140 protein-coding genes, 1 tRNA gene and 2 pseudogenes (2 of these 143 cut by a window edge) are annotated in these 105,873 nt (G+C 57.5%); 80 read left to right on the forward strand and 63 right to left on the reverse strand.

The window, feature by feature from the left end; all coding sequences use genetic code 11:
- From AC07V4_RS06820 to AC07V4_RS06865, 10 genes are all read right to left on the reverse strand, one after another.
- Positions 1–174: the 5' end (the start) of an NADH-quinone oxidoreductase subunit A gene (locus AC07V4_RS06820; RefSeq protein WP_003219575.1), read on the reverse strand. Its footprint begins 240 nt before the window's first position; only the first 174 of its 414 coding nucleotides appear in the window; the start codon lies at positions 172–174; its stop codon lies off the left edge, out of view.
- Between the two features lie 648 nt (positions 175–822).
- Entirely contained in the window at positions 823–2,148 is a 1,326-nt protein-coding gene (gene aceA / locus AC07V4_RS06825; RefSeq protein WP_431751855.1) for an isocitrate lyase, read from the reverse strand.
- 494 nt (positions 2,149–2,642) lie between these two features.
- The gene (locus AC07V4_RS06830) at positions 2,643–3,380 is read right to left on the reverse strand and encodes a secretin N-terminal domain-containing protein (RefSeq protein WP_492635466.1); all 738 of its coding nucleotides are present in this window, start codon (positions 3,378–3,380) and stop codon (positions 2,643–2,645) included.
- 231 nt (positions 3,381–3,611) lie between these two features.
- Complete coding sequence (locus AC07V4_RS06835; protein ID WP_492635465.1) at positions 3,612–4,034, reverse strand: GNAT family N-acetyltransferase; 423 nt, start codon at positions 4,032–4,034, stop codon at positions 3,612–3,614.
- Complete coding sequence (locus tag AC07V4_RS06840) at positions 4,027–5,193, reverse strand: ribosomal protein uL16 3-hydroxylase (protein WP_492635464.1); 1,167 nt, start codon at positions 5,191–5,193, stop codon at positions 4,027–4,029. The genes AC07V4_RS06835 and AC07V4_RS06840 overlap by 8 nt, the downstream gene beginning before the upstream one ends.
- Positions 5,194–5,277: 84 nt before the next feature.
- Positions 5,278–6,648 (reverse strand): adenylosuccinate lyase, encoded by a 1,371-nt coding sequence (purB, locus tag AC07V4_RS06845; protein WP_071493388.1) that lies wholly within the window; start codon positions 6,646–6,648, stop codon positions 5,278–5,280.
- A 125-nt stretch (positions 6,649–6,773) separates the two neighbouring features.
- Positions 6,774–7,397: a high frequency lysogenization protein HflD gene (gene hflD, locus AC07V4_RS06850; protein WP_492635463.1), complete on the reverse strand. Its 624-nt coding sequence runs from the start codon at positions 7,395–7,397 to the stop codon at positions 6,774–6,776.
- Complete coding sequence (gene mnmA, locus AC07V4_RS06855) at positions 7,394–8,518, reverse strand: tRNA 2-thiouridine(34) synthase MnmA (protein ID WP_492635462.1); 1,125 nt, start codon at positions 8,516–8,518, stop codon at positions 7,394–7,396. Before mnmA ends, hflD begins: the two co-directional genes overlap by 4 nt.
- 59 nt (positions 8,519–8,577) lie before the next feature.
- On the reverse strand, positions 8,578–9,024 hold the full coding sequence (locus tag AC07V4_RS06860; protein ID WP_492635461.1) for an NUDIX hydrolase: 447 nt from the start codon (positions 9,022–9,024) through the stop codon (positions 8,578–8,580).
- A 214-nt stretch (positions 9,025–9,238) separates the two neighbouring features.
- Positions 9,239–11,464 (reverse strand): NADP-dependent isocitrate dehydrogenase, encoded by a 2,226-nt coding sequence (locus AC07V4_RS06865; RefSeq protein ID WP_492635460.1) that lies wholly within the window; start codon positions 11,462–11,464, stop codon positions 9,239–9,241.
- A gap of 493 nt (positions 11,465–11,957) precedes the next feature.
- Between AC07V4_RS06865 and icd the strand changes: the two genes are divergently transcribed.
- On the forward strand, positions 11,958–13,214 hold the full coding sequence (gene icd / locus AC07V4_RS06870) for an NADP-dependent isocitrate dehydrogenase (RefSeq protein WP_492635459.1): 1,257 nt from the start codon (positions 11,958–11,960) through the stop codon (positions 13,212–13,214).
- Between the two features lie 78 nt (positions 13,215–13,292).
- Here icd and cspD read toward each other — a convergent pair whose 3' ends face one another.
- A complete protein-coding gene (cspD, locus tag AC07V4_RS06875; protein WP_492635458.1) occupies positions 13,293–13,559 on the reverse strand; it encodes a cold shock domain-containing protein CspD in 267 nt (88 codons plus the stop codon).
- Between the two features lie 224 nt (positions 13,560–13,783).
- Between cspD and clpS the strand changes: the two genes are divergently transcribed.
- Entirely contained in the window at positions 13,784–14,152 is a 369-nt protein-coding gene (gene clpS, locus AC07V4_RS06880; protein WP_005789091.1) for an ATP-dependent Clp protease adapter ClpS, read from the forward strand.
- Between the two features lie 29 nt (positions 14,153–14,181).
- Complete coding sequence (gene clpA, locus AC07V4_RS06885) at positions 14,182–16,452, forward strand: ATP-dependent Clp protease ATP-binding subunit ClpA (protein WP_025858957.1); 2,271 nt, start codon at positions 14,182–14,184, stop codon at positions 16,450–16,452.
- A 254-nt stretch (positions 16,453–16,706) separates the two neighbouring features.
- On the opposite strand, the gene infA is transcribed toward clpA, so the two are convergent.
- The 3 genes from infA to aat all read right to left on the reverse strand — a co-directional run bounded on the left by infA (position 16,707) and on the right by aat (position 18,470).
- Positions 16,707–16,925 (reverse strand): translation initiation factor IF-1, encoded by a 219-nt coding sequence (infA, locus tag AC07V4_RS06890; RefSeq protein WP_002553999.1) that lies wholly within the window; start codon positions 16,923–16,925, stop codon positions 16,707–16,709.
- Between the two features lie 100 nt (positions 16,926–17,025).
- Complete coding sequence (locus AC07V4_RS06895; protein ID WP_492635457.1) at positions 17,026–17,733, reverse strand: arginyltransferase; 708 nt, start codon at positions 17,731–17,733, stop codon at positions 17,026–17,028.
- Between the two features lie 56 nt (positions 17,734–17,789).
- The gene (aat, locus tag AC07V4_RS06900) at positions 17,790–18,470 is read right to left on the reverse strand and encodes a leucyl/phenylalanyl-tRNA--protein transferase (protein ID WP_492635456.1); all 681 of its coding nucleotides are present in this window, start codon (positions 18,468–18,470) and stop codon (positions 17,790–17,792) included.
- Positions 18,471–18,966: 496 nt separating this feature from the next.
- On the opposite strand from aat, the gene AC07V4_RS06905 reads away from it, so the two are divergent.
- Genes AC07V4_RS06905 through cysG form a run of 6 tightly spaced genes read left to right on the forward strand, consistent with a single transcriptional unit; the run spans position 18,967 to position 26,468 of the window.
- Positions 18,967–21,375, forward strand: coding sequence for a DNA translocase FtsK (locus AC07V4_RS06905; protein WP_492635455.1), 2,409 nt, complete (start codon positions 18,967–18,969; stop codon positions 21,373–21,375).
- A 53-nt stretch (positions 21,376–21,428) separates the two neighbouring features.
- Complete coding sequence (gene lolA, locus AC07V4_RS06910) at positions 21,429–22,052, forward strand: outer membrane lipoprotein periplasmic chaperone LolA (protein WP_016975527.1); 624 nt, start codon at positions 21,429–21,431, stop codon at positions 22,050–22,052.
- 27 nt (positions 22,053–22,079) lie between these two features.
- A complete protein-coding gene (locus tag AC07V4_RS06915; protein WP_492635454.1) occupies positions 22,080–23,402 on the forward strand; it encodes a replication-associated recombination protein A in 1,323 nt (440 codons plus the stop codon).
- Complete coding sequence (gene crcB / locus AC07V4_RS06920; protein ID WP_431749189.1) at positions 23,402–23,776, forward strand: fluoride efflux transporter CrcB; 375 nt, start codon at positions 23,402–23,404, stop codon at positions 23,774–23,776. The genes AC07V4_RS06915 and crcB overlap by 1 nt, the downstream gene beginning before the upstream one ends.
- Before the next feature lie 16 nt (positions 23,777–23,792).
- Positions 23,793–25,073: a serine--tRNA ligase gene (gene serS / locus AC07V4_RS06925; RefSeq protein WP_492635453.1), complete on the forward strand. Its 1,281-nt coding sequence runs from the start codon at positions 23,793–23,795 to the stop codon at positions 25,071–25,073.
- On the forward strand, positions 25,074–26,468 hold the full coding sequence (gene cysG, locus AC07V4_RS06930) for a siroheme synthase CysG (protein WP_431749191.1): 1,395 nt from the start codon (positions 25,074–25,076) through the stop codon (positions 26,466–26,468).
- Positions 26,469–26,577: 109 nt separating this feature from the next.
- On the opposite strand, the gene AC07V4_RS06935 is transcribed toward cysG, so the two are convergent.
- The 6 genes from AC07V4_RS06935 to tusD form a co-directional block, all read right to left on the reverse strand.
- Entirely contained in the window at positions 26,578–27,573 is a 996-nt protein-coding gene (locus tag AC07V4_RS06935; RefSeq protein WP_492635452.1) for a glutathione S-transferase family protein, read from the reverse strand.
- 88 nt (positions 27,574–27,661) lie between these two features.
- On the reverse strand, positions 27,662–28,663 hold the full coding sequence (locus tag AC07V4_RS06940; RefSeq protein ID WP_492635451.1) for a glycosyl transferase family protein: 1,002 nt from the start codon (positions 28,661–28,663) through the stop codon (positions 27,662–27,664).
- The gene (locus tag AC07V4_RS06945; protein ID WP_492635450.1) at positions 28,660–28,995 is read right to left on the reverse strand and encodes a TusE/DsrC/DsvC family sulfur relay protein; all 336 of its coding nucleotides are present in this window, start codon (positions 28,993–28,995) and stop codon (positions 28,660–28,662) included. The genes AC07V4_RS06940 and AC07V4_RS06945 overlap by 4 nt, the downstream gene beginning before the upstream one ends.
- The gene (gene tusB, locus AC07V4_RS06950) at positions 28,992–29,270 is read right to left on the reverse strand and encodes a sulfurtransferase complex subunit TusB (RefSeq protein ID WP_492635449.1); all 279 of its coding nucleotides are present in this window, start codon (positions 29,268–29,270) and stop codon (positions 28,992–28,994) included. The genes AC07V4_RS06945 and tusB overlap by 4 nt, the downstream gene beginning before the upstream one ends.
- Positions 29,270–29,620 (reverse strand): sulfurtransferase complex subunit TusC, encoded by a 351-nt coding sequence (gene tusC / locus AC07V4_RS06955; RefSeq protein WP_492635448.1) that lies wholly within the window; start codon positions 29,618–29,620, stop codon positions 29,270–29,272. Before tusC ends, tusB begins: the two co-directional genes overlap by 1 nt.
- 1 nt (position 29,621) lies before the next feature.
- Positions 29,622–30,014: a sulfurtransferase complex subunit TusD gene (tusD, locus tag AC07V4_RS06960; protein WP_492635447.1), complete on the reverse strand. Its 393-nt coding sequence runs from the start codon at positions 30,012–30,014 to the stop codon at positions 29,622–29,624.
- A 157-nt stretch (positions 30,015–30,171) separates the two neighbouring features.
- Between tusD and AC07V4_RS06965 the strand changes: the two genes are divergently transcribed.
- Entirely contained in the window at positions 30,172–31,353 is a 1,182-nt protein-coding gene (locus AC07V4_RS06965) for a CaiB/BaiF CoA transferase family protein (RefSeq protein ID WP_492635446.1), read from the forward strand.
- A gap of 94 nt (positions 31,354–31,447) precedes the next feature.
- Here AC07V4_RS06965 and AC07V4_RS06970 read toward each other — a convergent pair whose 3' ends face one another.
- Together AC07V4_RS06970 and AC07V4_RS06975 are read right to left on the reverse strand one after the other, a co-directional pair.
- Entirely contained in the window at positions 31,448–31,942 is a 495-nt protein-coding gene (locus AC07V4_RS06970; protein ID WP_492635445.1) for a SprT family zinc-dependent metalloprotease, read from the reverse strand.
- A gap of 129 nt (positions 31,943–32,071) precedes the next feature.
- Positions 32,072–32,674, reverse strand: a complete 603-nt coding sequence (locus AC07V4_RS06975; protein WP_492635444.1) for a Yip1 family protein — start codon at positions 32,672–32,674, stop codon at positions 32,072–32,074.
- A 362-nt stretch (positions 32,675–33,036) separates the two neighbouring features.
- On the opposite strand from AC07V4_RS06975, the gene ttcA reads away from it, so the two are divergent.
- On the forward strand, positions 33,037–33,861 hold the full coding sequence (ttcA, locus tag AC07V4_RS06980; RefSeq protein WP_014718888.1) for a tRNA 2-thiocytidine(32) synthetase TtcA: 825 nt from the start codon (positions 33,037–33,039) through the stop codon (positions 33,859–33,861).
- A gap of 67 nt (positions 33,862–33,928) precedes the next feature.
- Positions 33,929–34,600, forward strand: coding sequence for a DNA-3-methyladenine glycosylase I (locus AC07V4_RS06985; RefSeq protein ID WP_492635443.1), 672 nt, complete (start codon positions 33,929–33,931; stop codon positions 34,598–34,600).
- 94 nt (positions 34,601–34,694) lie between these two features.
- Here the strand turns inward: AC07V4_RS06985 and AC07V4_RS06990 are convergent, their stop codons facing one another.
- From AC07V4_RS06990 to arsC, 3 genes are read right to left on the reverse strand one after another with little or no spacing between them, the layout of a single operon-like run.
- A complete protein-coding gene (locus tag AC07V4_RS06990; RefSeq protein WP_492635442.1) occupies positions 34,695–35,111 on the reverse strand; it encodes a DUF2069 domain-containing protein in 417 nt (138 codons plus the stop codon).
- Positions 35,095–35,709, reverse strand: a complete 615-nt coding sequence (wrbA, locus tag AC07V4_RS06995) for an NAD(P)H:quinone oxidoreductase (protein WP_492635441.1) — start codon at positions 35,707–35,709, stop codon at positions 35,095–35,097. Before wrbA ends, AC07V4_RS06990 begins: the two co-directional genes overlap by 17 nt.
- Entirely contained in the window at positions 35,706–36,059 is a 354-nt protein-coding gene (gene arsC / locus AC07V4_RS07000) for an arsenate reductase (glutaredoxin) (RefSeq protein WP_492635440.1), read from the reverse strand. Before arsC ends, wrbA begins: the two co-directional genes overlap by 4 nt.
- A gap of 115 nt (positions 36,060–36,174) precedes the next feature.
- Here arsC and AC07V4_RS07005 point away from each other — a divergent pair, with 115 nt between their 5' ends.
- Positions 36,175–36,636, forward strand: a complete 462-nt coding sequence (locus AC07V4_RS07005; RefSeq protein WP_492635439.1) for a TlpA family protein disulfide reductase — start codon at positions 36,175–36,177, stop codon at positions 36,634–36,636.
- Between the two features lie 142 nt (positions 36,637–36,778).
- Here AC07V4_RS07005 and AC07V4_RS07010 read toward each other — a convergent pair whose 3' ends face one another.
- The 4 genes from AC07V4_RS07010 to AC07V4_RS07025 form a co-directional block, all read right to left on the reverse strand.
- The gene (locus tag AC07V4_RS07010; protein ID WP_431751533.1) at positions 36,779–37,183 is read right to left on the reverse strand and encodes an META domain-containing protein; all 405 of its coding nucleotides are present in this window, start codon (positions 37,181–37,183) and stop codon (positions 36,779–36,781) included.
- A complete protein-coding gene (locus AC07V4_RS07015; protein ID WP_492635438.1) occupies positions 37,180–37,620 on the reverse strand; it encodes a hypothetical protein in 441 nt (146 codons plus the stop codon). Before AC07V4_RS07015 ends, AC07V4_RS07010 begins: the two co-directional genes overlap by 4 nt.
- Before the next feature lie 71 nt (positions 37,621–37,691).
- Entirely contained in the window at positions 37,692–38,681 is a 990-nt protein-coding gene (locus AC07V4_RS07020; protein ID WP_492635437.1) for a 2-hydroxyacid dehydrogenase, read from the reverse strand.
- Between the two features lie 91 nt (positions 38,682–38,772).
- Complete coding sequence (locus AC07V4_RS07025; protein WP_495029360.1) at positions 38,773–41,526, reverse strand: response regulator; 2,754 nt, start codon at positions 41,524–41,526, stop codon at positions 38,773–38,775.
- Between the two features lie 205 nt (positions 41,527–41,731).
- Here AC07V4_RS07025 and AC07V4_RS07030 point away from each other — a divergent pair, with 205 nt between their 5' ends.
- Together AC07V4_RS07030 and AC07V4_RS07035 are read left to right on the forward strand one after the other, a co-directional pair.
- Positions 41,732–42,460 (forward strand): response regulator transcription factor, encoded by a 729-nt coding sequence (locus AC07V4_RS07030; RefSeq protein ID WP_492635435.1) that lies wholly within the window; start codon positions 41,732–41,734, stop codon positions 42,458–42,460.
- Entirely contained in the window at positions 42,447–43,805 is a 1,359-nt protein-coding gene (locus AC07V4_RS07035) for a histidine kinase sensor domain-containing protein (RefSeq protein ID WP_492635434.1), read from the forward strand. The genes AC07V4_RS07030 and AC07V4_RS07035 overlap by 14 nt, the downstream gene beginning before the upstream one ends.
- Here the strand turns inward: AC07V4_RS07035 and AC07V4_RS07040 are convergent.
- Positions 43,802–44,323: a DUF2062 domain-containing protein gene (locus AC07V4_RS07040; protein ID WP_492635433.1), complete on the reverse strand. Its 522-nt coding sequence runs from the start codon at positions 44,321–44,323 to the stop codon at positions 43,802–43,804. The genes AC07V4_RS07035 and AC07V4_RS07040 overlap by 4 nt on opposite strands.
- Before the next feature lie 147 nt (positions 44,324–44,470).
- Between AC07V4_RS07040 and AC07V4_RS07045 the strand changes: the two genes are divergently transcribed.
- From AC07V4_RS07045 to murB, 8 genes are all read left to right on the forward strand, one after another.
- A complete protein-coding gene (locus AC07V4_RS07045; protein ID WP_492635432.1) occupies positions 44,471–46,684 on the forward strand; it encodes a DNA internalization-related competence protein ComEC/Rec2 in 2,214 nt (737 codons plus the stop codon).
- A 109-nt stretch (positions 46,685–46,793) separates the two neighbouring features.
- Positions 46,794–47,429: a MotA/TolQ/ExbB proton channel family protein gene (locus tag AC07V4_RS07050; RefSeq protein WP_431751105.1), complete on the forward strand. Its 636-nt coding sequence runs from the start codon at positions 46,794–46,796 to the stop codon at positions 47,427–47,429.
- Complete coding sequence (locus AC07V4_RS07055) at positions 47,426–47,854, forward strand: ExbD/TolR family protein (RefSeq protein WP_431751104.1); 429 nt, start codon at positions 47,426–47,428, stop codon at positions 47,852–47,854. Before AC07V4_RS07050 ends, AC07V4_RS07055 begins: the two co-directional genes overlap by 4 nt.
- Positions 47,854–48,864: a tetraacyldisaccharide 4'-kinase gene (lpxK, locus tag AC07V4_RS07060; RefSeq protein ID WP_492635431.1), complete on the forward strand. Its 1,011-nt coding sequence runs from the start codon at positions 47,854–47,856 to the stop codon at positions 48,862–48,864. The genes AC07V4_RS07055 and lpxK overlap by 1 nt, the downstream gene beginning before the upstream one ends.
- Positions 48,865–48,888: 24 nt before the next feature.
- Complete coding sequence (locus AC07V4_RS07065; protein WP_003174668.1) at positions 48,889–49,074, forward strand: Trm112 family protein; 186 nt, start codon at positions 48,889–48,891, stop codon at positions 49,072–49,074.
- Positions 49,071–49,835: a 3-deoxy-manno-octulosonate cytidylyltransferase gene (gene kdsB / locus AC07V4_RS07070; RefSeq protein ID WP_492635430.1), complete on the forward strand. Its 765-nt coding sequence runs from the start codon at positions 49,071–49,073 to the stop codon at positions 49,833–49,835. Before AC07V4_RS07065 ends, kdsB begins: the two co-directional genes overlap by 4 nt.
- Positions 49,835–50,299 (forward strand): low molecular weight protein-tyrosine-phosphatase, encoded by a 465-nt coding sequence (locus tag AC07V4_RS07075; RefSeq protein WP_492635429.1) that lies wholly within the window; start codon positions 49,835–49,837, stop codon positions 50,297–50,299. The genes kdsB and AC07V4_RS07075 overlap by 1 nt, the downstream gene beginning before the upstream one ends.
- Positions 50,296–51,315: a UDP-N-acetylmuramate dehydrogenase gene (gene murB, locus AC07V4_RS07080; RefSeq protein WP_492635428.1), complete on the forward strand. Its 1,020-nt coding sequence runs from the start codon at positions 50,296–50,298 to the stop codon at positions 51,313–51,315. The genes AC07V4_RS07075 and murB overlap by 4 nt, the downstream gene beginning before the upstream one ends.
- 60 nt (positions 51,316–51,375) lie before the next feature.
- On the opposite strand, the gene AC07V4_RS07085 is transcribed toward murB, so the two are convergent.
- Entirely contained in the window at positions 51,376–52,047 is a 672-nt protein-coding gene (locus AC07V4_RS07085; protein WP_053256786.1) for a Bax inhibitor-1/YccA family protein, read from the reverse strand.
- A 152-nt stretch (positions 52,048–52,199) separates the two neighbouring features.
- Between AC07V4_RS07085 and AC07V4_RS07090 the strand changes: the two genes are divergently transcribed.
- A tRNA-Ser gene (locus tag AC07V4_RS07090) sits at positions 52,200–52,290 on the forward strand.
- A gap of 127 nt (positions 52,291–52,417) precedes the next feature.
- Here the strand turns inward: AC07V4_RS07090 and AC07V4_RS07095 are convergent.
- The 7 genes from AC07V4_RS07095 to AC07V4_RS07125 all read right to left on the reverse strand — a co-directional run bounded on the left by AC07V4_RS07095 (position 52,418) and on the right by AC07V4_RS07125 (position 56,061).
- Entirely contained in the window at positions 52,418–53,482 is a 1,065-nt protein-coding gene (locus AC07V4_RS07095; RefSeq protein ID WP_492635427.1) for a tyrosine-type recombinase/integrase, read from the reverse strand.
- Between the two features lie 4 nt (positions 53,483–53,486).
- On the reverse strand, positions 53,487–53,723 hold the full coding sequence (locus AC07V4_RS07100) for a DUF4224 domain-containing protein (RefSeq protein WP_017254529.1): 237 nt from the start codon (positions 53,721–53,723) through the stop codon (positions 53,487–53,489).
- A gap of 11 nt (positions 53,724–53,734) precedes the next feature.
- A complete protein-coding gene (locus AC07V4_RS07105) occupies positions 53,735–53,965 on the reverse strand; it encodes a hypothetical protein (protein ID WP_492635426.1) in 231 nt (76 codons plus the stop codon).
- Positions 53,966–54,001: 36 nt separating this feature from the next.
- Positions 54,002–54,340 carry a hypothetical protein gene (locus AC07V4_RS07110; RefSeq protein WP_492635425.1) on the reverse strand — a complete coding sequence of 113 codons (339 nt, stop codon included), beginning with the start codon at positions 54,338–54,340 and terminating at the stop codon, positions 54,002–54,004.
- A 215-nt stretch (positions 54,341–54,555) separates the two neighbouring features.
- Positions 54,556–54,978, reverse strand: a complete 423-nt coding sequence (locus AC07V4_RS07115) for a hypothetical protein (RefSeq protein WP_492635424.1) — start codon at positions 54,976–54,978, stop codon at positions 54,556–54,558.
- 64 nt (positions 54,979–55,042) lie between these two features.
- Entirely contained in the window at positions 55,043–55,789 is a 747-nt protein-coding gene (locus AC07V4_RS07120; RefSeq protein ID WP_492635423.1) for a hypothetical protein, read from the reverse strand.
- Positions 55,786–56,061 (reverse strand): hypothetical protein, encoded by a 276-nt coding sequence (locus AC07V4_RS07125; RefSeq protein ID WP_492635422.1) that lies wholly within the window; start codon positions 56,059–56,061, stop codon positions 55,786–55,788. Before AC07V4_RS07125 ends, AC07V4_RS07120 begins: the two co-directional genes overlap by 4 nt.
- 100 nt (positions 56,062–56,161) lie before the next feature.
- Here AC07V4_RS07125 and AC07V4_RS07130 point away from each other — a divergent pair, with 100 nt between their 5' ends.
- Positions 56,162–56,488, forward strand: a complete 327-nt coding sequence (locus AC07V4_RS07130) for a hypothetical protein (protein WP_178911548.1) — start codon at positions 56,162–56,164, stop codon at positions 56,486–56,488.
- Here AC07V4_RS07130 and AC07V4_RS07135 read toward each other — a convergent pair.
- Complete coding sequence (locus AC07V4_RS07135) at positions 56,485–56,766, reverse strand: DUF4406 domain-containing protein (RefSeq protein WP_492635421.1); 282 nt, start codon at positions 56,764–56,766, stop codon at positions 56,485–56,487. The genes AC07V4_RS07130 and AC07V4_RS07135 overlap by 4 nt on opposite strands.
- Entirely contained in the window at positions 56,763–57,419 is a 657-nt protein-coding gene (locus AC07V4_RS07140) for a phiTE_072 family protein (RefSeq protein WP_492635420.1), read from the reverse strand. The genes AC07V4_RS07135 and AC07V4_RS07140 overlap by 4 nt, the downstream gene beginning before the upstream one ends.
- 94 nt (positions 57,420–57,513) lie before the next feature.
- On the opposite strand from AC07V4_RS07140, the gene AC07V4_RS07145 reads away from it, so the two are divergent.
- Positions 57,514–57,747 carry a hypothetical protein gene (locus AC07V4_RS07145; protein ID WP_309254776.1) on the forward strand — a complete coding sequence of 78 codons (234 nt, stop codon included), beginning with the start codon at positions 57,514–57,516 and terminating at the stop codon, positions 57,745–57,747.
- A 278-nt stretch (positions 57,748–58,025) separates the two neighbouring features.
- Here the strand turns inward: AC07V4_RS07145 and AC07V4_RS07150 are convergent.
- Positions 58,026–58,679: pseudogene (locus AC07V4_RS07150) on the reverse strand (DNA cytosine methyltransferase); the annotation flags it as partial.
- Positions 58,680–58,727: 48 nt separating this feature from the next.
- Here AC07V4_RS07150 and AC07V4_RS07155 point away from each other — a divergent pair.
- A complete protein-coding gene (locus AC07V4_RS07155) occupies positions 58,728–59,261 on the forward strand; it encodes a hypothetical protein (protein WP_492635419.1) in 534 nt (177 codons plus the stop codon).
- A gap of 115 nt (positions 59,262–59,376) precedes the next feature.
- On the opposite strand, the gene AC07V4_RS07160 is transcribed toward AC07V4_RS07155, so the two are convergent.
- The gene (locus AC07V4_RS07160; RefSeq protein WP_492635418.1) at positions 59,377–60,141 is read right to left on the reverse strand and encodes a phosphoadenosine phosphosulfate reductase domain-containing protein; all 765 of its coding nucleotides are present in this window, start codon (positions 60,139–60,141) and stop codon (positions 59,377–59,379) included.
- A gap of 67 nt (positions 60,142–60,208) precedes the next feature.
- Between AC07V4_RS07160 and AC07V4_RS07165 the strand changes: the two genes are divergently transcribed.
- The gene (locus AC07V4_RS07165; RefSeq protein WP_495029361.1) at positions 60,209–60,907 is read left to right on the forward strand and encodes a hypothetical protein; all 699 of its coding nucleotides are present in this window, start codon (positions 60,209–60,211) and stop codon (positions 60,905–60,907) included.
- A gap of 44 nt (positions 60,908–60,951) precedes the next feature.
- Here AC07V4_RS07165 and AC07V4_RS07170 read toward each other — a convergent pair whose 3' ends face one another.
- A complete protein-coding gene (locus AC07V4_RS07170; protein WP_492635416.1) occupies positions 60,952–61,314 on the reverse strand; it encodes a hypothetical protein in 363 nt (120 codons plus the stop codon).
- Between the two features lie 186 nt (positions 61,315–61,500).
- On the opposite strand from AC07V4_RS07170, the gene AC07V4_RS07175 reads away from it, so the two are divergent.
- Both AC07V4_RS07175 and AC07V4_RS07180 read left to right on the forward strand, forming a co-directional pair.
- Positions 61,501–61,902 carry a hypothetical protein gene (locus tag AC07V4_RS07175; RefSeq protein ID WP_492635415.1) on the forward strand — a complete coding sequence of 134 codons (402 nt, stop codon included), beginning with the start codon at positions 61,501–61,503 and terminating at the stop codon, positions 61,900–61,902.
- Positions 61,902–62,291: a hypothetical protein gene (locus AC07V4_RS07180; RefSeq protein ID WP_492635414.1), complete on the forward strand. Its 390-nt coding sequence runs from the start codon at positions 61,902–61,904 to the stop codon at positions 62,289–62,291. The genes AC07V4_RS07175 and AC07V4_RS07180 overlap by 1 nt, the downstream gene beginning before the upstream one ends.
- On the opposite strand, the gene AC07V4_RS07185 is transcribed toward AC07V4_RS07180, so the two are convergent.
- The 7 genes from AC07V4_RS07185 to AC07V4_RS07215 form a co-directional block, all read right to left on the reverse strand.
- Complete coding sequence (locus AC07V4_RS07185) at positions 62,256–62,489, reverse strand: hypothetical protein (protein WP_492635413.1); 234 nt, start codon at positions 62,487–62,489, stop codon at positions 62,256–62,258. The two genes, AC07V4_RS07180 and AC07V4_RS07185, sit on opposite strands and share 36 nt — an antisense overlap.
- A gap of 69 nt (positions 62,490–62,558) precedes the next feature.
- Positions 62,559–63,080, reverse strand: a complete 522-nt coding sequence (locus AC07V4_RS07190) for a hypothetical protein (protein ID WP_492635412.1) — start codon at positions 63,078–63,080, stop codon at positions 62,559–62,561.
- Between the two features lie 7 nt (positions 63,081–63,087).
- A complete protein-coding gene (locus AC07V4_RS07195) occupies positions 63,088–63,585 on the reverse strand; it encodes a siphovirus Gp157 family protein (protein WP_492635411.1) in 498 nt (165 codons plus the stop codon).
- Positions 63,582–64,325 (reverse strand): hypothetical protein, encoded by a 744-nt coding sequence (locus tag AC07V4_RS07200; RefSeq protein ID WP_492635410.1) that lies wholly within the window; start codon positions 64,323–64,325, stop codon positions 63,582–63,584. Before AC07V4_RS07200 ends, AC07V4_RS07195 begins: the two co-directional genes overlap by 4 nt.
- A 42-nt stretch (positions 64,326–64,367) precedes the next feature.
- Positions 64,368–64,682: an XkdD/Y8K6 family phage-associated protein gene (locus AC07V4_RS07205; RefSeq protein WP_492635409.1), complete on the reverse strand. Its 315-nt coding sequence runs from the start codon at positions 64,680–64,682 to the stop codon at positions 64,368–64,370.
- 48 nt (positions 64,683–64,730) lie between these two features.
- Complete coding sequence (locus AC07V4_RS07210) at positions 64,731–65,177, reverse strand: hypothetical protein (RefSeq protein ID WP_492635408.1); 447 nt, start codon at positions 65,175–65,177, stop codon at positions 64,731–64,733.
- Positions 65,174–65,425 carry a hypothetical protein gene (locus tag AC07V4_RS07215; RefSeq protein ID WP_492635407.1) on the reverse strand — a complete coding sequence of 84 codons (252 nt, stop codon included), beginning with the start codon at positions 65,423–65,425 and terminating at the stop codon, positions 65,174–65,176. The genes AC07V4_RS07210 and AC07V4_RS07215 overlap by 4 nt, the downstream gene beginning before the upstream one ends.
- 26 nt (positions 65,426–65,451) lie before the next feature.
- Between AC07V4_RS07215 and AC07V4_RS07220 the strand changes: the two genes are divergently transcribed.
- Positions 65,452–65,955 carry a hypothetical protein gene (locus tag AC07V4_RS07220; RefSeq protein WP_492635406.1) on the forward strand — a complete coding sequence of 168 codons (504 nt, stop codon included), beginning with the start codon at positions 65,452–65,454 and terminating at the stop codon, positions 65,953–65,955.
- Positions 65,956–66,331: 376 nt separating this feature from the next.
- On the opposite strand, the gene AC07V4_RS07225 is transcribed toward AC07V4_RS07220, so the two are convergent.
- On the reverse strand, positions 66,332–66,688 hold the full coding sequence (locus tag AC07V4_RS07225; protein ID WP_492635405.1) for a hypothetical protein: 357 nt from the start codon (positions 66,686–66,688) through the stop codon (positions 66,332–66,334).
- Positions 66,689–67,207: 519 nt separating this feature from the next.
- Here AC07V4_RS07225 and AC07V4_RS07230 point away from each other — a divergent pair.
- Positions 67,208–67,519 (forward strand): DUF1654 domain-containing protein, encoded by a 312-nt coding sequence (locus AC07V4_RS07230; RefSeq protein WP_492635404.1) that lies wholly within the window; start codon positions 67,208–67,210, stop codon positions 67,517–67,519.
- A 124-nt stretch (positions 67,520–67,643) separates the two neighbouring features.
- On the forward strand, positions 67,644–68,465 hold the full coding sequence (locus tag AC07V4_RS07235) for a sce7726 family protein (RefSeq protein WP_492635403.1): 822 nt from the start codon (positions 67,644–67,646) through the stop codon (positions 68,463–68,465).
- Here AC07V4_RS07235 and AC07V4_RS07240 read toward each other — a convergent pair.
- From AC07V4_RS07240 to AC07V4_RS07250, 3 genes are all read right to left on the reverse strand, one after another.
- A complete protein-coding gene (locus AC07V4_RS07240) occupies positions 68,426–69,502 on the reverse strand; it encodes a beta family protein (RefSeq protein WP_492635402.1) in 1,077 nt (358 codons plus the stop codon). The genes AC07V4_RS07235 and AC07V4_RS07240 overlap by 40 nt on opposite strands.
- On the reverse strand, positions 69,492–69,950 hold the full coding sequence (locus AC07V4_RS07245; protein WP_492635401.1) for a hypothetical protein: 459 nt from the start codon (positions 69,948–69,950) through the stop codon (positions 69,492–69,494). Before AC07V4_RS07245 ends, AC07V4_RS07240 begins: the two co-directional genes overlap by 11 nt.
- Positions 69,951–70,203: 253 nt before the next feature.
- The gene (locus AC07V4_RS07250; RefSeq protein ID WP_492635710.1) at positions 70,204–71,040 is read right to left on the reverse strand and encodes a S24 family peptidase; all 837 of its coding nucleotides are present in this window, start codon (positions 71,038–71,040) and stop codon (positions 70,204–70,206) included.
- A 112-nt stretch (positions 71,041–71,152) separates the two neighbouring features.
- On the opposite strand from AC07V4_RS07250, the gene AC07V4_RS07255 reads away from it, so the two are divergent.
- The 23 genes and pseudogenes from AC07V4_RS07255 (at position 71,153) to AC07V4_RS07365 (ending at position 83,053) form a co-directional block, all read left to right on the forward strand.
- The gene (locus AC07V4_RS07255; protein ID WP_017479602.1) at positions 71,153–71,389 is read left to right on the forward strand and encodes a helix-turn-helix domain-containing protein; all 237 of its coding nucleotides are present in this window, start codon (positions 71,153–71,155) and stop codon (positions 71,387–71,389) included.
- An 82-nt stretch (positions 71,390–71,471) separates the two neighbouring features.
- Positions 71,472–71,894 (forward strand): phage regulatory CII family protein, encoded by a 423-nt coding sequence (locus AC07V4_RS07260; RefSeq protein ID WP_138453496.1) that lies wholly within the window; start codon positions 71,472–71,474, stop codon positions 71,892–71,894.
- 1 nt (position 71,895) lies between these two features.
- On the forward strand, positions 71,896–72,381 hold the full coding sequence (locus AC07V4_RS07265) for an HNH endonuclease signature motif containing protein (RefSeq protein WP_492635400.1): 486 nt from the start codon (positions 71,896–71,898) through the stop codon (positions 72,379–72,381).
- A 61-nt stretch (positions 72,382–72,442) separates the two neighbouring features.
- Positions 72,443–73,288: a phage replication initiator YdaU family protein gene (locus AC07V4_RS07270; protein WP_492635399.1), complete on the forward strand. Its 846-nt coding sequence runs from the start codon at positions 72,443–72,445 to the stop codon at positions 73,286–73,288.
- Entirely contained in the window at positions 73,278–74,084 is an 807-nt protein-coding gene (locus AC07V4_RS07275) for an ATP-binding protein (RefSeq protein WP_492635398.1), read from the forward strand. The genes AC07V4_RS07270 and AC07V4_RS07275 overlap by 11 nt, the downstream gene beginning before the upstream one ends.
- Position 74,085: 1 nt before the next feature.
- Positions 74,086–74,721 carry a hypothetical protein gene (locus tag AC07V4_RS07280; protein WP_492635397.1) on the forward strand — a complete coding sequence of 212 codons (636 nt, stop codon included), beginning with the start codon at positions 74,086–74,088 and terminating at the stop codon, positions 74,719–74,721.
- Between the two features lie 105 nt (positions 74,722–74,826).
- Positions 74,827–75,225 carry a recombination protein NinB gene (locus tag AC07V4_RS07285; protein WP_492635396.1) on the forward strand — a complete coding sequence of 133 codons (399 nt, stop codon included), beginning with the start codon at positions 74,827–74,829 and terminating at the stop codon, positions 75,223–75,225.
- On the forward strand, positions 75,225–75,380 hold the full coding sequence (locus AC07V4_RS07290; protein WP_492635395.1) for a hypothetical protein: 156 nt from the start codon (positions 75,225–75,227) through the stop codon (positions 75,378–75,380). Before AC07V4_RS07285 ends, AC07V4_RS07290 begins: the two co-directional genes overlap by 1 nt.
- Complete coding sequence (locus AC07V4_RS07295) at positions 75,377–75,655, forward strand: hypothetical protein (RefSeq protein WP_492635394.1); 279 nt, start codon at positions 75,377–75,379, stop codon at positions 75,653–75,655. The genes AC07V4_RS07290 and AC07V4_RS07295 overlap by 4 nt, the downstream gene beginning before the upstream one ends.
- Entirely contained in the window at positions 75,655–76,233 is a 579-nt protein-coding gene (locus AC07V4_RS07300; protein ID WP_492635393.1) for a recombination protein NinG, read from the forward strand. The genes AC07V4_RS07295 and AC07V4_RS07300 overlap by 1 nt, the downstream gene beginning before the upstream one ends.
- Entirely contained in the window at positions 76,230–76,775 is a 546-nt protein-coding gene (locus AC07V4_RS07305) for a hypothetical protein (protein WP_492635392.1), read from the forward strand. The genes AC07V4_RS07300 and AC07V4_RS07305 overlap by 4 nt, the downstream gene beginning before the upstream one ends.
- Positions 76,776–76,932: 157 nt before the next feature.
- Positions 76,933–77,304 (forward strand): hypothetical protein, encoded by a 372-nt coding sequence (locus AC07V4_RS07310; RefSeq protein WP_492635391.1) that lies wholly within the window; start codon positions 76,933–76,935, stop codon positions 77,302–77,304.
- Between the two features lie 116 nt (positions 77,305–77,420).
- Entirely contained in the window at positions 77,421–77,825 is a 405-nt protein-coding gene (locus AC07V4_RS07315; protein WP_492635390.1) for a hypothetical protein, read from the forward strand.
- A gap of 88 nt (positions 77,826–77,913) precedes the next feature.
- A complete protein-coding gene (locus AC07V4_RS07320; protein WP_492635389.1) occupies positions 77,914–78,099 on the forward strand; it encodes a zinc finger domain-containing protein in 186 nt (61 codons plus the stop codon).
- A gap of 8 nt (positions 78,100–78,107) precedes the next feature.
- A complete protein-coding gene (locus AC07V4_RS07325; RefSeq protein WP_092489149.1) occupies positions 78,108–78,431 on the forward strand; it encodes a hypothetical protein in 324 nt (107 codons plus the stop codon).
- A 196-nt stretch (positions 78,432–78,627) separates the two neighbouring features.
- Positions 78,628–79,695, forward strand: coding sequence for a phage tail tip fiber protein (locus tag AC07V4_RS07330; RefSeq protein ID WP_492635388.1), 1,068 nt, complete (start codon positions 78,628–78,630; stop codon positions 79,693–79,695).
- A gap of 37 nt (positions 79,696–79,732) precedes the next feature.
- Entirely contained in the window at positions 79,733–80,065 is a 333-nt protein-coding gene (locus AC07V4_RS07335) for a phage holin, lambda family (protein ID WP_492635387.1), read from the forward strand.
- 53 nt (positions 80,066–80,118) lie between these two features.
- Complete coding sequence (locus AC07V4_RS07340; protein ID WP_492635386.1) at positions 80,119–80,385, forward strand: hypothetical protein; 267 nt, start codon at positions 80,119–80,121, stop codon at positions 80,383–80,385.
- Positions 80,382–80,822 (forward strand): Ntn hydrolase family protein, encoded by a 441-nt coding sequence (locus AC07V4_RS07345; RefSeq protein ID WP_492635385.1) that lies wholly within the window; start codon positions 80,382–80,384, stop codon positions 80,820–80,822. Before AC07V4_RS07340 ends, AC07V4_RS07345 begins: the two co-directional genes overlap by 4 nt.
- Positions 80,823–81,310: 488 nt before the next feature.
- A complete protein-coding gene (locus tag AC07V4_RS07350) occupies positions 81,311–81,943 on the forward strand; it encodes a putative metallopeptidase (RefSeq protein ID WP_492635384.1) in 633 nt (210 codons plus the stop codon).
- The gene (locus tag AC07V4_RS07355; protein WP_492635383.1) at positions 81,943–82,473 is read left to right on the forward strand and encodes an NUMOD4 motif-containing HNH endonuclease; all 531 of its coding nucleotides are present in this window, start codon (positions 81,943–81,945) and stop codon (positions 82,471–82,473) included. Before AC07V4_RS07350 ends, AC07V4_RS07355 begins: the two co-directional genes overlap by 1 nt.
- Positions 82,474–82,560: pseudogene (locus AC07V4_RS07360) on the forward strand (putative metallopeptidase); the annotation flags it as partial. It lies immediately after the preceding gene.
- 31 nt (positions 82,561–82,591) lie between these two features.
- Positions 82,592–83,053 (forward strand): DUF2280 domain-containing protein, encoded by a 462-nt coding sequence (locus AC07V4_RS07365; RefSeq protein ID WP_492635382.1) that lies wholly within the window; start codon positions 82,592–82,594, stop codon positions 83,051–83,053.
- Positions 83,054–83,157: 104 nt separating this feature from the next.
- On the opposite strand, the gene AC07V4_RS07370 is transcribed toward AC07V4_RS07365, so the two are convergent.
- On the reverse strand, positions 83,158–83,994 hold the full coding sequence (locus tag AC07V4_RS07370; protein ID WP_492635709.1) for an HNH endonuclease: 837 nt from the start codon (positions 83,992–83,994) through the stop codon (positions 83,158–83,160).
- A 74-nt stretch (positions 83,995–84,068) separates the two neighbouring features.
- On the opposite strand from AC07V4_RS07370, the gene AC07V4_RS07375 reads away from it, so the two are divergent.
- The 15 genes from AC07V4_RS07375 (at position 84,069) to AC07V4_RS07445 (ending at position 94,631) form a co-directional block, all read left to right on the forward strand.
- Positions 84,069–85,346, forward strand: a complete 1,278-nt coding sequence (locus AC07V4_RS07375; RefSeq protein WP_492635708.1) for a terminase large subunit domain-containing protein — start codon at positions 84,069–84,071, stop codon at positions 85,344–85,346.
- Positions 85,347–85,392: 46 nt separating this feature from the next.
- Positions 85,393–86,745 (forward strand): DUF4055 domain-containing protein, encoded by a 1,353-nt coding sequence (locus tag AC07V4_RS07380; protein WP_493074830.1) that lies wholly within the window; start codon positions 85,393–85,395, stop codon positions 86,743–86,745.
- Positions 86,746–87,858 carry a hypothetical protein gene (locus AC07V4_RS07385; RefSeq protein WP_492635380.1) on the forward strand — a complete coding sequence of 371 codons (1,113 nt, stop codon included), beginning with the start codon at positions 86,746–86,748 and terminating at the stop codon, positions 87,856–87,858.
- Positions 87,859–87,873: 15 nt separating this feature from the next.
- Entirely contained in the window at positions 87,874–88,089 is a 216-nt protein-coding gene (locus tag AC07V4_RS07390) for a hypothetical protein (RefSeq protein WP_492635379.1), read from the forward strand.
- Positions 88,090–88,401: 312 nt separating this feature from the next.
- On the forward strand, positions 88,402–88,803 hold the full coding sequence (locus AC07V4_RS07395; RefSeq protein ID WP_492635378.1) for a hypothetical protein: 402 nt from the start codon (positions 88,402–88,404) through the stop codon (positions 88,801–88,803).
- A gap of 122 nt (positions 88,804–88,925) precedes the next feature.
- On the forward strand, positions 88,926–89,714 hold the full coding sequence (locus AC07V4_RS07400; RefSeq protein ID WP_492635377.1) for a DUF6651 domain-containing protein: 789 nt from the start codon (positions 88,926–88,928) through the stop codon (positions 89,712–89,714).
- A 75-nt stretch (positions 89,715–89,789) separates the two neighbouring features.
- On the forward strand, positions 89,790–90,938 hold the full coding sequence (locus AC07V4_RS07405; RefSeq protein ID WP_492635376.1) for a major capsid protein: 1,149 nt from the start codon (positions 89,790–89,792) through the stop codon (positions 90,936–90,938).
- Between the two features lie 57 nt (positions 90,939–90,995).
- On the forward strand, positions 90,996–91,331 hold the full coding sequence (locus tag AC07V4_RS07410; protein WP_492635375.1) for a hypothetical protein: 336 nt from the start codon (positions 90,996–90,998) through the stop codon (positions 91,329–91,331).
- 1 nt (position 91,332) lies between these two features.
- Positions 91,333–91,827, forward strand: a complete 495-nt coding sequence (locus AC07V4_RS07415) for a DnaT-like ssDNA-binding protein (RefSeq protein ID WP_492635374.1) — start codon at positions 91,333–91,335, stop codon at positions 91,825–91,827.
- A gap of 41 nt (positions 91,828–91,868) precedes the next feature.
- On the forward strand, positions 91,869–92,216 hold the full coding sequence (locus AC07V4_RS07420) for a hypothetical protein (RefSeq protein ID WP_492635373.1): 348 nt from the start codon (positions 91,869–91,871) through the stop codon (positions 92,214–92,216).
- Complete coding sequence (locus tag AC07V4_RS07425; protein ID WP_492635372.1) at positions 92,213–92,788, forward strand: hypothetical protein; 576 nt, start codon at positions 92,213–92,215, stop codon at positions 92,786–92,788. Before AC07V4_RS07420 ends, AC07V4_RS07425 begins: the two co-directional genes overlap by 4 nt.
- The gene (locus tag AC07V4_RS07430; RefSeq protein ID WP_492635371.1) at positions 92,785–93,204 is read left to right on the forward strand and encodes a phage tail terminator-like protein; all 420 of its coding nucleotides are present in this window, start codon (positions 92,785–92,787) and stop codon (positions 93,202–93,204) included. The genes AC07V4_RS07425 and AC07V4_RS07430 overlap by 4 nt, the downstream gene beginning before the upstream one ends.
- Before the next feature lie 70 nt (positions 93,205–93,274).
- A complete protein-coding gene (locus tag AC07V4_RS07435) occupies positions 93,275–93,922 on the forward strand; it encodes a phage tail protein (protein ID WP_492635370.1) in 648 nt (215 codons plus the stop codon).
- An 11-nt stretch (positions 93,923–93,933) separates the two neighbouring features.
- On the forward strand, positions 93,934–94,314 hold the full coding sequence (locus AC07V4_RS07440) for a phage tail assembly chaperone (protein ID WP_492635369.1): 381 nt from the start codon (positions 93,934–93,936) through the stop codon (positions 94,312–94,314).
- A 29-nt stretch (positions 94,315–94,343) separates the two neighbouring features.
- Positions 94,344–94,631 carry a DUF1799 domain-containing protein gene (locus AC07V4_RS07445; protein WP_492635707.1) on the forward strand — a complete coding sequence of 96 codons (288 nt, stop codon included), beginning with the start codon at positions 94,344–94,346 and terminating at the stop codon, positions 94,629–94,631.
- Positions 94,632–94,842: 211 nt separating this feature from the next.
- On the opposite strand, the gene AC07V4_RS07450 is transcribed toward AC07V4_RS07445, so the two are convergent.
- Positions 94,843–95,109, reverse strand: coding sequence for a hypothetical protein (locus AC07V4_RS07450; RefSeq protein WP_492635368.1), 267 nt, complete (start codon positions 95,107–95,109; stop codon positions 94,843–94,845).
- A gap of 84 nt (positions 95,110–95,193) precedes the next feature.
- Positions 95,194–95,544 carry a hypothetical protein gene (locus AC07V4_RS07455; RefSeq protein WP_492635367.1) on the reverse strand — a complete coding sequence of 117 codons (351 nt, stop codon included), beginning with the start codon at positions 95,542–95,544 and terminating at the stop codon, positions 95,194–95,196.
- Between the two features lie 175 nt (positions 95,545–95,719).
- Between AC07V4_RS07455 and AC07V4_RS07460 the strand changes: the two genes are divergently transcribed.
- From AC07V4_RS07460 to AC07V4_RS07470, 3 genes are all read left to right on the forward strand, one after another.
- A complete protein-coding gene (locus AC07V4_RS07460) occupies positions 95,720–96,511 on the forward strand; it encodes a hypothetical protein (protein ID WP_492635366.1) in 792 nt (263 codons plus the stop codon).
- 434 nt (positions 96,512–96,945) lie between these two features.
- A complete protein-coding gene (locus AC07V4_RS07465) occupies positions 96,946–97,329 on the forward strand; it encodes a Rap1a/Tai family immunity protein (protein WP_492635365.1) in 384 nt (127 codons plus the stop codon).
- 259 nt (positions 97,330–97,588) lie between these two features.
- A complete protein-coding gene (locus AC07V4_RS07470; RefSeq protein ID WP_492635706.1) occupies positions 97,589–98,392 on the forward strand; it encodes a type 1 glutamine amidotransferase domain-containing protein in 804 nt (267 codons plus the stop codon).
- 257 nt (positions 98,393–98,649) lie between these two features.
- On the opposite strand, the gene AC07V4_RS07475 is transcribed toward AC07V4_RS07470, so the two are convergent.
- The 6 genes from AC07V4_RS07475 to AC07V4_RS07500 form a co-directional block, all read right to left on the reverse strand.
- The gene (locus AC07V4_RS07475) at positions 98,650–98,955 is read right to left on the reverse strand and encodes a hypothetical protein (RefSeq protein ID WP_492635364.1); all 306 of its coding nucleotides are present in this window, start codon (positions 98,953–98,955) and stop codon (positions 98,650–98,652) included.
- 67 nt (positions 98,956–99,022) lie between these two features.
- Positions 99,023–99,286 (reverse strand): hypothetical protein, encoded by a 264-nt coding sequence (locus tag AC07V4_RS07480; protein ID WP_492635363.1) that lies wholly within the window; start codon positions 99,284–99,286, stop codon positions 99,023–99,025.
- Between the two features lie 82 nt (positions 99,287–99,368).
- The gene (locus AC07V4_RS07485; RefSeq protein WP_492635362.1) at positions 99,369–99,851 is read right to left on the reverse strand and encodes a hypothetical protein; all 483 of its coding nucleotides are present in this window, start codon (positions 99,849–99,851) and stop codon (positions 99,369–99,371) included.
- A gap of 60 nt (positions 99,852–99,911) precedes the next feature.
- Positions 99,912–100,211: a hypothetical protein gene (locus AC07V4_RS07490; RefSeq protein WP_492635361.1), complete on the reverse strand. Its 300-nt coding sequence runs from the start codon at positions 100,209–100,211 to the stop codon at positions 99,912–99,914.
- Between the two features lie 51 nt (positions 100,212–100,262).
- The gene (locus AC07V4_RS07495; protein ID WP_492635360.1) at positions 100,263–100,868 is read right to left on the reverse strand and encodes a DNA translocase FtsK; all 606 of its coding nucleotides are present in this window, start codon (positions 100,866–100,868) and stop codon (positions 100,263–100,265) included.
- Positions 100,869–100,945: 77 nt separating this feature from the next.
- A complete protein-coding gene (locus AC07V4_RS07500; RefSeq protein WP_492635359.1) occupies positions 100,946–101,380 on the reverse strand; it encodes an Arc family DNA-binding protein in 435 nt (144 codons plus the stop codon).
- 121 nt (positions 101,381–101,501) lie between these two features.
- On the opposite strand from AC07V4_RS07500, the gene AC07V4_RS07505 reads away from it, so the two are divergent.
- The 6 genes from AC07V4_RS07505 to AC07V4_RS07530 all read left to right on the forward strand — a co-directional run.
- On the forward strand, positions 101,502–101,678 hold the full coding sequence (locus tag AC07V4_RS07505) for a hypothetical protein (RefSeq protein WP_492635358.1): 177 nt from the start codon (positions 101,502–101,504) through the stop codon (positions 101,676–101,678).
- Between the two features lie 65 nt (positions 101,679–101,743).
- The gene (locus AC07V4_RS07510; RefSeq protein ID WP_492635357.1) at positions 101,744–102,586 is read left to right on the forward strand and encodes a Rha family transcriptional regulator; all 843 of its coding nucleotides are present in this window, start codon (positions 101,744–101,746) and stop codon (positions 102,584–102,586) included.
- Entirely contained in the window at positions 102,583–102,801 is a 219-nt protein-coding gene (locus tag AC07V4_RS07515) for a hypothetical protein (protein WP_492635356.1), read from the forward strand. The genes AC07V4_RS07510 and AC07V4_RS07515 overlap by 4 nt, the downstream gene beginning before the upstream one ends.
- Positions 102,798–103,382, forward strand: coding sequence for a KilA-N domain-containing protein (locus AC07V4_RS07520; RefSeq protein WP_492635355.1), 585 nt, complete (start codon positions 102,798–102,800; stop codon positions 103,380–103,382). The genes AC07V4_RS07515 and AC07V4_RS07520 overlap by 4 nt, the downstream gene beginning before the upstream one ends.
- A gap of 94 nt (positions 103,383–103,476) precedes the next feature.
- Positions 103,477–103,815 (forward strand): superinfection immunity protein, encoded by a 339-nt coding sequence (locus AC07V4_RS07525; protein ID WP_492635354.1) that lies wholly within the window; start codon positions 103,477–103,479, stop codon positions 103,813–103,815.
- Between the two features lie 56 nt (positions 103,816–103,871).
- On the forward strand, positions 103,872–105,873 hold the 5' portion of the coding sequence (locus AC07V4_RS07530) for a phage tail tape measure protein (RefSeq protein ID WP_492635353.1). 1,280 nt of this gene lie beyond the right edge of the window; 2,002 of the gene's 3,282 nt are visible here — the first part of the coding sequence; it begins with the start codon at positions 103,872–103,874; its stop codon lies off the right edge, out of view.

A 105,873-nucleotide genomic window follows, 5' to 3' on the forward strand; every position in this document is an offset into this window, starting at 1 on the left:
GGCGCCACCTGTAGGCAGCATGCCGGATTCGAACGGTTCATTTTTGCTACGGCCCCAGGCTTTTGACCCGAGGAGGCTGGAAACACCGAGCATGAAGGCGCAGAGGCCGACAACACCGAGGAGGAAAATGGCAAAGCCCCAGTTGTGGGCCATGAGTCCTGTCGCTTCGGTCATGCTGGAAATCCTTAACAGAGAGCAAAGGTCTCTGAGCTCGAAAAAGTAACGATGCAGTGACGATATGTCGCACTGCAATCAATCGCGGTGATTTTATGGCTAAACACCGGGCAAGTAAAATTCCTGGGGCGAAATTATTCGATGGAATAAGGACATAGTGCACCTACGTGGGGCTGTAACCCTTGCGGGGCGGGCATTAGCGAGCTTTTCACCAATTATGTTTTGTTTAATCCGTAACGAAGTTTTCATGCTCTAAATGATAATGAATATTGTTTGCGCGGGTTTTAAGCGGGTGTGTGTGGTGTGACGAGGAAAGTTGCCGTTACTTGCAAGATTACCGCTTAGTTGCCAGCGCGGATCTTTTAACCGATTTGGTTCGTGCAAATACCGCTCTGGATCAATGTTTTGCACAAAATCCTGTGGTGCGCTGCATTCTCTGTGGGAGCCGGGCTTGCCCGCGATGGCAGTGTGTCAGCAAACGAAGGGGGTGACTGGTGCGCCGCCATCGCAGGCAAGCCAGCTCCCACATTTTGATCTGCGCATTTATCTGCGCAAAAAAAAACGCCCCGAACCAGTCGGGGCGTCAGATCATTCGGCACTGCGGTTAGGTCTTCCTTGGGGCCGCAGTGGCCGTGCGCTCGATACGGCTTAGTGGAACTGTTCTTCTTCAGTCGAACCGGTCAGCGCGGTAACAGACGAAGTGCCGCCCTGGATCACGGTGGTCATGTCGTCGAAGTAGCCGGTGCCCACTTCCTGCTGGTGCGCCACGAAGGTGTAACCCTTGGCGGCGTCAGCGAATTCCTGCTCCTGCAGCTTCACATAGGCGGTCATGTCGTTGCGGGCGTAGTCGTGCGCCAGGTTGAACATGCTGTGCCACATGTTGTGGATGCCAGCCAGGGTGATGAACTGGTGCTTGTAGCCCATGGCGGACAGTTCGCGCTGGAACTTGGCGATGGTCGCGTCGTCCAGGTTCTTCTTCCAGTTGAAGGAAGGCGAGCAGTTGTAGGACAGCAGTTGGTCCGGGTATTCCTTCTTGATCGCTTCGGCAAAGCGACGGGCTTCTTCCAGGTCCGGTTTGGCGGTTTCGCACCAGATCAGGTCGGCGTACGGCGCGTAGGCCAGGCCACGGGCAATCGCTTGGTCCAGGCCGGCGCGTACCTTGTAGAAACCTTCCTGGGTGCGCTCGCCGGTCACGAATGGCTGGTCGTACGGGTCGCAGTCCGAAGTCAGCAGGTCAGCCGCGTTGGCATCGGTACGCGCCAGGATGATGGTCGGCGTGCCGGCTACGTCAGCGGCCAGGCGGGCGGCGGTCAGCTTCTGTACGGCTTCCTGGGTTGGAACCAGTACCTTGCCGCCCATGTGGCCGCATTTTTTCACGGAGGCCAGTTGGTCTTCGAAGTGCACACCGGCAGCGCCAGCCTCGATCATGCTCTTCATCAGCTCGTAGGCGTTCAGCACGCCGCCGAAACCGGCCTCGGCGTCAGCCACGATCGGTGCGAAGTAGTCGATGTAGCCTTCGTCGCCTGGGTTCTTGCCGGCTTTCCACTGGATCTGGTCGGCACGACGGAACGAGTTGTTGATGCGCTTGACCACGGTTGGAACCGAATCCACTGGGTACAGCGACTGGTCGGGGTACATGGATTCAGCGGAGTTGTTGTCCGCTGCCACTTGCCAGCCGGACAGGTAGATCGCCTGGATGCCGGCTTTTACCTGTTGGACTGCCTGGCCGCCAGTGAGGGCGCCCATGCAGTTGACGAAATCTTTGTCGGGACGGAAGGAAGGCTTGGCACCTTGGGTGACCAGCTTCCACAGCTTCTCGGCGCCGAGTTTTGCAAAGGTGTGCTCAGGTTGAACCGAGCCACGCAGGCGGACGACGTCAGCAGCGGAATAAGCGCGGGTCACGCCTTTCCAGCGTGGGTTTTCAGCCCAGTCTTTTTCAAGGGCTGCAATTTGCTGTTCGCGTGTCAGTGCCATGGGGAAAAACCTCGTCGCATAGGTCTAGGTGGAAAATTCCATTTGCCAGCCACGTAGTAAGTGCGTGGTTTTGGCTGCTCGCTGACCAGAAGCTTAGGTGGTCAAGCCGGGTTTGGCGGGGGAGGCGACGGGATGAACGAGTGGCGAGAGGGGGAGTTGAGCAGGTAAGGGCAAACTGCGAACGGTCTTCGGGCGTCGTGGGCCTTGGTACGATCCATCAGTGTGTAGCCGGGTTACCTGGGTAGCTTCCGTCCCTCGGGACAACTTCGTTCCAGTCGCAACCTCGTCAAACACACCTTGTGGGCGGTACAGACACGAATCGGCTCAGGTGGGTAGCTTAGAGCGACGATCCGAAGGCCCTTGCCAGGGCCCCTGATTAGCGGGAGCGAGGCCATCATGCCCAGGCTTTTTTCGATCGTCAAATGTTTTGTAGTGCTTTTTTGCAGGCACTACATCTTTGGTCTAATACGACTCATCAGTCAGTTTTCGGTGCTTCAGTTCAGGGTGTCGACCTTGACCCGCAAAGTCAGGTCATCGCGGCCCTGAGTAGAGTACGTGCGGGTTGTAGAGGATTTGTCAGCTTGGGTCTCACGGTTGATGCCGGCCAGGCTGATCCATTCGCCCAGGCGTCCACTGACGGTTGTGTCGGTGCTTTGAACATTCACTACATCGGGACGCTCCTGACTCATGCGGTCACGGTTGGTACTGATGGCCAGGTGCACGGTCTCGCCAGTGACGCTGGCGGTGACGTAGAAGCCTTGGGTGACGTTGCGATACTGGGTCTGGTTTTGCAGGCGGCCGTAGCTGTCTTGCTGGGTGGTGGTCAATGGCACGCTCTGGCCGACCTGGATCAGTGCGGGCACGCCTTCGCTGGCCTGGATCTGCTGGATGCCACCGTCGCGGCTGGCGGTGCCGTAGCTGATGATGCGGGTTTGGCTGTCGCCGCTGTTCTGCTGATTGTTCTCGTTAGTGTCCACGGTGATCAGCAGGCGTTTTGCGGGGGTGTCCAGTTGCGCAAGCAGGGCGCGCAGGTCTTGGATCTTGCCGGGGTCCGCTTTGACGATAAGCTGGTTGCCGTAGGCGCTGACGGTGCCGTCCTTGCCGATGAAATTCTGCGCCACGGGCAGGAGGTCGGCGCTGGTGCGGTTGCTCAAGTTGACGACTTCGGTGTCGGCCATGGCTGAGACGCTGGCGGTCAGCAAGAGGGCTGCGAGTAGGGTGCGTAGGGACATGTCCGTTATCTCTGCGAGTCATTTAGGCTGGATAGTGCCAGTTTGTCGGCCTGGCAGGTCGCAAATTGAATCGTAGACGGCAAAATGCCCTGGCAGTGCAGGGCATTTTGGGGTGTTGCTGGGAAAGGCATCGCAGGCAAGCCAGCTCCCACACTTGACTGAGTGCATCCCTTGGAATGCGACCAAATGTGGGAGCTGGCTTGCCTGCGATGCAGGCGGCGCGGTCTTGAATCAGCCCTCGCGCACCATATCGACGTGCGGAATCCCGACTTCCAGGAATTCCTCACTGACGATCTTGAAACCCAGTCGCTCATAAAACGGCGCCGCATACACCTGCGCACTGAGGAACTGCCTGGTCTGGCCGCGTTTCTCGGCCACACCAATCACTGCTTCCATCAGCTTGTCGCCAACCTTGAGTCCGCGCCAGTCCTTGAGCACTGACACGCGCCCGATCTCGCCGCTGGGCAGCAGGCGCGCAGTGCCGATGGGGAAGTCGCCTTCGAATGCAAGGAAATGCACCGCGTCGGCGTCGTCAGCGTCCCACTCCAGCTCAGGTGGAACCGATTGTTCAGCGATAAATACCGCTTCACGAATGCGCCGAATCTCAGCGATATCCTTTTGCCAGTCCGCGACACTTACGTGAATCTTATTCATCGGCAAACCCCAGGCTTCCTTGCTTGACCAGTTCGCACAGCAGGTCGCGACCGTCTTCGTCAGCGAGCCATTCGCCGAGGTTCTCGCTGTGCAGCGCATCTGCCGAGCACACCAGCTTCAACAGCTCGCGCAGTTTGCCTGGCAGGTAACGGCTCTGGCCGCTGGCGAACAGCAGGACGTCGTCGTCCACTTCAGACCAGGCCATGCGTGCGCTTGGATTGCGCACCAGGATCGCGCCGTCGTTCAGGGCGCTGATGAAGTCTTCTTCGCCCAGTTCTTCGCCTGCCACCAGTTCCGGGTAGCGGGGCTCGGTCATGAACTGGCCGAACCAGGTCAGCAGCATGCGCTCATCGCTCATGTGCTCGGCCAGCAGGCTCTTGAGGCGGTCGAGGGCGTCGCTCTGGATCTGGTGCGGGTCGCTCACTGGCTGTGCGTCAGCATCAGTGTAGCGTTCCTCGTCCGTCAGGTACTGGCTGAGGAAGTCGGTGAAGTGGGTCAGCACTTCGGCGGCGCTTGGTGCGCGAAAGCCCACGGAGTAGGTCATGCAGTCATCTTCGGCAATGCCGAAATGCGCCAGGCGTGGCGGCAGGTAGAGCATGTCGCCGGGCTCCAGCACCCATTCGGCGCTTTCTTCGAATTCGGCGAGGATGCGCAGGTCGGCGTGTTGCAGCAGCGGGCTTTCGGAGTTGCACATCTGGCCGATCTTCCAGTTGCGCTTGCCTTGGGCTTGCAGCAGGAATACGTCGTAGTTGTCGAAGTGCGGACCCACGCTGCCACCCGGCGCGGCGAAGCTGATCATCACGTCGTCGATGCGCCAGCTTGGCAGGAAGCGGAACTGCTCCAGCAGTTCGGCCACTTCCGGTACGAACTGGTCGACGGCTTGTACCAGCAGGGTCCACTCGCGCTCGGGCAGGGCGCTGAAAGCATCCTCGGCGAAGGGGCCGCGACGCAGTTCCCATGGGCGTTCGCCATGCTCGATCACCAAGCGCGATTCGACTTCTTCTTCCAGGGCCAAACCGGCCAGTTCATCGGCGTCGATCGGGCTTTCGAAGTCAGGGATGGCCTGACGGATCAGCAGCGGCTTTTTCTGCCAGTAGTCGCGCAGGAATTCCCGTGCCGTGATGCCGCCCAGAAGTTGAAGAGGGATATCAGGATTCATGTGTAACCTATTGAAAAAAAGCACTTTTAAGACTGGAATAAAAACGCCCGGCGCGGCCGGGCGTCTCAAAGGGTCTTGCGATGATCAGATGCGCTTAGCTTGCTCTACAGCGTTGCCGATGTAGTTGGCCGGGGTGAGCAGTTTCAGCTCGGCCTTGGCGGCGGCTGGCATGTCCAGGCCGTCGATGAAAGTCTGCAACGCTTCGGGGCTGATACCCTTGCCGCGCGTCAGTTCTTTCAGCTTCTCGTACGGGTTCTCGATGTTGTAGCGACGCATCACGGTCTGGATCGGCTCAGCCAGGACTTCCCAGCAAGCGTCCAGGTCGGCAGCGATTTTTTGCTCGTTGAGCTCAAGCTTGCTGATGCCTTTGAGGCTGGCTTCGTACGCGATCACGCTATGAGCAAAGCCCACGCCGAGGTTGCGCAGTACGGTGGAGTCGGTCAGGTCGCGCTGCCAGCGGGAGATCGGCAACTTGCTGGCCAGGTGCTGGAACAGGGCATTGGCGATACCGAGGTTGCCTTCGGAGTTTTCGAAGTCGATCGGGTTGACCTTGTGTGGCATGGTCGACGAACCGATTTCACCGGCAATGGTGCGCTGCTTGAAGTAGCCCAGGGAGATGTAGCCCCAGATATCGCGATCGAAGTCGATCAGGATGGTGTTGAAGCGCGCAATGGCGTCGAACAGCTCGGCGATGTAGTCGTGCGGCTCGATCTGCGTGGTGTACGGGTTGAAGCCCAGGCCCAGCTCGTCTTCGATGAAGGCGCGGGCGTTGGCTTCCCAGTCGATCTCAGGGTAGGCCGACAGGTGGGCGTTGTAGTTGCCTACGGCGCCGTTGATCTTGCCCAGCAGCGGCACGGCCGCGACTTGAGCGATCTGACGCTCCAGGCGGTACACCACGTTGGCCAGCTCTTTACCCAGGGTAGTCGGCGACGCCGGCTGGCCGTGGGTGCGCGACAGCATCGGCACGTCGGCGAAACGAATGGCCAGTTCGCGGATGGCGTTGGCGGTCTGGCGCATCAGCGGCAGCATCACGTCATCACGGCCTTCGCGCAGCATCAGGGCGTGGGACAGGTTGTTGATGTCCTCGCTGGTGCAGGCAAAGTGGATGAACTCGCTGACCTGGGCCAGTTCCGGCAGCTTGGCTGCTTGCTCTTTGAGCAGGTATTCGATGGCTTTTACGTCGTGGTTGGTGGTGCGCTCGATCTCTTTCACACGCTCGGCGTGCTCCAGGGAGAAATTTTCCGCCAGGGTGTTGAGCGCAGCGTTGGCTTCGGCGGAGAACGCCGGTACTTCGCTGATGGCGGGATGAGCGGCCAGGCGCTGGAGCCAGCGCACTTCAACCAGAACACGAGCACGGATCAGGCCGTATTCGCTGAAAATAGGGCGCAGGGCCTGGGTTTTGCCGGCGTAGCGGCCGTCAACAGGGGAAACCGCAGTGAGCGAAGAGAGCTGCATGGGGTGTTCTCGGACAGTCGGGCAACGAAATGGGGCGCGTATCATACATGAAAAAATCCGCCGGTCCGTCGCCAACTGACCGGCGTATTACGCGTAACGGCTTGAAAATGTCCCGTCGATGCGACTTATTCGTTGCGCATCAACGGGTAAAGCTCTTTGAGCAATTTGCGTCGGCTGATTACCAACTGCCAACGATGGCCGCCCAACTGGCGCCACAACCGCGCCGAACGAATACCAGCCAGGAGCAAGGCGCGGATTTTCGAGGCGTTGTTCGGTTGTTGCAGGTTGCGCATGTCACCGTGCACCTGAATGCGTTGGCGCAGGGTGCTCAAGGTGTCCTGGTACAGGGCGCCACAGGCCGCGATCACGTTCTCGTGGGCAGGGCCGAAGTGTTCCACCTGGGACTGGATTTGCGGCAAGCGTTTGCCGATGGTTTCCAGCATGTCCTCGCGCTTGGCCAGTTGGCGTTCAAGGCCCAGCATCGACAGCGCGTAGCGCAGCGGCTCGCGTTGCAAGGTGCTTGGATCGCGTTCCAGGGCGCCGATCAGTGCGCGATAGCCTTCACGCAAGGCGAGATCATCGCCACCATAGACTTCCAGAGTGTCCTTGGGGTCGCGGATCAGCAGGCTGCCGAGCATGCAGGTCAGGCCTGCCTCAGTGACCTGGCCGGTCTTGGCGATCTTGTCCACCAGTACGGCTGCGAGGAAAACCCCGCCCAGTGCCGTCAATTGCTCCTGGGTCGGGTTCATGCCGGGTTGCTCCAGGCTTCGGCGACTTCAATCACGCCGCCGCCCAGGCAGATCTCACCGTCGTAGAACACCACGGATTGGCCAGGCGTGACCGCGCGCTGCGGGTCATCGAAGGTGGCGCGATAACCGTTGGCGGTCTTTTCCAGGGTGCAGGGTTGGTCGCTCTGGCGATAGCGCACCTTGGCAGTCAGGCGGCGCGGGGTGCTGAGGTCGATCGGGTTGACCCAATAGATTTCCGAGGCCAGCAGGGCGCCCGAGAACAACAACGGATGTTCATTGCCCTGGCCAACGATCAGCTCGTTGTGCTCAAGGTCCTTGACCAGCACGTACCACGGCTCTTCGCCAGCGTCTTTCAGGCCGCCAATGCCCAGGCCCTGACGCTGACCAATGGTGTGGTACATCAGGCCGTGATGGCGGCCGATCACTTCACCTTCGGTGGTTTTGATCTCGCCCGGTTGTGCTGGCAGGTATTGCTTGAGGAAGTCGCTGAAGCGGCGCTCACCAATAAAGCAGATCCCGGTGGAATCCTTCTTCTTGGCGGTGGCCAGGCCGTGCTTCTCAGCAATCTTGCGCACTTCCGGTTTTTCCAGCTCGCCCACGGGGAACAGGGTCTTGGCAATCTGTTCGCCGCCGACTGCGTGCAGGAAGTAGCTCTGGTCCTTGTTCGGGTCCAGGCCCTTGAGCAGTTCGGTGCGGCCGTCGATATCGCAGCGGCGCACGTAGTGGCCAGTGGCAATCAGGTCGGCGCCGAGCATCATGGCGTAGTCGAGGAACGCCTTGAACTTGATTTCACGGTTGCACAGGATGTCCGGGTTCGGCGTGCGCCCGGCCTTGTATTCGGCCAGGAAGTGCTCGAACACGTTGTCCCAGTACTCGGCGGCGAAGTTGGCGGTGTGCAGCTTGATACCGATCTTGTCGCACACGGCCTGGGCGTCTGCCAGGTCGTCCATGGCGGTGCAATATTCCGTTCCATCGTCTTCTTCCCAGTTCTTCATGAACAGGCCTTCCACCTCATAACCCTGCTCCATGAGCAGAACGGCGGAAACGGAAGAGTCCACGCCGCCGGACATGCCGACGATGACGCGCTTCTTTTGTGTGTCAGAAGGGGCTGGATCACGCATAGGGTTTCAACGGGTGTCTTGAAAAAGGACGCGATTCTATCAGGCTCGGGCCTTCAAGGCTAAAGAGAAGGGCGGATCAATTCGAGACTGTGGCGCTGGCCGGCCAGATAATCATCGATGCAGCGGATGATCAGCTCGCTGCGCCAGTCGTCGCGCAGGGCTATCAGTTCGTCGCGGGTCAGCCAGCGGGCGCGCACGATGCCTTCGTCGAGTTGATAGTCGGGGTGGTGTTTGAGCGCCTTGGCGATGAAGCAGACACGTTGATAGGTCACGCCGTTGCTCGGAGCGGTGTACAGGTAAATCCCGACAATACCGGTGGCTTCAACGTCCCAGCCGGTTTCTTCGAGGGTTTCGCGCACGGCGGCTTCGGTCAGGGTTTCGTGCGGGTCGAGATGGCCGGCGGGCTGGTTGAGCACGGCGCGGCCGTTTTTTAGTTCTTCGACCATGAGGAAGCGGCCGTTGTCTTCGACGATGGTGGCGACGGTGATGTGGGGTTGCCAGGTCATGGTTGCCTCGATGTGTGGTGACTGAAGAAACTTGATCGGTGTGGGAGCTGGCTTGCCTGCGATAGCGGTGGGTCAGCTGTATCTGTATTAACTGAAGGACTGCTATCGCAGGCAAGCCAGCTCCCACATTTGATTGGGTTTCTTCATTGAAGGCGGTCTGGGCGCAAACAAAAACCCCGGCACGGGGCCGGGGCTTCTTTGCATCCTTACAACCTTACTTCAACTTGGCAATGGCCGCGTTGAGGGTGTTGCTTGGGCGCATGGCTTTGCTGGTCAGCTCTGGGTTCGGCGCGTAGTAGCCGCCGATGTCCACTGGCTTGCCCTGTACAGCGTTCAGCTCGGCAACGATGGTTGCCTCGTTTTCACTCAGGGTCTTGGCCAGTTCGCCGAATTGCGCTTGCAGTGCAGTGTCTTCGGTCTGGGCGGCCAGGGCTTGAGCCCAGTACAGCGCCAGGTAGAAGTGGCTGCCGCGGTTGTCGATGTTGCCGACTTTGCGCGATGGCGACTTGTTGTTGTCGAGGAACTGCCCGGTAGCCTGGTCCAGGGTCTTGGACAGTACCAGGGCTTTCGGGTTGTTGTAGGTCACGCCCAGGTGCTCAAGGGACGCGGCCAGGGCCAGGAACTCGCCCAGGGAATCCCAGCGCAGGAAGTTTTCTTCCAGCAGCTGCTGCACGTGCTTCGGCGCCGAACCGCCAGCGCCGGTTTCGAACAGGCCGCCGCCGTTCATCAGCGGCACGATCGACAGCATCTTGGCGCTGGTGCCCAGCTCCATGATCGGGAACAGGTCGGTCAGGTAGTCGCGCAGTACGTTACCGGTCACCGAGATGGTGTCCAGGCCCTTGCGGGTGCGCTCCAGGGTGAACTTCATCGCGTCGACCGGCGACATGATGCGGATGTCCAGGCCTTCGGTGTTGTGGTCTTTCAGGTAAGCCTGAACTTTCTCGACCACAACGCCGTCGTGCGCGCGTTTTGGGTCCAGCCAGAAAATGGCCGGGGTATTGCTGGCGCGGGCGCGGTTGACGGCCAGCTTGACCCAGTCCTGGATCGGCGCGTCTTTAGTCTGGCACATGCGGAAGATGTCGCCGGCTTCGACTTTCTGTTCCATCAGCAGGTTGCCCTTGCTGTCGGTGACGCGGACAACGCCGTCAGCCTTGATCTGGAAGGTCTTGTCGTGGGAGCCGTACTCTTCGGCTTTCTTCGCCATCAGGCCAACGTTTGGCACGCTGCCCATGGTGGTTGGGTCGAAAGCGCCATGAGCCTTGCAGTCTTCGATGACCGCCTGGTAAATGGTGGCGTAGCAACGATCCGGGATCACAGCCTTGGTGTCGTGCAGTTGGCCGTCGGTGCCCCACATCTTGCCGGAGTCACGGATCATGGCTGGCATCGAGGCGTCGACGATCACGTCGCTCGGCACGTGCAGGTTGGTGATGCCTTTGTCGGAGTTGACCATCGCCAGGGAAGGGCGAGCGGCGTAAACGGCCTGGATGTCAGCTTCGATCTGCGCTTGCTGGTCGGCCGGCAGGGCCTTGATGCGGGCGTACAGGTCGCCGATGCCGTTGTTCAGGTTGAAGCCGATCTGTTCCAGCACGGTGGCGTGCTTGGCAAGGGCGTCTTTATAGAACTCGGCAACGATCTGGCCGAACATGATTGGGTCGGAGACCTTCATCATGGTGGCTTTCAGGTGAACCGACAGCAGTACGCCTTGTTTCTTGGCGTCTTCGATTTCGGCGGCGATGAATGCGCGCAGGGCTTTCTTGCTCAGCACGGCGGTGTCGATGATCTCGCCGGCCTGTACCGAAGTCTTTTCCTTCAGGACGGTGGCGGTGCCGTCTTGAGCGATCAGCTCGATTTTGACAGCGTCAGCGGCTTCGATCTGTACGGCTTTTTCGCTGCCGTAGAAGTCGCCATTGCTCATGTGAGCGACGTGGGACTTGGAGTCGGCTGCCCAGGCGCCCATTTTGTGCGGGTGCTTGCGTGCGTAGTTCTTGACCGACAGTGGTGCGCGGCGGTCGGAGTTGCCTTCGCGCAGAACCGGGTTCACGGCGCTGCCCTTGACCTTGTCGTAACGTGCACGGGTTTCTTTTTCCGCGTCGGTGGTTACGGTTTCCGGGTAGTCCGGCAGGGCGTAGCCCTGGGCCTGCAGTTCCTTGATCGCGGCTTGCAGCTGCGGAGTCGAGGCGCTGATGTTAGGCAGCTTGATGATGTTGGCTTCAGGCGTAACGGCCAGGTCGCCCAGTTCGGCGAGGTGGTCCGGGATAGCCTTGGTGCCCAGTTGCTCGGGGAAGCTTGCGAGGATGCGCCCGGCGAGGGAAATGTCGCGGGTTTCCACAGCAATATCAGCGGAAGCGGTGAAGGCCTCTACGATAGGTAGCAGTGAATAGGTGGCGAGGGCTGGGGCTTCGTCGGTGAAGGTGTAGATGATCTTCGAGCGGGTGGGCATATTCGGATTAACTCTCTTCTTTGCTGAAAGCGTGCGCAGAAACTCGAGATGCGCCGGGTGGAGCGCGTTCGTTCAAAGTCATCCATGAGCGAAATGTCGAGGTTTCTTCGCGGTGATGTTGGGTTGCATCAGTCGAGCGTCAAGCGGGTGGACTATTGTAATAGTCCTGCTTTCTAGCGGAGGGCTACTGTCTAGAGCGGTCCGCCGTCGTGACTCTTGGGTCAGCGGCGGCATTATACATAGGTCGCTATGCTTACGCCGAGCCTTCATACAAAAGGTCTGTCGTCCATTGGTCTAAAGGTCGCAGGTGCGACAATGCGGCTTTGGTTGCTTGGTGTGCTCAAGATTGGCGATTTTGCCTTTGCTTTCAAGCTTGTAGGCGGCTAAATGTGCTGTTTTCGAGGAAAATGACCCTGGCGTGAGGTTTCAGTCGTCATTTATCTGGAGTAGGCTCGAACGCAGCCCGAGGTTTCAACCACAAACGGAGTTCAGCATGGGATACCAGAAGATTCAGGTTCCGGCAGTCGGCGACAAAATCACCGTCAACGCAGACCATTCTCTCAATGTTCCTGATAACCCGATCATCCCGTATATCGAAGGCGACGGCATCGGTGTCGATATCAGCCCGGTGATGATCAAGGTTGTCGATGCAGCTGTTCAAAAGGCGTACGGCGGCAAGCGCAAAATCTCCTGGATGGAGGTGTATGCCGGCGAAAAGGCGACTCAAGTCTACGACCAGGACACCTGGCTGCCTCAGGAAACCCTGGATGCAGTGAAGGATTACGTCGTATCCATCAAGGGGCCGCTCACCACGCCGGTCGGTGGTGGTATCCGTTCGTTGAACGTGGCCCTGCGTCAGCAGCTCGACCTCTATGTGTGTCTGCGCCCGGTGCGCTGGTTTGAAGGTGTGCCGAGTCCGGTCAAGAAGCCGGGCGATGTGGACATGACCATCTTCCGCGAAAACTCTGAAGATATTTACGCCGGGATCGAGTGGAAAGCCGGTTCGCCGGAAGCGATCAAGGTGATCAAGTTCCTCAAGGAAGAAATGGGCGTCACCAAGATCCGTTTTGACCAGGATTGCGGTATTGGCGTTAAGCCCGTCTCCAAGGAGGGCACTAAGCGCCTGGCGCGCAAGGCTCTGCAATATGTCGTGGATAACGATCGCGACTCGCTGACCATCGTGCACAAAGGCAACATCATGAAATTCACCGAGGGGGCCTTCAAGGAGTGGGCCTATGAAGTGGCGGCCGAGGAGTTCGGCGCGACCTTGCTCGATGGCGGCCCGTGGATGCAGTTCAAGAACCCGAAGACCGGCAAGAACGTGGTGGTCAAGGACGCCATCGCCGATGCGATGCTCCAGCAGATCCTGTTGCGCCCGGCTGAATATGATGTGATCGCCACCCTCAACCTGAACGGCGACTATCTTTCCGACGCCTTGGCGGCCGAAGTAGGGGGTATCGGTATTGCGCCGGGGGCCAACCTGTCCGACACCGTGGCGATGTTCGAGGCTACCCACGGTACTGCGCCGAAGTACGCGGGCAAGGATCAGGTCAACCCAGGTTCGCTGATCCTGTCGGCAGAGATGATGCTGCGGCACATGGGTTGGACAGAAGCGGCTGATCTGATTATCAAGGGCACCAATGGCGCTATTTCGGCCAAGACCGTGACCTATGACTTCGAGCGTCTCATGGACGGCGCGAAACTCGTATCGTCATCAGGTTTCGGTGATGCGCTGATTTCGCATATGTAAGAGCGGTCAAGAAAAACGGCCCTCCCAAGTTGATTGGGAGGGCCGTTTTTTGTCGCTACTCACGCACTCAGTGGTGGATCAGACCGTTAATTTCTTTTCTTTTTGAGCGGTGGGTGTAGCGATTTTTGCGCAGGCGTCGGCCGTAACTGCAGAGATGTTCACGGCGTGTAGCCCTTTCGGTCCTTGAATAATGTCAAACCTCACGGGTTGACCCGCTTTTAGTGTTTTATAGCCATCCATGTTGATCGCTGAAAAATGGGCAAAAAGATCTTCACTACCGCCATCTTCATTAACGAAGCCGAATCCCTTGGCATTGTTGAACCACTTGACCTTACCGCTTGCCATCTCCATATCCCTCTGCACCAGACTCCATCACTGGAGTATCATCCAGTTTATCCGTCCTAACCCGAATAAATAAGGTTGACTGCGCGGACCTTTTTTACCCACTGTGGGTTCTATTGGTTGTAACACCGTTTCGCCGATAGTCAAGGCGACCAATCGGTCAGGGTTGAAAATCCGGCAGGCCGCCCCCATCACTGTATTTGAACCACTGACGAACCTTTCTTTCCATGCATGCAAATAGCCAGATTCGACTAACATTCAATCAGGATCGCCCGGATCAGGAACACGATGACGACGGTTCTGCAGGCATTGCTGTCCAGGAGGCGAAGCCTGCTCTACAGGCGCCGCCGATGTACAAGGTGGTTTTGTTTAATGATGACTACACACCGATGGATTTCGTCGTCGAAGTGCTCGAGGTGTTTTTTAACCTGAACCGCGAGTTGGCGACCAAGGTAATGCTGGCCGTTCATACAGAAGGACGGGCAGTATGTGGAGTGTTTACCCGCGACATCGCCGAGACAAAGGCCATGCAGGTCAACCAGTACGCCAGGGAAAGCCAGCATCCGCTACTCTGTGAAATCGAGAAGGACGGTTAACGCCGACCACTTGGGTATGAGGTGAAGCTATGTTAAACCGCGAGCTCGAAGTCACCCTCAATCTTGCCTTCAAGGAGGCCCGTTCGAAGCGTCATGAATTCATGACCGTCGAGCACCTGCTGCTGGCACTTTTGGATAACGAAGCTGCCGCCACCGTTCTACGTGCGTGCGGCGCCAACCTCGACAAACTCAAGCATGACCTGCAGGAGTTTATCGACTCCACCACGCCACTGATCCCCGTGCATGACGAGGACCGTGAAACCCAGCCGACCCTGGGCTTTCAGCGGGTATTGCAGCGTGCTGTATTCCATGTACAGAGCTCCGGTAAGCGTGAAGTCACAGGCGCCAATGTGCTTGTGGCGATTTTCAGCGAACAGGAAAGCCAGGCAGTGTTCCTGCTCAAGCAGCAGAGCGTTGCTCGTATCGATGTCGTCAACTACATCGCCCACGGTATCTCCAAAGTGCCTGGGCACGGCGATCATTCCGAGGGTGAGCAGGATATGCAGGACGACGAGGGCGGTGAGTCTTCTTCTTCGGGCAATCCACTGGATGCCTATGCCAGCAACCTCAATGAACTGGCGCGCCAGGGGCGGATCGATCCGCTGGTGGGGCGTGAACTTGAAGTTGAACGCGTAGCGCAGATCCTTGCACGTCGTCGCAAGAACAATCCGTTGCTGGTGGGTGAGGCGGGCGTGGGTAAAACTGCGATTGCCGAAGGCCTGGCCAAACGCATTGTCGACAACCAGGTGCCTGACCTGCTGGCCAACAGCGTCGTTTACTCCCTGGACCTGGGCGCGTTGCTCGCCGGGACCAAGTACCGTGGCGATTTCGAGAAGCGCTTCAAGGCGTTGCTCGGCGAACTGAAAAAACGCCCGCAGGCGATTCTGTTTATTGATGAGATCCACACCATCATCGGTGCCGGTGCTGCATCCGGTGGCGTGATGGACGCCTCCAACCTGCTCAAGCCGTTGCTGTCGTCGGGTGATATCCGCTGCATCGGCTCGACCACGTTCCAGGAGTTCCGCGGCATCTTCGAAAAAGACCGTGCCCTGGCGCGTCGCTTCCAGAAAGTCGACGTGTCCGAGCCGTCGGTTGAAGACACCATCGGCATCCTGCGCGGTCTCAAGGGGCGTTTCGAGGCGCACCACGGCATCGAGTACACCGATGAAGCCCTGCGTTCGGCGGCTGAGCTGGCGTCGCGCTACATCAATGATCGGCACATGCCCGACAAAGCTATCGATGTGATTGACGAGGCGGGCGCCTACCAGCGCCTGCAACCGGTCGAGAAGCGTGTGAAGCGTATTGATGTGCCTCAAGTCGAGGATATCGTGGCGAAGATCGCGCGGATTCCTCCGAAGCACGTCACCAGCTCCGATAAAGAGCTGCTGCGTAACCTGGAGCGCGACCTCAAGCTGACCGTATTCGGTCAGGATGCGGCCATCGACTCGCTGTCCACTGCGATCAAGCTGTCCCGTGCGGGTCTGAAGTCGCCGGACAAGCCTGTGGGTTCGTTCCTGTTCGCTGGCCCGACCGGCGTCGGCAAAACCGAGGCGGCGCGGCAGTTGGCCAAGGCCATGGGTATTGAGCTGGTGCGTTTCGACATGTCCGAATACATGGAGCGTCACACTGTGTCGCGCCTGATCGGTGCGCCTCCGGGCTATGTCGGTTTCGACCAGGGCGGCCTGTTGACCGAAGCCATCACCAAGCAGCCGCATTGCGTGTTGCTGCTCGATGAAATCGAGAAGGCCCACCCGGAAGTCTTCAATCTGCTGCTGCAGGTGATGGATCACGGGACCCTGACCGATAACAACGGGCGCAAGGCGGACTTCCGCAACGTGATCGTAATCATGACCACCAACGCAGGTGCCGAAACGGCTGCGCGGGCTTCGATTGGCTTCACGCATCAGGATCACTCGTCCGATGCGATGGAAGTCATCAAGAAGAGCTTTACGCCGGAGTTCCGCAACCGTCTGGACACCATTATCCAATTTGGTCGCCTCAGCCATGAGGTTATCAAGAGCGTGGTGGACAAGTTCCTCACCGAACTTCAGGCGCAGTTGGAAGACAAGCGCGTACAGCTGGATGTCACGGACGCGGCGCGCAACTGGCTGGCGGAAGGTGGCTACGACGCGGCAATGGGCGCTCGCCCAATGGCGCGCCTGATCCAGGACAAGATCAAACGGCCGCTGGCCGAGGAGATCCTGTTCGGCGAGTTATCCGACCATGGTGGCGTGGTGCATATCGATCTGAAGGACGGCGAGCTGACCTTCGAGTTCGAGACTACGGCGGAAATGGCCTGATAGTTGATCGCAACAAAGCAAAAGGCGCCGAAAGGCGCCTTTTTGCTTTCTCTGGTAGTGCGATGCTGTCTTTAGGTCAATAGAGATCAAATGTGGGAGCTGGCTTGCCTGCGATAGCGGTGTGCCAGGCAAGGAATTCTTCCCTGATCCGCCGCTATCGCAGGCAAGCCAGCTCCCACAAGGTCAAGCGGCGACTGTTAAATTGCGCACAAACAAAAACGCCCGGCATAACCGGGCGTTTTGTATTGACTTGCTTAGCGAGCGCGGTAAGTGATGCGCCCTTTGCTCAAGTCATAGGGCGTCAGCTCGACGCGCACTTTGTCACCGGTAAGAATACGAATGTAGTTCTTGCGCATCTTGCCGGAGATATGCGCGGTTACGACGTGCCCATTTTCCAACTCCACACGAAACATGGTGTTGGGCAGGGTGTCGACGACAGTGCCTTCCATTTCGAAGCTGTCTTCTTTCGACATGCAGTAAAGCCCTCGGTATCCAGTGAATGGCCCGGTGCAACTGCGCCAGGCAAAAGCGGCGTGCATTGTGCCCGAAAAAGGGTGTTTAAGCCAAGGGGTTCTAGTTAAGCGTGACCCATCTTTGATTAATCAGTAGCTCAATCGGCCGATATTGGGTCTTGTAGTTCATTTTTTTGCAGTTTTTGATCCAGTAGCCGAGGTACACCGCCTCCAGCTCCAGACGCAGGGCTTCGCTGATTTGCCACAGGATTGCGAAACGCCCCAGGCTGCGGCGTTCTTCGGCGGGTTCATAGAAGGTGTAGACCGCTGACAGACCGTTGGGCAGCAGGTCGGTCACCGCCACGGCCAGCAGTCGGCCATCAAGGCGGAACTCATAGAAGCGCGAGAAGGGCAGGTCGCGCACCAGGAACGTGGAAAACTGATCGCGGCTGGGTGGAAACATGTCGCCATCGGCATGACGTTGTTCGATGTAGCGCTGGTAAAGGTCGAAATACTCTTCGGTGTACCGCGGCTTGGTCGCTTTCACCGATAAGTCGGCATTACGCTTGAGGATGCGCTTCTGATTGCGGTCCGGCAAAAACTGCGCAACCGGGATGCGCGCCGGAACGCAGGCATTGCAGTTCTGGCAGTGAGGTCGGTACAGGTGGTCGCCGCTGCGCCGAAAACCCATTTCCGACAAATCGGCGTACACGTTTACATCCATGGGCTGGCTGGGGTCGAGGAACAGCGTGGTGGCCTGCTCATCGGGCAGATAGCTGCAAGAGTGGGCTTGAGTGGCATAAAACTTCAAGCGCGCCAGCTCGGTCATGATCAACCCTCGGGATAAGCTTTGAAATAAGTGTAAGCCAGGTGCGAGGATGTCGCCTAGGAAACCCACGACCCGGTGTTGGGTTGATCCAAATGATTACGTAGGAAGGCTGCGAACTCGTCGCGCGGTATGGCGCGGGCGCCCAGGCTGTGCAGGTGATCGTTGGGCATCTGGCAGTCGATCAGCACGAAACCCCAGTCTTGCAGTTGCCGGGTCAATGTCGCGAAGCCGACTTTCGATGCGTTATCGGCGCGGCTGAACATCGACTCGCCGAAGAACAGTTGGCCCATTGCCAATCCGTACAATCCGCCGACCAGCTTGCCGTCGTCCCATACCTCTACCGAATGTGCGATGCCACGCTGATGCAGCGCCAGGTAGGCGCTTTGTATGCCTTCGGTGATCCAGGTGCCATCAGCGTAGGCTCGGGGCGCTGCGCAGGCCTGAATGACGGCTGCGAAGTCCTGATCGAAGGTCACGGTGTAACGCTGTTGCCGCAGCAATTTACCCAGGCTGCGGGAAACATGTAGCTCGTCGGGGAATATCACCGTGCGCGGGTCTGGCGACCACCACAGGATCGGCTGGCCTTCCGAGAACCAGGGGAAGCAGCCATGGCGGTACGCCTGGATCAATCGTTCGGCCGACAGGTCGCCACCGGCGGCGAGCAGGCCATTGGGTTCGCGCATGGCCTTGGCCAGTGGCGGAAATGTCAGGGAGTCGCGTTGCAACCAGGTCAGCATGGCATCCGGGCTTACGGTAGGGGAGGGGAGTGGCAGGTTGGGCGCCTGCCGCACAAGGGGTGATTATTGTCGACGCAGCGCTGTGGGGCCAGCTCGAATCGGACTTTGGCGTGGATTGGCGTAAGCGGGTGTTTCTGCAACTCTGTGCGTGAGGCGTGGTCGTAATCGGGTTGGTGCCATGCAGGCCATTTGCCAAGCTTGCCTGGATTGGTAAAAACACCTCATAAGCCTTTGTCAGCAAAGACAATGCGTGCTCAAATTGAACATGCTGTGACACTTGAACTGTCTATGCTGCTCGGTAAGGGGCAAGTGCGTGGCATCGGGGGCACAAACCCGTACAATGCGGCCATTGTGGCGTTATCGCCATTTCATCCCGCAACCGCCCAGTGTTAAAAGTAGATTCAACGACGTTCGTTCATTTTTCAGCTGCTCGGATTGGGCAGTATTTACAGTTATTCAACAGATGGACGCGCTAAAGCGCAGGAATAGACCCGTTTTGAAGAAATCCGCCGCAACACCTAAAGCAGCAGTCGTGCCGGCCTGGCGTCAGCACCTGCATTATCGACTCAAGGAAGGTGCGCTGATCGCTATCGGTGCCCTTTGCCTGTTCCTGATGATGGCCTTGCTTACGTACGGCAAGGACGATCCGGGCTGGAGTCACAACAGCAAGATCGAAGACGTGCAGAACTTCGGCGGCCCCGCCGGTTCCTACAGCGCCGACATCCTGTTCATGGTGCTGGGTTACTTCGCTTACATCTTCCCGTTGCTGCTGGCGATCAAGACCTGGCAGATCTTCCGCCAGCGCCACGAGCCGTGGCAGTGGAGCGGCTGGCTGTTCTCCTGGCGCTTGATCGGCCTGGTGTTTTTGGTGCTGTCCGGCGCGGCCCTGGCCCATATCCATTTTCATGCGCCTACCGGCCTGCCGGCAGGCGCGGGCGGGGCGCTGGGCGAAAGCCTGGGCGACCTGGCGCGCAGGACCCTGAATATCCAGGGCAGCACGCTGATGTTCATCGCGCTGTTCCTGTTTGGCCTCACCGTGTTCACTGACCTGTCATGGTTCAAGGTGATGGACGTGACCGGCAAGATTACGCTGGACCTGTTCGAACTGTTCCAGGGCGCCGCCAACCGCTGGTGGGCCGCCCGTGTCGACCGCAAGCGCATGGTTGCGCAATTGCGTGAGGTGGACACCCGCGTCAACGAAGTCGTAGCCCCAAGCACGCCGGACCGTCGCGAACAGGCCAAGGTCAAGGAGCGCCTGATCGAACGCGAGCAGGCCCTGAGCAAACACATGTCGGACCGCGAAAAGCAGGTGCCGCCAGTGATCGCGCCTGCACCACCCAAGGCCCCCGAGCCCAGCCATCGCGTACAAAAAGAGAAGCAGGCACCGTTGTTTATTGACAGCGCTGTCGAAGGCACCTTGCCGCCGATCTCGATTCTCGACCCGGCTGAAAAGAAACAGCTCAATTATTCCCCGGAATCCCTGGCGGCCGTCGGTCACTTGTTGGAAATCAAACTCAAGGAATTCGGCGTTGAAGTCGCGGTGGACTCCATCCACCCCGGTCCAGTGATTACCCGTTACGAAATCCAACCGGCTGCTGGCGTGAAGGTCAGCCGTATCGCCAACCTGGCGAAGGACTTGGCCCGTTCCCTGGCCGTGACCAGTGTGCGTGTGGTGGAAGTGATCCCGGGCAAGACCACCGTGGGTATCGAGATTCCCAACGAAGACCGTCAGATCGTGCGCTTCTCCGAAGTGCTGTCGACGCCGGAATATGACAACTTCAAATCGCCGGTCACCTTGGCCCTCGGTCATGACATCGGCGGCAAGCCGGTGATCACCGACCTGGCGAAAATGCCTCACTTGCTGGTGGCTGGTACCACCGGTTCCGGTAAGTCGGTGGGTGTGAACGCAATGATCCTGTCGATCCTGTTCAAGTCCGGCCCGGAAGACGCCAAGCTGATCATGATCGACCCGAAGATGTTGGAACTGTCGATCTACGAAGGCATTCCGCACCTGTTGTGTCCGGTGGTCACCGACATGAAGGACGCCGCCAACGCCTTGCGCTGGAGCGTCGCCGAGATGGAGCGTCGCTACAAGCTGATGGCGAAGATGGGCGTACGTAACTTGTCGGGCTTCAATGCCAAGATCAAGGAAGCCCACGAGCGCGGCGAGACCATTGATGATCCGTTGTACAAGCGTGAAAGCATTCACGACGAAGCGCCGAAACTGACCAAGCTGCCAACCATCGTGGTGGTGGTCGACGAATTTGCCGACATGATGATGATCGTTGGCAAGAAGGTCGAAGAACTGATCGCCCGTATTGCCCAGAAGGCCCGTGCGGCTGGCATTCACTTGATCCTGGCCACCCAGCGTCCGTCGGTGGATGTGATCACCGGCCTGATCAAGGCCAACATACCGACGCGCATGGCGTTCCAAGTGTCGAGCAAGATCGACTCGCGGACCATCATCGACCAGGGCGGCGCCGAACAATTGCTTGGCCACGGTGACATGCTCTACATGCCGCCCGGCACCAGCTTGCCGATCCGGGTTCACGGCGCGTTCGTTTCCGACGATGAAGTACATCGCGTGGTGGAAGCCTGGAAACTGCGCGGCGCGCCTGAGTACAACGACGATATCCTCAACGGCGTCGAGGAAGCTGGCAGCGGCTTTGAGAATGGCGGCGGCGGTGGTGACGACGATGCTGAAACCGACGCCCTCTACGACGAAGCCGTGGCGTTCGTGCTGGAAAGCCGTCGCGCCTCGATCTCCGCTGTACAACGCAAACTGAAAATCGGCTACAACCGCGCCGCCCGCATGATCGAAGCCATGGAAATGGCCGGCGTCGTGACCGCCATGAACACCAACGGCTCGCGTGAAGTCATCGCCCCCGGGCAGATGCGCGACTGATCCCGCGCTGTGTGGCAACACACGGCGCGCCCTGACACTCAATGAGGACTCCCATGCGTCTTATCCGCATGCTGTTGTTGCCGGCACTGGCCCTGACCGCTGTTTCGGCTCACGCTGATCCGGCCTCCGTCGCCAGCCTGAAGAACCTGTTGGACAAATCCCAGACCCTGACCGCGCGCTTCTCCCAGTTGACCCTGGATGCCGGTGGCACTCAGTTGCAGGAAACTGCGGGTGAGATGGCTGTGCAGCGTCCTGGCTTGTTCTACTGGCACACGGAAGGGAAGGCCGAGCAGACCATCGTCTCCGACGGCCAGAAGGTCACCCTGTGGGACCCTGACCTGGAACAGGCAACCATCAAGAAGCTGGACCCACGCCTGAACCAGACACCGGCACTGTTGCTGTCGGGTGACGTGTCGAAAATCAACGACAGCTTCGACATCACCTCCAAGCAAACCAGCAACGTGATCGAGTTCACCCTCAAGCCGAAATCCAAGGACACGCTGTTTGACACGCTGTCCCTGTCGTTCGGCAATGGCGTGATCAACAACATGCGCCTGGTCGACAGCGTCGGCCAGCGTACCGATATCCTGTTCTCCGGGGTCAAGGCCAACCAGCCGGTGCCGGCCTCCAAGTTCAAGTTCGACATCCCCAAGGGTGCCGACGTGATCCAGGAATAACCTGCCGAGAGGTTTCAGACGCTGCCCATGGATCTGTTTCGAAGTGACCCGATTGCTCAGCCCCTGGCCGCGCGCTTGCGCTCGACCAACCTGGATGAGTACGTCGGGCAGGAACACCTGCTCGCTCGCGGTAAGCCACTGCGCGAAGCCTTGGAGCAGGGTGCGCTGCACTCGATGATTTTCTGGGGGCCGCCGGGGGTGGGTAAAACCACCCTGGCGCGGCTCCTGGCGAAAGTCTCGGACGCTCACTTCGAAACGGTCTCGGCGGTACTGGCCGGGGTCAAGGAGATCCGCCAGGCGGTGGATGTCGCCAAGCAGCAGGCCGGGCAATACGGCAAGCGCACCATCCTGTTCGTCGATGAAGTGCATCGCTTCAACAAATCGCAGCAGGATGCGTTTTTGCCGTATGTCGAAGACGGCACGCTGATTTTTATCGGCGCCACCACCGAAAACCCTTCGTTTGAACTCAATAACGCCTTGCTCTCGCGGGCGCGGGTCTATGTGCTCAAGAGCCTGGACGAAGCGGCGATGCAAAAGCTGCTGCAGCGTGCCTTGAACGAAGACAAGGGCCTGGGCAAGCGCCACCTGAGTGTCGGCGATGCAGCCTTCAAGATTTTGCTGACCGCCGCCGACGGTGACGGCCGGCGCTTTCTCAACCTGCTGGAAAACGCCTCCGACCTGGCCGAAGACGGCAGCGAGATTGGCGTCGACCTCCTGCAAAGCCTGCTCGGCGACACCCGCCGTCGTTTCGACAAAGGCGGGGAAGCGTTCTACGACCAGATCTCGGCGCTGCACAAATCCGTGCGCGGTTCCAACCCGGACGGTGCGCTGTACTGGTTCGCGCGCATGATCGACGGTGGTTGCGACCCGCTGTACCTGGCGCGCCGCGTGGTGCGCATGGCCAGCGAAGATATTGGTAACGCCGACCCGCGTGCCCTGAGCCTGTGCCTGGCCGCGTGGGAGGTGCAGGAACGCCTCGGTAGCCCGGAAGGCGAGCTGGCGGTGGCCCAGGCCATCACTTACCTGGCCTGCGCGCCGAAAAGCAACGCGGTGTACATGGGGTTCAAATCGGCCTTGCGCGCCGCCGCCGAACACGGCTCCCTCGAAGTGCCGCTGCACCTGCGCAATGCGCCGACCAAGCTGATGAAGCAACTGGGTTACGGCGACGAATACCGCTATGCCCATGACGAGCCAGACGCCTATGCCGCTGGCGAAGACTATTTTCCCGACGCGCTTGAACCGCAACCGTTCTACCAGCCGGTACCCCGTGGCCTGGAGCTGAAGATCGGTGAAAAACTCAATCACCTAGCCCAACTCGATCGACTCAGCCCCAGACAGCGGAGAAAGTAGTGCTCAAGACGATTCTTGCCGTGTCGGTAGCCGGCATCGCTGGTACATTATTGCGTTTCGCCACTGGTATGTGGGTCAGCGCCAATTGGCCAAGGCATTTTTATACGGCGACGCTGGCGGTCAATCTGGTGGGCTGCTTGATTATCGGGTTGCTGTACGGCTGGTTCCTGTTACGCCCGGAAGTGCCGATTGAAATTCGCGCCGGCTTGATTGTTGGCTTTGTAGGCGGTCTGACGACCTTTTCATCCTTTTCACTGGATACGGTGCGCCTGCTGGAAAGCGGGCAAGCCCTGGTAGCCTTCGGTTACCTGGGCATCAGCGTGTTCGGCGGGCTGCTCGCTACCTGGGCTGGCCTGTCCTTGACCAAACTTTGATAAACGAGAGACCGACATGCTCGATTCCAAACTGTTACGTAGCAACCTTCAGGACGTAGCGGACCGCCTGGCATCCCGTGGCTTTGCCTTGGATGTTGCGCGCATCGAAGCGCTGGAAGAACAGCGCAAGACCGTCCAGACCCGCACCGAAGCACTGCAGGCTGAGCGAAATGCGCGTTCCAAATCCATTGGCCAGGCCAAGCAGCGCGGGGAAGATATCGCGCCGCTGATGGCGGACGTCGAGCGTATGGGCACTGAGCTGTCCGACGGTAAAGTCGAGCTGGAAGGTATCCAGACCGAGCTGGACTCCATCCTGCTGGGCATTCCCAACATTCCCCATGAGTCCGTGCCGGTCGGTGAAGACGAAGACGGCAACGTCGAAGTGCGTCGCTGGGGTACGCCAAAAGCCTTTGATTTCGAGGTCAAGGACCACGTTGCCCTGGGCGAGTTGACCGGTGGCCTGGATTTCGAAACCGCGGCCAAGATGTCCGGCGCACGCTTCTCCTTGTTGCGTGGCCCGGTTGCCCGCCTGCACCGCGCCCTGGCGCAGTTCATGATCAACCTGCATACCGGCGAGCACGGTTACGAAGAGGCCTACACGCCTTACCTGGTGCAGGCCCCGGCGTTGATGGGCACTAGCCAACTGCCGAAGTTCGAAGAAGATCTGTTCAAGATCAGCCGCGACGGCGAAGCCGACCTGTATCTGATCCCGACCGCCGAAGTGTCGCTGACCAACATCGTGGCCGGCGAGATTCTCGACGCCAAGCAACTGCCGTTGAAGTTCGTGGCCCACAGCCCGTGCTTCCGTAGCGAAGCCGGTGCATCGGGTCGCGACACCCGCGGCATGATCCGCCAGCACCAGTTCGACAAGGTCGAGATGGTGCAGATCGTCGAGCCGTCGACCTCGATGGAAGCCCTCGAAGGCCTGACCGCCAACGCCGAGCGCGTCCTGCAACTGCTGGAGCTGCCGTACCGCGTGTTGGCGCTGTGCACTGGCGACATGGGTTTCAGCGCCGTGAAGACCTACGATCTCGAAGTGTGGGTGCCGAGCCAGGACAAGTACCGCGAGATCTCGTCGTGCTCCAACTGCGGCGATTTCCAGGCCCGCCGTATGCAAGCGCGTTTCCGCAACCCGGAAACCGGCAAGCCGGAACTGGTGCACACCCTCAACGGTTCGGGCCTGGCTGTTGGCCGTACCTTGGTCGCGGTGCTGGAAAACTACCAGCAGGCTGACGGTTCGATCCGTGTACCTGAAGTGCTCAAGCCGTACATGGCGGGCGTTGAGGTCATCGGCTAAATGGAATTTCTGCCGCTGTTTCATAACCTGCGCGGCAGTCGTGTGTTGGTCGTCGGTGGCGGGGAGATTGCCTTGCGCAAATCCCGGCTGCTGGCCGATGCCGGTGCGTTGCTGCGGGTGGTTGCTCCCCAGATCGAAGACCAGCTTAAAGAGCTGGTACTGGGCAGTGGCGGGGAATTGATTTTGCGCGGTTATCAGGAGGCGGACCTTGATGGCTGCACCCTGATCATCGCCGCGACCGACGACGAATCGCTGAACGCGCAAGTGTCCAGCGATGCCAAGCGCCGTTGCGTGCCGGTCAATGTGGTGGACGCGCCGGCCTTGTGCAGCGTGATCTTCCCGGCGATTGTCGACCGCTCGCCGTTGGTGATTGCCGTCTCCAGCGGCGGCGATGCGCCGGTGCTGGCGCGTCTGATCCGAGCCAAACTGGAAACCTGGATTCCCTCGACCTACGGTCAACTGGCCGGGCTGGCGGCGCGTTTTCGTGCCCAGGTCAAAGGCCTGTACCCGGATGTGCAGCAGCGCCGCGCGTTCTGGGAAGACGTTTTTCAAGGCCCGATTGCCGACCGTCAACTGGCCGGGCAGGGCGATGAAGCCGAGCGCTTGTTGATCGAAAAGGTCAACGGCGCGCCGCCGTATGCGCCCGGCGAGGTGTATTTGGTGGGCGCAGGCCCAGGTGATCCGGACCTGCTGACTTTCCGCGCCCTGCGCTTGATGCAACAAGCCGATGTGGTGCTGTATGACCGCTTGGTGGCGCCGGCCATTCTTGAATTGTGCCGTCGCGATGCTGAGCGCGTGTATGTCGGCAAGCGTCGCGCCGACCATGCTGTGCCCCAGGACCGGATCAACCAGCAATTGGTGGACTTGGCCAAGCAAGGCAAGCGTGTACTGCGGCTTAAAGGTGGCGACCCGTTCATCTTTGGCCGTGGTGGCGAAGAGATCGAGGAACTGGCGGCCCATGGCATCCCGTTCCAGGTGGTGCCGGGGATCACGGCGGCCAGTGGTTGCGCGGCGTATGCCGGGATTCCGCTGACCCACCGCGACTATGCGCAATCGGTACGTTTTATCACCGGGCATTTGAAAGACGGGACGTCGGACCTGCCTTGGCATGACTTGGTGGGGCCGTCGCAGACCCTGGTGTTCTACATGGGGTTGATTGGCTTGCCGATCATCTGCGAACAGCTGATCAAGCATGGGCGTGCGGCGGATACGCCGGCGGCGTTGATCCAGCAAGGCACTACGTCCAATCAGCGTGTGTTTACCGGCACCTTGGCGGATTTGCCGCGCATGGTGGCGGAGCATGAAGTGCATGCGCCGACATTGGTGATCGTTGGTGAGGTGGTGGTGCTACGCGAGAAGCTCAAGTGGTTTGAAGGCGCCCAGTCTCAGGTCTGAAGCTTTTCAAAAGCATCGGGGGCAAGCCCCCTCCCACATTTGAAATGTATTCCAATGTGGGAGGGGGCTTGCCCCCGATGAGGCCTTCAATCACCCCAAATGATCTGGATCATCTCCAGACGCCTTTGCCATTCAGTCGCTCACGATCATGCTTGCCATCAAACGCCTGCAACGGCCCCTTAGGCACAATCCCCGTCGGATTGATCGTCCGATGACTCGCGTAGTAATGCCCCTTGATGTGCGTAAAATCCACTGTCTCGGCCACCCCCGGCCACTGATACATCTCCCTTAGCCAGTTCGACAAGTTCGGATAATCCGCAATCCTGCGCAGGTTGCATTTGAAGTGGCTGTAATACACCGCATCAAAGCGAATCAGCGTGGTGAACAGTCGTACGTCGGCCTCGGTCAGGTATTCGCCAGCCAGGTAGCGATGCTCGTCCAGGTGTTGTTCCAGGTGGTCCAACTCGGCAAACACATCATCAAACGCAGCTTCGTACGCCTGCTGCGAAGTGGCAAAACCGGCGCGATACACACCATTGTTTACGGCGGGATAAATGCGCTCGTTCAAGGCCTCAATGGCCGGTCGCAACGACTCAGGGTAGAAGTCCTGCGTGTTGCCCGTCAGCTCGTTGAATGCACTGTTGAACATGCGGATGATTTCCGCCGATTCATTGCTGACGATGCGCTTGAGTTTCTTGTCCCACAGCACCGGCACCGTGACGCGGCCGGTGTAGTCGGTCGTGTCGGCGGTATAGCGTTGATGCATGAAGTCGAAATCATCCAGTTTGTCGCCGGTGGAACCGTGGGCCTTGTCGAAGGTCCAGCCGTTTTCCAGCATCAACCAACTGACCACCGACACATCGATCAGGCTTTCCAGGCCCTTGAGCTTGCGCAGGATCAAGGTGCGATGGGCCCAGGGGCAGGCGAGGGAGACATAGAGGTGATAACGGCCGGCTTCAGCCTTGAAGCCGCCTTCGCCGCTCGGGCCAGGCGCGCCGTCGGCGGTTACCCAGTGGCGACGTTGTGCCTGTTCCCGCTGGAAAGCACCGTCTGCGCTACTTTCGTACCACTGGTCTTTCCAGTGTCCTTCGATCAGTAAGCCCATGACTGGCTCCTTGGTTAATAAACGTAGGAGGCCAGTCTAAAGGGATGAGTTCGAACTAAAAGCGCAAAGACCCGAGGTTGATGATCGATTAAATCGATTTATTCCGTGCGTCCCAGTATTGCTGGGCCAATTCGAACGCCTGTTCCCGCGGGTGACCAAGGCCGCGCAAGGCCAGGGCCATGGTGGCGATCAGGGCCAGTTGCGGGTAGCTGTCTTCGACTTCACCGCGCCACAGTGCCTTCAAGTGCTCGGGTTCCAGGCTGGCCGGCTTGACGTGGCGCTGGGTGGAGAGGGCGGGCCACTCTTCGTCCCAGCTTTCGCCGTCGGTGGTGCCGTACAGATGGCTGATCGTGTCGGGGTTGATCTCGATCTCGCCGCCATCACCCTTCACCACGATCACGTTGTCGCCGAGCAGGCCACTGGCATCGCGGTGTACGCCTTGGTAACCCGGATGGAAAATACTTTGCAGGCCCAGGCGCGCATTCAATGGGTTGAGCAAACGCGCCAGGGAGTGGATCGGCGAACGCAGGCCCAGGGTGTTGCGCAGGTCGATCATGCGTTGCAGTTGCGGTGCCCAGTCACCCAGCGGGATAAACGCCAGATTGCCGTGCGCATAGGCGGCTTCCACCTGCTGCCAATTGCGGCACAACGGAATCTGCAAGCCGTCCAGCAATTGCTCGGTGTACAACCGGCCCGCTGTGTGGGCGCCGCCACCGTGCATCAGGATGCGCACACCATTTTGCGCCAGGCACTTGGCCGCCAGCAGGAACCACGGCAGGTGGCGTTTCTTGCCGGCGTAGGTTGGCCAATCGACATCCACGTTCAGTGCCGGGGCATTCAAACGCTCGCGCACGGCCTCAGTGAAGCCGGCGAGTTCTTCCGGGCTTTCTTCCTTGTGGCGCAGCAACATCAGGAAGGCGCCAAGCTGGGTGTCTTCGACTTTTTCGTCGAGTAACATGCCCATGGCTTCGCGGGCCTCTTCGCGGGTGAGGTTGCGCGCACCGCGCTTGCCTTTGCCCAGGATGCGTACGAACTGCGCAAAGGGGTGTTCGGCAGGGGTTTCAAGCGTCAGTGGGGCGAAGTCGGTCATAAGCAATTCGTCGGCCTGGGCAGGCCCGCCAACTTGGCGGCGAGTTTGGCGGGAGTGCCGTTGAACAGTTTGTTGAGGTGCAGGCTGTTGCCCTTTTCCGGGCCGAGTTTCAAGGCGGTGTACTTGATCAGCGGGCGCGTGGCGGGAGACAGCTGGAACTCGGCGTAGAAGCCGCGTAGCAGTTCGAGGATTTCCCAGTGGTCTGGCGTCAACACCAACGCTTCGGCGACGGCCAGGGCATTGGCGACCTCGGCCGACCATTCATTCAGGTCGACGAGGTAACCGTCCTTGTCCAGTTCGAGGGTACGTGACCCCACAGTCAGGGTGTTCATAGCCAACTGTTGACCTTGTCATAGTCGATCGACAGTTGCACAAAGCCTGGATAGTCCACGCTGTCCGCCCAGTCTGGCAGGGGCAGATTGCGCGCCTGCATATCTTCGGCCAGCACAAACACCTTCACGCCCTGGGTGTGCAAGGCCGGGGAGTGCAGGCCGTAAGCACCGTCGCCACAGAGCAGGATCGCGTCGTCGGCGCCGCAGACACGCAGGCAACTGGCGAGGCGGCTGTCGGTGAAGGGGGAGTGAGACACCACATGTAAAGTCGACATCAGAGGGTAATCACCTGGTCGTAACGGTCAATCAGCTTGGAAATGTCTTCATTGTCCAGCGCTTCGGCGCTGTCCGGGGGCGTTAGCCCGCGCTCGGTAAGACTATGGCGGCAGGCAAAGACATCATCGATGCCGAACAGCCCCAGTGCCTGCAGGTTGGCGCTCAGGTCTTTTTGCTGCACGGCCTTGGCGTCCTGGTGCGGTGCCAACTGGAACACGCCGTCATCCATGAACAATAAACCGATGGGCAGATCGAACGCGCCGCCGGCCAACACGATATCCAGTGCTTCGCGGGCGCTCGGCCCGGACCACGGTGCGCTGCGGCTGATCACCAATAGGGACTTGGACATGTCATGGCCCTCCAAAACAGATCAGGCGGTCGGCAGCCTGGGCTGCGTCGTGCAATTGCCCAAGACCCGACAGTGCCCACGGGGCATCCAGATTCACTGCGCTGCGTTGATAGCGCGTGGCCTCTTCGTTGTTGAGCACGCCACGGCGCAAAGCGGCGGCAATGCACACCACGCCGTCGAGCTGGTGCGCGCTGACGAACTCACGCCATTGGCGCGCAATGTCTTGCTCGTCCTGGGGCGCAACGATGTTATTGGAGGCGCTGTGCACGCCATCCTGATAAAAAAACAGCCGCACAATCTCATGCCCACCGGCCAGCGCTGCCTGGGCGAACAACAAGGCGCGGCGCGAGGAGGGCGCATGGGCGGCGGAAAATAGCGCAATCGCGAACTTCATGGAACTCTCTGCCAGCAAACGTGGGCCAATGATAAAGCCGCCGCCGCGAAAAAGCCCGCCGTGATCAAAACGGTCACTGCCGCTGATCGTTCCGGCGATTGCCGGTAGGCGCAAGGCTGCCTAGTCTGTGGGCATTCGAATCGGAAACGGAGTCTCCATGCCTGGTCCCTTGGCGTCCCTCAAAGTGCTGGATTTTTCCACCTTGCTGCCTGGCCCGTTCGCGTCGTTGATGCTGGCGGACATGGGGGCTGAAGTGCTACGCATCGAGTCGCCTACGCGAATGGACTTGCTGCGTGTGTTGCCGCCCCATGACCAAGGCACATCGGCGAGCCATGCTTATCTCAATCGCAACAAGCGCAGCCTCGCTTTGGACCTGAAGCAGGCCGAAGCGCTGGAGATTGTGCGTGAACTGGTCAAGGACTATGACATCGTGCTTGAACAGTTCCGTCCCGGCGTGATGGAGCGTCTGGGCCTGGGTTACGAGGCGCTGAAGGCCATCAACCCCGGGCTGATTTATGTATCAATCACCGGCTATGGCCAGACCGGCCCCTATAAGGACCGCGCCGGGCACGATATCAACTACCTCGCGCTGGCGGGTGTGGCCAGCCATACCGGCCGCCAGGACAGCGGGCCGTTGCCGCTGGGGGTGCAATTGGCGGATGTGGGTGGCGGTTCGTTGCACGCGGTGGTTGGCTTGTTGGCGGCGGTCATCGCCCGGCAGCAGAGTGGCGTCGGTCAATACCTGGATGTGAGCATGACCGACTGCTCGTTCAGCCTGAACGCCATGGCGGGGGCGGGGTACCTGGCCTGTGGGGTGGAGCCGGGTTGGGAGAATCATGCGCTCAATGGCGGCAGCTTTTACGATTACTACCGCACGCGGGACGGGCGCTGGATGTCGGTCGGCAGCCTGGAGCCGGCTTTTATGCAGCAATTATGCGCGGCGTTGAAGCGGCCTGAGCTGGCGGCTCAGGGCCTGTCCCCCCAGCCCGAACAGCAAAAAGCCCTCAAGTTGGCGCTGCAGGTCGAGTTCGAGAAACGCAGCTTTGATGAGTTGTGCGCGTTGTTTGCCGGGGTGGATGCCTGTGTGGAGCCGGTGCTGAGCCTGAGTGAAGCCGTCGAGCACCCGCAGTTGGAAGCCCGTGGGCTAGTGTGCCAGGTGCCAAGGGCCGATGGTTCGACCCAGGCGCAAATCGCCTGCCCGCTGAAGTTTTCAGAGGGGGTGCCGGCGCCTCGGCATATTGGGGTAGCGGTGGGGGCTCATAGTGATGAAGTGCTGACTGAGCTGGGGGTTAGTACTCAGCGGATAGCCGAATTGCGGAGTGCCAAAGTTGTTGGATAGCGTCTGAGCTGACGCTATCGGGGGCAAGCCCCCTCCCACATTTTGACCGCGCAACCTGTCAACTGTGGGAGGGGGCTTGCCCCCGATGAGGCCCTCACTCCACCCGGGTTTCCCCAGTGAACACCAACGTCTGCCGACACCGCCGACACAAATACCGCCGCCCCTGAGCCACCAACCCATGGCGCTGTGACGAAAACGGAAAGTCGCTGTCCGCGCAGGGGCATCGGTAGATGTAGCGGGTCACTTGGCGGCGCTTCACTTCATAGGTATGGCAACGATCCGGCGGCAGTTCGTAAACCCCGCGCATGATCAATTGCCATTCTTCGCCGTGGGGCTGGATGCGCTCGCCAAACAACTGGTGAGCGATCAGGTGCGCCACTTCGTGGGCCACGGTCTGTTTCAGGAAGTGCTGGCTGTTCTCTCGGTATAACTGTGGGTTGAAACGCAGCAGGTTCTCGTGCAAATGCGCGACACCGGCTTTCTGGCCCCGCAGCTTGAGGCTGACCTGGGGGCGTTTGAAGCTTCGTTTGAAAAAGGATTCGGCTAGCAGGAAACAATCTTCGACGCGGGTATTGAGTTGCTCGGGCATGCTGTACATATCTCCAGAGACGCCCAGTATGCCGCAAAGCCGGGTGTTTCCGAATCTGTCAGGCGCCGAATGGTCATGCATAACGCACAAGGCCACCTTGCGGTGGCCTTGCCCAGGTCGATAAACGCGTTAGCTGGTATAGATCGGGCCTACGCCCAGGCCCCAGACGATCACGGTAAACGCCATGATCGCCACCAGGACCACCAGGCCCACGGCCAGTACCGAACTGGAAAACAGGAAACCCTCGTCCGGGTCGATGCTCATGAAGGTCGGCAGCCCCACATACAGCAGGTATACCGTGTAGCAAATGGCAGCCGTGCCCACCACCATGCCCAGCCACATATGGGGATAGAGCGCCGCCAATCCGCCGATGAACAGCGGTGTCGCGGTATAGGTCGCAAAGGCCACGCAGCGTGACATGCTGGGGCTGGCGTCATAGGTACGGGCCATCCAGTGAATGAACGCGCCCATCACCGCCACGCCGCCGAGCATGGCCGCGTACGACATGAGAGTCATCCACAGTGCACTTTCCTGGGTCAGCATCACCGGCGCGCGGCTGCCGATGACCCAGCCGACCCGGGTCGTGCCGATAAAGGCGGATACGGCGGGGATCGCCGCGAGAATCAGGGTGTGAGTGAGGTACATGTGGCCGATGCTTTCTTCCTTATCGCCACGGATTTCCCGCCATTCCTGGTCGGGATGGGTAAACAGCCCCACGACGTGATGGATCATGCCAGTCACTCCTGTCGTTATTACCATCGCCCCCCATCGGAGCGCCCACGGGCCAAATGGCCTGAAAGGTCTGGATATATGTGCGACCTCAAGTCGCAGTATAGGAAGTGATGACCGGAAAAACTGTAGGGCTTTAGAGCAAATTGCACTGTAAACAGTGGGCCTAATCGCGGCGAGGTCTGTCGGGCGCAACTCGATCAATGGTGGGAACTGGCTTGCCTGCAATAGCGGTGGGTCAGTCAACCTAGCCGTTACTGATGGGCCCCCATCGCAGGCAAGCCAGCTCCTGCATTGGATCTCGGTCGCTCATAACGGTAAAATGCTGCGCTTTTCGTCACACACCTCTAGCGGATCCAAGCGCCATGGGCACTCTTACGGTCAACCAGAACAAACTGCAAAAACGCCTGCGTCGCCTGGCCGGTGAAGCGGTCGCCGATTTCAACATGATCGAGGACGGCGACAAGGTCATGGTCTGCCTCTCCGGTGGCAAAGACAGCTACACCATGCTCGATGTGCTGCTGCACCTGCAAAAGGTCGCGCCGATCAAGTTCGAGATCGTTGCCGTGAACATGGACCAGAAACAACCGGGCTTTCCTGAACATGTGCTGCCGGCCTACCTCAAAGAGCTGGGCGTCGAGTACCACATCGTTGAAAAAGACACCTACTCGGTTGTCAAGGAGCTGATCCCGGAAGGCAAGACCACCTGCTCGCTGTGCTCGCGCCTGCGCCGTGGCACGCTCTACACCTTTGCCGATGAGATCGGTGCGACCAAGATGGCCCTGGGTCATCATCGCGATGACATCGTCGAGACCTTCTTCCTCAATATGTTCTTCAACGGCTCGCTCAAGGCCATGCCACCTAAGCTGCGTGCCGATGACGGGCGCAACGTGGTGATCCGCCCGCTGGCGTATTGCAACGAGAAGGACATCCAGGCCTATTCCGACTTCAAGCAATTCCCGATCATTCCGTGCAACCTGTGTGGTTCCCAGGAAAACCTGCAGCGCCAGGTGGTCAAGGAAATGCTGGTGGACTGGGAGCGCAAGACTCCGGGCCGTACCGAGAGCATTTTCCGCAGCCTGCAGAACGTGATCCCGTCGCAACTGGCCGACCGCAACCTGTTTGACTTCACCAGCTTGAAAATTGATGAAACCGCTGCTTCGCGCTTCGTTAATGTTGTGAACCTCTGAGCCTATTCAATGCTCTGACACACGGCGCTCGCGGGCGCCGTTTTCAATTCAACTGCCAGGAGAGGGCATGCGCGATTACAAGTGGCTGCACGAATATTGTCTGAACCGTTTCGGTTCGGCGGCCGAGCTGGACGCCCACCTGCCTGTGCCCAAGACCGCGGCGCAATTGCGCAATATCGGCGATGACCGTTATCTGTCGACCCTGGCACTGCGCGTATTCCGGGCGGGCTTGAAACACAGCGTGGTGGATGCCAAGTGGCCGGCCTTCGAGCAGGTGTTTTTCGGTTTCGATCCGGAAAAGGTGGTGCTGATGGGGGCTGAGCACCTGGAGCGGTTGATGCAGGACACCCGTATCATCCGCCACTTGGGCAAGCTCAAGAGCGTGCCGCGCAATGCCCAGATGATTCTGGACATCGAGCAGGAAAAGGGCAGCTTCGGCGCGTTTATCGCTGACTGGCCGGTGACTGACATCGTCGGGTTGTGGAAGTACCTGAGCAAGCACGGCCACCAATTGGGCGGGCTGTCGGCACCGCGCTTTTTGCGCATGGTGGGCAAAGATACGTTTGTGCCGAGCTATGACGTGGTGGCGGCGTTGAATGCGCAGAAGATCGTCGACAAGGCGCCGACCAGCCTGCGCGACCTGGCGACGGTGCAAGCGGCTTTTAACCAGTGGCATGCCGAGAGTGGGCGGCCGATGTGCCAGCTGTCGATGATGCTGGCCTATACAGTGAATCATTGAGACTGAGGTGGCCCTATCGCAGGCAAGCCAGCTCCCACATTTGATAGGCGGCGCGGTCAAAATGTGGGAGCTGGCTTGCCGGCGATAGCGGTCTTCAGGCCGCCACAGGCTCAGCCAGCCGCCGATTCAACTGATGCCGCCACCGCACATACAGTAACGCCGTACAAAACACCGCCAGGCTCGCCAGCATTTCCAGCATTCCGAACACCTGCCGGTTCGGGTCATACGCCGCCAGCGCACCCTTGATGAAGTACAGGTTCACCACAAAGCACATCCACGAATGCCCGCGAGCACTGCCCAGCAGCATCCCGGGTGCCAGTATCAGCAGCGGCACCAACTCGATCAGCAGGATCACCCACGGACGGGCGCCGTGCAGGTCCGCAACGAACAGGTAATACACACAGAGCAGGCCCACCAGGCCAAGAAATGCCAACAGGCTCAATGCCCGCGCCACCTTGACCCGTGGTTCAAGCCACGCTTGCGGCGGCAGGACCTTAGGCTTTCTGGCCACGGCCGTTCTCCAGCAGCAAGGCAGTGTTTGCCAGGCGCAGACCCAAGGCGCGACACAGGGTGATTTCATGTTGATCGAGCATGCGCTTGCCATCCGGTCCCGAATGGTGGCTGGCGCCATACGGCGTGCCGCCGCCCTGGGTGTCGAGCAACGCCTGCTCGCTGTAGGGTAGGCCGGTGATCAGCATGCCGTGGTGCAGCAACGGCAGCAGCATCGACATCAGCGTGGTTTCCTGGCCGCCATGCAGGCTCGCGGTAGAGGTGAACACCCCGGCGGGCTTGCCGACAAGGGCACCGGTGAGCCACAGGTTGCTGGTGCCATCGAGGAAATACTTGAGCGGCGCGGCCATGTTGCCGAAACGGGTCGGGCTGCCCAGGGCCAGGCCCGAGCAGTTTTTCAGATCATCGAGGCTGGCATACAGCGCGCCTTCGTCCGGGATGCTCGGCGCCACGGCTTCACACTCGGTGGAGATTGCTGGCACGGTGCGCAGGCGCGCCTCCAGGCCGGCCTGCTCGATGCCCCGGGCAATCTGCCGAGCCATTTCACTCACCGAGCCATTGCGGCTGTAATACAGCACCAGCACATAGGGAGACGTCACGGCAGGATCTCCAACACGTTTTCCGGTGGACGACCAATGATGGCTTTATCGGCGGTTTCCAGGATCGGACGTTCCATCAACTTTGGGTGCTCGGCGATGGCGGCGATCAATTGTGCTTCGCTGAGGCTGGCGTCGGCCAGGTTGAGGGTTTTGTATTCGTCTTCGCCGGTGCGCAGCAATTGGCGCGCACTGATGCCGAGCTTGCTCAGCAGAGCCTTCAGTTGCTGGGCGTTCAGTGGGGTTTCCAGGTAGCGCACGACGGTCGGAGCGAGGCCGCGAGCCTCCAGCAGTTCGAGCGCACCGCGGGATTTCGAGCAGCGCGGGTTGTGATAAAGCGTCAGATCGGTCATGTGCGGGTCGCATCTTGCGTAAGGTGGCGGGTATTCTACCTGCGCGGCGGCCCGCTCTTAAACCGTAAGAGGCGATAGGTCGCAGCCAACGTTCATTTTTACGAAGGATTACCCCATGACTAGGCGACTGATCGGTGCATTGGCGATCATCACAACCCTGCTGCTCAGCGGCTGCGGCAATGACTACGGCGTTGACCAATACGGCAAGAAAGTGGCGGCCGACCGTCTGGACAAGCAGTGGGTGGTCGTCAACTACTGGGCTGAATGGTGTGGCCCGTGCCGCACGGAAATCCCCGAGATCAATGCCTTGGCCGACCAATTGAAAGGGCAGAATGTGGGGGTGTTCGGGGTCAACTTCGACAATGTGCAGGGTGAAGAACTCAAGGCCGCCAGCGAGAAGCTGGGGATCAAGTTCACCGTCCTGGCGCAGAACCCGGAAGGGATTTTTGATATCCCGCGCAGCGAGGCGTTGCCGGTGACCTATATCATTGATGACAAGGGCAAGGTGCGTGAACAGTTGATGGGCGAACAGACCGCGGAAGGGGTGATTGCCAAGCTCAAGGCCTTACGCGGCTAGACCAACAACTTCAAACAAGTGTGGGAGGGGGCTTGCCCCCGATAGCAGTGTGTCAGTCGATACATCAGTTGACTGCTACACCGCCATCGGGGGCAAGCCCCCTCCCACATTGAGATCCCACCAACCTACAGGATCGGTGGAATCAGCCTTCTTCCAGCCACAAACGAATCGGCTTGCCCTCGGCCGGCCAGAAGCGGGTCTGTTCGATCGGCGAGATATCCCAACGCTCAACGCCTTGCAGGGCCTGGAAGAAGCGGTGTTCCTGCTCCATCAAGGCTTCGGCGCAGAGTTTGCGGGTGCTGCCGATCTTGCCGAAGCTCAGCTTTTCGCCCTCAACGGTGTACGGCGCAAACCAGTGGTTGCAACCGCCATTGCCATAGGCGCGACCATCGGCGCCCAGGGTTACGGTCAGGTGTGCGTAGTCCATCAATGGCCGCTCACCAATCCACTCCACCACGTAGCTGTGGTCCTGCTCCAGCTTGACCGCGTCGCCGGCACAGCCGCTCAGGCCGGCGCCGAGGGCGGCGAGCAGCAGCGGGCCTTTCATTGTGCGGCCTGCTGGCATTTCGGGCAGCGGTGCTTGTCGCCTTCGCTGGCCCAGCCCAACTCCTTGATGCGTGCGTTGGCGGCGGGTTGCAGCGGCTCTTTGGTCAATTTGGTTTCCACCGCGAATTCAAACTCCAGCACGCTCTCGCAGCTGTCGCAGTTGACCTTCCAGGTGTGAATCTCCAACTCACCGAATTTCGGCCCTTGGGCCATGGCGACCCATTGGCCCGCCGGGCGGATGGAGTAGCGCGCGTCACCTTCGACGGTCAAGCGCATCGACAGGGTTTTACTGCCGCGCAGGGTGACGATCAGCACGTCGCCATGCTTGATCGAACCACCGTTGCCGGTGACCTGGTAACGGCCCGGCACCAGGGCACGGCATTCGATCAGGGTGTGTTGCGGGCTCAGCAAGCTGAAGCGGAAATCGTGTTCGGCCATGGGTCCTCCAATTAGGCGCGGCATCCTATCACGGGTACCGACCCATCATGCGCCTGGTATGTGACCGCTGATCATCCCTCGACCAGGTTCTGTGGCACGCCATCGGCCCACGCAGCAATGTTGGCCAGGGTGGTGCCGGCAATCGCCGCCAGGGCTTCACGGGTGAGGAACGCCTGGTGGGCCGTGATGATCACGTTGGGAAAGGTCAGCAGGCGCGCGAGCACGTCATCCTGCAAGGGCAGGTCGGAGCGGTCTTCGAAAAACAGCTGGGCTTCTTCCTCATACACATCCAGCCCCAAATAGCCGAGTTGGCCATCCTTGAGTGCGTCGATCAGTGCAGGCGTGTCGACCAGGCCACCGCGCCCGGTATTGATCAGCATCGCGCCCGGCTGCATATGGGCCAGAGAGCCGGCGTTGATCAGGTGTTGGCTGTCGCGGGTGAGCGGGCAGTGCAGGCTGATGATCTGCGCCTCGGTGAGCAGCTCGGGCAGGTTTACGTAGCGGGCGCCAAGGGCCTGTACCTGTGGATTGGGGAAGGGGTCGTAGGCCAGTAGTTTGCAGCCGAAACCGGCCATGATCTTGGCGAATGTCGCCCCGATCTGCCCGGTGCCAATCACGCCGACGGTCTTGCCGACGAGGTCGAAGCCGGTCAGGCCATGCAGGCTGAAATCGCCGTCGCGGGTGCGGTTATACGCGCGGTGCAAGCGGCGGTTGAGGGCCAGGATCAGCGCCACGGCATGTTCGGCCACCGCGTGGGGCGAGTAGGCCGGGACGCGGACGATGGCCAGGCCCAGGCGCTTGGCGGCGGCCAGGTCGACATGGTTGTAGCCCGCCGAACGCAGCGCAATCAGGCGCGTGCCGCCCTTGGCCAAGTGCTCCAGCACCGGGGCGCTGAGGTCGTCGTTGATAAAGGCGCAGACCACTTCGTGCCGGTCGGCCAGGGCGACGGTATCGAGGTTGAGCCGGGCAGGCTGAAAGTGCAGCTCCACGCCGGTCGGCAAAGGTTCGCCGAGAAAACTCTCGCGGTCGTAGGTCTGGCTGCTGAAAAGAATGACGCGCATTGAATAAAGCTCCCTGCAGTTTGCGAGTTGGAAATGCTGAGCAAGTGTGGGAGGGGTAATCCCCCTCCCACATGGGCTCAGTTTCCCTAAATCAGGCGCTGACCCGCGCTTCACTGGCCAGGCGGGCAATCGCCATGTCCAGTTCGTCGAGTGCGGCCATGGCTTTGGCGTCGTCCTGCTTGAGCAGGGTTTCGGCTCGCTGGCAGGCGGCGCGCAGTTGTGGCACGCCACAATAGCGCGTGGCACCGTGAAGGCGGTGGACACGTTCGATCAGGGCGTTGTTGTCATTCGCTTCGCGGGCGGCGGTGATGGCCTGGCGGTCGGCCTCCAGGGACGCCAGCAGCATGGCGAGCATGTCGGCGGCGAGATCAGCCTTGTTGGCCGCCAGGCGCAAGCCTTCTTCGTGGTCCAGTACCAGCAACTGCACGCCTGGGCCCAAGCCATCGTTGATGCGCTCCGGCCCTTGATTGCGCAGGGCCAGGCCGGTCCACTTCAACACCACTTGGGCCAGTTGCCGTTCGCTGATGGGCTTGGTCAGGTAGTCGTCCATGCCGCTTTGCAGCAGGGCGCGTTTTTCATTGGCCATGGCGTGGGCGGTGAGGGCGACCACAGGTAGCGGCGTGCCGTGACGTTCGCTTTCCCATTGGCGGATCGCCTCAGTGCTTTGGCGGCCGTCCATGCCGGGCATTTGCACGTCCATCAGCACCAGATCGAAGGTTTCCTGTTTCACCGCATCGATGGCGGCGTAACCGCTTTCCACCGCCTGGACCTTGGCGCCCATGTCTTCAAGCAGGGTTTGCACCAGCAACAGGTTCGCCGGGTTGTCATCCACGCACAGCACGCGCGGCGCACGGCTGGACAGCGGTTCGCCCGGCTCACAGCGAGAGGGGCGCGGGCTGATCAAATCGGCCAACGCCCGGCGCAACTTGCGCGTACAGGCAGGCTTGGCCTGCAACTGGCTGTTGGGGTTGGGCACCGACTGGTTGAACAGCATCTGTTCGGTGGTGGGGCACAGCACCAGCACCTTGCAACCCAAGTGTTCGAGGTCCCACAGGTGTTGGTTGAGGCGCTCGGGCGGGATGTCGTTGGCGGTGACGCCGAGCACCGCCAGATCGATGGCCTGCTCGGTTTGATGCGCGCTGGTGATGCCGTTGGTCAAGTTTTCCAGGGAGTTGAACGGGGTGACTTCCAGGCCACAATCTTCCAACTGATGTTGCAGGGCCTGACGTGCCAGTTCGTGGTTTTCCAGCACTGCCACGCGGCGCCCGAGCAGTGGCGGGGCGGGCAGATCTTCGACGTCGTCGCGGGTCTTGGGCAGGTTCAGGCTGATCCAGAACTCCGAGCCTTCGCCCGGCGTGCTGTCGACGCCGATTTCACCGCCCATTTGTTCGATCAGCCGCTTGGAGATCACCAGTCCCAAACCCGTGCCGCCCGGTTGGCGCGACAGCGAGTTGTCGGCTTGGCTGAATGCCTGGAACAGGGCGCGGACATCCTGATTGGACAGGCCGATACCGGTGTCCTGCACGCTGATGCGCAGTTGGACGCTGTCTTCCTGTTCGTCCTCGACCATTGCCCGAGCCACGATGGTGCCTTCGCGGGTGAACTTGATCGCATTGCTGATCAGGTTGGTCAGGATCTGCTTCAGGCGCAGCGGGTCGCCCACCAACGCCAGTGGCGTGTCGCGGTACACCAGGCTGACCAGTTCCAACTGCTTGGCATGGGCGGCGGGCGCGAGGATGGTCAGGGTGTCTTGCAGCAAGTCCCGCAGGTTGAAGGGCACGCTGTCGAGCACCAGCTTGCCGGCCTCGATCTTCGAGAAATCGAGAATTTCGTTGATGATGCCCAGCAAGTTGTCGGCGGATTTTTCGATGGTGCCCAGGTAATCCAGCTGACGCGGCGACAGCTCGCTTTTCTGCAGCAGGTGAGTAAAGCCGAGGATGCCGTTGAGAGGCGTGCGGATCTCATGGCTCATATTGGCCAGGAACTCCGATTTGATACGGCTGGCTTCCAGGGCTTCCTTGCGCGTCAGGTCCAGCTCGATGTTCTGGATCTCGATGGTTTCGAGATTCTGGCGCACATCTTCGGTGGCCTGGTCGATGCTGTGTTGCAGTTCTTCCTGGGCATTTTGCAGGGTCTCGGCCATGCGATTGATGCCCGAGGCCAACTGGTCCAATTCCTGGCTGCCCAACGGTGGCAGGCGGGTTTCCAGATTGCCGTCCTTGAGTTGGGCCACGGCCTGCTTGATCTGGCCGATCGGTGAGTTGATCGTGCGGCTGATGCGTAATGCCAAGGCGGCGGTGCAGATCAGTCCGATGGCGATCAATAACAGGCTGGCGAACAAGCTGCGATAACCGCGCAGCAACATGCCGTTGTGGGACAGTTCTACCTCGACCCAACCTAACAGGCGGTCGGACTCATCGGGGATCAGTTCGCCCGCGAGGTTGCGATGGCGACCGAATACCGGCAACAGGTAGCGCGTGGCATCGTTGCCAGTGCGCTGCAACAGGTGTGAGCTGTTGCCGATGGGCGGCTGGTTGAGCATGGTCGGGCCGGCGTGAGCCAGGGACGAGCGGTCGGGTGCGAGGAACGACACGGCGCGAACGTCCTGCTGCTCCAGGGATTGAGTGGCGATGCGTTCGAGCAGGTCGGTGTTTTTGCTGCTCAGGGCCGGTGCCACCAGCGGCGCCAATTGCTCGGCGATCATCTCGCCGCGTTGCAGCAGTTGGGTCTGCAGTTCCGACAGTTGCATCCAGGTGAAATAGCCTCCCAACAACAAGGCCATCAGGCTGGTCGGTAATAAAGTCAGCAACAGTACGCGGCCTTTTATCCCCATTCTTCTAAGCACGCCACTCTCCTGCTACCACATTGATATCAATTATCCACGCAGGCATCCGGCCCGCGCCACGTGCGCAGTGTAGCCATTTGCGCCGTGTGGAATCTCGCAAATTAATGACATGCGGCAATCTTCGGGCCATTCGCGGGTGGCTGGCGATTGCCTGTAACAGTTTAATCTTGAATAATCAGTCATTGAGAATGACTTGCAGACGCTAATGAATCCCGCAGTAGTTGGCCCACCCAGTATCCTGACCATCGAAGATGACCCTGTATTGGGCGCCTATGTGCAAGAGCACCTGGGCCGCTGTGGCTTTCAGGTCACCTGGTGCCAGAATGGCCAGCAAGGGTTGCAGATGGCGCGTGAGCAGGCATTCGATGTGGTGTTGATGGACATTCTGCTGCCTGGTTTGGACGGGTTGTCGATCCTCACGCATTTGCGCCAGAGCCATGCAATGCCGGTGATCCTGATGTCGGCCCTGGGCGCCGAGGCGGATCGCATCAGCGGCTTTCGCTTGGGGGCAGACGACTACCTGCCCAAGCCGTTCAGCATGATCGAGTTGCGCGTGCGCATTGAGGCGATTTTGCGTCGGGTCGCCCTGGACCGCCGCCCCCAGTCGACGCCGATACCTGTGCACGAAGAAGCCCACACCCTGCGCTTTGACGATGAGCTGTGCGATGTCTTCCATCGTGACCACTGGGCCGGGCTGACCCGTAGTGAGTATCGGCTGCTGGAAACCCTGCACCGCAATGCGGAAGAGGTACTCAGCAAAGCGTTCCTTTATCAGCATGTGTTGCAGCGCGGTTATGCCCCCCATGACCGTAGCCTGGATATGCATATCAGCCAGATTCGCCGCAAGCTCAAGGCCATCGGCTATAGCGAACGCGAAGTGCGCACTGTATGGGGCAAGGGCTACGTTTTGAGCGGTCACGATGAGGGGCTTTGAGCGCTTGCCCGGCAAGCATTCACTGTTCTGGAAGCTGGCCTGCCTGTTGATCGCCTTCTGCTTGTTGATGATTTGGCTCAGTTGGTCCTGGGGCCGGTACATGGAGGAGCGGAATGCCTACGTGGCTGAAGAGTCCCGCGAGATCCTGCGGGGCTATGCAGCGGGCGCCGAACTGGCCTGGAGTACACAAGGGCGAGCGGGGGTGGATGCGTGGTTGCAACTGATGGCTACGCGAGAAAGCACCTGGATCGGTGTGATCGGCCATGACCTGCAATCCCTCAGCAGCGCACCATTGAGCGCCAAGGAGAGCCTGCGCCTGACGTTTTTGCGTGGCCTGGAGTGGCCGGTCAGTCGGCATGTCAAAGGGTTGCCATGGATCAAGATCCCGTTTCCAGTCGACCCCGGCGCGGGGTTATTGGTGATCGAGCTGCCACAACGTTTTATGCCTGGGCGTTATCAGCTGTTGTGGCGTGTGGTGACCAATGGCGTGATTCCCGGTTTGTTCACTTTACTGCTGTGCATTGGCCTCTATCGGCTGCTGATCATGCCCCTCAATCAACTGCGTGAGCAGGCTAATGCCTGGCGCGCTGACCAGTTGAGCACGCGCATGTCTCACGAGGCTATTAGCCGCCAGGATGAGCTGGGCGAATTGAGCCGGGCTTTTGACCACATGTCCGAGCGCTTGCAGGGCACCGTGGTGTTGCAGCAACAGCTACTGCGAGATATGTCCCATGAGCTGCGCACCCCCCTGAGCCGCTTGCGCGTCGCCTGTGACAGTGAGCAAGACCTGGCGCAACTTCGTGAGCGGTTGAGCCGCGAAATAGACGGTATGCAGCGCCTGGTGGAAGACAGCCTGCAACTGGCCTGGCTGGACAGCGAGCGCACACCGCTGCCCAACGAAGATATCCAGATCCAGGCGTTGTGGGACATGTTGCGAGAGAACGCCTGTTATGAAAGCGATTGGCCGACGTCGCGCCTGCCGTGCCGGTTGGTGGTCGATTGCTGGGTGCGGGGCAACCTGAATGCGCTGGCCCAGGCCCTGGAAAATATCCTGCGCAACGCGATACGGCATTCGCCCGATAGCGGGGTAGTGCAACTGGACGGCTGCCGCGAAGGGGATTACTGGCACCTCTGGCTGGAGGATCAGGGTGGGGGGATTGATGAGCAAGACCTGGAGCGCATCTTCGCGCCCTTTACCCGCCTGGAAGGATCACGTCCTGGGGACGGTGGTTTTGGTCTTGGCTTGAGCATTGCCCGAAACGCCATACAGCGCCAGGGTGGGCGTTTATGGGCGGAAAATACCGGGCAGGGCTTGCGGGTGCATGTGCGACTCTTGGCCCGCTAACGCTCGGTGCGCTGCTGTTTGCGCTTTTTCCACTGGTGGGCAACCCACCAGCGCCAATACAGCATGGTCAGGCAATAGGCCAGCGCTGCCAAAAGCAAACCACACACCACTGACCCCAACAGGAACGGCTGCCACAGTGTGCTCAACTGACCACTGATCCATTCCCAGGTCAGGTTATCGGGCAGGCTGCGCGGCGGCACGTTCATCAGCCAGGCGCCCGTCAGATAGGTGCCGACAAATACAAACGGCATGGTGATCGGGTTGGTCAACCACACCAGGCTGACGGCAATGGGCATGTTGGCGCGCACGCTGATGGACAGGAGCGCCGCCAATAACATCTGCAAGGGAATCGGGATAAACGCGGCAAACAGGCCCACTGCCATGGCGCGCGCGACAGAGTGCCGGTTCAGGTGCCAGAGGTTGGGGTCATGCAGCAACGTGCCGAGAAATCGTAAGGACTTGTGTTCCCTGATGCTGCTGGGGTCGGGCATGTACCGTTTGAATAAGCGCCGGGGCATAAGGGGTCCAGATCAGGTCGAGGGGCAAGTATGCCCGCATTCTATAAACAGAAAATTCAGACTTTGTGACAAAACATCATAGGTCGGATCGGGCGACCCGCTAAGACTGAGTGGATCACTTGAAAAGGATGATCCATGAGAACAGGGATGTTCGCGCTCGCACTGGGGTTGCTGGCGCTTCGCTGGTTACCGGCACTGCCACCGGCCGGTTGGTTGTTGGCGATGCTGGTGTTGGCCTTGATGTTGTTGCCATGGCGTAGCTATCCGCTGGCATTTTTCCTGCTGGGCCTGAGTTGGGCGTGTATCAGCGCGCAGTGGGCGTTGGATGATCGATTACTGCCCGCGCTGGACGGGCAGACCCGTTGGGTCGAGGGGCGGGTCACCGGGTTGCCGCAGCAGACGGGTACCGGCGTGCGCTTCGAGCTGGCCGACAGCCAGTCGCGCACTGCCCGGTTGCCCAAGCGTATCCGGGTGTCCTGGCATGGCGGCCCACCGGTACGCAGTGGTGAACGCTGGCGCCTGGCCGTGACGCTCAAGCGACCGTCCGGACTGCTCAATTTTCACGGATTTGACTACGAGGCCTGGCTGCTGGCCCAGCGCATGGGTGCCACCGCGTCGGTGAAGGATGGCGAGCGCCTGGCGCCAGCTCGCAACGCTTGGCGCGATAACCTCCGTCAACGCCTGATGGATGTGGATATGCAAAATCGCCAAGCCGCCGTGACGGCGCTGGTGCTGGGGGATGGCTCCGGGCTGGATGCGCAGGATTGGCGGGTGCTGCAGGACACCGGGACCGTGCATCTGTTGGTGATTTCCGGCCAGCACATTGGCTTGCTGGCTGGGTTGATCTACGGTCTGGTGGCTGGTTTGGCGCGTTACGGTGCCTGGCCCCGAGCATTGCCGTGGTTGCCGTGGGCATGCGGTCTGGCATTTGTTGCCGCGCTGGGTTATGGCCTGCTTGCGGGGTTTGGCGTGCCGGTGCAACGGGCTTGCATGATGGTCGCTCTGGTGCTGTTGTGGCGCCTGCGGTTTCGGCATCTGGGTGCCTGGTGGCCGTTGTTGCTGGCGTTCAATGCTGTGCTGCTGTTTGAGCCCTTGGCCAGTCTACAGCCGGGATTCTGGTTGTCGTTTGCCGCGGTTGCCGTGCTGGTGCTGGCCTTCAGCGCACGTTTGGGCCCCTGGAGCGTCTGGCAGGCCTGGACCCGACCGCAATGGTTGATCGCTATCGGGTTGTTTCCGGTTTTGCTGATGCTCGGTCTGCCCATCAGTCTAAGCGCTCCGGTGGCCAATCTGTTCGCGGTGCCGTGGATCAGTCTAGTGGCGCTGCCCTTGGCGCTGCTAGGGACTGCTCTGCTATGGGTGCCGTTTGTAGGCGAGGGTTTACTGTGGTTGGCCGGTGGATCACTGGATGGACTGTTCAACGGCCTGGCACTGTTGGCTGCACGCCTGCCGGCTTGGATACCCGCTGAAGTGCCCTTGGAGTATTGGCTGGTGAGCCTCGTGGGCGCGCTGGTATTGCTGCTGCCCAAGGGTGTGCCGTTCCGGCTGCTGGGTTGGCCGATGCTGTTGCTGGCAGTGTTTCCACCCAGGGAGCTGGTGCCCCATGGACGGCTTGAGGTGGTGCAACTGGATGTCGGTCAGGGGCAGGCATTGATTCTGCGCACCCGTCATCACACCTTGCTCTACGATGCCGGGCCCCGATCCGGCCCGGTTGATTTAGGCGCGCGTGTGGTATTGCCGTCGCTGAAAAAGCTTGGGATCAAACAGTTGGACATGATGTTGCTCAGTCATGCCGACGCTGACCATGCTGGCGGTGCGATGGCGGTTGCCGAGGGGTTGCCCATCGGGAGGGTGGTGGGGGGCGAAACCGAAGGGTTGCCGGATTTTCTCGGGACTCAGCCCTGTATCAGTGGTGAACAGTGGACGTGGGACGGTGTGTCGTTCGAGTTATGGCAATGGTCTGATGCCATTGACGGTAATCCCAAGTCCTGCGTGCTACAGGTGCAGGCTAATGGCGAGCGCTTGCTGCTCACCGGTGATATCGACCGTGCGGCAGAACGGGCTTTGCTCGATACGCCGTTGGCGGTGCCAACCGATTGGTTGCAAGCGCCCCATCATGGCAGCCGCAGTTCCTCTTCCTGGCCCTTTGTACAACGGCTGGCGCCCAAGTCGGTGCTGATCTCCCGGGGGCGGGGTAATGCGTTCGGTCACCCCCATCCCTCGGTGATGGAGCGTTACCAGGCGTTGGGCAGTCGGATATACGACAGCGCCGAACAAGGCGCGGTACGCCTGCAATTGGGCGCCTTCGAGCCCCCGGTTGTTGCGCGCAGTCAACGCCGTTTCTGGCGCGAACCCTTACCGTAACCCAGCGTTGCCAAAGACCGACGCCTGCGACACGCGGGTCAGACGTCGACGAACACCGCGACTGAGCCTATATGGTAAAGTGGCGCACTTTTTCGAGGGGGCATTCACTGTGTGGGAATTGGTCAAATCCGGCGGCTGGATGATGTTGCCGATCATCCTGAGTTCCATCGCCGCACTCGGCATCGTTGCCGAACGCCTGTGGACCCTGCGCGCCAGTCGCGTGACCCCCGAGCATTTGCTGGGGCAGGTCTGGGGCTGGATCAAGAACAAGCAGCTCGACAAGGAAAAACTCAAGGAGCTGCGCGCCAACTCCCCCCTGGGGGAAATCCTCGCCGCAGGCCTGGCCAACTCCAAACATGGTCGCGAGATCATGAAAGAGTGCATCGAAGAGGCGGCCGCCCGGGTCATTCATGAGTTGGAACGCTATATCAATGCCCTCGGCACCATTGCCGCGATGGCGCCGTTGCTCGGTTTGCTGGGGACGGTGCTGGGCATGATTGATATCTTCAGCTCGTTCATGGGCTCGGGCATGACGACCAACGCCGCCGTGCTGGCCGGGGGGATCTCCAAGGCCTTGATCACCACCGCAGCGGGCCTGATGGTCGGTATTCCATCGGTGTTTTTCCACCGCTTCCTGCAGCGCCGCATCGATGAACTGGTGGTTGGCATGGAGCAGGAAGCCATCAAACTGGTAGAAGTGGTGCAGGGCGACCGTGATGTGGACCTGGTCGAGGGCAGAGCGTGAAATTTCGCCGCAAGCAACGGGAAAATGTCGATATCAACCTTGCGTCGCTGATCGACGTAGTGTTCATCCTGCTGCTGTTTTTTGTCGTCACCACCACTTTCACTCGGCAGACCGAGCTACGGGTCGATCTGCCGGAAGCGGTCAGCGGCTCGCCGGCCGAAGATCAACAGGTCAAGCAACTGGATATTGCCATCAGCGCCGATGGCGTGTTTTCGGTGAATAACCAGTTGCTGGAGAAAAACGACCTCAACAGCCTGATGGACGCCTTGCAGAAGGAGTCCGGTGGCGACACCACGCTGCCGTTGTCGATCAGTGCCGATGGCAAGACCCAGCATCAGGCGGTGATCACGGCGATGGATGCTGCCGGCAAACTTGGCTTCAGCCATTTGCGCATGTCCACCGTCGAGGCGGCGAGCGTACCCTGATGTCCATGTCCGATCGATTGCTCAAAGCTTGGTACGAGGGGCATCCGGCCCTTGCGCTGCTACGGCCGCTGGAGTCTTTGTATCGCCGAGTGGTGCAACGCAAGCGTGCGCGGTTCCTGGCGGGCGAGGGTGACATCTATCAATCACCGGTGCCGGTGGTGGTGGTCGGTAATATCACTGTGGGGGGCACCGGCAAGACGCCGTTGATTCTGTGGTTGATTGAGCACTGTCGGCGCAGTGGTTTGCGCGTCGGGGTCGTCAGTCGTGGCTACGGTGCGAAGCCGCCCCAATTGCCTTGGCGGGTCGACGCCAGTCACAGCGCCGAAGTGGCGGGTGACGAGCCTCTGTTGATCGTGCAGCGTTGTGGCGTCCCGTTGATGATCGACCCTGACCGCAGCCGCGCTGTGAAAGCGTTGCTGGCCAGCGAAACCCTGGACCTGATCCTTTCAGACGACGGCATGCAACATTACCGCCTGGCCCGCGACCTTGAGTTGGTGTTGATCGATGCCGCGCGGGGTCTCGGCAATCGCCATTGCTTGCCGGCGGGGCCGTTGCGAGAGCCGGTGGAACGTTTACAGAGCGTAGATGCGCTGCTTTACAACGGTGCCACGGCGGACCGTGAAGACGGCTTTGCCTTCCGTTTGCTGCCCACGGCGTTGGTCAACCTCAAAACCGGTGAGCGCCAGCCGGTCGATTATTTTCCGGTGGGCCAGCCGGTGCACGCGGTCGCCGGCATCGGTAACCCGCAACGTTTCTTCAATACCCTTGAAACGCTACACTGGCGACCGATACCCCATGCATTTGCCGACCACGCGCCCTATAGCGCCGAGGTCTTGAATTTTACGCCGTCATTGCCGCTGGTCATGACCGAGAAAGACGCGGTGAAGTGCCGCGCCTTCGCCCAGCCTGACTGGTGGTACCTTGCGGTGGATGCGGTGCCGTCGCCAGCGTTTATCGCCTGGTTCGACACGCAGTTGATGCGTCTGCTGCCCGCCCGTCTCTTGCCTTAAAACGCTTCTTTCCAGGACATACTCATGGACACCAAATTGCTCGATATCCTCGCTTGCCCGATCTGCAAAGGCCCGCTCAAGCTCAGCGCCGACAAAACCGAGCTGATCAGCAAAGGCGCTGGCCTGGCTTATCCGATCCGTGACGGCATCCCGGTGATGCTGGAAAGCGAAGCCCGCACCTTGACCACCGATGAGCGCCTGGATAAATGACCACCGCCTTTACCGTTGTCATCCCTTCGCGTTATGCATCGACCCGTCTTCCGGGTAAGCCGCTGCAATTGATCGGCAACAAGCCGATGATTCAGTGGGTGTGGGAGCAGGCCAGTAAAAGCAGCGCCGAGCGCGTGGTGGTGGCCACCGATGACCCGCGCATCATTGACGCCTGCAAAGGCTTTGGCGCTGAAGCGGTGCTGACCCGCGAAGACCATAACTCCGGCACCGACCGCCTGGCTGAAGTCGCCACGCAGCTGGGTCTTGCGCCCGATGCCATCGTGGTCAACGTACAGGGTGATGAGCCGTTGATTCCGCCCAGTGTCATCGACCAGGTGGCGGCCAACCTGGCGGCCCATGGCGAAGCGCGCATGGCCACTCTGGCCGAACCGATTGAAGACATCGATACCTTGTTCAATCCGAATGTGGTGAAGGTCGTCAGCGACATCAATGGCCTGGCCCTGACGTTCAGTCGGTCGATCCTGCCTTGGGCCCGCGACGCCTTCGCCAAGCGTCCCGATGTATTGCCGGAGGGCGTGCCGTACCGTCGCCACATTGGCATTTACGCCTACCGCGCCGGTTTCCTGCATGACTTCGTCAGCTGGGGCCCTTGCTGGTTGGAAAACACCGAGTCCCTGGAGCAATTGCGCGCCTTGTGGCACGGCGTGCGCATCCATGTGGGCGATGCCCTGGAAGCACCGCCTGCGGGTGTTGATACCCCTGAAGACCTTGAGCGCATCCGTCGCCTGCTGGGGGCCTGATGGAGGTTCTGTTCGTCTGCCTGGGCAATATCTGCCGCTCACCGACCGCCGAAGGTGTACTGCGCTACAAATTGCGCGAAGCGGGGTTGGCGGGCCGGGTTGAGGTGGCATCGGCCGGCACAGGCGAATGGCATGTTGGCAACCCGCCTGACCAGCGTAGCCAGCGCGCGGCGTTGGCGCGAGGTTATGACCTGTCGGCTCAGCGTGCCCAGCAGGTCTCGCGCGCCGACTTTGCGCGTTATGACCTGATCCTGGCCATGGACCACAGCAACTTGCGTAACCTCAAGGCGCTGCACCCGGGGCAGGGCAAGGCGGAACTGGATTTGTTCCTGCGCCGCTATGAGGGCGAGGTCGACGAAGTACCAGACCCTTACTATGGAGGCGAGCAAGGTTTTGAGCGGGTTCTGGACCTGATCGAGCGTGCCTGCGATTTATTGATCATCGAATTGAAGGGGCGGTTATGACCTTGCAAGTGCTTGCGCAGGTATCGCTCAAGCCATTCAACAGCTTCGGCATTGATGTGCGTGCCCAGCTGTTTGCCGAGGCCCACAGTGATGCGGATGTCCGTGAAGCGCTGGCCTATGCTGCTGTGCAGGCGGTGCCGCTGTTGGTGATCGGTGGTGGCAGCAATTTGCTGTTGACCCAGGACATTGCTGCGCTGGTCTTGCGTATGGCCACCCAAGGTATCCGGGTGTTGCACGACGACGGTGTGCACGTAGTGGTGGAGGCCGAGGCTGGAGAGGCCTGGCACCCCTTTGTGCTGTGGACCTTGGAGCAAGGCTTTAGCGGCCTGGAAAACCTCAGCCTGATCCCTGGAACCGTCGGTGCTGCTCCGATGCAGAACATTGGCGCCTACGGAGTGGAGATCAAGGACGTCTTTGCCGGCCTGACTGCCTTGGATCGCCACACGGGCGAACTGCGGGATTTCAGCCTGGATGAGTGCAACTTCGCCTACCGTGACAGCCTGTTCAAGCATGAAGTCGGGCGTTGGTTGATCTTGCGAGTGCGCTTTGTCCTGAGTCGGGCCGCGCACCTTAAACTGGACTACGGCCCAGTGCAGCAGCGCTTGGCCGGGCAGGGGATCATCGAGGCGACCCCGAGTGATGTCAGCCGCGCGATCTGCAGTATTCGCCGAGAGAAACTGCCCGATCCGGCGGAGCTTGGCAACGCTGGTAGCTTCTTCAAGAACCCGCTGGTGTCTCAGGCGCTGGCTGCAGAGTTGCAGGCGCAGTACCCGGATCTGGTGGTGTACCCTCAGGCCGATGGCCGGATGAAGCTCGCCGCTGGCTGGTTGATCGATAAGGCGGGCTGGAAGGGCTTCAGAGACGGTGATGCCGGCGTGCATAAGCTGCAGGCGCTAGTGCTGGTCAACTATGGCACTGCCACCGGGCATGACATTGCAAACTTGGCACTGCGTATCCAGCAGAATATTGCCGAGCGCTTCAAGGTCGACCTGGAGATGGAACCCAACCAGTATTGAACCCTGAAACAAAAATGCCCCGTATCTTTCGATACGGGGCATTTTTTTGGGTGCTAGCGATCAGTCATCACGGCTCATGATGCCGAAGATCTGCAACAGGCTGATGAACAGGTTGTAGATCGATACATACAGGCTGATGGTCGCCATGATGTAGTTACGCTCACCGCCATGGATGATGGCGCTGGTCTGGAACAGGATGCACACAGAGGAGAACAGCACGAAGCCCGCGCTGATCGCCAGTTGCAGGCCGCTGATCTGGAAGAACATGCCAGCTACGACGGCTGCCAGCAGCACGAAGAAACCTGCGGTAATGAAACCACCCAGGAAGCTCATGTCCTTGCGGCTGATCAGCACATAGGCCGACAGGCCGCCAAACACCAGGGCGGTCATGGCAAATGCCGAACTGACCACTTCGGCACCGCCGGCCATGCCGAGGTAACGGTTGAGGATCGGGCCGAGGATAAAGCCCATGAAACCGGTCAAGGCAAACGCCGACACCAGGCCCCAGGCCGAGTCACGCAGCTTGTTGGTCAGGAAGAACAGGCCATAGAAGCCGATCAGCACGACAAAGATATTCGGATAACCAACACGCATCTGCTGTGCCACGTACGCCATCACGCCGCTGAATGCGAGGGTCAGGGCGAGCAAGCCGTAGGTGTTGCGCAACACGCGGCTGACTTCAAGCTGCTCAGCCTGCGCGTTACCATTCACTGCGTAATTCTGTTCGCGCATGGCGACACTCCTTCAGTTTTGAAACGTTCAGTCGCAAAGATCATAACAGACGCTCTGTAACAAGCTATGGCGAGAGTTTGACAGTGTGTTTCATTCGGGTATTATGGCGCCCGCTGACACAGGAAGGGCTACTATCATCCTGTGATGCGAAAGGGAAATTGGCAGAGTGGTTGAATGCACCGGTCTTGAAAACCGGCGAACGTTAATAGCGTTCCCAGGGTTCGAATCCCTGGTTTCCCGCCAAGATTTACACGAAAGCCCCGCTGATGCGGGGCTTTTGCGTTTCTGGGGCTTGTGAATGTCGGCAGTGAAACATCTGATCGTTTCCGCATCATTTCATGCGGTTTCCGCAACTCAGCCAGATTTGAGATCAACGAGTCGGCTTCACGATCTCACCAACACGCCTGTAGACCGTCTCCGTGATGCGCTTGTCCGTGTGCCCCAGGAGGCGACTGGCATCACCCAGGTCGAGGATCTCGCTGGCGGCTTTCGGTCGGATATCGCGGAATTGGAACTGACGAATGCTCGCAGCAAGAATCCCGTCTCCTTTCTCGCGGGCTGTCGCTATCGCCCGGTCCCTGGCGTCGTCAAAGCGCAATCGCAGCATCGGCTTGGTCACCTGTCGCCCATCCTCCGTGACAATCAGGTACGGGCTCCGCACGCCGCGGGAACGCCTCTGCTCTATCAACCGCTCCACCAGTGCGCCTAAGTCATTCAAAACTCCGGCGGCAGTCAGGCGGATTCGTAGCTTTTTGGAAGTTTTGCCCTGGGCAACCTGCAGGAACTCGTTAACCGCGTCTGCTTCCCGCATCGAAAGCACGTCCGCCGGGCGCTGACCAGTCAAATAAGCCAGGTCCATGGCGTCGCGCAACTCCGAGGTCGCGACCGTATACACGGCGCCCCAGATTTCCTCGGTTGCGTAAAAGTCTCGCGGCACTTCCTTGTTCTTCCGCACGCCGGCAGCCGGGTTGCTCTCGGTGATCCCCCACTCGCGTGCGATGTTGTAGATGTGCGAGAGCAGGGAGATCTCGCGGTTGGCTCTCACCTTGGCGCTTCGGCCGTCTCGGTACTGGGCTATGATCTGCGGCGTCACCGCGTCGATGGGCGCATCGCTGAAGGCTTTGCGCAATTGCTTCAGGCTCAGCAGGTTGTCGCTCTGCGTCTTTGGCGCCTTTCCCGGGATGACCTCCCGCTCGTACCGATCAAACACCTGGCCCAGCATAGCGTTCTTCTTCGGAACCGGCTTGCAGTCGAGCTTTGCCCATTCAGCCTTGGCGATGTCCAAGTCACCCCCGAGCGGGATTTCCACCCGCTTCCCGTCCTCATTCCTCCCGTCGTAGTAGTACCCAACCCACTCTTTACCGCCTTTCAAGTTGCGCACACGCCGAATTATTCGCGGCGGCAGATCCCTGTTTGCCGCCTTTTTTGCTCGCATCGTTTTATCCTACCTTTGACAGGTCCAGCGACCAGGCTTCGGCCGCAACGTTTTCAGCTGAAGGTTTCACGCCCGCCAGTTTCATGCGGGCGTAGACCCGGCCGACTACCGGGCGCCTTGCCCGGGTCAGTACGTACTTCCAGCCGTTCCGGTTGAGCCACGCGATCTGGCCGGACGGGATCATGTAGCCCGTGATCGCTGCCAGCTCTTCCTCGGCAAGCGTTTCGCTTTGCATTTCCATGCTATGCACCTCTATATGTCAGGTTTGTCGAGAGAGCCGGCGGGCCGCGCTGTCTTGATGATGTGTATGACCAGGCCGAAGGTGATCAGCATCCAGGCACAGGTTCCGGCAAATGCGCCGAGCAAAGCCTCGGTGGTGCCGGTGCCCACAAGGTCAGGCCCGGCCCAGCCGAACCATCCGAGCGTTCCTACCAGGTACAGAAAAGCGCCCAGCAGTATCAGGGTGAGTTTCATAGCGAACATGGGGTGTCCTTGCCGCGCTGGGCGGCAGAAGGTGGGTTAGGGTTTCGCGATCTTGTTCCAGCCGCCCTGGCGATGGGTTTCGTGGTAGATGTCGACGCCTCGGTGCTGCCCGTGACTGATGCGGCAGAGCTTGCAGGTCCTGGCGTTACCAAAATCGCCGTACTTCACCGCCTCGAACTTGGTCCAGCGATGGCCGAACGGCTTGCAGATCAGCGTGCGCGCTGTAATCACGATGGCGTTCCAGAGTTTCGGGTGCTTGGAGTGCAGATCGTTGTGGATGTGGTTCAACCGCATCCCCATGCGCCAGCGCAGCGGCCGGCTCTTGTCGCCCTTGCGCAGTGGTTCAGTGATTAGTTTTCCAATTTGTTTGAGCACAGGAATACCTCGCCCGCCGATCGCCGGCAGGGTTTCTGTTATGGATTTATAGGAGTGGTCTTAGATGTACCGATTGTTTTTTCAGCTAATCTGCTTTCGTTCACCCGGCCAGATGCTTCAGAGCAAACGCTGAGTGGCCGCAGCTGGCTGGGTGAACACTTACTTGTGCGCATCGTTTCCCGACGCTCACCGGCAGGCATGTAGGGGGATTGGGGTTAGGCTGTTGCGGTGTGGAAGCCGCGAATGGTCAAGGTTTCGTCAACCTCCTTCACGACTTTGTACTGAAGGGTCAAAGACCACTGGGTGGCCAGGTTGAAATAGTCCCAGTACCGAACAACCCACCCGACCATCTCTTTGTGCCGTGGGCCAGCGGTTGTTCCGTAAATTCCACAGGCGCCCAGGTAGGCCACGAACTCATCAATGTTTGTGTACGGGAGAACTTCGTGGTCTTCGATATCAAGCATTCGCTCGAACAGTTCTGCCATCGCGATCAGGTTTTCCCGGAAGTATTGGCAGGTTATGAAGTGCTTTTTGTAGAGCGCCCAAACCTTTAGCGTGATGCCGCCAGCCTGGAATGCGGGGTAGGCTTCATCGTCTGGTTTCAGGTTGTCTGGGTCAAAAGCGATCTTGATGATCATGACCTCGGCCCCTTGTAGATGAAGACGTAGGCGAACCAGAGGGCTGCAGGTGCTGTGAGCAAGATCATGGCGTCACCCGCCTGAACTCGACCACCCATACCCACGGGTTGGCTTGCCAGTCGCCGCCGGTGGCGTTCCACAAGTTGGCGAACGCAAAGCGCGGCGTGAAAAGGCATTGCTCATGGCTGGTGGTCTTGTCCCAGGCCCAGCCGTTGCGCTGCTGGTGGCCAACCTTCGCCGGACAATCACCAACGTCTTTCCAGCCGGTGGCGCCGTGGAAGCATTGCTGGCCGTAGTCGGTGAAGAAGCAGCCCTCGGCCTCGGCCTGGTCTTCGCTGATGTCCTGCAACCGCTCGACGCGCACGTCGGTGATCTCCAGCAGGATGCGGCTGGCCCAGCGTTGCATGTGAATGGAAGGCCGAGAGCGGCGCGGGTAGTCCCAATGAGCGACTGAGCCATCGTATTCGTCGCCTTCTGGATGACGGTAGATTACTGGCGCCCGGTCAGCGGCATATCGCGAAAGAACCACTGCGTCGCTGCGGCCCTCGTCCGATTCTGTCGTTTCGCGCACCCATAGCCGTTCACCAGGCTTGCCGTACGGACAGTCGGCAATAATCCGAGCTTTGGCATTTGGGTAAAGCCAGTGGCCGCCGCGCTTGTTTTTGAACGTCAGCATCGGGCCGATCATGTCGACCTCGCGCACTTCAGGCTGAGGTTTAACCGGGCGACGGGTCACAGTCTTCCGGCCATCCAGAATGGCGCACACCATCGGCGCCGAGAACAGGATCGGCCGTTCCTTGATGTTGCTCATGCAGACTCCTTGGCTGGCGGCCATTTCGCGTATTCGTTTGGCGGAAGCTGATCAGTTACGTCATGACTGGCCCAAGCCAGAAACTTCTCCTTGGTCACCTTCGGGTAGTGCTTGCCGAACCCGACCGAAGGGCCGTCGTACTGAACCTCACAGGAACCGACCCACGTAATGGTTCGGTCGTTTATCGATGGGTTCCAGGTGTCACCGGCCTTGGCTGGTCTCTTGGCTCGGTAGGTGCGGCCCACCTGGAGCTTGAGTGTTTCTTCAGGCATGACTTCGTCCTTGCCGCAATTCGGTTATGCGGCTGTGTGTATGTGGATTGATGTGGGTATGCGAGAATATCTGGCGTTATAAAAGACAAGGAACAGTGCTGTGAAATGGTCTGAAATGCTCAGTGTTGCGAGCTCAATCGCGACATTGACAGGGGTATCGCTTGTTTGGCTCAGCACGCAACAGGCGCTGCAGAACGTTTCCATTCTGAAAATGATGTTCCAAGGGGTTGTTGGATTAATAGCCTCTCTCGTTACGATCGGATTATTTTTTCTCTTGGTAAGCGGATTCGTAGCTGTCTTAAATGATTGCAAGCAAAAGGACGTTGTTTATGTATGGACTTTTGGGCTGGCTCTATGGATCGCTGGGGGCGCTGCTGTAATCTGGTTTGTGTGGGGCGTAGCCGTTTTTCTCTGGTCGATCAACTAATTTGTTCTCGTTACCAGATCATGGGCATTCACAACCGTCATGCCGAGGCGGTCTGCGATCAGGACTTCCAGGCGGGCACCCTTTGAATGCTCCCAGCCGGGCAGGGTGGCCACGGTTTCGCAGTCCATCAGGGCGGCAATGTCGCGGCGCATGCAGTCGTTCCAGGTGCCGCCGTCGGGGTTGAGTTCGGCGGGGTTGGTGACGGTGTGGCCGCCGGCGCGCAGGTTGGTGGTCATGGCGTGGAAGGCCGCGAAGTTGAGGCCGGGCAGGCCGGTCATGGGGCCGCTGAGGTAAATCCTTTTTGCTGCTGTTCCTGGCGTAGCGCGTCCTGAACGGCCTCAACGACGCGACGCAGGTATGTGAATTCGTGGTTTTCCTCGATCGCCTTGTCGTCGACTGGGTAATGCCATTCATTTCCGAACAGCTCCGTCAGCAGCTTGCTGTGATGCCAGCACTCGTTCGGGCTCTCGATGCTGCGTAATGAGTCGATGTCGTGCCAAAGCTCGCGGGCTTCATCTTTGCTCAACTCGCCAAGCTCCCAGTCGTGTCGCCCAGTCTGTTGCCGGCGCCGCTGGACGATGCACTTCTTGGCCAGGGTGTGAAGCGCGTCTCCGCTGAATACAGTTGGGCTGATCCCACGATCCAGGCAGTTTAGGACGTAGTCCCAGCCACAGTCGGCGACGAACTCGGCGACGGTGCGCGGGCCCATCCCACCCCAGTAGGCGTTCCAGCTTTTGTCCCAGCAGTTGATGGTGATCTTGCCCTGGGCGGTCTGGTAGTTCGGGTTCGACTCAATCGGGCAGTCGCGCCGGCCGAAGTCCTCGAGGAAAACCGTTATCGGGTCGAGCCGTGGCGCTCCGGTAATAACCAGCTTCGTTACTGTCGAGCGCTCCACCTGCAGCGGCTCGGCGACTTTGTTTTCTGTAGGCATGGGGAGTCCTTGCCGGGCCATGCCCGGGCGGGGGAGTGGTGGATCTGGAGAGACCAGCTAAAGTTGGTTGGTCATTCACAAGGAGGATCAGAAAATGGCTTGTTTGATTTGCGGCGCCGCGGCTGAAACCGTTCAGCCTATCGACGACTATCAAGAAAGAAATTGCGAGGACGGATGCGGGCGCTATCGGGTTTCTGGCACATTGTTCGCGACGATGAAAAACAAAGGCCAATCATTTGACGTACAACAAACAAGGCAGTGGCTGGCGATAAATCGAGTAACCAACCCTGCGCCACTGATTACTTCATCTGTTGCCATCTATGCCTGAAGTTGCCGAAGCAGTCTTTTACCGATCCAGCGAACCACGGTGACAGCCTTGCTGTTGCCGATCGCCTTGTAGCGGGGGCCGTCCGGGCACTCGCTGGCAGGCTTGCCGCGCCAGGGGATCTGCGTGTAATTGTCGGCGAAGCCTTGGCATCGTTCCCATTCAATTACGCTGGTTCGGCGCACTCCTTCGGGTTCCAGCACATATGCCTCTCGATCATCGAGAGAGCCTCCCCCCTGTGCCGTGAGAGTAGGGTGAAGTGCAAGCTTCGCCGGCCATCCCGGCGGGCTATCCCGGCGAGCGCCTTCGCGCTCAAAAAGTACCTCGGCGGGATCGAACCCGTCTCGAGCACTTGCGACAACGAAGACTCGACGGCGTCGTTGGGCCAGGCCGAAATATTGGGCGTCCAGGACCCGCCACGCGATTGTTCTTTTGGGTCCATACACACAACCAGCGTCCTGCCATTTCTTCCCTGGAGGTTGCAGCTCGCAGTCTTCCCCAGCAAGCGCGCCAAGAAAGCATCCGAAGGCGTTCCCTTTATCACTGAGGACGCCGGGGACGTTCTCCCAGGTAAGGACGCACTCGGCTTCTCCTCTTGCAGTTCGAACATGGTCAATTGCATCAGCTAACTCCACGAATTTAATTGTCAGTTGACCTCGCTCACCACCGAGGCCCGCTCGCATACCGGCAACGCTGAAGTCTTGGCAGGGGGTTCCGCCGACCAGCACGTCCGGCGCCGTGATCTTGCCGGCCAGCACCAGGGCGGCCAGCTTGGTCATGTCGCCATGGTTCGGCACGTCGGGGTAGTGGTGGGCCAGGACCGCCGAGGGGAACGGCTCAATCTCAGCGAACCAGGCGGCCTTCATGCCCAGCGGGTGCCACGCTTGTGTTGCAGCCTCAATACCGGAGCAGACCGAGCCGTAATTAATTGGCATAATTGCATCTCGCATGACTATCGTGATGAACTGAAGGCAGGAAGCTTTATGTCCGAAAATGCAAGTTTCATAGTTACATTGGCTACTGCAATTCTTGGTGGTGGTGTGTCCTCTGCTATATTGAATTCGGTTTTTGACTCAAGAAAAACAGAGAGGTTGTTGCTGCGAAATAAATTAGAGGAACTATATACAGAGTTTGATAAGCAGGCTCGTAATATGAAGAGTGTTCATAGGATTTTTAAGCAATATGCTCAGGGGAGCATTGATCTTAGGCAGTGCCTAGATGAAGTTGGAGAATTTGTTGGTGCGTTGTCGGAGCCTACTATTCATAGGGTAGAGTCTTTGTCTGCAATATATTTCTCAGAAGTTACGCTGGTTTACAAGTCATATCTGACAGCTAGAAAAAAGTTTTCTAAAATTGCCGAAAATACCGAAGGATTTATTCAAAATACGCAGGAGTTTAAAGTTGAGATAGTCGATTCGTATGACTATCTGCAGGAGATGGAGGAAGCAACTCGCAAGGCAATACTTAAATGCGCACAAAAAATAAATCGTCCTTTTTGGTCTGGTTTTTTCCACTGAGTGAATAAAAGCTAATCGAGTATCATTCGCCGCAGAAACAGGCAATAGACTCGTCGTGGTCTGCGAGCATATTGAACTGGGTGTTGGAGTAGACGAATATCTGCTCGAAGCTGGTTCATCCGCTGCAATAGCCTGAGTCACACTCAGCTGGGAACATTTCCATCTGGTCGCGCGGCCTGGGCGCAGCAGCCCATTGCACGACAGCACGGATGCCGACAGCGCTTTTGCGGCGGGCCGTGCGAAACATCACGCGGGGCTTTCCCTTCCTGGTGAAGCCCAGGTCTTTCTCTGTGATATCGATCAGACGAATCCGGTCTTCGGAAAGTAGCCTTATGTCATCGATATTCGCGTTGATGCACGGGTAGCACTCAAGCGACCGATGAGGCAGTACGTCGAAGCCTGCGCAATGTAGTAGGGCGTCACGCATAGCATCGTCGTGCCGCACCAGGGGCTGCCATAGTTCCCGGCCACCATGTCGCTCGGATTCGTCCACATGCTCAGGTGCATTTGAGCGATGCTTACTCTCGCTGCGCCGAACTCCTGTCAGCGCTGTTGCCTCTTTGCACGGGTCATTTGCGTCGAGCCACTCCAAAGCCGGAAGCACCTTTAGCTCTGCGGTGCAGAACTGGCCTTGGCCACCAGCGCCTGGCCAGCCACGTTTCCGCTTGACCAGTGCCAGCATCCCCTCCGATTCAGTGCGAGCGGTGGCGAATCCGTAGCCTTGCGCCAGCGCCTCGCCCTGGGCTACACGGTCGGCCCACCAGGATGCGGACCAGCCGGTGTCGGAGTAGAGGCACACGACATCCTCCAGGCCTCGCTCATGCGCCCACTGGATCAGCGCGATTGAGTCGTTCCCGTAACTGCAGAACAATACGTGCATAGGGGGTCCTCGCCGAGAGCACATGCCTTTGGCATAATCGGAATAGTGGATGATTTTGGAGAGCGTTTTGAAAAAGGATTGGGTTGTCTGGGTATGGTGCTTTCTGTTATTTCTTGCAGGTGTTACGTGGGGCAGTATTTCGTTAAAAAAGGACGGGTTTTGGCAAGTTGACAGCATCCATGATCTATTTGAGATTTTTGGGGTGTTTGCAACTTTTGTTGCTGTTTGTTATGCAGCTGTCGGTCTTAATACTTGGAAGAAGCAAATTGGCGCTGCACATGATCATGATCTTGCAAGAAGAGTTGCTATTTCGGTTCATAAATACAGGCCTGTAATCCTGAGAGCTTGGGGGTGGGCGGAGTTTAGCAGTGCCCAAGTGAGCGATTTTGGTACTGAGAATTACCAAGAGCCAGAGTTTTTATTTCGCCAGAAAATAGATTTTGAAATTAAGAATGCTCACGATTCTAGAGCGGAGTTCGTTAGCCTAGAATTAGAGTGCAAAGCAATGTGGGGGGCGCTCCTTCAAGCGGAAATTAAAAGTATATTAAAGTTTGAGGAGCGGTGTGCTCAGTGTCTTAATAATTATTATGCATTTACAGCAGAAGAGGCTACGAAGTATCTTCGTGGTAAGAATGTGATCAATATAAATATGCATTGGGAGTGGTTTAGAAAAAACAATGCTCTGAAGTATGAAGACGCTGTCGTATATCTTGACTCTAAAATTCTGGAGCTCACGCAAAAACTTGAGCCAAAGTTACTACGGTAGATTTTTCGCGGGCCGGTTTACGGTGGGTAATAAATGATGGATGTTCAGGCGAATAGATTTTGGCTCTTACCTGTGCCCAGGTAGTGAAGGTCTTGGATCGCCATCTGCTGATCAACGGTGAACATCGGATTGCATTCGGTACAGTGACCGGCAATCCGAACTGCGTGAAAGCTCAGCTCATCCAGGTCGTGGTCGCGGAGGCATGACGGGCAGGTGATGGCGAGCTCTGCATCTGGACAGCAATGCTCGGCGTCTTTCTTGTCGCTATGGGCCTGCTCGCAAGCTGGGCACACCCAGCACTCGGATACCTCTGGCTGGCAGCACTGCTTGGCATCCTCCTCCCAGTCGTGAAGTTCGTTGCAAGCGCCGCATTCCCACTTCAGAGTGACTTCGCCTTTTTTTCTCATGGTGTTCTCCAATGCAGGCGCCGCCCTCCGTGGCCGGATGCGACAGTAGTGGTCTTTGCCGAGAAGTAAACGTTTACTGTCCCTCTGGAAAATTCTATTTTCTATGGCAAAATGCTATCGATAGGTGGCGAAAAGCGAATTGGTGTGACGAGTGCTTAGCAAAAATCTGGATAGGGACAGTTTTATATGAAAACCAAGATTGATCGCTTGGAAGCGACTAAGCACTGGTTGGCAAGCGTTTTGTTAACACTGCTTCTTCCAGTTATTCCCTTGGCGGTAGAATGGGCTATATCTGGCACGGTCAGTGTTGCTTCTGCTGTGTTGGGGGCAAGCATGTACTCTATTTCAACTGGATTGGTTTGCCGAAACGGAGCTATGCTCGCGGTATCAGTTCTTGTTGCTTTATTCTATACCGCTATGTTTGGTGTTGTTATGTATCAAACATCAAACCATATAGCTGTTAGCATCGGTGATTTCTCTGCGTTGTGGACTATGACATTTCTATTTGGCGCAAATCTAATAATAAAATTTATTTATCATGTTATTGAGCGGCGCCCCTTTACTGATCTTTGGCTGAGGAATGAATAATGGACGACTTTATTTCTTTGGCGGCAGCAATACCTCTTGTTGGCGGTGTTGTTGCGATTGCAAGCGCAATAGCTAGCTTGAAGAGCAGATCTAGGCTGGAGGAAAAGTTTGTTAGAGAGCTATCTGATGCTCTTGAGAAAATGACGAAGGAAAGACATTTAGATGCGGCTAGTTATCGGCATATTTATTTCTCAGGTGTTAGGGGGCGAGCTAAGAATCAAGAGTTCCCTGTTTACTTAAAGGATGCTCTTCTGCGACTTGATAAAAAAGAGAAGGCGGTAATAGTTGACTCTCTTAATCAGCCGTCTGCTTCAGGACGAGTTAAATATTTTGATAAGGTGTTTAAGTCGGCATCAGCAATTTTGGCCGCTACCGTAATTTTTGATTGAGAGAGTTGCAATAGGTGTAATTATCTCGTCACCTGGATCCCGCCTCAACTCAGCCAAGCTCTCTTCCTGAAATAGTCGCGACACCTTTTCACCAATCTCATAAGGTGTCGTGATACTGCGAAGCATCCACGCCGCTTTCTCGCGTTTGCGGCGCTGCTTCAGGGCTTCCGTCGTCGGCTGCTGCTCTTCCTCGGCCATGGCCTACCTTTTCTATTCCGCTGGCCGGCAGTGCGAGCCAGGTTTGACGTTTGCGTTGCTGGGTGCGGGCTATGCGGCGCATGAGTGCGTCACAACCGGGTAGGGGATTTTGTAGTCCCGTATGAGGCGCTGAATCAGCTTGTAGCTGATACCAATATGCTGACGGGCCTTGTTCTGTGTCATTTTCTGATTCATGCACTCGTAGATCTGCTCGACCAGTTTTGCTTCTGCTTCGGGGTTTACCTTGTTCGGTGCCTCCCATCTGCCGACAGCATGCTGGAACTTGATTCGATGTTTTTTGCTAAGTCCCCGCAGGGTTCCACGAGTCAGCCCTGTCTCAGTCATCACCTCGTCGATAGCCATCGTTTCGGCCAGCTTACGGAGCTTATCTACCAGTTCGTTGCTTTCTTCCTTGGCGGTTGCGCGCTGAAAGTCTGGTGGGTAGTGGAGGGATATCTCCGGCTGTTTATGCCCAAAGTCGGGGCCGAAATGGATTTTTCCGCCGGCCGCCACAAACTCGGCGACCTGGGCTGCCAGTTCGTCCGATGCTGGCCGTAGTGCCTCGACCAGGCTTAGGTGGTTGCTGATCATGACGACCTCACTTGATGCTGATCGAACTCTTGCCGATCTCAGTGTGGGCTCCTGGGACGTCCTGGCCATTCTTGATGGCCTTGGCGATCATCGCCTTGTCCGGCTCGCTGGTTACCTTCACGTTGACGAACTCGTCAGGGATTGCCTTTTTATCGTCGATTACAACCACAGAGCGACCCTTGCCGCAGGTGATTGTGAACAGCGGGTGGGTGATCTTGGTGATTCCCGCTGCATCCATGTTCGTGCGCAGGTACTCCTTTAGGCTTTCCTTGCGATTGGTGATGATTCGCTTGCGCTCGGTAAGCCGATCAATCTGAGACTGGATTGCTTCCAGGTCTCCATCGATGTTCAGCGTGACCATGGCGATGGCCTTTCCCTTTTCCTGAAACTCGCCTTCGATGCCTTCCATGGTGTCGCGCAGGGCGACGGCCAGGTCTTCGTCGGCGGTCTCGGCCAGGGCGGCAAGCTCTTTGAACTGCTCGGCAATGGTATAGAGCGTTGTCATGCGGCTGACTCCTGGGTGAATTTGGGGGAAAGCTCGTCCAGCTCTTTGTTGATGCGCAACACCGCTGTGGTGTCGTTGCGTACGCCCAGCTTGCGAACAGCGTGGTCGTGGATCTTTTTGAGTTCCTGTGCCGACTGGGCGCCCTGCATGGTCTCGACGACCGACTTGATGTAGTCCAGGCGCTCTTGTTTCTGCCTGGCCTCTTCGGTCACCCTGTCTTCGGCCTTGGTGATAGCGACTTCATCGCGCACCGCATCGACATAAGCGTCGTCGTCAAACAGGCCCATGTGAATGTCAGCTGCGAAGCCGAGGGGCTGGAGACACTTACCAATGGCGTCAGTCAGCGATTTCTTGGCCGCCTCCCAGTCGGTCATGATTTTTCCCTTCTGGAAGTACACAAACGGAGTGTGGCCGTAGTGCTGGATCGTGCATTTCTGCCCATCTTTCCCCAGGTACCACAGCTCAATTTTCAGAGTGTGCAGCTTGGCGTTGATGCGCGGTGCTTCCGGCCATTCCTTTGTTGGAGCCTGGAGCGGTCCGCCTTCGTCAAATCGATCTTCCAGCACTACCCAGCCCCAACCCTCGCCGCAAGGCCCGAACACTTCGGTCGCCTTGTGCATCAGATAGGTGGGCTTGATGGCGGTCCCATTGAATCCGCCCATGCCGGTGAAATTCTTGGTTGCGCTTGGATCGGTTACATCGACCTGATCCCAAATACGGGTGTTCGTATTCGTAGACATGAGTTCTCTCCGCGCCACCGGAGAGGGGCGCTGTGAAGGGGGTTATTGGGTGGCTTTGGCGATGGTTTTTTCGAAGCGTGCAGCAAGACCGGCGTTCACCTCGGCTTTCTCTGTGCTCTCGGCGGTGCCCTTGGCGCGGTGCAAGGCCTCGTAATGGCGAAGCGTACCGGCGGCGACAATCAGGTCCGCCAGAAGGCCCGGTGCTTGGGCGATCAGCTTGGCGTCGGCCTCTTCGTAGACCCAATCAACGACCTGTTCTTGGTCCTCGTTGAAGTCGATGGCGAAAGCTCGTTGGCCGGGCACGTTGCTGTGTTGCACCTCGCGGACGGTCCACGGTGCAGGGGTATGCTTTTGCATGGTGTTCACCTATTGAGTGATTCGATCAGCGAGGGCGCTGACCTGATGTCACGCCGCGTCAGCCTTACGCTGCTCAGCCAAGTCGGCGGCGCGATCCGCGGCCAGCTCTTCGGCGCGGGCCCGGCCGTATTCGTTGGCGTACGGCCTGATCAGCGCTTCGGCCACATCATGCAGCGCAGTAGGGTGGATGCCTCTAGGCTGCCCAATCGCTGCAATCGCAAGATCGTAGATGGTGCCGTGTAAGCGTCGGCCGTCTGCGATAACTCCGCAGATCATGCGCTCGATGGGGTATTCACGATTGTCGGTGAGCAGAGGCGCAATGTGCTCCTGGGCGCCGAGGTGTTCGGCCAGCGCCTCCCACAACGACTGAGGAGTGACCAGGGCGACCGACTTGCCGTGCGCCCGGGGTGCCGTGACGTTGTCGCCGCAGATCAGCGAATTGATTGCGTCGTGGAGCCAGTCAGGCCCCTCTGGCGTGTCGAGAAAGTCGATCATGATTCAATTCCTTCAAGGCGCCGTGCCAGAACGCAGGCTTCGTTGTGATCGCGACGGAACCCCTTCACCTTGCCGGTGGACGAGTCGACGACGTGGAAGAACTCATTGCCGGCCGGGATCACCCGAAACAGCGGCGAGGCCTTCGGGGCGCTGGAGCCGACCAGCCCAAGACAAAGGGCCAAGGACATATTGCGGCGCTGGTTCATTGCGAGCGCTACATCACAGTAAGCGTGCTGACTTTGGATCATGGTCGCCTCCAGGGTGGCGTTATTCGGTGGGCCCGATTGATTTCGGAAGCGCGCTGGCTGTCGCTCAGCTGCGTCCAGCGGTCATGCTGGAAATTGTGATCATCCATCGCAGCCTGATTCCCGGTGCAGCATTGCTCGCAGTAGCCTTCATGAAGCGTTTCTGTCGGCTCGCCACACTGCGGGCAATCGAATTGTTTATCGCTCATGGCGACCTCCGAGTTTTTTGGATGGGAAGCGGAACGCGTAGGCTCAAGGCACCTCAAAACATTAATGTCTTAGGTTTATCCAGCCCTATGGAGAACACCATGAAAGAGTGCACCGGAGCAGCGTTTCCCCACAGCGACACCTTTCACGACGATGGGACCTATACCCACGGTTGTACCGGCATGACTCTTCGCGATTATTTCGCGGCTAAGGCCATGCAGAGCTGGTTGTCGTGTCATGGTCTTGATCAATCTGTTGGAGCTTCTGGCCTGTCCAAGCGGGCCTACCAAGTCGCCGATGCCATGCTAATTGCCCGTGGCACTTAGCCCATTCGTTGGTTCACCTGTATTCGTTCAACACTCCTTCCTCCCGCTGGTTGCCGATGGGCGCGGGGGAGGAGTGCTGACGGGTAGAGATGGGGAAGGGTGCCGGTTACGCTGTCCGGCTCCTGCGCTCTGTGTGGCCGAAGCCAGGTCGAACAGGACGGTGGTGATGCAGGTGGGCGGTTATAGGCCGCAGTTTCGTCCGCATCGGATATAGCTCGAATCCCTCCGAGTGTTGCCCGTCTACGCCGCGACAAGATCCGCTCAGGCTCGGGACAAGGTGGCCACCCTGCTATCACGCAGAAGGCCGAGCTATATCCGATGCGCTCTCATAGATAGGACCGGGCAGTTAACGACAGGCTGTCGTGGCGCTGGTTGTTCAGCCGGGGAATTTGAAACCTGCGTCTTGGAGAGCCTTCAGGCGCTCACAGAGGCCGACGTATTCCCTGAGTTCGGAGAGGCTTTTTGCATCGAGGGTTGATTTCAGTTGCTTGATTGCCTGGGTGATCTCGGCAGCTTCGCGAGTAACCGTCTGCCTGAATACCCGAAGCTCTTCGATGTTTTCTTTCTTGATCTCTTCAAACACATGCTTGGCGTTGATCACGCCGGAATATGCAGCCTCTAGGGAGGCAGTCGTTTCCTTTACGCGGTCCTGAAGCTGAAGGCTTTTGGCCAACAACTCTTCGTAGCTGGAAATCTCCGAGGACAAAAAGTCCTCTCTATTGAGCTGGCTCATACATTCCTCCGTTGATTTCCAATGCCGCCTCATCGAAGCGGCATCAGTAAATCTGTGGGTGTTTCATCTCCACCACGCGCATCGCCCGATTCATATCTCTGGCCGGCGTCACACATTTCGTGGACGGTGTTCTTCGCCGACCGGCTTGCGTGGTTTCGCGTACTCACATCTGGTGAGCACGGCCAGTTCCAGAGCTGGCGTGGAGATCGAATTTATTGCTCGCGCTGTGCCCATTACTGGGGATCGATCTGCGAGGTTCCCGTGCTGTTAAAGAGCGGCGGGCGGTGAGGCCCTTCGCAGTGGCTGTGTGTCGCTGCGATGGAGTTAATTTAGCCTCAAGCTAAAATATCGTCAATAGCTCCAAGCTAAATATTTAGCGTCAGGCGAAATTATTTCGATCTGCCAGGTCTCGCCGAGCCTATGGATGAGGTCTACAACCGCTTTACGCCACAGTTAGCAGTGAGCTAAGATTTTCCATTATCTGTATATATATACAGTATTTAACTGGGAGGGGATTTCATGGCAAAGAAGCAGGTGGCGCCGTCAGCAAGGCAAGAAATGAGCGGCATGGAGCGCCTTGCGCTGCGCGTGTCATCGATGATCAATCACCCTGTAGCCCAGGCTCAGCGCTGGGTGACGATTCATCGCCTGGACACGGACGGGGATCGGGAGTGGGAAGAGGTGCTGAGCGTGATCGCTGACACGGACGAACTCGAACTAACGCACAATGACGACGGAAGCGTGACAGTGAGATGGGAGCAGCAGGAAGTCGATGTAGCGGGGAGGGTAGAGGCTGAGCTTGAGCGCGAGGAGGAAGCGGCGCCATTCTAGCGGAGTTGCCGAGAACGGCTACTCTTAGGTAAGTATAAATGTGATAATAGCAAACAAGGTTGGTGGCTCCAAGCCATCATCGAGTTGAGTTTCAAATGTTTCTAATTTTAGGAGTCTCTGCTCAGTGTTTTCCGAGAAAGAGATAAAAGCGGTTCTTATTGACTGGCTTTTTGACAAAGGCATGGTTAATGACGCGGTTATTGTTAACGAGATGGTTGTAGCCAACTGGTCTCGACGAGCGGATATCGCCGTTGCTAATGGTCGCCTATATGGCTTTGAGATAAAAAGTCATTTTGATACTTTGAAGAGGCTACCAGGTCAAGTAGAATCTTTTCAGGCGCATTTTGATAAAGTCGTTATCGTTGCCGCGACCAAATTTATTGGCTCGATACAACGGGACTATCCTTCAGAAATTGGAATACTCGAGGTTTACGACGCATCGGGCCGTGCAAAAATTCGTCAAGTTCGACCTGGCCGTATATGCGAAGTTAAGGATATCTCAAAGCTCACAAGCCTAATAACCAAGTCAGAACTGGAAAGATTTTTAAGGCAGAGTGGCTTACCATTTCAGGCAGGAATGCTTAGGTCCGATCTGGTCAGCGCCTGCGGGTTTAGAGGTTCAAAACAGCTACGATCATATGTTTTAGACTGCATCAAGCAAAGGTATAGTGGTTCATTCAGGAATTTCTTAAATGAACGAAAGGTCTGTACGACTGAGGCGTGCCTTGATCTGCTCAGCAAAAGCGCAACAATTCGGGTTAATCTCGAGCGTCAGGTTGCTATGTATAGCGAAGGGTACCATCCAGCTCAGCGTGCTGAAAAGAAGATAGACTTCAGCGTGTTGGGTGAAGGGATTGAGACTCTCGAACTTGAGATGCCTCAATCAGTGTTGATACGTCGAAAGACTCAGAAATCAAAGTCGTCGAAGTCTTCTTCGTCAGACTGACTTTTGCTGTTCAAGTCTATCTGTCGACTAATATGCATGTTAACTCGGGCGGCGATCCATGACGCGGGAGTTTTCATATTGTCGATCTCACCTTGTGCTGCTTTCATAATTTTCTTCGCTCCCCATGTATCATCATCTGCTATCTCAGGAAATGCATCGATAATATCCTCGGCCGCTGAAATGTACCCTTGTGAATTGGTGTCTGAGCGCCGCTCAAACACCCAAGCATCGTTTAGGGGGTAATCAATTCGAGCGATAAATCTCCCGCCGGAAGTTGTATATACTCTTGAGTGGATAGATCCATGGTCGCCATAGATTACAGCCTCTCTGCCTATCGCGGCATGGAGTTTCGTCTCCATGATGTCAATTACTCCGGTTTTTCCCTTGCTATTGACATCTATAAATGGCATTACGGAGGATGGAAAGCTAGTTGATGCGACGCTTATGATTGCGCTATCTACTTCGTCCCTGATGGCGTTTATCAAGGTCACAGTTCCGGCAAGCGAAGCGTGAAGGGTATCTCTAATATAACCTGCATCAATTATTACAAGTGCATTGTCCGAAGAGTCAAGAGCTGACAGTGCCGCAATTACGTTATTTGTCTGGCTGCTAAAACTACTAATCTTAAAAACAATTTTCCCTAGCCCGGCATTTTCAAAAGCGCGAGCCTGTCGGATCACTTGAGATATTTTTGAATCATCAGTTATTTGAATTACTGGAATTATCGGGTAATCAATTTTGCTAACGAAATTCCTCCAGTTTTTAAAATCTGAATCTGGGTTTCTAAGCTCAAAAATATCCTTGGTTAGGTAGCTCGGATCTGTGGTCAGGTCTAAAGCAAAAGGCCTACCATTACAAGCTGAAATGACTTCTCTTAGAGATGTGACAGTATCAGTTTGTCGTGGCCATACACCAAGAGTGAACAGAGGGATTACGGCATCTTTACATGAGTCAGAAAGCTCCCCGAAACCTTTAACTTCAGCTGGCCGGCTTCGCAGGTTTGGATAATAGGTGTAATCGTTAAAGTCAATTTTCATCAATCATATCCTCAGATTCAATCCTTTGCTCTTTGGGAGAGTGCGCTGAAGCTTTTTTAGAGCCTGGGGTTACGCGTTGTCGCGGTTTCACGGCACTCTTCGTAGCTGTAGCTATCACATATGATCCAATTTCAGTAAGTCTATCGTTTGCATATTCCAGCTCGCCAACTCTCGCCGCTAGTTCTATTGAGTTTTGCGCCTGCTCAGCAGCGGTATGGCTTAACACTCCATTTATCTCAATTAACTTGAAACATAGTCGTGTTAGAAATGTGCCTATGAGAATTGCCGATATCCATCCAGAAAGACTTAGCCATAAATTTTTCTCTCCGGAATTTGAGTAGTAGACAGACAAAGCGATACCTGCGGCGCCCAAAAAAGTACCAGCTACGCCGTAGTAAAACCCTGCGAGCGAGACGCTATCGGAATGTGATTTTTTTTGATCTGCCACTGTGACCCTCCATGCTCTAAATCTCCATGAATTACATTCGGCTAAACTCTTCGCTCATTACGGATTAATAGAACTACGTGCGACGGCAACCCTGGCGAAATTATTTTTTGTTGTCCGATAGGGGGCATGATGCCTCTGAGCTGGTGCTCCGCATCCAGATAACGCATCTTTTTTGAGCCAAAAGACGACTTGAGCCGGGCTGCAGAGTCTTTAGGATCGTGACTGTTGGCTGGGATTATCGCGGGGTATGGCTTCATACCGGTTGTCCATTCCACACATAAAGCACTCGAGCCAGGATGTGTGTGTCATCCACCCGAATGTCCTCGGGATCGTGGTGCTTGTTGTCGGAGATCATCTTGAAGCGATCCTTGCCTTTCTTTTGCAGGCGCTTCACGTACAGCATCTCGTCGTGGGAGAAGAGGTAGATGCCATCACCCGTGAACTCCCTGATCGTGATGTCCACGAGCAGCGGGTCGCGGTCTTTGATCGTGGGCGCCATGGACTGGCCCCACCCGGTGATCATCTTCAGGTGAAAGTGTTCTTTGAAGGTAAGGCCCAGGTCGCGCAGGTGCTTGGGGCTGACCCTTATGTCCTGGAGCATTTCCGGATATTCGTGCGGTATCTGTCCGCCGCCCATCGCCGCACGCACGTCGTAGTGGGCAATCCACACCTCATCGCCGACCTGACCAGGGCGAGAGAAGTCTACGGTTATGACGTTACTCGACTCGTCAGCGGCCGCAATGATCCTGTCACGAGCGGTGCTCGATAACCCTTTGACCTTCGAAAGCATCTGCTTTATCTGGTCAGCCGCAGTCTGCGCGGATGTCTCGCTTGCGTGATCGCTCGAAGTCAGCTCGTCAGCTGGAGTTATCGACTCACCAGGCGATATGGAGTCAAACCAACCTCTGGGCAGCCCCTCAATCGCCTCGATTCTCCGCGCTACGTCGTCTCCCAAATTCTTCGCCGTCTTGTCCGACAAAATCTGACTCAGGTGCGCAGGCGCCATTCCCCAGCGCTCGGCGCACGCGCCTTTTCGCTGGTTTCCTATGAGGCTGATCAGTTGCTGTTTACGAATCGCATAAATATCCATGCGGGCAAGAATGCCAGCGTTTAGCTCAATGCTAAATGTGCTCACAGCTAAATATTCCTTGCTACGATATTAGCCATAAGCTAAATTTCTCCTATGTTTAAGGAGAGATCCCATGAATGACCATCTGCGTGACTGGCTCGCCAGCGCTTCAAACGAACGGCGCCAGTCAGTGGCTGCCGCTGCCAAGACGACGGTAGGGCACCTGTGGCAGCTGGCAGGCGGTCACCGAAAAGCCTCGGCCGATCTGGCAGAGCGCCTTCAGGACGCTTCAGGTGGAGAGATCACCATCGCAGGTTTGCGACCGGATCTTCTCGACCTAGCGCACAAAGTCCTACGCGGCGCCGCCTGACACTCCTGTCCGCCGTTCCATTGAGCAAATGATCGCCTCTGCACCTGCAGGGCGCCACGTAAAGAATTTCGAGGTTTTAGGTATGCAGGATTTTCTGAGGGCTTGCGACACCTCTGTCGAAGAGGCGAATACCAAGAATCTCGCCACGTTGATGAGCATGCCGCCGGTGAGCTTGCTCCAGCGCGCGAACGCGAACTACGACGGCGCCTGGTTCAACGTGAAGCATCTGTACTCCCTGCTGCTGCATACCGAGGACATGCGTCCATTGGCGGCGCTGGCTGGCGAGTTCGGTTATTCGATCGTGAAGACTGATCAGCCCATGGCGATCGACATTCATGACGCTCTTGGGCGTGCAACGCTTGAGTTCGCCGAGGTCACTGTTGAGACGCATGCGGCGATGGCTGATGGTCGGGTAGATCAGGTTGAGCGCGCTCGAATCCTGCGCGAGATCGACCACGCCGAAAGCGCTCTGGCACAGCTGAAAGCCTCTGTGAAGGTCGCCTGACATGCAAATGACAGCTCAAGAGGCGAGACGGCTTTTTAAAGTGGTCGATGGAAAGCTGGTGAATCGGATTGACCGTAATTTCGCACGAGCCGGATCTGTTTGCGGAGGTGTAAACGGCTGGGGGTACGTCCAGCTCCAGTATCAAGGGCAAACCTACAAAGCCCATCGCGTGATTTGGCTTTGTGTCCATGGCTGCTGGCCGGGAGAGCTGGATCATATCAATGGTAATCGCGCTGACAATCGGATCGAAAACCTCAGAGAGGTAACCAGGCAGGAAAACCTGCGGAACCAAAAAGTGCGCATCAACAGCTCGACAGGGGTTATGGGCGTTACGAGGGAGGGAAAGAAGTGGCGCGCAAGAATTCGAGTGAATGGAAAGTTTATCCATCTTGGCTACTTCGAAGCCATGGATAGCGCGGTAGCTGCCAGAAAAGCTGCAGACGTTAAGTACGGATTCCATGAAAACCACGGAAGACCTGCTGCCTGACACCCACAAAAAAGCCACCGGACGAGGGTGGCTTCTTCTACTGCTGTAAGCGAGATAAATCATGCCAAACATTGTTCCGATACACAACCCTCGGGGGTTCACCCGAATGGACAACCAGATGATGGATGGCTTGATGGCCATCGATTTGTCGGCGCGCGAAATGAAGATCGTTCTATACGTGGCAAAGGCCACTTTGAACTTCAGCACGGGCGCTCATCGAATCCCAGCGGTCGATATCGCTAAAGCAACCCACATCCACCCTGACACGGTATCGAAGGCTATCTCCGGCCTGCTGCGCCGACGCGTGCTCTACCGTGAAGGCGGTGCGCGCGGTGACATCGGGGTTTGCGATCCAAAAGAGTGGATCTTCGTAGTAGAGCCGAAACAGACCATATCGTCTGATTCGGCTCAAGTGGTCCGAATCGGCTCAGCCGCGAATCAGACCAAAACCGACGACTCCCTTCTTTATACAAAGAAAGAACCCCTATTAACTCTTTCTTCGAAAGAGATTAATCCGCCCCAACCAAAAACCGAACCGCCGAAGCCTGATCGCAAGGCACCGTTCGGCATGACTCAGCTGCTGGCTGACAACCCGCACAACGTCCCCGAGCAACTGCTGGCCGACTGGCTGACTCAGCGCAAAGCCAAGCGCGCCGCGGTGACCGCCACCGTCTGGTCAACCGTGAACACCGAACTGGCCAAGTGCGCCGAGGCCGGGATCACCGCAGACGACGCAATCACCGAAGCGCTGAATTCCGGCTGGCAGGGTTTCAAGGCCTCCTGGGTGATCAAGCGATTGGCTGAATCAGCGCCGGTGCTGGCTTCGCAATCACGCCACACCGGCTTTGCCGACCGGAATTACACCGACGGACTGATCCAGCGGGAGGACGGCAGCTATGCACTCTGAGCCAGTACAAGCCACTCCAGAGCTTCCACCGGGAACCCGCATCCAGCCTGCTGACTGCGAAACTCATGGTGCCTACGAGCAGAAGGTCTTCTCGGTGCTAGGCCGGGAGCTGAGAAGCAATTGCCCTGAGTGCAGCCGTATTGCCCGGGAGAAGGCCGATGCTGCTGAGCGCGCCAACAAGGCGATGGAGCTTCGCATGGCACTTGCCCGCAAGTTGGGTGACGCCCTGATCCCGAAGCGATTTACCGCTCGCACCCTGGGCAACTACCAGGCCGGTAACGAAGGCCAGCGCAAAGCCCTCCGTTTCTGTCAGCACTACGTGCAGATCTTCGACGAGATCCTGAAGACTGGTCGCTGCATGGTGTTGATCGGGAAGCCCGGTACGGGGAAAACCCACCTCGGCGCAGGCATGGCCAACGAGTTACTGCACAACACGTCACGCACAGCGGTGTACCGCACTGTCGGCGCGATCCTGCAGGCGATCCGCGCGACTTACGACAAGCACAGCGAACGCAGCGAGGCGGAGATTCTGTCGAGCCTGATCGACCCGGACCTGCTGGTGCTCGACGAAGTTGGCGTGAGCAAGGAGCAGCCCAGCGATTTCGAGCTGACGACCCTGTTCGCCATCATCAACGGCCGGTACGAGCAGGAGCGCCCGACGGTGGTGATCTCCAACCTCGAAGCCAGCCAGTTGCCGGCCGCCATGGGTGATCGCTGCGTCGACCGGCTGCGCGAGGGTGGAATGATCGTGGTCCCGTTCGATTGGGAATCACAGCGCGGCAAGGAAGGGTTTTGACATGACCATCGACAAGCAACAACTTCAGAAGCTGCTCTGGGCCGAAGCTGCGTCATACCGGGCCGACTGCGCCGACTGGAAGCGCAACACCGAGGCGCTGGATGAGTTCCTGGGTGAGAAGACCGTGGGGGAGGTGGCGCTTGAGCTGCTGGTGGAGAACGAGCGACTTGCCGCCAACGTGAAGCTGAATCTTTGCGATCACCCTGCAATTCACCGCGGGGATGTCGATCTTCTGATCGCGTTCGTATCGGGAACCTCACAGATTGAACTGGCGAAAGTTAACGGCTGTACGCCTCCCAACATCAGCCGAAAGGTGCGCCGGGTAAAGGCTCGACTTGGGTGGCGGGAGGGTATGTCCGTGGCGGAAATCCGCGCCCGCGCCGAGCAGTTGCGCTCGCTTGCATCTCAAGGCGCGGTTGTAACTGCCGACCTTATGGCCGAGCGCGACCAGCTCAAGGCCGAGAACGATTTTCTCCGCAAGCTGGCTGGCGATACCGGGCAGGAACTGAGAAAGGCCTCTAGCTGGATCTGCCGAGAAGTCGAAGCCGGAACAGAGTCGGCGACACACTGGGCCATTCGTTTACGCGAAAAGGCTGACCTGATCGACGCCGCCATGGGCAAGGGGGAGCTGTCATGAAAGCCATCCTTCTACACCCGCTCGGACTCTCCCCAAACGTATGGGTGCAGAAGGTTGGCGGCGCAACTGTACCTTTTGAGTATTCGCTGAACAAGGAGGCGCTCCATGGCTGAGTTCGCCATTCGCAGCGCGGGCGACTTGAACCGTCTCTACGGCGCACTGCACGCCATCGATCTATCCAAGCCGAAGGTGGTGGTGATCAAGGACGAGAAGCGCCCAGACATCTGCAACAGGAAGATGTGGGCGATGCTCAAGGATGTCTCCAGCCAGGTCGAGTGGTACGGCAAGAAACTCTCGGACGAAGACTGGAAGCACGTATTCAGCTCAGCGCTGATGAAGCAGGACGTGGTGCCTGGAATCGACGGTGGTTATGTCGTCTTGGGTGTCTCGACTCGCAAGCAGTCTCAGAAATGGTTCAGCGATCTGTTCGAGCTGATGCATGCCTTCGGTGCTGAACATGACGTGAAGTGGACCGAGCAGGACAAGTGGGGAGGGCGCTACTGATGAATTACGCGGATATTTTCGGAGTGTTGATTGCCGTGGCGTTTGTCGTTGGCGTGGTACTGGACCAGCGGCGCAAGCGTTCAGTAGGAGACTTCGAGCGCAAGCGCCGTGACCGTAAGGCCGAAGTTGAGCGTGCCGCGAGGAAAGCGCTATGAGACAGAAATTCAGCATGCGCTATATCGCTTGGCAGGCTGCTACAGGGCTGCTTGACGGGGATATGTACCTAGAGGCTTGGAAAGGTATCTACCGTTTCGGCTTCGCTCTAACCGCGTTCGCTATTCGGCTGATGATGCTTGTCACCTTCCCGATTTCGGTACCCCTGCTTTGGGGCTTCCTCCGTGTTATGGAGCCGATTAACCAGAAGCGACGAAAGGCGCGCAACGAGCGAGCGATGCAGGCCTATCGCAAGCGACTGCAGGAGGAGGACTGATGCTCGCCGCCAAACAACCCAAGCCCAAAACCTGCAAGAACCCAGCATGCCGGGCCTCATTCGTCCCGCAGCGCCTGGGGCAGGCGGTGTGCAGTCCGAAGTGTGCTCTGGCCGTTGTCGAGGTGAAGAAGGCCAAGGAGAAAAAGTCCCTGGCACTAGCAGGTCGCCGCGAGATCAAGGTGCGCAAGGAGGCCCTGAAGAGTCGCAGCGACCACATGAAGGATACGCAGAAGGCTTTCAATGCCTGGGTGAGAGAACGAGACGCCCAACTGCCCTGCATCAGCTGCGGACGACACCATCAGGGCAAATATGACGCCGGTCATTACCGGACGGTCAAGAGCAATCCAGCCCTCCGGTTCGAACCGCTCAACTGCCACAAACAATGCGTGCCATGTAACCAGCACTTGTCGGGGAACATCGTTAACTACCGAGTTGAGTTGGTTAACCGCGTCGGGATCGACCAGATCGATTGGCTGGAAGGCCCGCATGAGCCAAAGCGCTACACCGTCGAACAACTCAAGGCGATGACCGCCAAATACCGGGCAATGACCAAAGAACTGAAGAGGGCAGCAGCATGACGTATCGCAACGTTGTTTCAGCGGTGGTTCGGGCGCTTGCGGCCGAGACAATCAACTCTGCCGGCGGCTGCGACTTCGAGCCTAAGGTGCAGTGCGCCAAGCAGAAGGGGGAGATCGTCGGAAAGGAAGCGGCTTTTCTGCAGGACTGCTGGGTGTTCGGTCGTCTGCACAAGGCGCTCACCCCTGCACACTGGCGGGCACTGGTAGCGAAGTACTCCACTCACGAAGAGCGCAAGCACGGTGCCATTCTGGAGTTGCTGAACTCTGTGAAGTCGCCGGCACCGAAACGGTTTCGTGAGTGCGCAGTGCTGACATGGGCCATTCCGCAGGTTGCCGGTGCCGAGGGCAAGCGATCCGCCGCGGTGTTGCCGGCCGCTTGGTACGACATCACCAACTGGGATAACGACGGCAAGCCAGAATCGACCCGGTACCGGTGGCGCTCAGGGATCCGCAAGACGCTCGATGACCAGGTGAACGAAGCGCTGACGGCTGCTCAGGAACTGCTTGATGCGGAAGGATTAATCGAAAGTTGTGCTGCGTAGCAGAAAGCCATTGCAACGAGTGAGAAAGTGAGAGAGTATTTACCCATCCTGTCGATCTTGCGCGTTGAGGTTGCACAGTAAAGCCCGGCCATCAAGCCGGGTTTTTTATTTTCCGTAGTCATGGCAGAGTCCTCCTAACTTCAAAGGAGTGATATGTATGGAAATGTGGGAGCTCGCTAAGCGTATTCTGGCCTCGGCCAACGAGGGGCAATCATTTACTCCCTCTCTCGCTGGGTCTGCGTATCGAAGACATCTCGAAAGTCTTGGAGAGCGTGAGCTCCCGCCAGTAGAAGACTTCCACAATTGGGCAGAAACGCTCGCAGCCCAAATGGAATTCGTTGGCCTGATTGAGAAGGCACCAGCATCTGGGCATGGCCCCGCCATTCTGGGCGTGAAGCGTAAAACCGAATTTGGACATGAGCTTTATTCTGCGCTCCAAGGCCACAACGTGGTGCTGCTCTTCCAGTCGATGCAGGCCACGATTGACGCTGGAGAAATTCGGAGAATCTTGCACCAGCTAGATTATTGATTTTCACAAATCCTAGACCCAGCCAAGCGCTGGGTTTTCTATGCTAGAAATTTGTTCTAAAGAACGCTCGATCGGTGTCGATAAATCTTTATCGTGCATTCATGGAGCGGATGAATATGTTCGGATTTTTGGCCGACAAGGCAAAGGCATTGTCAGAAGCCGTTAGCGAGACGGCGATCTCAGCGAAGGATGCAGTCCTTAACTCTGTTGGAGAGGGGGCAAACGCAGCGACTGAGTATTTGGAAAAAAATTGGCCACAGATAGAGCGCGTCGTGGTTGATGGCCTGCTTACTGTTACGCATGATCGCATCAAGGATGACGAAGCGTTTTTGCTTGTTGCGGAAAAAGCTTTTGAGCTTCTGCCTGCACCTGTACGTCTTTTGCTTCCAAGATCCGCATTCCTCGCGCATACCGAAAAACATCGGGTCTCTATCGTTGAATTGCTTGAGGAAAAGCGGCAGCAGCGGCTTGCTTTGGAGGCTCCTGCAGCCGCAGTGACTGACGTGATACCTACAAGCTAAAGGGCTCACTACTTAATCTCATGCCCGGCCTTGGCGCCGGGTTTTTTATTGCCCATGGAAAGGGTAATTCAGCAAAAGGAATTTGCAGATGTTGAAAGAATTCAGATGCGGTAACTGCAAAAGACTTCTCGCCCGCACGGGTGGGTTTACAGAGCTCCAGATCAAATGCTCCCGATGCGGGACGTTGAATCATGTGAAGGCCACGAGCCTCGAGCAATCGCCTTTGAGCGACATGAATGCGGAATTCTCCGCGACAAATCATTCGACTCAATAGGTGAAAAAATGGAACCAGTACAAATCGGCAGCCGTTTCAAGTCGGTCGCAACCAGCTACGCAGAGGCAATTTTCACTCCGGCACAGAACGTCAATGGCGCTGTAGTCCGGACCGCTACGATGATCAGCCCCGTCGGGAACGGATTTATTAGTACCGGCACGACCATTCCGGAAGGGCGCTGGGTGACCAACGTGCCCGTTATCTTGTCCGCCGTTAGCGGTTCTTCCACTCTTCCGTTCTCTGTGACCATTCCTGCCGGCCAGGGCCTGTGGGTAGCAATGACACAGAATGGCGGCGGTACGGCTTACGTGACATACGACCTGCTGCCGTAAGGCGCAGAGGGCTGCATATGCAGCCGTTTGCTTTTCTCCTGTCCTTACGTGACAGGCCAAGGCCCTGGCATTTGCCGGGGCCTTCCTATTTTCGGCCCCGACACACCCATAGTCCCGAGCTGGGAGTGCTGCTGGAGCTGATCTTTTACGAGGCTCGCCCTGTCGGCGGGCCTTTTCTCGTTATGAGGCACAGCAAATGTCCGGCTCTATCCAATCCAGCGACTACGTGCCGGGTATGTCCGGCTTGAAGATCGACCTAAAGTCGGGCGAGTTCGAACTGAGCAGCGCCAGGCTCCAGGTAGGAACGCTGCCAAGCGATCCTCAGCCGATCACGATCACCGCCTGCGAGTGGTCCGACTACGATCTTCCGGCCAATGCCATTGAGCGTTATGCCTTCATCGGCGCCGAACTGGCAAAAATCCCGTCAGAGTGCCGCGACAGTGCCGAGTTCAAGACCGATGATTTCTCTTTCGATCGTGATGGCTCGGACTACCGCACCACGCTGACCTACGTTCGTCAGGAAACTCAGGAAGAGGCCAAGGCCCGTCACGAGAAGGCGAAGGCGGCCGGCACGCGCATCAGTATCAAAGACGGCTTGATGACCGTCACGCATGACGGCGTTGTGCGGATCAAACTCGACATTCCGGCCCAGGCTGAGCCCGAGCAGGCCGAGCCCTTCAAGGTTGATGGCGACCAGGTCTTCATCAACGAGGCCTTTGTCGAGGATGGTTCGGTCAGGAAAGCCAAGATCGGCGCTGGCTTCTACGCTCCCATCCCTGGCGTGTACGTAGACGCGGATGGTCGTGTCTGTGTAAAGCGAGATGATGTTGCCAGTGATGAAGGTCTCGACAGCAAGCTCACCGCCAACTGGTCGGTGAATACGCAGGCCCTGGCCAACGGGCAGTACTACGTCGCCGGCGTTGGCCTGGGCCTGCCTTCTCAGTTCCTATTGGGTGCCGACAAGTTCCGCGTGAGCTGTATGTGCGATGGCGGCTATACCGGTGATGCTCCGAAGCCAGGGGATGCGCTGAAGGCCAGCGGGGTCAGCGCGATGCTCGACCAGCGCGCCAGCAAGATCGGCGAGACCTCGCTGGGCCAAGAGCTGAAAGAGCGGATCGACGACATCGGGATGGGTCAGGTTAACAAGCGCCTTGACGAGCTCAAGGAAAAGCAGGGAGCCGAGAACCGCGCAGTTGCTGAGCGTATCGACAGCCTGGCCACCAAGATTTGTGAACTGCACGCGCTGATTGCCAAGCGCACATAAACCAATTCCTTCACTCCCTCACCGGGAGGATATCGAGATGACGATGCCTGAAAAAACACCAGAGTTCTGGGTGATGGCGCTCGCCTGGTTGAGCCGACACTCCCCAGTGCTGTATGCCACCTTGCTCTCTGCTGTCATGGCGGGTCTGCGGATCATCTATGGCGGCGGTACTCGTCGCCAGATCTTCGTCGAGGGCGCTATCTGTGGCGGATTGACCGTGACGCTGATCAGCGGCCTGGAGTTCTTCGGCCTACCCCAGAGCATGGCCACCTTTGTTGGCGGCTGGGTTGGTTTCCTGGGCGTGGAGAAGATCCGCGCCATCGCTGACCGAGTCACCGACTTCAAGCTGCCAAGCCGCAAGCCTGAGTAATCCGCGCCACGTTTTCGAATGCGCCAAATCGTGGCGTGAGAAAGGAGCTTTGCATGAGCGATCAATCAGGCGAGCACGTCCATTGGGCTGCTGATGGCCGAGGCCGGCGACTGGTGTTCATTGACGGGGTGCGCACCAACTGGGTGGCATACGCAGACACAAAGGCTGGAATCGCCGTTGTATTTGATGACCCGGTAGCCTCTTCTGATGGGGAGCACATCGACTTCCACCCTGTATGGGGTGAGATCAGGGTTATCTATTGCGGCGACTACACCGACACCAACAAGACATTCCGCATGGGAGAGGGGCCTATTCAATGACGACCATTGCCTACAAAGACGGCGTGATCGCCTATGACTCCCAGGTAACCCGCGGGGACATCATCACGGATGACGCGTATGAGAAGTGCATTGAGCAGAAGGGCGTTAAGTTTTTCTGCGCCGGCCCAGTGTCTGACCATCAGCGCCTGGTTGATGTGTACTTCGGCGCCAAGCCAGAGGGCAACATTGACGCGTCCGCACTTGTCGCTGATGGCGGGAGCCTGATGCATGTCGCAGTGGACGACACCACCGGCTTGTGGAAGACGCCAATCCTGCAAACGCGTATCTATGCCATCGGCAGTGGTTCGCCGTTCGCGTTCGCTGCAATGGATATGGGTGCCAGTGCATACAAAGCAATTGAGATGGCCGCGAAGCGCGACACAAACACCGGCGGTACGATCCGCACGGTAATCATCGATCTGGCTAAGGCCGGGTAGGTGTGCCGCAGGTGGGTGCGGCACACAGAGCCGGAAGTCTTGCGACCCAATGCTATCGCAGCATTCGAAGGGCTTTCTCGAGGTCGCGCTTAAGGTCGGATCTATACCAGTTGCCTGGCGCGAATTGATCCGCCCAGTACCGTGGTTCGTCCGTTGGGAGCGGGGTTATCTCGCCAGTAGGCCAAGTTATCTGTGTTGAAACTCCTGAAATGGAGTCGTCTATGGCGATGGTCATGTCATGACTTTCGATTATCGGTACGCAAATGTCTGCAACAAGTGTCGCGTTTTCCACTGATCCTGCGCTGTACCTATCACTTTTAATGCAGTAAAGAGCCGACGCTAGCGTTCGAGCGGTGAATAGTAGGCAATCGGGTACTGAGCTGAAGTCCATGCTTATAGTTTCCTTCTGAAAAGATGTGAAGAGGCGCGCTTGTTCGGTCGGCGGGCAGTTATATCAGGGCAGCGTAATCGTGTTAAGGAGCTTCTCGATGTTAAGGCCTACGCCGCCAGCCGCATTGATCGAGTTGTCTGGTCTCTCTGAGTTAGGCATCCGCCTTAGTCCTGCGCCAGAGGTATGGGGCTGGCTCCAAGCCGAGATCCTTGCCGACACCGGCAGCATTCACAACGAAGACCATGCCCATCTACTGGATGCAGACATCCGGGTCATGTGGGCGTCGTCAAGCTTCAACAAGCAGGGCCGTACAGTTCTGGGCCAGGCCGAACAGGTAGCGTTTCGCGCGGGCGGTTGGCAGAAGGCTCGGATGGAGCAACAGATGCGTGATTGGTTCGGCGATGTGCCGGCTTTCATCATCACGCTGGCTGCCGACTACTGCGCCCAGTGCAGCGATGTGGATTTTTTGCGACTGGTTGAGCATGAGCTTTATCACATCTCCCAGGCGACAGATCAGTACGGGGCACCCAAGTTCACACAGGAAGGTCTGCCCAAGCTCTACCTGCGCGGACATGACGTCAGCGAGTTCGTTTCGGTTGTCGAGCGATACGGCGTGGGGCATCCAGACGGTGATTTGGCTCGCATGGTCGAAGCCGCCAAGAAGTCCCCGTCGATAAGCCACACATCTATCGCCAGTGCATGCGGCACATGTCTTATGAGGTCTGCGTAATGATTGAGCATTGGAAGGTTATTCAAAGCCATCCTGATTATGCGGTTAGCAACTACGGCTCGGTCAAACGCATAGTAAAACCGAAGCGCGGTCGCGGTCGCATTGGGGCAATCCTGAAGCCCCGCATTCCCGGTGGAGGGGCGTATCCCGCCGTTGCGCTCTTCTGTGAGGGTGATGTCACGAATTGGTATGTCCATCGCCTTGTTGCCCATGTCTTTATCGGGGCATGCCCAGAGGGGCACGAGGTCAATCATATCGACGGAAACAAGCAGAACCCGCGACTTGATAATCTTGAATACGTCACGCACAGCGGAAACATGCAACACGCATTCCGCACTGGACTCCTTTCACGGGAGGGTGCGCGAAACAGCAACGCCGTCCTAACTGAAAATGACGTCCTAGCTATACGTTCGGAATACACCGGAACATACGGCCAGTGCGCGTCTTTTGCGCGCCGCTACGGGGTTAGCCATGCAGCAATCCAAGACATAGTGCATGGCCGCAATTGGGCCCATCTGCTGGCCGTTTAGTTGGTAGACGCTGCAAACAATCCTGCTGAGGTGGGGAAATTGAACATATCGAGGGCCTGCGGAACCTGTCTGCTCAGATCGGCCTGAAATTTGACAGGCATTAGACGGAATCCAATTTATGGCAAACCTGAATAGTGAGGTGAAAGGCTTCATCGTTCAGGCCTTGGCGTGCTTTGACACCCCCTCTCAGGTGGTGGAGGCCGTCAAACAAGAATTCGGCATTGAGATCTCCCGTCAGCTTTGTGAATCCCATGATGCGACCAAGCGGGCGAGCAAGACCCTCGCGGCAAAATGGGTGACCCTGTTTCACGACACCCGCAAGCGATTCAGGGAGGAGACGGCAGAGATACCGATAGCCAACCGCGCCCATCGACTGCGCACCCTTGGCCGCATGGCCGAGAAAGCCGAAAGCATGAAGAACATTGCGCTGACTGCCCAGCTACTGGAGCAGGCTGCCAAAGAGTGCGGCGACATCTACGTCAACCGGGCCCGGAAGGAAGAGGTTGGCGATGAACCGGTAATCCCGACCCGCATCCAGGTCGACGTGGTGGATGCGAGGAAGCCGAATGCCGAGCCTTAATGTTCCGCAGGCTCAGTTCCTCACGCTGCCCCACAAATTCCGCGCGTTCGTTGCCGGGTTCGGGTGCCTGCGAGGAAGCACCCTGGTTATGACTGAGTCTGGGCCTATGCCCATTCAGGAAATCGATCGGCCAATGCGCGTTCTATCGTGGTCGGCTGCGAATGATCGATTTGAGCTTGCTCTAAGTGGTGGCGCGTACCCAAAAGGTGCGGCGACGCTATTCCGAGTCGTGACGCAGCGAGGAGAATTTGTAGCAAGCGGACATCACCGCGTTCTCTGCGCTGACGGTAGCTATCGACGCGTGGATATGCTGGTCTCAGGTGAGATGGTATCTGCATCTTCGCAAAGCCTTCTTCAGACCAATTTGGCCGAAGTCCCGAAATCGTGGCACGCAGGTGATCAGCATTCGAATCAAAGACTCGCAGATTCACTGGGTCGTTATGCAGATGAAGCCCGTCGATATGGTCAACAACTTCTGACGGAAGCAGGTATCGGCCAATCTTCTGCTCGGCAATCAGCCGATGCTGGAACATCAAGCCAGTCTTCCTTGCTTGAGGGTGGTCGGCCGGAGCCTGGACTAGCGCATAGCCATCCAGGTCAACAATTCTGCCTGCTTGGTAGCTGTGGTTCAGTTCGCCAAGCCGTCCTCCGCGACTCAGTCGATCTGCGTTGTGAGTCCTCAGTGTGTTCTGCACATGCTTGTCGCTGCACCCGAGAAGGCCAGCAATCTCTGCAGATGTCCGATTCTCTCCTGCAAGGGCAAGAATCTCCTGCTTCAGGCTGGATCGAGGCGCAGGCTTCGCTCGCTGCTTCAGCTTCAGGTTGTACCGCTCAATGCAGCGATAAATATGGCTGCGCTCGCACCCTGCAAGCTTCGCAACTTCTGATGCGCTGCGATCAGGCTGGGCAAGATCACAAATTTTCTGGTCTAGAGGCGTCAAATAATAGCTCCGCAATCGAATCCTGCTACATTTTAAGCGTTGTCGCACTCGATGTGGTAGAGACTTACTACGACCTGCAGGTGCTGGATAACAACTGCTACGTAACTGTCGATGGGGCTATCCATCACAACAGCGGCAAGACCTGGGTGGGCTGTTCGGCACTGAGTAAGCACTTCATGGAGTGGCCTGGCGTTAACGCTGGCTACTTCGCACCGACTTACCCGCAGATCCGGGACATCTTCTATCCGACCATGGATGAGGTGGCCTACGACTGGGGGCTGAAGACCAAGATCAACCAGGCGAACCACGAAGTTCACATCTACAGCGGCCGGCAGTACCGCGGCACTGTGATTTGCAGATCGATGGAGAAGCCGCAGACGATTGTCGGTTTCAAGATTGGTCACGCCCTGGTGGATGAGCTGGACGTGCTGACTGCCATCAAGGCTCAGCAGGCCTGGCGCAAGATCATTGCCCGTATGCGGTACAACCTGCCTGGACTGAAGAACGGGGTGGATGTCACCACGACGCCGGAAGGCTTCAAGTTCGTCTTCCTGCAGTTCGTAAAGCAGCTGCGCGACAAGCCATCGCTCAAAGAGATGTACGGCCTGGTGCAGGCCAGCACCTTCGACAACGAATTGAACTTGCCGGATGACTACATCGCCTCCCTGATGGAGTCGTATCCGCCGCAGTTGATCATGGCTTACCTCAAGGGGCAGTTCGTCAACCTGACGTCCGGCACGATCTATACGGCCTACGACCGCAAGCTCAACGGATGCTTCGACACCGTGCAGCCCGGAGAGCCGCTGTTCATCGGGATGGACTTCAACGTCGGCAAGATGGCGGCGATTATCCACGTTAAGCGCGACCAGGGGTTGCCCAGGGCTGTAGATGAGCTGATCGACGGCTATGACACGCCCGACATGATCCGACGCATCAAGGAGCGCTACTGGCAGCACGACGGCAACGACTTCAAGAAGACCTGCGAGATCAGGATCTACCCGGATGCCTCGGGCGATTCGCGCAAGTCCGTGAACGCCAGTATCACCGACCTGGCCATGCTCAAGCAGGCCGGGTTCGCTGTCATCGCTCCAGCGGCAAACCCGCCGGTGAAGGACCGAATCAACGCAATGAACGCCGTCTTCTGCAATGCGCAGGGCGAGCGCCGCTACCTGGTCAACTCGCTCACCTGTCCGACCTACGCCGATGGCCTGGAGCAGCAGGTGTGGGGCGCGAACGGGGAGCCAGATAAAACCGCCGGCATCGATCACGCGAACGACGCCGGCGGCTACTTCATCCACCGCGAGTACCCGATCGTTAAGCGGACTGCTTTCACCAACTCCCTGAGAATGTGACCTCATGAGCAATGACCCAAGCAAAACGCTACCGGCAGTAGACGCCATGCGCGAAGACTGGGCTCTTGTTGACGCGCTGATGGGTGGCACGAAGGCGATGCAACTGGCGGGTAAGACCTACCTGCCAAAGTGGCCAAAGGAAGACGACGACGCTTACAAAGAGCGCCTCTCGCTATCCACGCTACTTCCTGCGTTCAGCGAGACGGTCCAGAACATGAAGGGCAGGGTGTTCGCCGATAGCATTGTGCTTGGCGAGGATGTGCCGGAGTCGATCAGTACCTATGCGCAGAACTTCGACCGGCAGGGCAATAACCTGCAGGTCTGGGCTCAGCAGTTGTTCACGGTCGGGCTATCCCATGGCTTATGCCATGTGCTGGCTGATCACCCGAAGACTAAGGATGAACAAGGCAACTCTGTCGTACGCACTGCTGCGGACGAGAAGGCCGCCGGCGTTCGCCCGTATGCGGTGATGATTCACCCCCAGCAGGTCATTGGCTGGCTCACCGAAGAGAAGGGTGGCGAATGCTCGTTGTCCCAATTCTGGTATGCGGAGACTGTTGAGGAGCGCTTAGGCGATTTCGGCGTAACCATCATCCCTCAAATCAGAGTGTTGATCCCTGGCGGTTGGAGGGTGTACCGCAAGACCGGGGACGCCAACGGGAAGAAGGAGTGGACCAAGACTGAAGAGGGAACGAATTCACTCTCAGTAATCCCATTGGCCACGTTCTACACCAAGCGCACGGGCTTCATGACCGCAACGCCGCCTTTGCTTGAGCTGGCACATCTCAACAAGAAGCACTGGCAGTCCCAGAGCGATCAGGACAACATCCTGCATGTCGCCCGGGTGCCGATGCTTATGATCTCCGGTATCGACGACGACGCTTTTGAGCTCAAGGTCGGGACCAGTTCCGCTACCAAGCTGCCCACCGGCGGCGACATGAAGTGGGTGGAGCATTCCGGCGCCGCTATTGAGGCTGGCCGCAAGTCGCTGGAGGACCTTGAGGATCAGATGCGCATCGCTGGTGCGAAGCTACTTCAGAAGGACAAGCAGTCCACAAAGACTGCAACCCAAGCTGAGGAGGAGGCGGCTCAGGAAATGAGCCCGCTGCAAACCATGGCTGGCCAGCTAGAGGACACGCTTGACCAGGTGCTTCAGTACTTCGCGCTCTGGAAAGGCGAGAAGGAAGGCGGCCACGTGAAGGTGAACGGCAACTTCGACGTGGACTTCGCCCCGGAAACCACTCTTCCACTGCTGCTCAATATGGCAACCCAAGGCCGGCTCTCTGACGAAACCCTGTTCAATGAGTACAAGCGCCGTGGCGTGGTCTCGGATGACATTGAGTGGACGGTTGAGAAGCAGAAAATTGCCGATCAGGGGCCAGCGCTCGGAGCTCTCTAAATGGCAACGGTCAACGAGATCCTTCAGGACGAGCACATCTCTCACGCTGTGTCGCTGGAGAAGTACAAGCTTGGCGTGGTGCGGCGCATCATCGCTCAGTTGAATCGGTCGGATGCCAGTCTTTCGGCTGCGTTGACCGAGGCACTCGAGCAGATGCCAGCTGAATCCTTCACGGTTGAGCGCCTGGAGTTGCTGCTAGACGAGGTAAGGGCCGTCAATGCCCTAGCTTACGACCAGGTGTTCAATGCCCTTGAAGCTGACCTGCAGGAGCTCGCCAGCTACGAAACCAGCTGGCAGCAGACATTGTTTCAGAAGGCCTTTCCGGAGCCGGTCCTTGTTCGCTTCCCGCTCGTAAGTATCAGTGGAGAGCAAGCCTACGCCGCGGCGATGTCGCGGCCATTCCAGGGGCGCCTGTTGCGTGACTGGGGAAAGCAGGTGGGCGCCGAGCGCATGGTCAAGGTTCGCAATGCGATCCGATCCGGCTACCTGGAGGGCAGAACCACCGACCAGATCATCCGCAGCATTCGCGGAACCAGGGCGGCTGGCTATGCCGACGGCTTCCTTGAGCGGCCACGGAAGGACCTGGCAGCGGTCGTGCAGACTGCCGTGAGCCACACAGCAGCCACGGCACGCGAACAGTTCAACGTGGCTAACAGCGAGATCCTGAAGGCCGAAGATTGGCTCAGCACCCTCGACACGAAGACCTCCACCGATTGCATCATTCGGGACAAGCTTTCGTATGAGGTCGGCACGCACAAGCCGATAGGGCACAAGGTGCCGTGGCTGCAGGGTCCGGGACGGATTCACTTCTGCTGCCGGAGCACTTCGACGCCGCGAACCAAGTCATGGCGAGAGCTCGGTATTCCGGTTGACGAGATGACGCCAAGTCAACGAGCGAGTATGGATGGCCAGGTGCCGGGGGATACGACTTACGGGACTTGGTTTGATCGACAGTCGGACGCCCGCAAGGCCCAGGTGCTTGGACCGATGCGGTACCAACTCTACAAGGGCGGCAAGAGCCTTGAGGATTTCTACTCGCCAACCGGTGAATGGCTGACCCTCGAACAGATCAAGCAGCAGGATGCGCAGGCATTCGCTAAGATAGTTGCTTAATCAATGGGGTGGTTCATGAATAGCGTTTTGTTGATAGGTGGAGCACTGGGTGGTAGCACAGTAGATGTCACCGAGTTTTCGCAAGAAATTGAATTGATCGCTCTCGACGGTCAACAACTTAAATATGTACATGGCTTTCTTAAAGACGGAGGTGAGCATATGCATCATGTCTACACCTTGGCTGGCTCCGATCCCGTCATAGAATTGTTGGCCTACTACAAGAGATCATGACTGACAGATCCCGCCTTCACCTCATCCAAGGCACGCTAGCCCCGGACACTCCGGCGGAGCAGGTGCGCAAGCGCGTTCGTGCGATGCCCAAGCCTGCCACAATGGTTCAATGCCATCGATGCGGTGGGCGCGAGGTGATCGAAACGAAGATCGGCGTGCTTATGAAGAATGGCAAGCCGACAGGCGGGACAAAGACGTTGATTTGTGTTGGTTGCTTATTGAGGGGTGAGAGGGTGTTGATAGGTTGATATCATGGCTCTATGACCGCAGATCGGTCTTTTCCTGACCTCCGCTAATTAGGGACTCCAAGCCATGTCGTCTACCGAAAGCAAAAGCAAAGCTATTGAAACGCTGAGAATGTGTATGCGCTTCCGAGACATGGAAGATAAAAAGGTGCTTACCGACACTGATCTGGATGCGTTGTTACTGCTAATGACCGAACATTCTGATAAGTCTCTTTCTGCTGCGGTTGCCCACGTGTTCGGTGCCGCGAACGCATTTACGGTTGGGGCCTTGGTGAACATTTACCCTCTTCCGTTCAGCCGAAAATACGGAGCAGATCAACCTTTACAGAAGAAGCTGTCCGCCCTTTATGGTTCTGTTGCTGTCGTTTCAGGAAAATTGCCAGGAGCACAGGTGTTTTTTATCGACAGAAGTGCTATCCGGTTATCTGAAGCGGTGGAGGTATTTTCTAAATTGAAAGTGCTTAGCTAGCATTCAGCGAAACAAACAGCCCTGGCATCCGCCGGGGCTTTTTTATGGGCGCGATTCCGGATGGATAGCGCCGCACCGGGCCGGATGGCCCACCAGATGGGCGGATGCCCGGAGACGAACTGATGAAACTGAAACTCGACGAACAAGGTCATGTAGTTGTACAGGATGGCAAGCCGGTCTATACGCACGATGATGGGAAGGACGTGGCGTTTGATGCGCCGTCGGCTGTATCCAAAATCACCGCGCTGAACGCCGAAGCCAAAGGGCACCGTGAGGCCAAAGAAACCGCCGAGGCTCGCGCCAAGGCATTCGAAGGTATCGAGGACCCTGAAAAGGCCCGCGCCGCACTGGCAACTGTCGCAAACCTCGACGCCGGGCAGCTCGTGCAGGCCGGCAAGGTGGATGAGATCAAGCAAGCAGCCATCGCTGCCACCGAAGAGAAGTTCAAGGCCCAGGTGACCACGCTCGCTGAGCAGATCAAGACTGTGACGGCCGAGCGCGACAACACCACCAACATTCTCTACCAAGAAAAGATTGGTGGCGCCTTTGGCCGCTCCAAATTCGTCACAGACAAAATTGCCGTGCCGTCCGACATGCTGCAAAACACCTTCGGCAAAGCTTTCAAGGTCGAAGATGGCAAGGTCGTGGCCTATGGCGATGATGGTAACAAGATCTACAGCCGCGCCCGTCCTGGCGAGCTGGCTGACTTCGACGAGGCGCTGGAAGCCCTCGTTGAGCGTTACCCGTACCGCGACAACATTCTGAAGGGCTCTGGCGCTAATGGCGGCGGCGCTCCGAACAATGGCGGTAAGGGTGGCGATAAGAAGACCCTTCCGCGAGCCGCATTTGATGCGCTTGATCCTGCCGCCAAAGCAGATCACGCACGCAATGGCGGCCTGGTAACTGACTAACCAAAGCCGCCGGGTGTTGCCCGGCAAGTAATCAATGCCTGCCACTGAGCGGGCTTTTTTGTGGAGAAAGCCAAAATGGCGAGCACCCTTAACGGCCTTGTGCCGGACCTGTACGAAGCGCTGGACGTCATCTCTCGAGAGTTGACGGGCTTCATCCCAGCGGTATCCCGCGATTCGTCCGTTGCCCGGGCCGCTATCGGTCAGGACGTACTCGTCCCGATCACCAGCGCAGAAGCAGCTGCTGACAACATCCCCGGTGTAACCGCTCCGGACACTGGTGATACCGCAGTCGACAGCGTCGCGGTAGCTATCACCAAGAGCAAGCACGTTCCCGTTCGCTGGAATGGCGAGCAGACCAAGGGTCTGCAAAACGCCGGCACCTTTTCGTCCATCCAGGCAGATCGCTTCTACCAGGCGATGCGCACCCTGGTAAACGAGATCGAGAAGGATCTGTGGTTCGAGGCTTATCGCAACGCTTCGCGCGCCTTCGGTACCGCCGGCACCACGCCGTTCGGCACTGCTGCCGACCTGTCCGACTTCGCTGGTGTGCTGGGTGTCTTGGAGCAGAACGGCGCACCGACCAACGATCTGCAGTTGGTCCTGGGTCATTCCGCCATCGGCAACATGCGCGGCAAGCAGTCTGGCCTGTTCAAGGTCAACGAGGCGGGCTCCAGCGACATGCTGCGTAACGGCATGACCGACCGCATCATGAACATGGCGATCCGTCATTCCCACCAGGTGGGCCGACACGTCAAAGGCACCGGTGCCGCGTACGTCACCAGCGGCGCCACTGCCATCGGTGCGACCAACATCGCCCTGGCGACTGGTACCGGTACCGTTCTGGCGGGTGATATCGCCACCTTCGACGCTGACGGCGACAACAAGTACGTCGTCGGTACCGGCGTTGCGGCCCCGGGCACGATCACCCTGAACAAGCCCGGCTCGCAGATCGTCATCCCGACTGGAAACGCTCTGACGCTGGGCAACTCGTATACCGCGAACGTGGCGTTTGCCCGTTCTGCGATCGTGCTGGCAACCCGAGCACCGGCAATGCCTGAGGGCGGCGACTCGGCCGACGACGTGATCACCATCACCGATCCGCTGACCGGCCTGTCGTTCGAGATCGCGGTTTACCGCCAGTTCCTGCAAACGGCCTACCACGTCCGTCTGGCCTGGGGCTGCCGCGCGATCAAGGATGAGCACATCAGCTTGCTGCTCGGCTAACTCAACCACAACGACAACCAGGGGCTTCGGCCCCTGCGTTGTTTCTGGAGAATGAAAATGGCTGGACTGACGAAAGAACAGAAGACGGCAAAGGCGCTGCTGGCCAAGGCTATCGAGCTCAGTGGTTTGAGCGTGGAAGCTTTTGAGGCGCTGGGCGAGCAGGAACGTGCCGACTGGAGCAAAAGCGCACAGGATGCGATTGATTTGGCTGCGGTAGATGCTCAGCGTCTTGCGGATGAGGCTGCGGCGGCTAAATCGCAAAGCAAGCCTGTTGTGGAAGACGATGAGCCGGATTACACCGGCTTGGTGAAGGTTGAACTGGGCGGCGAAGAGATCCATGTCCATCCGTCCTGCTTGGACGACCACAAGCGACTCGGCTGGAAAGAGGTCTGACATGGCTCTGGTGATTGAGAACGGCAACGTGGTGCCAGGCGCCGACAGCTTCGCAACGGCCGCCGAACTGGTCACCTATGCCACGAACTTCGGCAAGACAATCCCCGTTGACGAGGTGGCTCAGGAATCCCTGCTACGCCGCGCCGCCCTGCAAATGGATGCGATGCCATGGAAGGGCAGGGCTGTGAGCCGTGACCAGGCGCTGGCCTGGCCGAGGGCCGAGGTCAAGCGTCAGAGCTGGGTGTTGCGCCTCGACGAGATCCCGCCACAGATCAAGGCCGGCCAGATGGCCTTGGCCGCCGAGATCCATGCCGATGACCTGGTCGCCCCCGAAACCAAAACGGGAGCTGTTGTTTCCGAAACGGTTGGGCCGATCAGCACCACGTTTGCAGTTGCCAGCAGGTCGGTGAGCAAGCCAGCAGCAACCCGGCAGTCATATGCGCAGTTCGCCGGGCTGCTGGAATCCTCAAGTCAGGTCAACCTGGTACGAAGCTGATGGCAGATATCTATGATCGGGCAAAAGCAAGTGCAGCAAGGATGCTCGCCCCGCGATCCAGGGGTGGCAAGGGCCTGGAGCTCTCACTGATTCGGGTGACGACCGGCGAGTACGACCCTGAGGCCGGCGGCAGTCCTGTCACCACTGAGCAGTTCGACGGATCAGGGCTTCGCCAGAACTATCGCCAGCAAGACATCGACGGCTCACTGATCAAGCAGGGAGACGTCAAGATCCTGATCTCACCGGTGTTGCTGGATGGCGTGGACACTCCGCAGCCGGTGACACTGGACAAGATCGCCTTCGACGGCGACACCTACACGGTCCAGCACGTCGATCCTTGGGACTACGCCGGCATTGCCGTCGGCTTCAGTGTGCAGGCCAGAAAATGAGCTTCAGCATCGATATCAGGGAGTTTGTCGAAAAGACCAAGAGTGACCTTGAGGAGGTGGTCAAGAAGACCGCCATCGACCTTCTGACTTCTGTTATCGATCGGTCACCGGTTGGCAACCCAGAGCTCTGGGCGGTCAACGCCACCGCGGCTCAGTACAACGAAGAAGTTAGAAAACTGAATACAGAACTACGTAACGACCCTGCGAACCTCACCAAAAATGGCCGCCTAAAGCCTGGGCGCTTGATCAAGGATGGCATGGATCTCGTTGCAGGTAATGACTATGTAGGTGGTCGTTTCAGGGGTAACTGGCAGGTCTCTTTCGACACAGCAATTACCACTAGCATCGACCGCATTGATCCAAAGAGCAGTGCGACAAGGGATGCGGGCGCAGCTCTTATTCAGACGTTTACGATTGGCAAGGGGGCGATCTGGATAACAAACAATCTCCCATACGGCCCGCGGCTTGAGTACGAAGGCTGGTCCAACCAGGCACCGTCCGGAATGGTGCAGATCACCGTGACGGAGTTTCAGATGTACATCAACAAAGCTGTCTCGGAGCTTTCAACATGAGCGACCGGATTATCCGAAGTCTGTTCGAGGCACGCTTAAAGGCCTGGGCCGAAGCGCGTGTACCCAAGCTGGTGATCGCTTATGAAGGCGTGACATTCACGCCGCCGGCCAGTGGAGCTACCTACCTGAGGGCGTACCTGATGCCCGGGAATACCGACAGCGAGGACTTGGCCGGCAAACACGTCTCCTATCGGGGCGTATTTCAGGTCAGCGTGGTTACCGCGTCGGGCTCGGGCACCGGGGGCGCCGGCGCAATTGCCGAAGAGATCGCACAGCTGTACCCGAACAACCTGCCGCTGACAAAAGCGGACTTCACAGTTTACGTCCGCTCGCCCATGGCCACTGCTGCATCCATACAGGGCGAGACTACGAGTACCTTGCCTCTGTCGTTTCAGTATCGAGCCGACACGTTCTAATCCGCCCGTTGGGCAACCCCGAAACCCGCCTCTGTGCGGGTTTTGTCATTTCTGATAAGAGGAAACACCAATGGCCGTTTTTCTACCCAATGGCTCGACTGCCGCTATTGCCGCCTCGTATGACGCGTCGATCATTTTTACCGCGATCACCAACGCAACGGAAGCCGTTGTTTCGTCGGCCGGCCACGACCTAGAGGTTGGCGATTTTGTCGAGGTCACCTCTGGCTGGGCGCGTCTGAACAATCGGGTTGTACGCATCAAAACCGTGACCGCCGACTCGTTCGTGCTTGAGTCGATCAACACGGCTAATGCGGCACGCTTCATCACTGGTGCGGGCGGCGGTTCGGTGCGCAAGATTCTGACCTGGGTGCCTGTGAGCCAGGTCACGGAATCGAACAAGTCCGGCGGCGAGCAACAAAACGTCACGTACTCGTTTCTTGAGGAAGACGACGAGCACCAAATCCCGACGTCGAAATCCCCGCTGTCGTTCACGCTGACCATGGCGGATGATCCGGCACTACCTCACAACGAGGTACTGCTGGAAGCTGACGACGACAAGAAGCCGCGCGCAGTGCGCATCAACCTCGCCTCGGGTGGCGTCATCGTCTATAACGCTTACGCCTCGTTCGACAACGTGCCGTCGCTGACCAAGAACAACATCATGGCAGTGACCGCCGTGTTCGCCGTGGTCGCTAAATTCATTCGCTACGCCTCGTAATAGGAGGGCTCATGGCCAAGTTCAAGTTAATCCAAAAGCCGACCTTCAAGGCGCCGGTGATGATTCAGCGCGCGGGCTACAACGCCGAGAAAGTGGAGTTCGAGTTCAAGTACCTGGACCGTACCGCGCTGGCCGAGCTGTATACCGGCTGGAACGAGCGGCACGACGAGCTGAGCAAGCAGGTTGGCGACATGGACCTCAAGGCATTCACTGCTGCTCAGATCGATCTGCAGGCTGACCAGTTGCTCGATGTCGTCGTAGGCTGGGATATCGAGGAAAAGTTTACGCCTGAAAACGTGCGAATCCTTGTCAACTCGATCAACTCGGCCCCCAAGGCCGTGCTGAATGCCTACGCCGAAGCTTTCAATGAGGCCCGCCTGGGAAACTCCTAAGCGCTGCACGCGCGCTCTATGAGCCGACGCTGGAAGGCACGGACGCCTTCGGATTCACCGCGGAGGACTATGGCACAGAGGTCGGCATCTGGCCGGACAACTGGGAGGCTTTCAAAGTCTTTGAGGCAATGAGCACTCAGTGGCGCACAGGCGCGTGTGGCGCGACAGGTATGGACTACAGCGTTCTCTCCGGCGTGATTCGGATGTGTGGGGTGCCGATCAGCCAGCGACAAACCATTTTCAGCGATTTCCGGCGGATGGAGGCTGAAGCCCTGCAGGTGATGGCTGAGCAGCGGGAGAGCGCGCGGAGCGCCTGATCCTCAGGCACAAAGACGCAAGGTAGCCAGCATGAAGCGACTCAACAGCGGGAGATTTGCATGAAGAACAAAATTACGCGCGCGAAAGTCGGTGCTGTCATTTGCAGCGCTGCAAAAAACACGGATGGATCTCCTGTTTGGATTATCTCTGAAGACGGCAGCATCTCGATAAACGCGGTGCTTAACGAGTGCCGCTCGAATTCTTCAGCTATCAGTGCTTAGACTCATTTTGCCCTAGCCATTGCATGACCTGAGCTTGATCGTTGAGGATGATTCTTAGAGGCCTTGCGTAAGCCTCTTCCGCCTCCGGGCCCTGAAATGGCTGAGGCACTTTGTTGTCCAAGAAAAACTGAGTCACCTTTTTCAATGCGTCGTTATTGAATCCTGGTGAGGCCTTCAGGGCGATTGCGAGAGCGCCCAAAGCATTAACAACCCCAACGTCGAATGCCGACATGCTCACTTTTACTTCTTCTGTCACATTGACCTCCAGGTCATAAACGCGCCGATATTGGCGCAATCCCAGTCCTTGGGCTTGCAGGCGAAGGACTGGGCCTTTCCTTTGCTATTCCATATACCTGTCCGCGTCTCGCTCTTCATAAAATTCGTTTATGTTTTGGACATTCTTGGCAAATTGTTGCTGAAGGTGCGGATAAGAGAAATCACCTATGCGGCAGTACCAACGCCCGCCAGATTTGAGCTGCACGCTGAACTCGACGGCGTCATTTTCCTCATCAGGATTGGTGTCGACTACACGGAAGCCTAGATGCTTGATCGATTCTAGTTTTTGGTGTGAATTGAGCTGTGCATTGATGCTATTACGAAGATCAGGTTCGCTGTGCGCAGCGTGAAAAGAAATGTGACTACCGTGACCATCGCCAACAGTAACTTTGAAAAATCTCGCTTTTGTTGCCATCCCGTTACTCCTTTTTTGGATAGAGGCCAAACGCTACTATCGAATAAAGGACTTTGCCACTGGCATTCCATCCACGCTGGATGCCTGGCCAGGTTCACATCGTCACTGGAAATTCGTACAGGTTAGGGTTTATGTCCAATGGTGGTAGATTGCCTTTTTTTCCGGGGCAAGCTTCATGGCAGGGATTCCAAAGCGAAGAGGTGAAGCGATCTCGGATGAGCGCGTTACGCTAGAGGACGAGCTTTATCGCACTTACGTCGTGGACGAAATGTCTATTGCTCGATTGTCCGCTGAGATCAGGCGGCTGCTTGATGGTGGCAGTTACACTGGCTTAGAGATGGCGGCCTTGTACATAGAGTTGGCCTATCTTCATTCATATAAGCGCGATGTTACAAAATCGTTGGCGTGCTTGCGTTCGGCTGAGAGCCTGGGCGCCGATCAATTTGTGGTCGCCCTGGTTGAGTCCTCCGTAAAACTAATGGTCGGTAGAGTGTCTGAGGCGGTTAAGTCTCTGGAGAGAATCGACGTGGAAAAGGTGACTACTGATCAGGCAGGGCCTTTAATGGCTCAAGCTAACGCGATTGGCGCCCTAGACTTGGTGCAGCGTCTAGTGCCCGCGGATCTTGAAAGCGATGCAGGTGAGGCACTTGAAATCCTGAACGAGTGCGGGGCAACCGTCTCTGATCTGATTCTACGCCTGGATGCCGCCACTCAATTGATTGCCAAAGAGGTGAATCATCCCCTCCTAGGCTACAAGCGTATCGTAATGGGCGATGAGGATTGCCTGATGTATCGCTTTGGGGTTCGCATGCCACCAGAGGATGTTGCAGACCTAAACAACAAAATCATTCGCTTCATGGTCGAGAGGTTTGATGAGCCTCTTGATCGCGTCGTTAGCATTGGGGCTATGCCGTTCAAGCCAGAGCACCGCGACGAGAGCTGGAGAACTTACAATGCCGGTGTCTAGCAGCGATCTTCTGGATCTCGCAGAAGGCCTTGCTGAAACATTTGATAGTGAGGCTGCCTTCAGGGCGTCAGCGAGCAGGGCGTACTATGCAACCTACTACGCTGTGACTGATGCCGCTCGGCGTATTAAACTGCCCAAGTTAAAGAGGAAAGTAAAAGGCGGTGTTCATGAGCAGCTATTTTGCCGTCTGGACGACTGCGGGCAACGAGTCCTTGCTGCTCAGCTTAGGTTTGCTAAAGCCGATCGCGTGTCAGCCGACTATAAAGTCGACCAAGGCTTCACTAGGGCCGAGGCGGCCTCGGCAGTGTTGTTCTGCAGAAAGTTGTCCAGCGACATTGATGCGCTAACCTAGCTCGTTAAGCCCAGCCCAGCGCTGGGCTTTTTGCATCTGCTCCCTCAGTGATACAGTCCCGCCAAACCAAAGAGGGAACGACATGCGAATTTTGATAGCGGCGGTAGCGCTATTTGGAGTGCTGGCTAGCAATGTGGTGTTTGCTGAAAGTAATGCTGGAACAAAGTTTTTAAGCGGATGCAAGCTCGCCTTACGTTTCTGGGAAACGAAGAAAATGGCCAAGGACGACAATCAAATTGATATGGGCTACTGCGTTGGAATGGTTGCTGGGGTTCGTGAGACTCTTCAGTACCTTACCGGAGGAGCGGAAAACAAGTTCCCAGGTATTTGCTTGCCAGAAAATTACATTGATCAAATGGGCGTACAGGCGATCGTCAAGCACTCTGAAGACCACTCTGATCTCTCGACTAAACGCCCTACGTTAATAGCATTGCTCGCACTCAAAGCTGAGTACCCCTGTAAATAGCATTCCATCCACGCTGGATGCCTGGACAGGGAGGTGGTCGTGCGGCACCCCCACTTCTGGTGAAAAGCGGTCCTCACACTTTTCAGGACGCACCGAATCTCTAGCGCTACAGTAAGGCTGAAGACCCGAACATTTAGGTCGGTCCAGCGCCGGGCCGGGACTTGCGAGCGTCGACACAAAATTTTTTGCGGCGAGGTGTTGACCTTAAAGCTAGGTTTAAGGTGAGCATGTTCGGACCTGCGATTTTAGTGGAGTCTGGATAATGCTGAAAACCCTTCTAACTTGTGCCTTGTTAATGATAGGTGGCGGTCTCATGACTCTTGCTAGTGCTGATGCAACTCCTTTAACGGGTGCCGCGAAAGACCGCCAAATCTTGGTGGTTATGACTAATCACGCCAGCTATCCCTCACGATCTGATACCACAGGGTTGTGGCTAAGCGAGTTGACACACTTTACCGATGTGGTGGAAGCGGCGGGTTACAGGACGGTTTTTGCAAGCCCAAAAGGTGGTGCGGTTCCGTTGGACGAGCGTAGTCTCGGATGGATATATGGTGATAAGGCTGCCCGTAAGCATTTGCAGTCGCCCGATTTTCGCGCTCGCTTGCAACACACATTACCGCTCGCGGATATTGATCCGTCTCAATTCAGTGTCATTTATTTTACGGGAGGGCATGGTGTCATGTGGGACTTTCCAAATAACCCCGATCTGCGTCGAGTCGCTGAATCTATATACAATCAGGGTGGCATAGTCTCTGCGGTTTGCCATGGGGTAGCGGGTTTGCTGGATCTGAGAGATGAACGAGGTCAACTCATAGTCAAGGGCAGGGCGGTCACCGGATTCTCAAACCACGAAGAACTGTTATCAGGAATGAAGAGCCAGGTACCTTTCTTTCTTGAGGATAGTCTGGTGAAACAAGGAGCGCTCTACAGCAAGAGCTGGATGCCATTCACTTCCTATGTCATTACTGATGGACGGCTTGTGACGGGACAAAACCCTCAGTCACCCAAAGCAGTGGCTGAAGCCGTGATGGTCTTGCTCTCAAAAGGCAGCGTCGCCCGCTGACCAATTATGCAAATTCAATTTATTGAACAAGACCGACAAAAACTCTTGAGCGCCGCTTTAATTGGAGCGCCGCTCAACGCTACATTGGCGCGGATACTTGATAGCACTTATCTCGTTGTTATCATCTTCGGCGGCTGCATGTGGTCATTCCCACACTAACTTCCTAGGCTCCGTGGTTGCCGGCTCCGGATGGTGACCTGGTGAAAAGGCCCAGCCCCGCGCTGGGCTTTTTGCGTCTTGGCTGTGGTTTTACAGTGCTAATAATTCGCCCATTCGAGGACTGTAAGAATTTTTCCACGCTCCGTATTGGCCTCGATCTTATCGCAGACTTGATACAGCACGTCAAAATCCCCAGCAGTAAACGGCGGCTTGAGAGGAAGGGTGCCGTTGATGGCGTTGAATAGTTCATGGTCAAGCTGCGTGTACTTGATAATGACGAGCTTCAGAGCTTGTAGTCCCTTTATAGTTTCTACGGCCGCTGGAATCGCATTACGAATGTTTGGCGCGTGCTGTGCTGGTGACAACTGCGGGGCTAGTTCTTCCGGAGGGGGTCTAAAGAACATGTAGGTCCATCCGCAGCATGACATTCAACGCTCCTTGTTTTGATTGGAAAAAAACCGGCGGGCCAGGCTAGTCTTCGACTGCTTCAAGCAGCTGCTGATCGAACATCTCGCTCAGCATTTTCGCGTGCTTGCGCTGTGTGACGAAGTAGAACATTTTTCGGCCGAGTAGAATGCTCTTCATGCTATGAGCTGAAATGAGCTTCCTCGTCGGTACTGAGATCTCTACGGTCGTGCCATCGCGGGTGTCGGTCACTTCCAGCTGGTAGGACTCAATCAAGTCGCCACGCTTGGTGTGGCCTAGGCATTTGAAGGTAAGGTTGGATTCTGTCACTTAGTCACCGATGGTTGTAGTCCTAGGTCTGTATACACAAAGCCCCATTCTATACGTTATAGAATGGGGCTTTGTGTATGTACTACAGTTTGTTCAAAAGGTCTGCGAAGGCCCAAAGTAACGTACCAATCGAGGCAACAAAAAATTCATGCTTCTGTATTTTCTTTCTAATCGTTTTAATCATTATTTCTTTTGTAAGAATTAACCGTCGACGGTGTTCTCTATCAAAGATAAGCGAAAGCTGCTCATCGGTCGTGTCGTCGGTCACTCCGTACAGATAGCGACGATTCATTATTTGATTGAAAACAGTCTGAGCGGTTATTCCTTCTGTGAGATCCATCGTTTTGTTCACGAATTGCTCAGGCAACCCTGTAACCTCAAACATCAACGCCAGACAAACAAGTAGTGCACCGAATCGCGCTAGCCACATCCAGTCGCTGAAGTGCACGCTTAAGCCGACCCCAAATGCGAGTGCGAGCGTTGTAAGGACGTAAGCAAAAAACACATAATGTGTAGGTATCTTGAATACCTCTGCTGCTGCAGCATCGGCTGATTTTTTACTCATGCTGTGAACTTTTCCTCCTGAAAGCGCGTGAAAAGCCGGGCGGCCGGGCTTGGCGTGGGGTTATTTGAAATTACGCTCGTAAAGCAGTTCGTTGCACCGGCGGGCGAGTGTCAAAAAAAACCATCCACTCAGTGCCAGCCCCCCCAGTAAAAGAAAAGCCAGAATTGCGGCAGGCGGCAGGCCGTGGTCCTGGGAAAGGCTGATTAATTCGGGCGTGCTTTTCCAGACGACCGATACGTAGAAGGTCCCAATGAGAAAGCTTGGACCTCCAATAAATGCGAGCGCCCAGTCGTTGAGATCTGCCAAGGTCTTCTTTGGGCGATTGCGCCATGCAGTAGAAATGGCTTTGAGGATTTTCATAGCGACTACTCCACGTTGTTGAATGCAAAAAGCCGGCTGGCTGGGCTGTGGTTAACCTTTTGCGTCCCAGCCAACGACGATGCCGTTTTCCAAGGTCACGCGCAGCAAATATCGGTTGCCGCCTTGGTGATGATATTTCCAAATTTCGCGGGATTTGGCCTTCATGTATTTTTGATCGATTGTCTCTGGCTCCCCGGCTGAATCAAACAAATGACCTGCCGTCATGCCTTCCCAGATTTTTTGATCAAGAATCGCTTGGACGATGATTTTGTCAGTGTATTTTTCTGTGAGGTATGCAATCCGAAGAGCAAGCTCTTCCGCTTGTCTCTGACGTTCTGTTTCTGCTCTAGATGGGCGTAGGCGTGCATCTTGACGCTGCTGTTCACTGAGCAAGTATCTGCTTCCATTGGCGCATATTTCGGATACGACGTGGTCGTCTTCAAGGCATTCAACCAGCCGCGTTGCTCGTTCGTAGCCAATTTTGAGATGGCGTTGAACGGCGGAGATGCTGCATCTACCCGTCGATATTACAAAACGCGCAGCGTCGTGGTAGAGGTGGTCTTCATTCTCCGTCAGATCAGAGATATCGAAGGCAGGGCTCTGTTTGGGGGCATCCTCTTGGATTGAGATGCCGAAAAGCGTTTTCCACCACGACATTCAACGCTCCTTGTTAGTTTGTCCGGCATGCAATTGTGAAAAGCCCGGCGGGCCGGGCTTAGATATTTCCGGTAGGGTTATCTCTTTTTTCTAACTCGCACAATTCGGTCCGTGGATTCAGGGGCCGCCACTTTTGTCTCTTTAGTAGAAGCGTCCATATCAATCGCAGCGGAATGCCGATCACGCATCTCTGCCATTTTGGTTTCAGCCCAAGCAATTTGCTCTGGGGTTGGCGGCTCTCTCAGTAATTCAATCATCTCTTGGAAGAGCTGGAATTGCTTTTTGATATCCCTCACTTCCGCCTGGACGGTTGGATCATTAGAAAATCCAGGCTCATCAGGTACTCCCGCGGCCATATCAATAAATGCGTTTGGGTCGTAGCTGGCTTCAAGCCGAGAAATTATTTCCGAATGCAGCGATCTTGAGCCTTGTTTGGAACTTTCTTCAAGGCGCTGTCGCAATTCCGGAGGCATCCGAATGGGGTACGGGGATATGACGTGTCGGTCGTTCATGGCGAGCCTTGAATTCTGTATTAGGGCCAGTATGCGAAATGAATCAAAAAGACTCAATGAGTCCACTTGACTCCTTTGCTTTGTGAGTTAATATGAGTCCACAAACAGCAAGGAGAGGGATATGAAAGACGCGCATAAGGTAGCGCCTTACAGCTTGAGGATTGCAGAGCATCTGAAGGGGAGGGCGAAACAGGAGGCGACAGTTAACCGTCGTAGCCTCAACACAGAGCTTGAACTCTTGATCGAGGAGGGCTTCAAGTGGCGGGAAATGCAAAGCAGCAAACAGGCAGTAGCCTAAAACGAAGAAACCCCGGCTTGCAGGCCAGGGCTTCGGGTGTGAAAACTTTCGACGGAGTTCACGAGATGAATACTAACACAGTAGTTGACATGCGCAAATTTGTGGAAGCCCGCAATGGCGAGGCTTTCACTACCACCCAAAACGTCGCAGCCGCGTTCAGTAGGCTGCACAAAGACGTTCTTCGTAGCGTGGAAAGCCTTGATTGCTCTGCTGATTTCACTGAGCGCAATTTTACGCTCAGTGAATATATTGATGGGTCGGGTCGCCGTCTTCCTCAATGGATCATGACAAAAGACGGCTTTATGTTCCTCGTCATGGGATTCACCGGCAAGAAAGCCGCAGCCATCAAGGAAGGCTACATTGGCGCCTTTAACTGGATGGCGGAACAGCTTGGTCTGTCGAGCAAGAGCATGGTTGCCAATGCAGTTACAGAAGCACTGGGCGCAGCCGGGGCTCGCACACTTAGTAACGTAATGCGCTGCCGCGTCGCCAAGCTGGATGTCGATCATCAGCGCAGCGCCACCGCCAAGCTGGCCTCTGCGCTTCACGCGCGCTTCAGTGTTCCGCGCATGGAACTGATCCCCGCCGACCAAATGGACGCGGCCTGCAATTTTGTAGCGAGCTATGCAATCGAGGGCGAGTACATCCCTCGTCAGTCGAGCTTGATCCCGGAGAAGATTGGCCAGTGTGAGCGCTATCTCCTCAGTGCTGATCCAAAAGGAAATGCGCAGATCACACCGGTGCCAATGGGCGCGTTCGTTTTGACCCGGCAGCAGTTCATGAAGGCCATGCTCGTCGACGGGGATATGCCAGTTTCGACGGCTGAGATGTTCGAGTTCGTCGCGCTGGCTACCGAGAATTTGCGTCGCCGTTCGCTCTACCAAGCTGCGCGGAGGGCGGTGGCATGAACTTCACCCTTAAAGCTGGCGGTCGTGCCCTGATCCTGATGCCGGAGCGGCCAAATCTGGTCGGTCGCTCCGACCAGCTGATCCGCCAGACCGAAGAAAACTGGCTGATGCTGGTCGAGGGCAAGCGCTACTCGGTCAGCGAGAAGAGCCTGATGCCGCTGGATGGTTTCAATCCGAATGTGGCTGCGTCAATTGAACTGAGGAAGATGGCATGAATTCGAATGTGATCCCCTTTGATTTTGATGGTCAGCCAGTTCACTTCAGTCTTGATGGCTGGCTGAATGCGACAAAGATCGCTGCTCGCATGGGTAAAGAGCCGACTGCTTGGCTGCGTCAAATCGAGACCCTTGAGTACATTTCCTTCATGGCCGAAGCTCTTGGATTCAATTCTGTCCCCAGGACAGAATTGGAAGAGATCAAGGCAATGGGCACATCGGCACCAGGGGCCAAGAAAAGGATTCTTGAATTATCGAAGTCGACTGGCATGGTTCGAAGTAAGGCAGGCGCCAACGGCGGAACATGGCTTCATCCGAAACTGGCGATTGTTTTTGCCCGCTGGTTGAATACTAAGTTCGCAGTGTGGTGCGATCTCAAGATTGAGGCCATCCTCCACGGCGGTATGAGTGCCCGCGAACAACTCGACCGCGCTTGCAAAGCCCTTGATGACCGCAAGTCGAAAGCCAGCCAGGATGGAAAAGGCCTGTCCTCTTGGCGCTGGGATAAGCCTCCGCTCGAGCAGAGCGTGGAGTATTGGCTTGGCCAAGTGCAACTGACGCTCGGCCTCGACGCAGCCTAGCCTCCCACTAGCCCGAAGAACCCCGCCCACGCGGGGCTTTGGCGCTCCCTGCGGAAAATGGTAGATTGCTTTCCTTGATCAAGGAGAAGGGTCTATGTCTAGCGAATCGGGAGTGGTTGGCGCTGCGATGTTGTTTTTTATTGGCGCAGTGTTTTATTTCTTGCCAACTATTAACGGCAAAAGCAGAAAGCATCCAAATATGGACTCCATATTTCTCCTTAACTTGTTTTTAGGGTGGACCCTCATCGGGTGGGTAGCAGCGCTGGTCTGGTCAGCATCTGCCATAAGCAAGCCTGGGGAAGCGAAGAGCAACACCACCGTTCCAGAAATCGACAGATACGAAGCCCTTGAAAAGCTTGTATCCATGAAAGAGCGCGGATTTATTTCGGAAGATGAGTACCAGGCCGAAAAGGCAAGGCTGCTTAGAAGCTGACCATAAGTACAACCACTACCCGCTACGGCGGGTTTTTTTATGCCCGGAGAAAAACAATGAGCACCAACTTCACGTCCTTGGGCATTGCGGTAAATTCATCGGAGGCGGTGAACGCTGCTGGCGATCTGGACAAGTTGGTCGACTCGGCAGAAGGCGCGGAGAAGGCGATTGTCGATCTGGGAAAAGCCGGCGATGGCTTGGCCAACACCGGCAAGAAGATCACTCAAGCTGAAAGTGAGGTGACCCAGGGCGTCGACAAGTCCACGGCCGCGATAGACCGCAAATCTGGTGCAAGCCGCAAAGCATCCGACAGCGCTGTGGCTGAGATCAATGTCATCAGCCAGCTCGACAGGGCAATGACCGGCAACATTACCAGCATGGAGTCGCTGATCCAGGCTGAGGGCTTGCTCGAGCGTGCCAAGAAGGGTGGACTGGTAACGATAGAGGACCAGGTTAAGTATCAGGACCAGCTTGGGAAGGCTCACGACAGGCTTGAAAAGGCTGAAGCCAAAGAGCTGGCGCAGAAGCAGCGCTTGATAGAGGCTGAAGGCCGACGGATCGATGCGCTGAAGCGCACCGTGAATGGAATTGATCCTCTAACCTCCAAGCTGGCAAAGCTTGAAGAGCGTGAGCGAGCCCTCAACGAGCTACATAAACTCGGGGAGACCGACGCAAATCGCTACAACGAAGCTTTAGCGAAAATCGGCAAAGATCGTGCTGGGCTGACTGCAGCGGAGACAGCATTCGATAAGTTGAAGCTTGGCACTCGCCAAGCTCAAGAAAACGTAATGCAGCTCGCCAACGCTCTGCAATCGGGCGACCTGGGGAGTGGTGCGAGAGCCATCGCCCAGCTTGGGGCTGGAGCGGGTGCTTCGGCGAAGAGCATGGCGGGACTGCTCATACCATCTGGCTTGCTTGTTGCGGTCCTTGGATCGCTCGCATACGCATATCTCGACGCCATGAAGCAGGCTCGCGAGTTCAATGCCGCTATCAATGGCGGCACCAACGGTGCCGGCCAGACAATTTCCAGCCTGAAGGATATGGCTGACGGCGCCGGGCGAATCACTGGGAATCTATCCGGCGCGCGCGAAGCGGTTGTGTCGCTGGCTTCGGGGGCAGCCACAAGCGGCACGCAGATGCGCAATCTGGCCGAGGCTGCGGCAGCGATCAGCGAGATCACGGGGCAGGGGGCTGGCGAGCTCGCAAAGTCGTTCGCCACTGCTGGTGATACAGCGACGGAGGCCGCAGGCAAGATCAGCAGCCAGTACGGGCTGATCACCCTCGAGCAGTATCAGGTGATCAAGGGCATTGACGATCAGGGCGATCACCAGCGCGCACTTGATGTTCTGAGCGGGAACTTGAACGAGACTGCGCTAGAGCGCCTCAAAGCCTATCGCGGCTCTCTTTCCGATATTGAGCGAGACTGGGATGACATCGGGAACGCGACAAAACGTGCATATTCCTACATCCGGTCGGAAGCGTTCCCAGACCTCGCGAAACAGATAGAGCTAACCCAGCGCGTGCTTGATACCCGCAAGGCAGGTGGGCTCTCCGGTGCTGTATCGACGGGGCTGGGCAAGGCGAGCACGGCATTTGACTCGCTTCTGGGGTTAAAGGACACCGACTCCACTGAGGCGCTGGAGAAGAAGCTCGCGAACCTGAAAGCCAGGCAAGCAGCCAGCGCCAATCTGGCAATCATCACTGGCGAGAACACCGACGCAAACCAGAAAGCTATTAAGGTCCAAAAAGAACTGGATGCGCAGCTAGATGAGATTAACCCTCTAAACAAGCGCACGGCAGGGTTGGACAAGCTTAACGATAAATTCAGAACGCTTTACGAAAACGCCGAGAGGACAGGCCAAAAGTCCAAGCTTCTAGATGGCGTCTTCTATGACGGTAGCAAGTTCTCCGGCGGCGCCTATGACACACTATTGAAGGGGCTTCAGGACAAGTACAAAGACCCAAAAGCCGCCTCAAGCCAAGTCGACCTGACCAGCTTCAACAACGCCAAAAACAACCTCTCCGATATCGTCAATGAATACCGAAACGCCCAGAAGG

This window comes from Pseudomonas sp. GW821-FHT03A09 (assembly GCF_059421065.1).

Bases quoted from the DNA above. Each gene is read 5' to 3' on its own strand.
- AC07V4_RS06915 (WP_492635454.1), top strand. From the start codon at position 22,080: ATGGATCTGTTTCGAAGTGACCCGATTGCTCAGCCCCTGGCCGCGCGC.
- AC07V4_RS06940 (WP_492635451.1), bottom strand. From the start codon at position 28,663: ATGACCGACTTCGCCCCACTGACGCTTGAAACCCCTGCCGAACACCCC.
- AC07V4_RS07295 (WP_492635394.1), top strand. From the start codon at position 75,377: ATGAGACAGAAATTCAGCATGCGCTATATCGCTTGGCAGGCTGCTACA.
- AC07V4_RS07230 (WP_492635404.1), top strand. From the start codon at position 67,208: ATGGCAAAGAAGCAGGTGGCGCCGTCAGCAAGGCAAGAAATGAGCGGC.
- AC07V4_RS07485 (WP_492635362.1), bottom strand. From the start codon at position 99,851: ATGAGTAAAAAATCAGCCGATGCTGCAGCAGCAGAGGTATTCAAGATA.
- AC07V4_RS07065 (WP_003174668.1), top strand. From the start codon at position 48,889: ATGGACACCAAATTGCTCGATATCCTCGCTTGCCCGATCTGCAAAGGC.
- AC07V4_RS07320 (WP_492635389.1), top strand. From the start codon at position 77,914: ATGTTGAAAGAATTCAGATGCGGTAACTGCAAAAGACTTCTCGCCCGC.
- AC07V4_RS07075 (WP_492635429.1), top strand. From the start codon at position 49,835: ATGGAGGTTCTGTTCGTCTGCCTGGGCAATATCTGCCGCTCACCGACC.
- AC07V4_RS07460 (WP_492635366.1), top strand. From the start codon at position 95,720: ATGGCAGGGATTCCAAAGCGAAGAGGTGAAGCGATCTCGGATGAGCGC.
- AC07V4_RS07465 (WP_492635365.1), top strand. From the start codon at position 96,946: ATGCGAATTTTGATAGCGGCGGTAGCGCTATTTGGAGTGCTGGCTAGC.
- AC07V4_RS07350 (WP_492635384.1), top strand. From the start codon at position 81,311: ATGTTAAGGCCTACGCCGCCAGCCGCATTGATCGAGTTGTCTGGTCTC.
- AC07V4_RS06865 (WP_492635460.1), bottom strand. From the start codon at position 11,464: ATGCCCACCCGCTCGAAGATCATCTACACCTTCACCGACGAAGCCCCA.
- clpA (WP_025858957.1), top strand. From the start codon at position 14,182: ATGTTAAACCGCGAGCTCGAAGTCACCCTCAATCTTGCCTTCAAGGAG.
- tusB (WP_492635449.1), bottom strand. From the start codon at position 29,270: ATGTCGACTTTACATGTGGTGTCTCACTCCCCCTTCACCGACAGCCGC.
- kdsB (WP_492635430.1), top strand. From the start codon at position 49,071: ATGACCACCGCCTTTACCGTTGTCATCCCTTCGCGTTATGCATCGACC.
- clpS (WP_005789091.1), top strand. From the start codon at position 13,784: ATGCATGCAAATAGCCAGATTCGACTAACATTCAATCAGGATCGCCCG.
- AC07V4_RS07010 (WP_431751533.1), bottom strand. From the start codon at position 37,183: ATGAAAGGCCCGCTGCTGCTCGCCGCCCTCGGCGCCGGCCTGAGCGGC.
- AC07V4_RS07035 (WP_492635434.1), top strand. From the start codon at position 42,447: ATGAGGGGCTTTGAGCGCTTGCCCGGCAAGCATTCACTGTTCTGGAAG.
- AC07V4_RS07385 (WP_492635380.1), top strand. From the start codon at position 86,746: ATGGCAACGGTCAACGAGATCCTTCAGGACGAGCACATCTCTCACGCT.
- AC07V4_RS07190 (WP_492635412.1), bottom strand. From the start codon at position 63,080: ATGATCAGCAACCACCTAAGCCTGGTCGAGGCACTACGGCCAGCATCG.
- AC07V4_RS06945 (WP_492635450.1), bottom strand. From the start codon at position 28,995: ATGAACACCCTGACTGTGGGGTCACGTACCCTCGAACTGGACAAGGAC.
- arsC (WP_492635440.1), bottom strand. From the start codon at position 36,059: ATGACCGATCTGACGCTTTATCACAACCCGCGCTGCTCGAAATCCCGC.
- AC07V4_RS07335 (WP_492635387.1), top strand. From the start codon at position 79,733: ATGACGATGCCTGAAAAAACACCAGAGTTCTGGGTGATGGCGCTCGCC.
- AC07V4_RS06965 (WP_492635446.1), top strand. From the start codon at position 30,172: ATGCCTGGTCCCTTGGCGTCCCTCAAAGTGCTGGATTTTTCCACCTTG.
- AC07V4_RS06970 (WP_492635445.1), bottom strand. From the start codon at position 31,942: ATGCCCGAGCAACTCAATACCCGCGTCGAAGATTGTTTCCTGCTAGCC.
- AC07V4_RS07495 (WP_492635360.1), bottom strand. From the start codon at position 100,868: ATGTCGTGGTGGAAAACGCTTTTCGGCATCTCAATCCAAGAGGATGCC.
- serS (WP_492635453.1), top strand. From the start codon at position 23,793: ATGCTCGATTCCAAACTGTTACGTAGCAACCTTCAGGACGTAGCGGAC.
- AC07V4_RS07100 (WP_017254529.1), bottom strand. From the start codon at position 53,723: ATGGAAATGCAAAGCGAAACGCTTGCCGAGGAAGAGCTGGCAGCGATC.
- AC07V4_RS07475 (WP_492635364.1), bottom strand. From the start codon at position 98,955: ATGTTCTTTAGACCCCCTCCGGAAGAACTAGCCCCGCAGTTGTCACCA.
- AC07V4_RS06835 (WP_492635465.1), bottom strand. From the start codon at position 4,034: ATGAATAAGATTCACGTAAGTGTCGCGGACTGGCAAAAGGATATCGCT.
- aat (WP_492635456.1), bottom strand. From the start codon at position 18,470: ATGCTGACCTGGTTGCAACGCGACTCCCTGACATTTCCGCCACTGGCC.
- AC07V4_RS07520 (WP_492635355.1), top strand. From the start codon at position 102,798: ATGAATTCGAATGTGATCCCCTTTGATTTTGATGGTCAGCCAGTTCAC.
- cspD (WP_492635458.1), bottom strand. From the start codon at position 13,559: ATGGCAAGCGGTAAGGTCAAGTGGTTCAACAATGCCAAGGGATTCGGC.
- AC07V4_RS07410 (WP_492635375.1), top strand. From the start codon at position 90,996: ATGGCTGGACTGACGAAAGAACAGAAGACGGCAAAGGCGCTGCTGGCC.
- AC07V4_RS07505 (WP_492635358.1), top strand. From the start codon at position 101,502: ATGAAAGACGCGCATAAGGTAGCGCCTTACAGCTTGAGGATTGCAGAG.
- AC07V4_RS07390 (WP_492635379.1), top strand. From the start codon at position 87,874: ATGAATAGCGTTTTGTTGATAGGTGGAGCACTGGGTGGTAGCACAGTA.
- AC07V4_RS07175 (WP_492635415.1), top strand. From the start codon at position 61,501: ATGAAAACCAAGATTGATCGCTTGGAAGCGACTAAGCACTGGTTGGCA.
- AC07V4_RS06895 (WP_492635457.1), bottom strand. From the start codon at position 17,733: ATGACCGAGCTGGCGCGCTTGAAGTTTTATGCCACTCAAGCCCACTCT.
- AC07V4_RS07105 (WP_492635426.1), bottom strand. From the start codon at position 53,965: ATGTTCGCTATGAAACTCACCCTGATACTGCTGGGCGCTTTTCTGTAC.
- AC07V4_RS06935 (WP_492635452.1), bottom strand. From the start codon at position 27,573: ATGGGCTTACTGATCGAAGGACACTGGAAAGACCAGTGGTACGAAAGT.
- AC07V4_RS07205 (WP_492635409.1), bottom strand. From the start codon at position 64,682: ATGCAAAAGCATACCCCTGCACCGTGGACCGTCCGCGAGGTGCAACAC.
- AC07V4_RS07275 (WP_492635398.1), top strand. From the start codon at position 73,278: ATGCACTCTGAGCCAGTACAAGCCACTCCAGAGCTTCCACCGGGAACC.
- cysG (WP_431749191.1), top strand. From the start codon at position 25,074: ATGGAATTTCTGCCGCTGTTTCATAACCTGCGCGGCAGTCGTGTGTTG.
- AC07V4_RS07425 (WP_492635372.1), top strand. From the start codon at position 92,213: ATGAGCTTCAGCATCGATATCAGGGAGTTTGTCGAAAAGACCAAGAGT.
- AC07V4_RS06975 (WP_492635444.1), bottom strand. From the start codon at position 32,674: ATGATCCATCACGTCGTGGGGCTGTTTACCCATCCCGACCAGGAATGG.
- AC07V4_RS07265 (WP_492635400.1), top strand. From the start codon at position 71,896: ATGCAAATGACAGCTCAAGAGGCGAGACGGCTTTTTAAAGTGGTCGAT.
- AC07V4_RS07040 (WP_492635433.1), bottom strand. From the start codon at position 44,323: ATGCCCCGGCGCTTATTCAAACGGTACATGCCCGACCCCAGCAGCATC.
- AC07V4_RS07315 (WP_492635390.1), top strand. From the start codon at position 77,421: ATGTTCGGATTTTTGGCCGACAAGGCAAAGGCATTGTCAGAAGCCGTT.
- AC07V4_RS07250 (WP_492635710.1), bottom strand. From the start codon at position 71,040: ATGGATATTTATGCGATTCGTAAACAGCAACTGATCAGCCTCATAGGA.
- AC07V4_RS07270 (WP_492635399.1), top strand. From the start codon at position 72,443: ATGCCAAACATTGTTCCGATACACAACCCTCGGGGGTTCACCCGAATG.
- AC07V4_RS06985 (WP_492635443.1), top strand. From the start codon at position 33,929: ATGCGCGATTACAAGTGGCTGCACGAATATTGTCTGAACCGTTTCGGT.
- AC07V4_RS07285 (WP_492635396.1), top strand. From the start codon at position 74,827: ATGGCTGAGTTCGCCATTCGCAGCGCGGGCGACTTGAACCGTCTCTAC.
- AC07V4_RS07330 (WP_492635388.1), top strand. From the start codon at position 78,628: ATGTCCGGCTCTATCCAATCCAGCGACTACGTGCCGGGTATGTCCGGC.
- AC07V4_RS07195 (WP_492635411.1), bottom strand. From the start codon at position 63,585: ATGACAACGCTCTATACCATTGCCGAGCAGTTCAAAGAGCTTGCCGCC.
- AC07V4_RS07500 (WP_492635359.1), bottom strand. From the start codon at position 101,380: ATGAACGACCGACACGTCATATCCCCGTACCCCATTCGGATGCCTCCG.
- AC07V4_RS07225 (WP_492635405.1), bottom strand. From the start codon at position 66,688: ATGAGCCAGCTCAATAGAGAGGACTTTTTGTCCTCGGAGATTTCCAGC.
- AC07V4_RS07030 (WP_492635435.1), top strand. From the start codon at position 41,732: ATGAATCCCGCAGTAGTTGGCCCACCCAGTATCCTGACCATCGAAGAT.
- AC07V4_RS07045 (WP_492635432.1), top strand. From the start codon at position 44,471: ATGTTCGCGCTCGCACTGGGGTTGCTGGCGCTTCGCTGGTTACCGGCA.
- hflD (WP_492635463.1), bottom strand. From the start codon at position 7,397: ATGAACCCGACCCAGGAGCAATTGACGGCACTGGGCGGGGTTTTCCTC.
- AC07V4_RS07355 (WP_492635383.1), top strand. From the start codon at position 81,943: ATGATTGAGCATTGGAAGGTTATTCAAAGCCATCCTGATTATGCGGTT.
- AC07V4_RS07120 (WP_492635423.1), bottom strand. From the start codon at position 55,789: ATGAGCAACATCAAGGAACGGCCGATCCTGTTCTCGGCGCCGATGGTG.
- tusC (WP_492635448.1), bottom strand. From the start codon at position 29,620: ATGTCCAAGTCCCTATTGGTGATCAGCCGCAGCGCACCGTGGTCCGGG.
- AC07V4_RS07310 (WP_492635391.1), top strand. From the start codon at position 76,933: ATGGAAATGTGGGAGCTCGCTAAGCGTATTCTGGCCTCGGCCAACGAG.
- AC07V4_RS07340 (WP_492635386.1), top strand. From the start codon at position 80,119: ATGAGCGATCAATCAGGCGAGCACGTCCATTGGGCTGCTGATGGCCGA.
- lpxK (WP_492635431.1), top strand. From the start codon at position 47,854: ATGTCCATGTCCGATCGATTGCTCAAAGCTTGGTACGAGGGGCATCCG.
- AC07V4_RS06840 (WP_492635464.1), bottom strand. From the start codon at position 5,193: ATGAATCCTGATATCCCTCTTCAACTTCTGGGCGGCATCACGGCACGG.
- AC07V4_RS07395 (WP_492635378.1), top strand. From the start codon at position 88,402: ATGTCGTCTACCGAAAGCAAAAGCAAAGCTATTGAAACGCTGAGAATG.
- AC07V4_RS07140 (WP_492635420.1), bottom strand. From the start codon at position 57,419: ATGCCTACAGAAAACAAAGTCGCCGAGCCGCTGCAGGTGGAGCGCTCG.
- aceA (WP_431751855.1), bottom strand. From the start codon at position 2,148: ATGGCACTGACACGCGAACAGCAAATTGCAGCCCTTGAAAAAGACTGG.
- AC07V4_RS07510 (WP_492635357.1), top strand. From the start codon at position 101,744: ATGAATACTAACACAGTAGTTGACATGCGCAAATTTGTGGAAGCCCGC.
- lolA (WP_016975527.1), top strand. From the start codon at position 21,429: ATGCGTCTTATCCGCATGCTGTTGTTGCCGGCACTGGCCCTGACCGCT.
- AC07V4_RS07215 (WP_492635407.1), bottom strand. From the start codon at position 65,425: ATGATCCAAAGTCAGCACGCTTACTGTGATGTAGCGCTCGCAATGAAC.
- AC07V4_RS07255 (WP_017479602.1), top strand. From the start codon at position 71,153: ATGAATGACCATCTGCGTGACTGGCTCGCCAGCGCTTCAAACGAACGG.
- AC07V4_RS07135 (WP_492635421.1), bottom strand. From the start codon at position 56,766: ATGACCGGCCTGCCCGGCCTCAACTTCGCGGCCTTCCACGCCATGACC.
- AC07V4_RS07400 (WP_492635377.1), top strand. From the start codon at position 88,926: ATGAAACTGAAACTCGACGAACAAGGTCATGTAGTTGTACAGGATGGC.
- murB (WP_492635428.1), top strand. From the start codon at position 50,296: ATGACCTTGCAAGTGCTTGCGCAGGTATCGCTCAAGCCATTCAACAGC.
- AC07V4_RS07185 (WP_492635413.1), bottom strand. From the start codon at position 62,489: ATGGCCGAGGAAGAGCAGCAGCCGACGACGGAAGCCCTGAAGCAGCGC.
- AC07V4_RS07365 (WP_492635382.1), top strand. From the start codon at position 82,592: ATGGCAAACCTGAATAGTGAGGTGAAAGGCTTCATCGTTCAGGCCTTG.
- AC07V4_RS07420 (WP_492635373.1), top strand. From the start codon at position 91,869: ATGCTCGCCCCGCGATCCAGGGGTGGCAAGGGCCTGGAGCTCTCACTG.
- AC07V4_RS07015 (WP_492635438.1), bottom strand. From the start codon at position 37,620: ATGGCCGAACACGATTTCCGCTTCAGCTTGCTGAGCCCGCAACACACC.
- AC07V4_RS07145 (WP_309254776.1), top strand. From the start codon at position 57,514: ATGGCTTGTTTGATTTGCGGCGCCGCGGCTGAAACCGTTCAGCCTATC.
- AC07V4_RS07095 (WP_492635427.1), bottom strand. From the start codon at position 53,482: ATGCGAGCAAAAAAGGCGGCAAACAGGGATCTGCCGCCGCGAATAATT.
- AC07V4_RS07020 (WP_492635437.1), bottom strand. From the start codon at position 38,681: ATGCGCGTCATTCTTTTCAGCAGCCAGACCTACGACCGCGAGAGTTTT.
- ttcA (WP_014718888.1), top strand. From the start codon at position 33,037: ATGGGCACTCTTACGGTCAACCAGAACAAACTGCAAAAACGCCTGCGT.
- AC07V4_RS07305 (WP_492635392.1), top strand. From the start codon at position 76,230: ATGACGTATCGCAACGTTGTTTCAGCGGTGGTTCGGGCGCTTGCGGCC.
- AC07V4_RS06830 (WP_492635466.1), bottom strand. From the start codon at position 3,380: ATGTCCCTACGCACCCTACTCGCAGCCCTCTTGCTGACCGCCAGCGTC.
- AC07V4_RS07155 (WP_492635419.1), top strand. From the start codon at position 58,728: ATGTCCGAAAATGCAAGTTTCATAGTTACATTGGCTACTGCAATTCTT.
- AC07V4_RS07325 (WP_092489149.1), top strand. From the start codon at position 78,108: ATGGAACCAGTACAAATCGGCAGCCGTTTCAAGTCGGTCGCAACCAGC.
- tusD (WP_492635447.1), bottom strand. From the start codon at position 30,014: ATGAAGTTCGCGATTGCGCTATTTTCCGCCGCCCATGCGCCCTCCTCG.
- AC07V4_RS07160 (WP_492635418.1), bottom strand. From the start codon at position 60,141: ATGCACGTATTGTTCTGCAGTTACGGGAACGACTCAATCGCGCTGATC.
- AC07V4_RS07525 (WP_492635354.1), top strand. From the start codon at position 103,477: ATGTCTAGCGAATCGGGAGTGGTTGGCGCTGCGATGTTGTTTTTTATT.
- AC07V4_RS07260 (WP_138453496.1), top strand. From the start codon at position 71,472: ATGCAGGATTTTCTGAGGGCTTGCGACACCTCTGTCGAAGAGGCGAAT.
- AC07V4_RS07280 (WP_492635397.1), top strand. From the start codon at position 74,086: ATGACCATCGACAAGCAACAACTTCAGAAGCTGCTCTGGGCCGAAGCT.
- AC07V4_RS07115 (WP_492635424.1), bottom strand. From the start codon at position 54,978: ATGATCATCAAGATCGCTTTTGACCCAGACAACCTGAAACCAGACGAT.
- AC07V4_RS07180 (WP_492635414.1), top strand. From the start codon at position 61,902: ATGGACGACTTTATTTCTTTGGCGGCAGCAATACCTCTTGTTGGCGGT.
- AC07V4_RS07210 (WP_492635408.1), bottom strand. From the start codon at position 65,177: ATGATCGACTTTCTCGACACGCCAGAGGGGCCTGACTGGCTCCACGAC.
- AC07V4_RS07430 (WP_492635371.1), top strand. From the start codon at position 92,785: ATGAGCGACCGGATTATCCGAAGTCTGTTCGAGGCACGCTTAAAGGCC.
- AC07V4_RS07085 (WP_053256786.1), bottom strand. From the start codon at position 52,047: ATGCGCGAACAGAATTACGCAGTGAATGGTAACGCGCAGGCTGAGCAG.
- AC07V4_RS07005 (WP_492635439.1), top strand. From the start codon at position 36,175: ATGACTAGGCGACTGATCGGTGCATTGGCGATCATCACAACCCTGCTG.
- mnmA (WP_492635462.1), bottom strand. From the start codon at position 8,518: ATGCGTGATCCAGCCCCTTCTGACACACAAAAGAAGCGCGTCATCGTC.
- AC07V4_RS07290 (WP_492635395.1), top strand. From the start codon at position 75,225: ATGAATTACGCGGATATTTTCGGAGTGTTGATTGCCGTGGCGTTTGTC.
- AC07V4_RS07405 (WP_492635376.1), top strand. From the start codon at position 89,790: ATGGCGAGCACCCTTAACGGCCTTGTGCCGGACCTGTACGAAGCGCTG.
- AC07V4_RS07490 (WP_492635361.1), bottom strand. From the start codon at position 100,211: ATGAAAATCCTCAAAGCCATTTCTACTGCATGGCGCAATCGCCCAAAG.
- infA (WP_002553999.1), bottom strand. From the start codon at position 16,925: ATGTCGAAAGAAGACAGCTTCGAAATGGAAGGCACTGTCGTCGACACC.
- AC07V4_RS07125 (WP_492635422.1), bottom strand. From the start codon at position 56,061: ATGCCTGAAGAAACACTCAAGCTCCAGGTGGGCCGCACCTACCGAGCC.
- AC07V4_RS07300 (WP_492635393.1), top strand. From the start codon at position 75,655: ATGCTCGCCGCCAAACAACCCAAGCCCAAAACCTGCAAGAACCCAGCA.
- AC07V4_RS07440 (WP_492635369.1), top strand. From the start codon at position 93,934: ATGGCCAAGTTCAAGTTAATCCAAAAGCCGACCTTCAAGGCGCCGGTG.
- AC07V4_RS07170 (WP_492635416.1), bottom strand. From the start codon at position 61,314: ATGAGAAAAAAAGGCGAAGTCACTCTGAAGTGGGAATGCGGCGCTTGC.
- AC07V4_RS07240 (WP_492635402.1), bottom strand. From the start codon at position 69,502: ATGAAAATTGACTTTAACGATTACACCTATTATCCAAACCTGCGAAGC.
- AC07V4_RS07380 (WP_493074830.1), top strand. From the start codon at position 85,393: ATGCGCGAAGACTGGGCTCTTGTTGACGCGCTGATGGGTGGCACGAAG.
- AC07V4_RS07435 (WP_492635370.1), top strand. From the start codon at position 93,275: ATGGCCGTTTTTCTACCCAATGGCTCGACTGCCGCTATTGCCGCCTCG.
- AC07V4_RS06860 (WP_492635461.1), bottom strand. From the start codon at position 9,024: ATGACCTGGCAACCCCACATCACCGTCGCCACCATCGTCGAAGACAAC.
- AC07V4_RS07455 (WP_492635367.1), bottom strand. From the start codon at position 95,544: ATGGCAACAAAAGCGAGATTTTTCAAAGTTACTGTTGGCGATGGTCAC.
- AC07V4_RS07345 (WP_492635385.1), top strand. From the start codon at position 80,382: ATGACGACCATTGCCTACAAAGACGGCGTGATCGCCTATGACTCCCAG.
- purB (WP_071493388.1), bottom strand. From the start codon at position 6,648: ATGCAGCTCTCTTCGCTCACTGCGGTTTCCCCTGTTGACGGCCGCTAC.
- AC07V4_RS07200 (WP_492635410.1), bottom strand. From the start codon at position 64,325: ATGTCTACGAATACGAACACCCGTATTTGGGATCAGGTCGATGTAACC.
- icd (WP_492635459.1), top strand. From the start codon at position 11,958: ATGGGATACCAGAAGATTCAGGTTCCGGCAGTCGGCGACAAAATCACC.
- AC07V4_RS07515 (WP_492635356.1), top strand. From the start codon at position 102,583: ATGAACTTCACCCTTAAAGCTGGCGGTCGTGCCCTGATCCTGATGCCG.
- AC07V4_RS07415 (WP_492635374.1), top strand. From the start codon at position 91,333: ATGGCTCTGGTGATTGAGAACGGCAACGTGGTGCCAGGCGCCGACAGC.